This is a genomic window from Leucobacter chironomi DSM 19883 (assembly GCF_000421845.1).
Classification (GTDB): Bacteria; Actinomycetota; Actinomycetes; order Actinomycetales; family Microbacteriaceae; genus Leucobacter; species Leucobacter chironomi.
In genome coordinates, this window is the sequence record NZ_ATXU01000007.1 from 56,593 (window position 1) to 171,689 (window position 115,097).

Sequence of the window (115,097 nt, forward strand, 5' to 3'; positions counted from 1 at the left end):
TGGCCGCGGGTGGGTCGTCTGATTCGCAGACGGCCGCGCGCGATCTGGATCGTCACCGCGGTGGTGCTGCTGATCGGCGCGATGGGGGTGACGCAGCTGCAGGCGCAGGGCGTGCCGCAGTCGGATCTCGTGCTGGGCGCATCCGAGGCGCGCGACGGCCAGGCCGCGCTGGGCGAGCATTTCCCCGGGGGATCGGGGAGCCCGGTGTCGGTGCTGGTCGCCGAGGATCAGCTGCAGACCGCGGCCGACGTGCTGCTCGGCAGCGACGGCGTCGACGGGGTGGCGGTGCTCAGCACCGACTCGCCGTCGGGCACGGCGCCGGTCACGGCCGACGGCATCAGCGCGTTCGGCCCGCCCGGCACTCCGGCGCCGGAGCCGACCGTGTCGGAGGGAGAGGTGCTGCTGCAGGGCACCCTCACGGACGCCGCGGACTCGGCGGCCGCCGAGCAGACGGTGCGCGAGCTCCGCGCGGCGTTCGCCGCCGACGGCACCGACGCCCTCGTGGGCGGTGTCACGGCCACCGCGATCGACACGAACGACGCGTCGATCCACGATCGCACGCTCATCATCCCGATCGTGCTGCTGGTGATCCTCGTGATCCTGATGCTGCTGCTGCGCTCGGTGGTCGCCCCCGTGCTGCTGGTGCTCACGACCGTCGTCTCCTTCGGCACGGCGCTCGGAGTGTCGGCGCTGGTGTTCGACTTCGTGTTCGACTTCCCGGGGGCGGATCCGGCGGTGCCGCTCTACGGCTTCGTGTTCCTGGTCGCGCTCGGCATCGACTACAACATCTTCCTCGCGACGAGGATCCGCGAGGAGTCCCTGCACCACGGCACCCGCGAGGGCATCATCCGCGGCCTCTCGGTCACCGGCGGCGTCATCACCTCGGCGGGGCTGGTGCTCGCCGCGACGTTCGCCGCGCTCTCCGTGATCCCGATCCTGTTCCTCGCGCAGATCTCGTTCATCGTCGCGTTCGGCGTCCTGCTCGACACCTTCATCGTGCGGGCGCTGCTCGTGCCGGCGCTCATGTACGACATCGGGCCGGCCGTGTGGTGGCCGTCGAAGCTGAGCCGGCGGCGCGCGGTGGCGTGATGCGGGGGCGGGTCCGCGGTAGCGTGATGCCATGGATCCGGGGTGGACGCGGCGTGTGCTGGTGGTCGAGGACCAGGCGGCGCTGCGCGCGCTCACGAGGGAGCTGTTCGAGCAGCGGGGCTTCGCGGTTCGCAGCGCCGGCTCACCGATCGAGGCGCTGGCGGTGTTCGACGAGTTCGACCCCGACGTGCTCGTGGCCGACATCGATCTCGGTGCGCGGCCGGACGGCGCCGAGCTCGCCGCGATCCTCCGCGCTCGCGCCCCGCACCTGGGCGTGGTGTTCCTGTCCAGCTACCCCCGTGCGGCTGCCGGCGCGCAGCCCTTCGGCCTCGCCGATGCGGTGTTTCTGAGCAAGTCGGCCATCGGATCTGCCGACGACCTCGTCGCCGCGGTCGAGGGGGCGCTGGGCGGTGCATCTGAAGCGGTTTCGGGTGCGGCTGCTGGGGATGCAGGGGTCGACAGCGGCGGATCGGTGCTCGGATCGCTCACGCGGCACCAGCTGCGCGTGCTGAGCATGGTGGCGCGCGGCTGGTCGAACGAGCAGATCGCCGAGCAGTCTGGTGCGGGGCTGCGCGCGGTGGAACGGTCGGTGAGCCGCATCTTCGAGCGGCTCGGGGTGTCGGGGGATCGCGGGGTGAACGCGCGGGTGACGGCCGCTGCGCAGTACCTCGCCGAGTTCGGGCCTGCGAGGTGACGCGGCTCGTCGAGGCCTGGTGGTCGGTGCTGCACGGGCGCCGCTTCCTCTCGGCGTGGTCGCTCTGGGGCTCGCTGCCGGTGGCGGTCACGGTGATGGGCGCCTACCTCGGTGCGGACGGAGCCCACGCGGGAGCGCTGCTCGTGGTGTCGGTGGCCTCGTGGGGAATCGCGGCAGCGGTGCTCTTGCCGGTTGCGCGGCTGGCGGCCCGGTGCGAGCGCCCCGTGGTCCGCGCCGCGGTTGTGGCCCTCGCGGTCACGGTTCTGGCGGGCACGCGGCCGCTGCTGCTCGACGCCCTGTGCGGGGCGGTCGGAGCGCCTGCGGCATCGCCGGAGTGGCTGCCGTTCCGGATCGCCACGAACATCGCCGTCTGGTGGGCGCTGCTGTCGGCGCTCGCTCTGCTGGGGGAGACGGTGCGGGTGCGCCGGGTCGCGAACGGCCGCCTCGCGGCGCTCGCGGCCGAGTTCGCGAGTATCGAGCGCGAGGGCGCTGAGCGTGCACGGGGGGTGCAGCGCCTGGCCGAGGAGTGCCGCGATGCGCTCGCGAGCGAGGCTGCGACCCTCGACCCCGAACAGGGCGAGGCGGTCGTGCGCTTCTCGCAGCGGGTGCGGCAGTGGTCGCACCGCTTCGCGCACGAGGCGGAGGCGGCGCGGATCGGGCGACCGGATCCGCCCCCCGCCGAGGTGGCGCTGCGAGGAAGCGGACGCCTGCCGGGCGCGCGCCTGCGGGTGCCGCCGGTCGGCGCGGTGAGCGTGCTCTGGGCGGTGCTCGTGCTGCCCTACGCGGTGCGGGAGCTGCCGCCGGCGATCTTCGCGGTGTCGTGCGCGCTGCTCGTCGGGGGCGGTATCGCCATCGACGGCTGGGTGCGTCGGCGGCGGATCCGCGCGGTCAACCGGGTGGCGGTGCTGCTCACGCTCTGGAGCGCGGCGGGCGCGGGACTGGCGCTGCTCGTGCAGTTGGGCGGCGGGGTGCCGCCGCGGTACGCCTGGATCTCAGTGCCGGCACTGCCGCTCGTGGCGCTGGTGCTGTGCCGATGCTCGGGGCTCGTGCACGGGTGGGCGCTCGATGGGCGCAGACTCGAGGCGGTGGTGCGCGAACGGCAGCGCTCGCTCGCGGCGGCGAACGCGGAGGCCCGGGCGGTGGCCGAGCTGGCGAGCCGGCGCCTGCACGGCGAGATCCAGGCGGCCTGCGTGCGGCTGCTCGCGGCGGATCGTCCGGGGCACGCCGAGGCGTCGCTGCGTGAGCTGCGCGAGGCGATCGCGCAGCTCGGCGCCGCCGCCGTTCCGGCGCCGCGTCCGGGCGCGGCGCCGCTTGATGCGCTGCTGCACGACTGGGCCTGCGTCGTCTCCCTCGAACACGAGATCTCGCCGGAGGCGCGGGAGCTCCTCGAATCGGCGCCCGGTGCGGCGGCTGGTGCCGCCGAGGTGGTGACCGAGGGGCTGGTCAATGCGGTGAAGCACGCGGCGGCGCCGGAGGTGCGGGTGGCGGTGACGCGGGCGCAGACGGGGGCCGGGGCTCGCCTCGATATCGAGGTGGTGAGCGCCGGCATCCTGCCCGCCGGCGCTGCGCTGCGCGGGAACGCTCCGGTGGCGCTGCTCGGCGCGGAGCTGACGCAGCGCAGCGGCGATGTCGTGCTGCGCGCGAGCCTCGCGGTACCGGCAGTCGTGCCAGCCGCACATTCCGCCGAACCCCTCGGGGGGACGCGCTAGCGTACGATCCACCCCAGCGAGAAGGCGGAACCCGTGAACGATCTCACCCAGTTGATCCCGATCGCCGCCGGAGTCATGATCTCGCCGCTGCCGATCGTCGCGGCGGTCGCGCTGCTGCTGTCGGCGCGGGGCCGCGCGAACGGCCTCGCCTTCGTCGCTGCGAGCGTCGTGGTGCTGTTCGCGTGGACGCTGCTCGGCGGTCTCACCGCGTCGCGCGCCGGTGCGGGGCACTCCGACGGCGACGATCTCGTGGTGCTCATCATCACCGCGGTGCTCGCGCTCGGCTTCCTCGTGCTCGCCGTGACGAGCTGGCTCGGGAGGCCCCGGGCCGGACAGCCGGCGCAGACGCCGTCGTGGTTGGCCGTCGCGGACACGCTCACGCCGGTGCGCTCCGCCGGGCTCGGTGCGCTCATGGGGGTCACGAACGCCAAGAACATCCCGCTCGCGCTCAAGGCGGGTGCGCTCGTCGGCTCCCACGACCTGCCGGTGGCGGCGGTCGTGGGCGTGAGCGCGGTCTTCGCGGTGGGGGCGTCGCTCGCGCTCATCCTGCTCGTCTTGCTGGCGGCCAGCCGCTCGCAGCGCATCGGGGCGGCGCTGCAGCGGCTGAAGTCAGAGCTCATCGCCCACAACGCGATCATCATGTCCGTGCTCTTCGCGCTGCTCGCGGCTTCGGAGATCGGGCACCTGCTGCACGCGCTGATCCGCTGATCCGCTGAACCGCTGAACCGCGGCCGGAGGGCTGCCTTGTACGAAAGGAACCGCACATGTCCGAGGAGATCATCGCGCGGGCGAGCGCGGGCACGTTCATCGGGTCCGAGGAGGCGGAGTCGGGCGCGCGGGTGTGGCGCGGCATCCGGTACGCGCTGCCGCCGGTGGGCGAGCTGCGATGGCGCGATCCCGTCGCGGCGCCGAGGGCGTCCGAGCCGGTGACCTGCGCGAGCGCCCCGCCGGCTGCACCGCAGCTGCCGAACCCCGCTGTGCCGCTCGGCGACGACGCCGTCATCGACGAGGATTGCCTGTTCCTCAACGTGTGGGCGCCTGCGGCGGCCGAGGCGCTGCCGGTCATGGTGTGGGTGCACGGCGGCGCCTACACCTTCGGGTCTTCGGCGCAGCCCCTGTTCGAGGGGGCGACGCTGGTGCGCGAGGGCGGCGTGGTGCTCGTCACGCTGAACTACCGGCTGGGTGCGCTCGGCTTCCTCGACCTCTCGGGGGTGGATCCCGACGCCTTCGACGGCAATCTCGCGTTGAAGGATGTGCTGCTCGCGCTCTCCTGGGTGCGCGAGAACGTCGCCGCGTTCGGCGGTGATCCTTCGCGGGTGACGGTCTTCGGGGAGTCGGCGGGTGGCGGGCTGGTGACGGCGCTGCTCGCGGTGCCGTCGGCTGCGGGCCTGTTCCACCGGGCCATCGTGCAGTCGTCGCCGGCGTCGAGCATGTACGGGCCCGAGCGTGCGCGGGAGGTGGCGGATCGTTTTCTCGCGGAAGCGGGGGAGTCCGGGGCGGATCCGGCCCGGTTGCGCGAGCTGCCGGTCGACGAGATCGTGCGTGCGAGCACTGCGGTGTACGCGGCGGTGCCGCAGCAGTCGCCGGGGCGGCTCGCGTTCGCGCCGGTGGTCGATGGTTCGCTGCTCCCGGAGGCGCCGATCACGGTGCTGCGCGAGGGGCGCGGGCATCCGGTGCCGCTCATCATCGGCACGAACCGCGACGAGGCGTCGCTGTTCAAGTTCATGAAGTCGCCCCTGATCCCGATCACCGAGGATCGGCTCCTGGAGATGTTCGCGGACATGCGGGCCGAGGCGCCGGGCCTGGAGCTGCCGTCGGTGCAGCAGGTGGCGTCGGCCTACGAGGGGGTGCGGCACCGGGTGCTGGGGCTCGGAGTGGCCCGCGACATCGGGTTCCGCATGCCGGGCGTGTGGATCGCCGAGGGGCACAGCGCGGTGGCGCCGGTGTGGTTCTACCGTTTCGATCACAGCAGCCCGTTCCTGAAGCTCATCGGGCTCGGCGCGACGCACGCCACCGAGCTGCCCTACCTGTGGGGCAACCTCGACGGCGGGCCGAAGGATCCCACGTTCCGCCTCGGCGGACGACGTGAGGCCGGCAGGATCGGGGCGCGGATGCGCGCGCGGTGGACGGCGTTCGCCCGTGGCGGGAGTCCGCAGGCCGTGGCGCCGGAGGGTGTCGCGTCGGAGGGTGTCGCGCCGGAGGGTGCCGCGGAGTGGCGCCCGTACGATCTGGCCTCGCGCGGGACGCTCGTGATCGGACGGGAGGATCGCTGCGTGGACGATCTCGACGGTGCGCTGCGGGCCGGCTGGGGCGACGAGGTGCTCTCGTTCCGGTGACCCGGCACGACCGGAGCCCGCTCGTGTTGCGTGCTGGATGCCGAGTCGCTAAGGTTGTCTAGGTCAGAACCGGGCGGCCACGCGGCCCGGGGGAGTTCGATTCGATCTCCCGCTGCAGAAGCCGCATCAGCGGCTTCGGGTCCTTAACTCAGTTGGTAGAGTGCCTGCTTTGCAAGCAGGATGTCGGGAGTTCGATTCTCCCAGGATCCACCGAAATTGTCTTACTTGACACGCGACATCGGAAGATGCGGGATGTTCCCGTGATTCGTTGCTGCCCTGGTGCGTATCCTCTGCGTCCACATGGTCAGCCTCAGTCGGTCCTGAATCTCGGCGGCATCCGCGGCCGGAAGTGCCCGGTGACTATGGCTGGGCCAGCCTGGACCGGGATGACCTCGGTGATTCTGCTCGTCGAACGACCGTTCCCGACGAGCTATCGCAGGAGAGGGTGCGTGGGCGCAGTCTTCGGGATGCCGGCGACGATCGAGGGGTCGCGCCGCCGTCGCAGGCCAGGTCGATCTACCTCCGCGATCCGCACCATTCATCCCCAGAGTTATCCACAGCTGGGGATGAATTACAGGGATGTGATTCGGGGGACCCGGTAAATGACATCTATCTTCATGCGTGCAGAGCGATGACGGGCGCTGCCGCTTGCAGAGTTGTTATTCACAACTTGGGGATAGACCGATCGCTTCAGCCGCGCACCACGACCAGCCGGCGTTTGCCCTCCACGAAGCGCATCCGCTCCAGATCTCTGAGCGCATCGCGGCCCACCCACGCCCGCGGCTGCCCGGCGGCGGACGCCAGCCGCTCCGCGACCTCCGCGGCGCGATCCCGGCTCGCGAGATCGCGCTGGCCCACCTCGCGCAGCGCCCACGACACCGCCTTCTTCACGTGGAGCCGAGGGTCGTCCGAGTGCCGCTCGATGAGTTCGAGATAGTCGCGCACCGCCTCTTCCAGCAGTGCGCGCTCGTGCGTCGCCGACGACGCCATCAGCGCGAACGCCGCCCGCTTCGTGTACGTCGGCTCGGCATCGCTCCACAGGCGGATGAGCGATCGATACCCCTCGATGCGCAGGAACAGGGTGTTGCAGAGGTGATCGCAGAGATCCCACGACTGCACATCCGCCAGCAGGGCGCTCGCCTCGCCGGGGGAGAGCGTCGCCGGGTCGAACACCAGCGCCGCGAGCAGCCGCGCCTCGTGCACCCCCGTCGCCCAGAGCTCGCGCGCGAGAGAGTTCGAACGCTCGACACTCCTCGCGATCCTGTGGATCACGGGAACGGGCACGCCGATGCTCTCCGCCTCCGGGATCCCGAGCCGCACCGCGCTGCGCCGATGCCGCTCCGAGGCCTCCGCCCTGAGCATCGCGAGAAGTTCGCGCGACGTCGCGCGCTCCCGTGCATCTGCGGTGCGCATGATCCGATGCTACGTGACCTGCTGCGAGCTCAGCCCGGCCTCAGCCGAGCGCGGCGAGGATCGCCAGGTGGTCGCTGTCCCCGGTGCGCAGCGTCTGCGCGCCCGAAACCTCGAAACCGCGCTGGTAGACGTGGTCGATTCTGGCCAGCGGGAACGCAGCCGGCCAGGTGAACCCGAAGCCGCCCGCCTCCTGCCGGGGCTCATCGAGCTGCGCGCGGATCGCAGCGAGCGCGGGATCCGTCGCGGCAGCGTTGAAGTCGCCGATCGCGACCACGCGCTCCGCGCCATCCTCCGCGATCGTGTCGCCGAGCGTGCGCAGCATCGTGTCGCGCGCCGACTGCGAACCCGGTCGCAGCGACGCCGCGTGAATCACATACACCTCGATCGGACCATCCGGAGCCGCCACCTGCGCGGCCAGCGCCCGCCGCCAGCCCAGACCGAGATCGAGCGGGTGCGCCTCCACGATGGGCAGCGTGCTCCAGAGCCCCACGGTCCCCACCAGATACGAGTAGGGATGGCTGTCGGCCAGCTCGGCGATCGCCTGCTCACGCGACTCGGCGTCGAGCTCGGTGAGCGCGATGAGATCCGCACCCCGCTGCTGCAGCGCCCGCGCCGACGCATCCGCGGTCGCGGAACCCGCCTGCACGTTCTGGCTCGCCACGACGAGGTTGCCGTCGGTCTCCCAGGCGGATCCCGTGATCGCCGCGGGCAGCCACGTGATCGACGTCGAGACCGCGAGCGCCCAGACGAGGACCGGCACCACCGCGATCCAGCGGCGGCCCCGCACGCGCAGTGCGGCGAGGGCGAGCAGGAGCGCGGGGATCCAGAGCCACGGCAGCAGCACCGCGACGGCGGTGCCGACGATGCCGGGCACGAAGCCCAGCAGCACCAGCGCGATGAACGCCGTCGCGCCGATCGCGGCACCCGCGCGACGGCGCGAGCCGCCGGGGCTGCGACGGGGCGCCGGAAGATCTGCGCTGCGGGGGAGGTGGCTCACTCGGAAGATCGTAGAGCCGCGCGCCTCGAAGCACGCTGACCGTGGGCAGCCGGGCCCCGCGCCCGGCAGCTGTGCCCGGCGGCTTTGCGCCCGCCGACCCTGTGCCCGCGCAGATCTTCCCCCGGCGACGCCCCGCGGTCCATACTGTCTCCCATGGGAATCGAGGTTCGGCCGGCAACGGTCTTCGAGGATGTCGCCGCGGTCGTCGGGCCGAAGAAGCCCACCTCGAACGTGTGCTTCTGCCTGAGCTACCGCATCGGCAGCAAGGAGAACACCTCGCTGCGCGAGCCGGCCCGCTCCGCCAGAGTGCGCGAACTGTGCGAGCAGGATCCGCCTCCCGGCGTGCTCGCCTACCTCGACGGCGCACCCGTCGGGTGGGCGGCCGTGCACCCGCGCGCCGGCACGAGCTTCGCCCGCAACCGGCTGATCCCGCACGTCGACGACCTCGACGTGTGGTCGCTGTGGTGCTTCCGGGTGCGGCCCGGATATCGCAAGCAGGGCGTGATGCACGCACTCATCGAAGGCGCCGTCGCCCACGCCCGCGCGAGCGGCGCCCCCGCGATCGAGGGGTACCCCCTCGACAACGGAGCCGAACGGGTGAACCTCACCATGGCCTACGTCGGCACCCGGAGCCTCTTCGAGTCGGCGGGCTTCGAGAAGGCGGCCGACACCCGATCGGTGCTCGACGGCTTCCCACGGGTGCTCATGCGGTTGCCCCTCAACTGACCCCGCGAGCCCCGCACTGCGCGGCTCCCACCGCTTGGCTCCCGCGGCGAAGCGGGCTCGAGAGGCGGATATTGCAGGCGGATCGACGAGAACTCGTGCGAAATCCGCCTTTCGGCCGCACTGAGCGCCGGCCGCGGTGGGCGCGGCCCGCGGTGAGCGCTGCCCGCGGTGAGCACCGCCCGCGGTGGCGGGGCTACCCCCGCAGACGGTGCTCGGCGAAGGCGACCGCGCGCGGCAGCCCCGCGAGACGCCCCTGCTCGGCGAGCACTCCGGTGACGAGCTCTTCGGGCGCGGGGTGCCACGGCAGGTCGGCCAGGTAGGCCTCGTGCGCGCTGAGCGACGCGACGGCTCGGCGCTCGGCCGCCTCGTCGACGGGCACGCAGTGCGTGGCGCGGGCGCCGGTGAGCAGCAGCCGCTGCACGCCCCACGGCGCCAGATCCTCGTCGTGCAGCAGCTCCGGGAAGACCCAGCGGTTGTCTGCGTCGCGGGCCGCGTCGATGGCGGCGAGGCCGGCGGCCCGGTGATCCGCATGGTCGAAGCCCCAGGCCACTTCGAGCTGTCCTGACCCGCACACCACGGCGTCAGGGCGGAAGGCGCGGATCTCCCGGGCGATCGCGCGCCGCAGCGGGAGACCGTACTCGAGCACGCCGTCGGGGAAGTCGAGGATCGTGAGCCGCTCCACACCGACCGCGTCGCAGGCCGCCCGCTGCTCGCGGGTGCGCAGCGGGCCGGCCTCTTCGGGGGGCCGCTGCATTCCGGCCTCGCCCGCGGTGAGCAGCAGGTAGCCGACTTCGATGCCGCGGGAGGTCCAGTGGGCGACGGCTGCGGAGGTGCCGTATTCGGCGTCGTCGGGGTGCGCGACCACGACGAGCACCCGGCCGAGCCCCAGCTCGTCGAGCAGCGGGAGCGGTTCCGCCGCGGGGGCCTGCAGTGCGTCCTCGGTGTCCATGGCCTCAGCCTAGGCATGAATGCGGCGCGTCGAACAGGGGGTAGGGAAAACCGGAAGCGTTCTCTCCGGATCTCTCGGTGTCGCCGCCAGCGGGCCACGGCCTAGCTTAGAACCATGACATCACAGACATCGCTGCCCCAGGGGCAGCCGGCCCCCGGACAGCCGCCGGTGCCGCCCGCCCCGGCCCCCCAGGCCGCGGCTCCGCAGGCCACGCAGCAGCTGCCCCATCTCCCCGCGGGCGCCGCCCCCGGAGACCCCGCGCAGCCGGCCGTCCCCGGGGCCTCGGCCCGGGCCGAGGGCTCGCCCGCCCGCCGCCCGCCGCTGCGCATCGTCATGACGATCCTGCACCTCGCCGCGGTCGGGGTTGTCGGCTTCACCGTGATCGGGCTGCTCTTCGGGGCGCTCGGCACGGGCCTCGGGCTGCTGCTGGTGCTCGGCATCGGCGCGGTCGTGCTGGTGGGCCTCGTGTACGCGCTGTTCGGGATCGCCTGGTTCGAGACGCATCGCGTGAGCGGCCTGTACCACCTGGAGACCCCCGCGCTGCGCTGGACCCCGCAGGCGGGGCAAGGCTTCAAGGCGTGGCTGCGCGCGCTCGGCCGGCAGTCGGTCGACGGACGCATGTGGCGCGCGCTCGCGAACTTCGGCATCGCGAGCCTCATGGGCGTCGCGGTGCTCGGTCTGGCGCAGGGCTTCGTGCACTCCGTGATCTCGATGTTCCGCACCTTCACGGTGTGGTGGCAGCCGGGGTTGCTGAGCGCGCTGCTGTGCGCGGTCGGCATCGTGGGGCTGGCGCTGCTGCACCGGCTCATCTCGGTCGCCATCGTGGGCGCCGATGTGAAGGAGGAGCAGCTCAACGCTCAGGTGCGCACCAGCACCGCGCAGCGCGAGGGCGCTGTGCGCGCCGCCGATGTCGAGCGCACGCGCATCGAGCGGGATCTCCACGACGGCGTGCAGCCGCGCCTCGTGTCGGTGGGGATGACCCTCGGTCTCGCGCAGCAGAAGATCGACACGGATCCCGAGGCCGCGAAGGCGCTCGTCGCCGAGGCGCACACCTCGACGAAGGCGGCGATCACGGAGCTGCGCCAGCTGGCGCGCGGCATCTACGCCTCCGTGCTCGACGACCGCGGCCTCGATGCGGCCCTGTCCGCGCTCGCGGCGCGATCCCACGTGCCCGTGCTGCTCGACGTGCGTCTGCCGTCGCGCTGCAGCCGCACCGCCGAGGCCGCCGTCTACTTCGCGATCGCCGAGTCGCTCACCAACGCCGCGAAGCACTCGCGCGCCAGCGAGTGCCGCGTGGTGGTGCGGGTGCGCGAGGGCGGCATCCTCTGGGCGCGGGTCGAGGACAACGGCGTCGGGGGAGCCAGTGTGCTGCCCGGGGGCGGAATCGATGGCGTCATGAACCGGGTGCTCGCCGCGGGCGGCACCACTCGACTCGACAGCCCGCAGGGCGGTCCGACCACCCTGGAGGTGAGTGTGCCATGCGCATCCTGATCTGCGAAGATTCCGTGCTGCTGCGCGAGGGGCTCGTGCGCCTGCTCGAGCACGGCGGCCACGAGGTGGTCGCCGCCCTGCCCGAGGCGAGCCGGCTGATGGAGCGGGTGGGCGAGACCGATCCGGATCTCTGCATCCTCGATGTTCGTCTGCCGCCGACGTTCACGGACGAGGGGATCCGCGCGGCTATGGAGCTGCGCCGCGCACGTCCCGGGCTCGCGGTGCTGGTGCTCTCGCAATACGTGGAGGAGCGGTACGCGAGCGATCTGATCACGGGCCAGGGCGGGGCCTTCGGGTATCTGCTGAAGGATCGCGTCGCCGATGTCGGCGAGTTCATCGAGTCGGTGGAGCGGATCGGCCAGGGTGCGACCGTGCTCGATCCGGAGGTGGTCGCGCAGTTGCTGACCCGCCGCAGCCGCGACGACCGCATGCGCTCCCTCACCGATCGCGAGCGCACCGTGCTCGCGGCACTCGCCGAGGGGCGGTCCAACCAGGCCATCGCGGCGCTGCTCTTCCTGTCGGAGGCGAGCGTCGAGAAGCACATCACGGCGATCTTCCAGAAGCTCGGGCTCGACGCGGAGGAGGGCGGCAACCGCCGCGTGCTCGCCGCGATCGCGCACATCGAGAGCACGGCGGCTCCTGCGCCCGGTCTCCCCGGCGCCCCTACGACCACCCACACACAGACGGGACCACTCTCATGACCAGCAACAACGGGCCTTCCGCGCCCCGATCGACCGCGGCCACCACGATCACGGTCGTCGCGGCCGTGGTGGGCGGAGTCGTGCTGTTCGGGGCTGCCGTATCGAGCACGCTGAACGCGTTCGGCGCCTTCGCGCCGCGGGTGGGGATCCCGTTCGACGAGCAGCTCAGCCTCTCCCGCGACATCGTGGACGACCTCACCGACGATCTGTCGGGGAACGGCGCCGCCGGTGGTTCCGCCGAGCGTCGGGACGGCACGAGCGGCACGGGCCCCGCGGAGGAGCTGCGCGCGCCGGTGTCGGGCATCACCGATCTCGAGATCGAGGCCGCGGCGTCGTCGTTCACGCTCGAGTTCGGCGACGTCGACGAGGCCGTGCTGGTGGTGGAGCGCAGCGCGGATCGCACGGGCGAGTGGACGATGCGCAACGACGACGGCGAACTGGTGGTGGAGCGGGCTCAGGGATCCCGTACCGCGGGCTGCGTGTTCGGCTGCGGGGAGCGCGGCGGGCGCGAAGACGTCACCCTCACGCTGCCGCAGAGCCTCGGCGAGACCGGCGAGCTGAACGGCGATCTACGGGTCGTCGGCGGTGAGCTGAAGGCTTCGGGCGCGTTCGCTCAGCTGGATCTCGAGGTCGGCGCCGGCAGCCTCGTCTTCACAGGGGCCGCGACGGAGCTCGACCTCGGGGTGCAGGCCGGCGGCGCCGAGGTCGAGGTCGCCGACGTGCGCACGGCAAAGGTCGAGGTCGAAGCCGGTGAGGCCGTGGTCAGGCTGACCGGGAGCGCGCCGAAGCTCGTCGAGGTCGAAGCGACCACCGGCAGCGCCGATCTGCGGTTGCCGCCGGTCGAGTACCGGGTCGACGCCCGCGGCGAGCTCGGCGAGATCGACAACAGGCTCGCGTCGAACGAGCAGGCGAAGCACGTGGTCAAGGTGCGGTCGTCTCTCGCCGAGGTGACGCTGCGCTGAGTTCGTCAGCGGCCGGGCGGCCGGGCGGCGGACGCCGTCCGCCGCTCCCGATCCGCATCCGCGAGCCCGTCGCCCCTGCGAACAGCAGGGGCGACGGGCTCGCGGTGCATCGCGGCGCCGGTCTCGCGCGACGACTCGCGGAAGCGCGGGCCCGGGGAATGGGTGCGCGACACTCGTAGAATGGCGGCATGGCGCAGTGGCGGGAGGACGTGCTCGGCGCCGGGTTCGAGTGCACCGACCTCGAGCTCGGCAGCGACGACGAGGGTCCGCTCGTCGCGACGCTCGTGCGCGCGATGCCGGATCGCCGCCCCTGGTACGAGCGGATGTTTCACGGGAAACGTCGGCTCGACGGCGTCGACGTGCTCTACGTGCACGGCTGGTCGGACTACTTCTTCCAGCGCGATCTGGCCGCATTCTGGACGAGCCGCGGTGCCCGCTTCTTCGCGCTGGACCTGCGCAAGTACGGCCGCAGCCTGCGCGAGGGGCAGACGCCCGGTTACATCGAGGATCTCGACGATTACCACGTCGAGATCGAGGCGTCCCTCGCGGTGGTGGGGGAGGGCGAGTCCGAACCGCGGCCCCTGGTGCTGTTCGGGCACTCGACGGGCGGTCTCGTGCTCAGCCTGTGGGCCGCGGAGCATCCCGGTCGGGCGGCCGCGCTGGTGCTCAACAGCCCGTGGCTGGAGTTCCAGCTCGCCAGCACGGGCCGACAGGTGCTCATGCCGCTGCTCAACCTCGGCGCGCGCACCAACCCCCACGAGGTGGCCCCGCAGCTCGACTACGGCTTCTACACGCGGGCTCAGCGCGAGGTGGGGCCGCTCGACGAGCTCGATCTCATCAACCCGGCCTGGCGGCCCGAGCGCACGCACGCGGTGCGCGGCGGCTGGTTGCGCGCGATTCTGGAGGGACACGCTCGGGTGAGCCGGGGGCTCGGGATCGCGGAGCCCGTCGAGGTGCTGCTCTCGGCGCGTACGGCGATGCCGCTCAAGTGGAGCGACGAGCTGACGCGGGCCGACTCGGTGCTCGACGTCGACGAAGTGGCGAAGGCCGCGCTGAAGCTGGGCTCGACGGTGACGGTGGATCGCATCGACGGCGCCCTGCACGACGTCTTCCTATCGAGCGAGCCGGTGCGCGCGGAGGCGTACGCCCGCCTGGATCGCTGGCTCCGCGGATGGCGGGCGGCCGGCTGACGGGTGCGCAGCGCACCGGGCCGTTGCGCGCGGCGGGATCGCAGCGCGACAGGCTAGGCTCGTAGCATGGATCTTCGAGTGGCCGCCTACGCGGTGGTGGAACGCCGCGGCAAGATCCTGCTCACCCACTGGCGCCGCGGTCATCTGCACGGCTGGACGCTGCCGGGCGGGGGGCTGGAGGCCGGCGAGGATCCCCGTGACGCCGTCGTGCGCGAGGTCTTCGAGGAGACCGGGCTTGAGGCCCGGGTGGGCAAGCTGCTCGGCGTCGACTCGCGCGTCATGGTGCGCGAAGAGGTGCCCGAGGGCACCGATCCGGAACTGCACACGATCCGCATCGTCTACCGGGCCTCGGTGAAAGACGGCCCGCTGCAGCACGAAGTCGACGGTTCCTCAGATGAGGCGCGCTGGGTCGCGATCCGCGAGATCCGTTCGCTGCGCACGCTGTCGCTCGTGCAGACGGGCATCCGCATGGCCGGCATCACCGCGCGCCGCAGCCCGGCGAAGTCCGGCGGCAAGGCGGGCGCACGCCAGACCGGCAAGTCCACCAAGCCCCGCAAGTAGCCGCTGCTCCGGCTTGACGGGGCTTTCGCCCACCAGGGTGATCCCGGCGACTCGGCTCAACCCGCTTGGCCCGCCCCGGTCGGTGGCCGAGACGCAGAACGGGCGGTGCCGGATCACGAGGATCCGGCACCGCCCGTTCGCGGAACGCTGCCGATCAGTTCTCGGGAGCGACCCAGAGATCTTCGTCGGTGCGGAAGGCCTGCCACAGCGCATATCCGACGCCGGCCGCCGCCGCGAGACCGAGGCCCAGCGCGATGATGCCGCCTGCGCGGCGCTTCTTCGTGGGCTTGAGGTAGCCGGTGCGCTCGCCGAAGCCGCGCACCTGCTTGGCTGCATCGTGGTTCTCGATCTCGTCGAGCGTGCGGATGGTGCGGGTGAGTGCCGCGGCGACGAACGGCGCGGTGAAGCGGCGCACGTTCTCGGCCGAGCGGCGAGCGCTCGTCACACCGCGCTCGATGGTCGGGCGTGCCGTCTCGACGGCGCGGTCGATGCGGGGCTGCAGGTGCTCGTCACTCAGTCGTCGCGCCTGGTGCCCGGCGGAGTGCAGCACGTCTCCGGCGTGGCCGAGGACGACGCGCTGCTGATCGAGCAGCTCCTGGGCGTCCTTGCGCAGACGGCGGAGTTCGCGGCGGCGCTTGCGTGAGAGTTTCATACCTGTCCTCCTAGCTCGGCGAGGCAATGCTCAGAGCGACATCGCTCGTATCTCAACGCTACACCGAACGACGACCGTCGCGCGGCCCGGGGCTGCCCGCTTGCCCCCGATTCCCAGTTGACGGTAGGCTCTGCCGCTCGTGCCGCCGCCCTGCGTGTCGGCGGCCGCGCCTAGACTGGTCTGCATGAGCATTCACACCTCCGTAGCCACCATTCACACCAACCACGGCGACATCGTCATCAACCTCTTCGGCAACCACGCCCCGAAGACGGTGAAGAACTTCGTCGACCTCGCCAACAAGGGCTTCTACGACGGCGTCATCTTCCACCGCATCATCCAGGACTTCATGATCCAGGGCGGCGACCCCACCGGCACCGGCACCGGCGGCCCCGGATACACCTTCGACGACGAGATCCACCCCGAGCTCGCCTTCAACACGAAGTACCAGCTCGCCATGGCGAACGCCGGCAAGCGCCCCGACATGACCGGCCGTCTCGCGGGCACCAACGGTTCGCAGTTCTTCATCACCACGACCGAGCCCGCCTGGCTGACCGGCAAGCACACCATCTTCGGCGAGGTCGCCGACGACGCCTCCAAGGCCGTGGTCGACGCCATCGAGTCGGTGGAGACCGGTGCGATGGACCGCCCCGTCGAGGACGTCGTGATCACCGGCGTCGACATCGTCGAGGCCTGAGCTCAGTGGTGGCGAACGGCTCGGGGCCGACGTTCGGCGAGCGCGTCGAGTACGGCCCCGACGATGTCTGCTACCGCCACCCGAGAACGCACAGCTTCACGCTGTGCCAGCGCTGCGGCCGCACGATCTGTCCTGAATGCCAGGTCGTGTCGGCCGTCGGCGTGCTGTGCCCCGAGTGCGTGAAGCAGACCCAGGCCGGTGCCGCCGGGCGCGCGGCCCGTTCGGCCCGGGTCACCGGCCGTCGGCTCGCGGCGCTCGACACCCCGGTGACGTACGGCATCGTGGCGGTCAACCTCGTGGTCTTCGTGCTGCAGCTGCTGAGCCGCTACTTCTTCTCCGACGGGGTGACGCGCGCGCTCTGGTACATGCCGATCTACTCGGTGCCGGAGTCGGTGTCGAGTCAGCTCTTCAGCGACGTGGGCTTCGAGCCGTGGCGCATGCTCACGGCGACCTTCACGCACTCGACGGGCTTCCTGCTGCACATCCTGTTCAACATGTATGCGCTGTGGCTCTTCGGCCGCAACCTCGAGCAGCTGATGGGGCGCGTGCAGTTCCTCGTGCTCTACCTGCTCGCGGGACTCGGCGGGTCGCTGGCCGTGATGCTGTGGGTGTATGCGGATCCGAGCACCGTCATCGTGCCCACGGTGGGCGCGTCGGGTGCGATCTTCGGGGTGCTGGGCGCGACCGCGGTCGCGTTCCGGGCCGCCGGCGTGAACGTCGCGTCGCTCGTGGCGCTCATCGCGATCAACTTCGGCATCGGGCTGCTGCCGGGGGCGAACATCTCATGGCAGGCGCACCTCGGCGGCATGATCGTGGGCGCGCTCACCATGTGGCTGCTGGTCTCGAACCGCGGGCCGCGCAAGCGCACGCAGCGGATCATCTCGCTGGTGGCGGTCGGCGCCGTGCTCGTGGGGTTGAGCTTCGCCTACTTCGTCGTGCTCCCCTGAATGGATCGCCGGTGACACGCACCGCGACACGACTGAGGCCCCGGCGATGCCGGGGCCTCAGTCGGTTATCCACAGGTATATCCCCAGCTGGGGAGGAATTACACCGGTGTGATTGCAGCGGGATCGGGTCGACCGCGTGCCGATACCGCTCGCGAGAGCGCGGGTGCGACGGCTACTTCCACCAGGGGGTCATGAGGAAGCCGACCAGCACCAGGCCGAAGCCGACGAAGATGTTGGCCTGGCCGAGCGCCGGAACGGGCAGCTGCAGATTGGTGCTCGTGATGTAGTAGAGCACGATCCAGATCAGGCCCAGCAGCATGAAGCCGAACATCACCGGCTTGAACCACACCGGGTTCGGGGCATCCTTGCGCGACGAAGCGATCTCCGCTCGATCCTGAGCGAGCTCCGCCGACTTGCGCTTGCTTACGTTCTTCCCAGCTGCTGCCATGCCGTCGATTCTACCGGGATTCCGGCTCGCCTCAGCCAATCGCTCTAGAATGTGGAGCGTGATGGAGACCCGCGACAGGCGAGGCCGACGCCGACGGGCCCGTTTGAGCCCGCTGACCGTGATCGGCGAACTGCTGCTGCTCGGCGGCCTGGGAGTGCTCGGGTACATCATCTGGCAGCCGTGGCACACCGGCGTCGGGGTCACCGCGAAGCAGGCCGATCTGTCGGCCCAAGACTCTGCGCGGTGGGATGCCGAGCAGACGGCGCAGCCCTACGACGGGGTGGTGCCGGTCACCGCGAGGCCCGCGAAGAGCGAGGTGTTCGGGGTGCTGCGCGTGCCGGCCTTCGGCACGACCTACGCGAACCGGGTCGCCGAGGACACCGACTGGTGGACGGTGCTCAACCTCGACGACAAGGGCATCGGCCACTACATCGACACCCAGATGCCCGGCGAGCCCGGCAACGTGGCACTCGCGGGCCACCGCTCCGGCCCCCTCATCAACTCCTTCCGCGAAGTGATGAGCCTGCGCGTGGGCGACCCGCTCTTCCTCGAAACCGCCGACGGGTGGTACACCTACCGCTTCCGCAACATCGAGTACGTGCTGCCCGACGAGGGCGACGTGCTCAACCCCTTCCCGAAGCTCGAGGGCGAGCCGGGCACCGACCAGATCCTCACCCTCACCACCTGCCACCCGAAGTGGGCCGGCAGCGACGAGCGGGCCATCGCCTACTCCGTGTTCGAGTCGTTCCAGCCGCGAGCCGATGGCCCCCCGGCCGAGCTGCTCGAACTCAACCCCACGATGGAGGGTCACCAGGCCCTGAGAGGAGACCAGGAAAGCTGATGTTCTCACTGCTCTGGCGCTTCTTCCCCGGCCCCGCCTGGCTGCGCGTGATCGTGCTGCTGCTGGCCGCCGCCGCGCTCGTCTACGCGCTCATCGCCTACGTCTACCCGTGGGTGGCAATCGAATTCCTCGAACCGGAAGAGGTGACGGTCGGAACATGACGAACATCCTGATCATCGACAACTACGACAGCTTCGTCTACACCCTCAACGGGTACCTGCAGCAGCTGGGCGCCTCCACGCGGGTGATCCGCAACGACGAGGTGAGCACGGGCGAGCTCGAACAGCTCGTCTGCGAGTACGACGGCGTGCTCATCTCGCCCGGCCCCGGCACCCCCGCCGATGCGGGCGTTTCGATCTCGATGGTGGGCATCGCGCTGCGCACCGGTGTGCCGGTGCTGGGCGTGTGCCTCGGGCACCAGGCCATCGCCGAAGCGCTGGGCGCCACGGTCACCCACGCCGACGAGCTGATGCACGGCAAGATCTCGCGCGTGCGCCATTCGGGCGATCGCTTCTTCGAGGGCGTCGCTCCCGAGTTCAACGCCACGCGCTACCACTCGCTCGCCGTCGTGCGCGACACGGTGCCGGAGACGCTCGTCATCACCGCTGAGACCGCCGGCGGCATCGTCATGGCGCTGCGCCACCGGGAGCTGCCGATCTACGGGGTGCAGTACCACCCGGAGTCGGTGCTCACGGAGGGCGGCTACCAGCAGCTCGGCAACTGGCTCGCGGTCGTCGGGCTGCCGAACGCGGCGATCATCGCGCAGAGCCTGTCGCCGCTGCTGAAGGCCTGAGCCCGCGCTCGTTCCTCGCACTCCGCGAAGAGCGAGCCCCCGGCACGCAATGCAGCGGGGCCCGGATCCGAGATGGATCCGGGCCCCGCTTCGTAGTGCCGGTGGGAGGCGTCCTATGCGGCGCAGTACGTGATTTCGATCGCCGAGCCCTGCTGCTGCTCGCCCATGATCGACTGCCCGTTCACCGGGTAGTTGCCCTGGGACGGGCAGGTGTCCGGGGTGTAGGTGACCGTGAGGCCGAGCCCGTCCATCATCGATCGGGCCACGTCGAGCGGCTGGCCGATGATCTCGGGAACCTGCACCTTGCCGCTCGAGATCGTCAGCTCGACGCTCGACCCCGACTGCAGCTCGGTGCCGGGTGCGGGCGTCACCTCGAGCACCCGGTTCGCCGGGGAGAGCGGATCGTCCACACTCGTGACGAGGCCCACGGTGAGGCCGAGGTCGGCCAGCGCCTGCTTGTAGTTGTCGAGCGTCATGCGGTCGATGTCGGGCACCGCCGCCGTGACGGGTCCCGTAGAGATGTAGAGCGTGACGCGCTCGCCGCGGCTGAGCATCGTGCCCGCCTCGGGATCGGACGAGATGACGTGCCCCGCCGCGACCTCGTCGCTCGTCTGCTCGATCGGGATCGCCGTCAAGTCGTGCTCGCTCAGCAGCGTGATGGCCGCCTCGCGTTCGAGGTCGACGAGCTGGGGCACCTCGCGCGAGGTGTCCGGCAGGAAGGTCTGCGGAGCGAGCGTCACCAGCCAGAAGACGACGGCGATGATGATGGCGCCGATCGTGAGGATCGCGGCCCAGGTCCACATGACGGGCGGGCGGCTCTGCGTGCGAGCGCCACCGCCCCCCTCCGAGAGCTGACGCAGCGCCAGATCCGACTCGGTGACCTCATTGCCGCCCGTGAACAGCACCGTCTCGGGCTGCTGCAGCAGAAGCTTCGGCATCTGGCCGCTCGCGGCGGTGCGCAGCGCGTCCCGGAACTCCGAAGCCGACTGGAAGCGCTTCGCGCGATCCTTCGCGAGACCGTACAGCACCACGCGATCGAGTTCAGCGGTGACCTCGGGCTTGCGCTCGCTGGGAGCTTCGGGCCGCTCGCTCACGTGCTGGTAGGCGACGGCCACGGCCGTGTCGCCGCGGAACGGGACGTCACCGGTCAGCAGTTCGTAGAGCAGCACCGCCGTCGAGTAGAGGTCGGTGCGCGCGTCGATCGACTCGCCCTTCGCCTGCTCCGGTGAGAAGTAGGCGGCGGTGCCGAGGATCGCAGTGGTCTGCTGCAGCGTCGACGAGGTCTCGGAGACGGCTCGCGCGATCCCGAAATCCATCACCTTGACCTGGCCGGTCTTGGTGATCATGATGTTCGCGGGCTTGATGTCCCGGTGCACGATGCCGGCGCGGTGCGAGTACTCCAGCGCGGTCAGCACCGAGTCGACCACGCGGCAGGCCTCGGCCTGCGAGAGCGCCCCCTCCGAGACGAGCTGGCGCAGGTTCGTGCCCTCCACGTACTCCATCACGATGAAGGGCAGGCGCTTCGGCCCGTCGGCGGTCTGGATCAGGTCGTCGCCGGCGTCGAACACGCGCACCACCGTGGGGTGGGCCATGCGCGACGCCGACTGCGCTTCCTGGCGGAAGCGGGAGCGGAACTCCTCGTCGCCGGCCAGATCCGCCTTCATCACCTTGATGGCGACCTGCCGCCCGAGCTTGGTGTCAGTGCCGCGGTACACCGTGGCCATGCCACCCTGGCCGACGAACTCCCCGATGGCATAGCGCCCGGCGAGGATGCGCTGTTCGCCGCCACTTGGCGTCTCCGGCATGTCCACCTCTTCCGTGCTCATAGATGTTCCCAGTGTATAGGGGCAGGTGCTGTGCAGGATCCCGGTGAACGGGCCCCGCAGCGGTCGATTACGGGTTGTTGGACCCGTTGCCGCCGCTGTTCGGCGGAGCCTTGACGGTCACCGTCAGAGCGGGCGAAGCGGGAGCCTCGCGCACCACGCCGGCGCTGTTCTGGCAGGTCGCCGAGTAGGTGACCGTGATCGTGCCGTTCTCGTCGCCCGGGTTGAGGGTCTGCGCCTGCAGATTCGCGGTCGCGCCGGAGACGCCCGCGAGCGAGCCCGCGCCGGTGACGCTCACCGCGTAGTTCTGCACGGTGAAGTTCGTGGGGCAGAAGCTCTGCGCCGTCGCGAGCTGCGCGGTGAAGGCCTGACCCGAGTTCACCTCAGGGTTCGCGGTGGTCGGCGCGGCCGGCTGGCCCGCCTGCCCGAACGCCACGTTGTAGGTGAGCGTGATCGGCTGATCGAAGGGCACCTTGTCGCCCGTCGGGTTGACGGCCGTCACCAGGCCGACCTGGTCGTCCGGCGCCGCGTTCCCCTCCTGCGGGGAGACGTTCGTGAAGCCGAGACCGGCGAGGTAGCCGACGGCCTCCTCGATGTTCTTGCCGATGAGCGCCGCGTTGTCGACCACGCCCGTGGTGGGCGGCTTCGTGGTCGTGGGCTTCTTCGTGGTGGTCTTCGGCGTGCTCGTGGTGGTGGTCGGCTTCTCGTCGGCGTTGTTCTGGTTCATCAGCGCGACGGCCGTGCCGACGCCGATGATGAGCAGCAGCGCGAGCAGCGTGATGAGCGGCCACGTCCACGGACTGCGCTTCTTCTTCCGCGGCTCCTCGCCGTCGCCGTCCGCCGGGTCGGCCGTGAACGCCGCGGTCGCCGAGGTCTGGCCGGGCAGCGCCGTGGTCTGCGGCAGGGCCGTCGTCGCCGCGTCCATCATCCGGGTCTGCTGCGGCAGCGCCGTCGTAGCGGGCTCCGTCTCTCCCAGCACCTGGGGCACGTAGCTCGCGGCGAGACGCACGTCGCCGCGGTGCAGCGCGGTCGCCGCCTGCGCGAGCTTCGCCGCGGTCTGGGGCCGACCGGCCGCATCCTTCGCGAGGCAGGCCATCACCAGGTTGCGCACGGGCTCGGGCACGTCGACGGGCAGATCCGGCGGGGTGTCGTTGATCTGCGCCATCGCGATCGCCACCTGCGACTCGCCCGTGAAGGGGCGCTTGCCGGCGAGGCACTCGTAGGCGACAACGCCGAGCGAGTAGATGTCGGTCGCCGGGGTCGCGGTGTGACCGCTCGCCTGCTCGGGCGCCAGGTACTGCACCGTGCCCATCACCTGACCGGTCGCCGTGAGCGGCACCTGATCCGCGATCCGGGCGATGCCGAAATCGGTGATCTTGACGCGGCCCTCGGGCGTGATCAGCAGGTTGCCCGGCTTGATGTCGCGGTGCACGAGCCCGGCGTCGTGGGCGGCCTGCAGCGAGGTCGCGGTCTGCGCCACGATCCCCAGCACCCGGTTCGCGGGCAGGCGGCCCTCGCGCTCGATGATCGCCGAGAGCGGCTCACCCGGCACGAGCTCCATCACGATGTAGGCCGAGCCCTGCTCCTCGCCGTAGTCGAAGACGTTGGCGATGCCCTCGTGGTTCACGAGCGCCGCGTGACGGGCCTCGGCGCGGAAGCGCTCGAGGAACCCGGGGTCGCCCATGTACTCGTCCTTGAGGATCTTGATGGCGACGGTGCGGCCGATGATGCTGTCCGTCGCCTTCCACACCTCGCCCATACCACCGACGGCGATCCTCGAGCTCAGCTCGTAGCGTCCGCCGAATGTGATCCCTGCCGCTGGTCTCATTCGCTCAACACCGCTTCCATTACTCGTTTTCCGACTGCTGTGGGCAGATCGTATGATCCGCCCTCAAATCCAAATGCCTCGCCGCCGCCGTTGGCCACGACCACCGCCACCGCCACCTTCGGGTCGTCGACCGGTGCGAAGCCCGTGAACCACAGGGTGAACGGCAGCTCGTTGCCCGCCTCATCCTGACCGTTCTCGGCCGTGCCCGTCTTGCCCGCGACCCGAACGCCCTCGATGCCCGCATTCTTCGCGAGCCCTTCGGGGTTCGAGACGCCGTGCTCCATCATCTCAGCAACCGCATGCGCCGTATCGCTTGAGATGGGCTTCGAGAACTCGGTGGGCGAGAACTCGCGCTCCACGCGCAGATCCGGGGTGATGACCTTGTCGACGAGGTAGGGGCTCATGACCACGCCGTCGTTCGCGATACCGGCCGAGACCATCGCCATCTGCAGCGGGGTGGCCCGCACGTCGAGCTGACCGATCGCGGAGAGCGCGACCCCGGCCTGGTCGGCGGGAATCGGGGCCTGGCTCGGGGTGACGGTGAGCGGGATCGACAGGTCCCGGCCGAACCCGAAGGCGTTCGCCATGTTCGGCACCGCGTCGCGATCCATGCTCATCGCGAGCTCCGCGATGGGGATGTTGCACGAGAGCACGATCGCCTGCTCGAGCGTGGCCTTGCTGCCCGATCCGCAGGTGGTGCGTGAGGCGTTCTGCATGACCGCGGTCGACTGCGGCAGCGTGAGCTGGGCGGGGTTGTCGAACTCGGTGCTCGGGGTGGCGTTGCCGGCCTCGATGGCGGCCGCGGCGACGAGCAGCTTGTAGACGGAGCCCGGGTGGTACAGGTCGCCCGCGATCGCGCGGTTCTGCAGCGGCTGCGCGGGGTCGTCGTCGAGCTGGCGGTAGTTCGTGATGATCTCGGCGTCGTCGTTGGTCGAGAGGAGGTTCGGATCGTAGCCGGGCGTCGACACGAGGGCGAGGATCCGGCCGGTCTCGGGGTCGATCGCGACGACCGCGCCCTCGAAGCCGTTCTCGGCCATGGCGGCGGCTGCGGCCTCCTGCACGGCGGGGTCGATCGTGGTCTCGACGGAGCTGCCCTGCGGCTCGACGCCGTTGAGGGTGTTCATGATGCGCGTGAAGAACTGCGCGTTGCCGATGCCCGCGAGATCCTGATTCATGGCGGCTTCGAGGCCGGAGGCGCCCTGCAGGTGCGAGAAGTAGCCGGTGACCGGCGCGTAGAGCGGCCCGTTCGAGTACTGGCGGATGAAGCGGAACGAATCGCCCGTGGGCGTGGAGAACGCCACCGGCTCGCCGTCGACGAGGATCGAGCCGCGCTCGATCTTGTAGCTGTTCTTGATGGTGCGCCCGTTGAGCTGGTTCGCGCGCAGATCGTCGGCCTGCACGAACTGGATCATCGTGACGGCGAAGAACAGCACCAGGAACATGGCGAACACGGTGCGGGTGATGAACTTGAGCTGCTTGTTCACGAGCGGATCACCAGCTTCGGTCGGTTGCGCACGGAGTTCGAGAGCAGGATCAGCAGCGCGATGATGATCCAGTTCGAGACGAGGGAGGAGCCACCGGCGGCGAGGAAGGGCGAGGTGAGACCCGTCAGGGGGATCACCCGGGCGACGCCGCCGACGACGATGAAGACCTGCAGCGCGATGGTGAAGGCGAGGCCTGCCGCGAGCAGCTTGCCGAAGTCGTCCTGCCCGGCGAAGCCGATCCGCAGGCCGCGGCCGATGAGGAGCAGGTAGGCGGCCAGGATCACGAACAGGCCGATGAGCCCGAGCTCTTCGCCGAGGCTCGGGATGATGTAGTCGCTGAAGGAGAGCGGGGTGTCGGCCGGGTAGCCCTGGCCGAGGCCGGTGCCGGTCATACCCCCGTTGGCCATGCCGAACAGGCCCTGCACCATCTGGTGACTCGCACCGTGCGGGTCGGCGAAGGGGTCGAGCCAGTTCGCGAAACGGCGGTTCACGTAGTCGAGGGTCTGGCTGGCCACGAGACCGCCGGCGAGGAAGAGCCCCACGCCCAGCACGATCCAGCCGACGCGGCCGGTCGCGAGGTACAGCATCGACAGGAACAGGCCGAAGTAGAGCAGCGAGGTGCCGAGGTCGCGCTGGAAGACGAGCACCGACATCGCGGCGAGCCAGAACACGAGGAGCGGACCGAGATCGCGGGCGCGGGGGAAGCGGATCCCGAGCACCTTCTTGCCCACCATCGAGAGGGCGTCGCGGTTGCGCACGAGGTAGCCGGCGAAGAAGATCGCGAGCAGGATCTTCGCGATCTCGCCCGGCTGGAACGAGAAGGAGCCGATGTGGATCCACACCCGCGCCCCGCCGATGGTCTTGCCGATGCCCGGCAGCATCGGCAGCAGCAGCAGGATCACCGCGCCGAGACCCGTCAGGTAGGTGTAGCGGAAGAGCACCAGGTGATTGCGGATCACGAGCAGCACGACGATCGCTGCGACGACCGCGACCGTCGACCAGAGCAGCTGGCGCACCGGATCCGCCCCGCTGTCGTCGAAGGAGATGCGGTAGATCATCGCGACGCCGACCATGTTGAGCATCGCGGCGATCGGCATGATGAGCGGATCCGCGTCGGGGGTGACGCGGCGGATGGTGACGTGGAGCGCCAGGAGCGCGACGATGAACGGGATCCCCGTGGGGAGGAGCGTCGTGCTCGGCGCGCCGTCGACGGTGAGGTCGATGATCACTACGGCGGCGATGCCGATCGCGATCGCGAACAGCAGGAGCGACAGCTCGAGGGCCTGCAGCTTGCGGGGCGCCCGCAGCGCGGTGATGCGCTGCAGCACCGTCTCGCTGGTGCGGGTCTTCTCGAAGGTGCGCGGCTCCTTGCCGGCGCTGGCGTCACTCATCGTGCACCCCCAGCCGCAGCACGATGTCGCGGGCCTCCTCGAGCGAGGCGGCGCTGAGCGTGCGCTTCACCTGCCGCTGCTCGAGCCCGTCGAGCTCGGAGAGGGGGATCTCGGTGTTCTCGGCGGTCGAGTAGAGCGAGAACGACCCGATCTCCTGCTGCACGCCCCGGTAGATGATGACGGTCTCGCCGTCGGTGCCCACGAAGTAGCGGCTCTGCGTCCACTGGTAGCCGAACAGCACGGCGCCGCCGATGGCGAGCAGCACCGCCACGGCGCCGAGCGCCCACAGCAGGCGACGGCGCTTGTTGCGGCGCTTCGTCTCCGCCATGAGCTCGGCGAGGTACTCGTCGACGCGAGGCTCGAAGTGGCTCTCCTCGATCTGCGGCGGGCGGCGCACGGTGCGCCGGCGGCCCATGAGGCGGGTGCGGGCGGTGGTGACGGCGCCGTCGCGGGAACCCGCGGAGGTCGCGGCCGAACCGGCGAAGCGGCGGTTCGAGGGGGTCTGGGCCTCCTGGGCGGCGCGCGCCGCCTGATCGAGCACGTCGGTGAGTTCGACGGTGTCGGTGGAGGACGCCGCGGTGGTCTGCCCGGGGGCGGCGGGAGACGGCTCGGCGGCGACCGGCTCGGGCACGGTCTCGACGAGGACCACGGTGACGTTGTCGGGGGCGCCGTGCGCGAGGCTCTTGTCGATGAGCGCGTCGACGGCGCCCTGCAGCGAGACGCGACGGCGCAGGATCTTCTCGATGTCGGAGTCCTCGACGTAGCCGCACAGGCCGTCCGAGCACAGCAGCCAGACGTCGCCGGGGCGCGTATTGAGCACTTCGGTGTCGACCTGGGGCGAGGACTCCACGTCGCCGAGCACCCGCATCAGCACCGAGCGGCGAGGGTGCACCTTCGCCTCGTCCTCGGTGATCTTGCCGCTGTCGACGAGGCGCTGCACGAAGGTGTGATCCTTCGTGATCTGCCGCAGCTCGTTGTCGCGCAGCAGGTAGAGGCGCGAGTCGCCGATGTGGGCGAGCGCGAGCCGATCGTCGACGGTGATGAAACCGGTGAAGGTGGTGCCCATGCCCGCGAGCTCGGGCCGGTCCTTGACGGTGCTGCGCAGCTTCGCGTTGGTGTCGAGGATCGCGGAGCGCAGGGTGTTGGTGGTCGCCTCGGCGCTGCCGGCTGGTGCGACGTCGAAGTCGGCCATCGTCTTCGCGGCGATCGCGGAGGCGACGTCGCCTCCCGCGTGTCCGCCCATGCCGTCGGCGACGAGGAAGAGGTAGTCGCCCGCGAAGCCGGAGTCCTGGTTGTTGGAGCGCACCATCCCGACATGCGAGCCGATGGCGCTTTCGTAGCCGACCGTCACGCTCAGGGCCTCAGCTCGAAGGTGGTGGTGCCGATGGTGACGGGCGTGAACAGGGGAACCTGCACCGGCCTGGTGACGCGGGTGCCGTCGAGGCGGGTGCCGTTCGTGGAGTCGAGGTCGGTGAGGATCCACTCCTCGCCGCTGCGGGCGAGCCTGGCGTGGTAGGTCGAGGTGTACTCGTCGACGATGACGAGCGTCGAGTCGCCGCTGCGCCCGATCGTGAGGATGTCGTCGTCGAGGGGGATGGAGGTGCCGCTCGCGACGCCGGAGGTGATGACGAGGTTCCGCGCCGGGCCGGATCCGCCGGCCGACGGGACGGGGTGCGCGGGGGCGGCGGGCGCTTGGGCTGCGGGTGCGGCCGGGGCCGTGACCTGCAGCGAGGGCTGGGGCACCGGATTGCCGTTGCCGTCGGTGCGGAGGCGCCGCACCGGGGCGCCGAAGAGGTCGCTGCGCAGTGCGTAGACGATCGCGAAGATGAAGAACCAGAGCAGCAGCAGGAAGCCGATGCGCAGGATCAGCAGGGCGAGTTCGCTCATAGTCCCCTCCAGAAATCTTCGTCGATGCCGGGGGTGGCGCCCGCTGACGGCGGTGGTGCTGCGGCGCTCGGGGGCGGTGCAGCGGGCCCGCCGTCAGCGGCGGGCGACGGGGACGCGGGCCTGGGATCCGCCGCAGCCGGACGGGCCGGCCGGCTCGCCCGACCCGGGACGAGCTGGAAGCGCAGCGCGGTCTGCCCGATCGTGATCACGATGCCCTGCGAGAGCGCCGCCTCGCGGAAGCGCTGCCCGTTGATCTTCGAACCGTTGGTCGAGCCGAGGTCGCGGGCGAGGCCGGCGGCGCCGTCCCAGACGATCTCGAGGTGCTTGCGGGAGGCCGCGGTGTCGCCGATGCGGATGCCGCAGTCACTGCCGCGGCCCACGGTGGTGGTGCCGCGGGGCAGTTCGTGGCGGGCGCCGTCCACGTCGATGACGGCGACCCAGTCGACGGAGCCCTCCACGCGGGAGGCGTCGATCTCGAGCACGCCCGTGGTGAGCGCGCTGTCGGGTCGCACCTCGACGTCGGGCTCGCCGAGCAGCTGGTAGCGCTGCTGCTTCGCGTGCTTCGCGACGACGCCGCGCAACTCCTGCTCGAGGGTCTCGCCGAGGGCGCGCAGGCGATCCGCGTCCTTCTGCGAGACGCGCACGATGAAGCGGTTCGGGGCGAGCACCCGGTCGCGGTCCACGATCACGGCGCCGATGTCGAGTTCGCGCTTCAGCGCGGCGGCGATCTCGACGGGTTGCACGCCGGAGCGGAAGGTGCGGGCGAATGCGCCGTTGACGGCGCGCTCGAGCCCGCGCTCGACGCTGTCCAGGATGCCCACGTGCTGCGCTCGCCTCTCTGCTCCGGTCGGATCGCACGCCGATCGGCTGCGACTTCCGCTTTAGTGTATCCCGCAGTTTAGCCCGCTTTGGTGTGAGGGCTGCGGTGCTGCTAAGCTTGCAGAGTTGTCCGAGCCGCAAGGCCGGAAGACGACTCGCGCGAGTGGCGGAATTGGCAGACGCGCTGGCTTCAGGTGCCAGTGCCCGCAAGGGCGTGGGGGTTCAAGTCCCCCCTCGCGCACGAGTTCACAGAAGCGGGCCGGATCTCTATGGAGATCCGGCCCGCTTTGTCGTGTGCGGGTGTTGCGCACCTCGAAAGCCTCCGAGGCCCCGGCGCGTGTGAGACCGATGAGGGCGGCGTCGGAGAGCGACGATCGGTTGCTCCGGGACGAGCGAGCAGTCTCCGGATGGGGTGCGCCAAGATTACGAGAATGTAAAGCTTTACATAGTTCTCTCGGAACGGCTTGACTCCGGCCGGATCGCCGCGTAGCGTCTCATGTACACGTTTACACAACTCCCAGTCGTCCGTAATCAAAGGAGATCAATATGCACGACTACAGCGCTCGTTCCCTGCGGCGGCCCCTCGCCGTCGGAGCGGCCCTGCTGAGCATCGGGTTGCTCGCTTCCTGTTCCTCAGCCGCCCCCGACTCCGGTGGCACGGACGACGCGGGCGGCGAGACCCAGAGTGTCGCCCTGTCCCTCGACTGGAGCACCTACGTCGCCTATCACGCCCCGTTCGCCGTCGCGGCCGAGCAGGGCATCTGGGCCAAGCACGGCCTCGACGTCACCGAGACGCTGCCGGGCGGCTCGGGCGACGCGGCGGTCGAAGTCGGCACCGCGAAGACCGACATCGCCTGGGTCGACCTCTCCACGGCCGCCGCCTCGATGCTGCAGGAGGTGCCGATCACCGCGGTCGCCAAGGTGCAGGACAAGAACGCCAGCGGCCTCACGGTGCTCGAGAGCACCACCCTCGAATCGGCCGACGACGTCGTGGGCATGCGCATCGGGTCGACGCCCGGCGGATCGGACTCGACGCTCATCGGCGCGTTCCTGAACGCCAACGACATCGGCGAAGACGAGGTCACGATCGTCAACCTGCCCGCCAACGGCAAGTTCCCGGCGCTGATGACCGGGGAGGTCGACGCGATCAGCGGGCAGGTGTACTTCTACTCGAGCAGCGCCGAGGCCGAGGGGCAGCAGGCGCACGGCTTGTCCTTCTCCGAGATGGGCCTCAACGTGCTCGACCACGGCTTCATCGCGAACGACACGTTCATCGAGCAGAACCCCGAGGCGATCAGCAGCTTCCTCGCCGCCTACCGCGAGGCGCTGCAGATCACGATCGACGATCCCGCAGCTGCGTGCGCGACGCTCGTCGAGCGGTCCGACGGCGAGGTGCTGCAGGACTCCTGCGAGACGCAGCTGGACCTCTGGCTGCCGCTGACCACCGACCCCGCCGCGGCGAACTGGGGCGAGAACACGAGCGAGGAGTGGCAGGAGACGGTCGAGGTGCTGACCACCTACGGCGACGCGACGGGCACCCGCGATCCCGCCACGATGTTCACGAACGATCTGCTGCCGAGCGATTGAGGAGCCGATGAAACCGATCGAGATCACCTGCGAGCACGTCACCAAGCGGTATCAGGCGCGCAAGACCGAGGTCGTCGCGCTCGATGATGTGACGCTGCACGTGCAACCCGGCGAGTTCGTGTCGCTGCTGGGACCGAGCGGCTGCGGCAAGACCACCCTGCTGCGACTGATCGGGGGCCTGGAGCCGACGACCCGCGGCAGCCTGCTGATCGACGGATCCGAGGTGAGCGACTCCCACCCCGAACTCGGCATCGTCTTCCAGACCGACCTGCTGATGCCGTGGCGAACGGTGCTCGACAACGTTCTGCTGCAGGCCGAAGTGCGCAAGACCCGCTCCAAGCAGACGGAGCAGCGGGCCCGCGAACTGCTGGCCCAGGTCGGGCTCGACGGCTTCGTCGACAGCTATCCGAACGAGCTCTCCGGGGGCATGAAGCAGCGCGTCGGAATCTGCAGAGCGCTGCTCCACCACCCCCGGCTGCTGCTGATGGACGAGCCGTTCGCCGCGCTCGACGCCATGACGCGCGACCAGATCTCCATGGATCTCTCCGAGCTCGCGGCCACCACGGGTACCACGATCGTGTTCGTCACGCACTCGATCCCCGAAGCCGTGTTCCTGTCGGACCGCATCTACGTGATGTCGCCCCGGCCCGGGCGCGTGGTGGCCGAAGTGGAGGTGGGCATGCCGCAGCCCCGGCAGCTCCACCATCGCCTGGAGGGGGCGTTCACCTCGAAGGTCGCCGAGGTGACGGAGATCTTCGAATCCCTGGGTGTGTTGAGCGGCGGACAGAGAGGAATCGGCGATGACTAGATCGAACGACGGCACGGTCGCCGTGCAGCTCAGGAGCACGCCTGCGCGGCGCCGCGGGAAGGCGGGACCCGGCAGCACCTGGCTGCGACGCGTTCCCTGGCTCGCCCCGGTTCTGACGCTGGTGCTGCTGGTCGTGCTCTGGGAGGTCGCGGTTCGCGCGGCGGAGATCCCGAGGTTCCTGCTTCCCGCCCCCAGCGCCGTGTGGGATTCCATGATCGAGAACTGGAACGTGCTGATGAAGCACGCCGGGGTGACGCTGCTCGAAACGATGATCGGCTTCGTGCTCAGCGTCGTCGTCGGGGTCGCGCTCGCCGTCGTCATGGTCATGTGGCCGCTCGCGGGAGCGGCGGTCTTCCCGATCCTGGTCGCCTCGCAGGTGATCCCCAAGGTCGCGATCGCTCCGCTGATGGTGGTCTGGATCGGCACCGGCGTCACCACCTCATCGCTCATCGCCTTCGTGATGGCGTTCTTCCCCGTCGTCGTCAACGCGACGCTCGGCATGAAGTCGGTGAACGACTCGTCGATCGACCTGCTGCGCTCGATGCGGGCGACGAAGTGGCAGGTGTTCCGCTTCCTCCGCTTCCCCAACGCGCTCCCGTACATCATGACCGGCATGCAGCTCGCGGTCGCCTTCGCCATCGTCGGCGCGATCGTGGGCGAGTTCGTCGGCAGCGAAGCGGGCCTCGGCTACCTGCTGATCGTGACGCAGGGCAACCTGCGCACCGATCTGCTCTTCGCCGCCCTGGTCGTGCTCACGGCACTCGGGCTGCTGCTCTACTACGGGGTCGAGCTGCTCGGAAAGCTCTTCCTGCGTCGCCGGGGCTGACGTCCGGCGCCGGCAACCGTCTCGAAGTCGCTCATCCAGAGAAAGGGAATCCCTACAGTCATGCAGACATCCAACGATCGTGCATCGAACCGGATCGACCGGACCGAGTTCCATTCCGTGCTCGACGAGCAGCAGCGGGTGGGCCCGCACCGTGCTCCCCTCGTCGACCCCGGCAGCGGCGCCGAGTGGGGCGCGGTGAGCTGGGCGCTCGAGCACGTAGAGGAGGCGGTGGATCTCGCGGACCAGGCGTATCGTGCGGGATCGTGGGCGCGAGCCAGCCGCACCGCCCGTGCGGACGTGCTCGACGCGATCGGGCGCGGCGTGCTGGAACGCGTCGATGAGATCGCCGTGCTGGAGACGCTCGCGAACGGGAAGCCGCTCGCCGCCACCCGCGCGGAGGTGGCCGTCAGCGCGCGCTGGTGGGAGTACTACGCCGCGCTCCTGCGCACCCTTCGCGATGAGAGCCTCGAGCTCTCGGAGAGCAAGCAGGCGCAGCTGTCCCAGGAACCGGTGGGCGTCGTAGCCCTCGTGACCCCGTTCAACGGTGCGTTCTCGCTCGGCACCTGGAAGCTCGCGCCGGCGCTCGCCGCGGGCAACTCGGTGGTGGTCAAACCGCCGCTCAACTCTCCCGCTTCGACCGTGATCCTGCAGGAGGTGATGCAGCAGGCGGGACTCCCGCGAGGCATCGTGCAGATCCTGCAGGGCGGGGCCGAGGTCGGCTCCGCGCTGGTCGAGCACCCCGGGGTGGGGATGGTGTCGTTCACCGGCAGCACCGGCGCCGCAGGCAGCGTGGGGCGAGCGGTGTCCGGGCGTCTCGCCAGGTTCGTCGCGGAAGCGGGCGGGAAGTCGGCGCATATCGTGTTCGAGGACGCCGACATCCGCGACGCGGTGACGGCGGTCGTGCAGGGCGGCTTCTCAGGCACCGGGCAGACGTGCGTCGCCGGTTCGCGAGTGCTCGTGCACCGGTCGATCGCTCAGGAGTTCACCGCCGAGCTGCTGCGGCGGATCTCTCTGCTGCGGGTCGGCGATCCGTTCGACGCGCAGACGCACCTCGGCCCGATCGCGTCCGCCGCGCAGCACTCGAGGATCCGGGACCTCATCGACCGGGCGATCTCGGACGGCGCGGAGCTGCTCGCGGGGGGATCGACCCCGCCCGAGGTGCCCGAAGGGCTTCAGGGCGGCTACTGGGTCGCGCCGACGGTGCTCAAGGTCGACGACCACCGCGCCATGATCTGCCAGACCGAGGTGTTCGGGCCGGTGCTCGCGGTCGTCGAGTTCGACGACGAGGCGGAGGCGATCGCGCTGGCCAACGACACGGACTTCGGCCTCGCGGCCGGCTTCTGGACGCGGGATGCAGCGCGCATCCACCGTGTGAGCCGGCTGCTGCAGGCGGGAACGGTCTGGGTGAACACCTACCGCGGCATGGACTGGCAGACCCCGTTCGGCGGCTACAAGCACTCGGGCATCGGCCGCGAGAACGGACTCGAGGGACTGCGGGAGTTCCAGGAGACGAAGGCCGTGGTGCAGGAGTTCGGCCGGGCTGCGGATCCCTTCGGCCTCGCACCCGCTCATCAGTGAACGAAGACTTCGAGAAAGAGATGGATGAAGTGACTACGGAGAAGAATATGTCGACTATCGTCGTGGATTGCCTGGAGTACAGCAATCCCTCGCGCGAGCGGTTCGTCGAGTGGCGCGAGGGCGGCGTCGGCTGCGTGCACGTCACCGTCGCGGTCTGGGAGACGGCCCGCGAGACGCTGTCGGTGCTCGGCAGATGGAATGATCTGTTCGCCGAGAACGGCGACCTGGTCGCGCTCGCCACGAGCGCCCAAGACATCCGGGACATCGTGGCCTCGGGGCGCACGGCGGTGATGTTCGGGTTCCAGAACACCGCACCGTTCGAAGACGACATCCGACTCGTCCGCGTCTTCCACGACCTGGGGGTGCGCATCGTGCAGCTCACCTACAACACCCAGAACAGCATCGCCGCGGGCTGCTGGGAGGACGACGACGCCGGCCTCTCCACACACGTCGGGCGCCAGTTCGTGCGCGAGCTCAATGAGGTGGGCATGCTGATCGACCTCTCCCACTGCTCGGAGCGCACCTGCCTCGACACCATCGCCGAGAGCTCGGTTCCGGTGGCCGTCACCCACGCCAACCCGCTGGAGTTCGTCGGTTCGGCGGTCGAGCTCGGCCGCCGCCCCAAGTCGTCGGAGGTGCTCGAGCAGTTGACCGCGCGTGGCGGCGTGGTGGGGCTCAGCCCCTACGTGCGGATGCTCAAGAACGGCATCCGCACCACGGAGCAGGAGTTCGTGGACATGATCAGCTGGACCGTCGATCGCTTCGGAGTCGAGCACGTGGCGATGGGCACCGACTTCTACACCGGGTACGGAGTGGAGGCCGTGAAGTGGTGGCGCATGGGCCGTTGGGGCCGTGAGAGCCCGGTACCGATCGATGAGAGCGCGCCGGTCGTGGAGTGGCCCGCGTGGTTCCAATCGCCGACCGCGTTCCCCACCCTCATGGACAGCATGCGCCGCGCGGGCTTCACCGATCACGATCTCGGTCTGGTGATGGGCGGCAACTGGCTGCGCCTCTTCGACGAGATCTTCGATCGGCCGTCGGCATGACATCGCACGTCCTCGTCATCGGAGGGGGCCACAACGGACTCGTGGCCGCGAACTACCTGGCGATGACCGGGCACAGGGTGACGCTCGTCGAGCAGCGCGAGCGGCTCGGAGGCGTCGTGGGCCGCTTCGAATACATGCCGGGGTACGCCTCGTCGATCACCAACTCGCCCGGGTCGTTCGAGGGAGCGATCATGCAAGAGCTCCGCCTGCAGGACTTCGGGCTGCGCTTCCACCGACCCGAGACCACCCTCCTGCATCCCATGGATGACGGGCTCTTCGTCGGGTGGCGCGACCCGCAGCTCGTCGAGGAGCAGATGGAGCGGATGGCGCCCGGGGAGTTCGCCAGGCATCGGGAGCTGGTGTCACGGCTCGATCGTCTGGGGGAGCAGCTCGGCCTCTCGATGTGGGAGCGGCCGCTCGACCAACGGGCGGTGCTGGAGCGGATGGATCCCGGCCCCCGCGACGAGTTCCGGCGATCGATGATCGAGGGCTCGCTGGAGGATCTGCTCGACGAAGCCCTGCGGTCGGATCAGGTGAAGAGCCTGATGATGATGCTGGCGCTGAACGGGCAGCTGCTCTCTCCGCGGGCGCCGGGATCGGCGTTCGGCCTGATGCTGCGGCCCATCTCGCGGGCGTCGGGCGCCACCGATGTGCTGGGCATCCGCGATGTCCCCCTGCGAGGGTCGGTCGGGCTGCCGATCGGCTCGATGGCCGCCATCGTCGACGCGCTCGAGGCCGCCGCCCGCGCCCACGGCGTCGCGATCCGCACGGGAAGCGGGGTGGCGGAGCTGCAGTTCGACGATTCGGGGCGAGTCTCCGCGGCGGTGCTCGAGTCGGGTGGATCGGTCGAGCAGCTCGACGCGGTCGTCTCGACGGTCGAGACGTCGCGTCTGCACCGCATGATCCCGGACGACACGATCCCCGAGAGCGCGTGGCCGCCGGCGCCGGACGGATCCGCCTTCAAGATCGCCCTCGCCCTCGACGGCTTGCCATCGGTGGCGGGTGCGCCCGTCGGGGTGCCCGAGGAGGTGCTGCTCTCGACGCAGTTCCGGATCGGCCCGAACCCGAGGTACATCGCAGACGCGGTCGAAGAGGGGATCGCGGGCCGGCCCTCCGACAAGCCCATCATCTGGGGTCTGATCCCGAGCCTCACCTCGCCTGGCTTGGCCCCCGAGGGGCGGCACCTCATGAGCTTGAACGTATGGCACGCGCCGCATCAGCTCGGTGAGCGGTACTGGCGTGAGAACGGCGCGGCATTCGCCGATCGATGCGTCGCGCAGGTCGAGGCCGCGTTCCCCGGCCTGTCCGAGCGCATCACGGATCGCCGCTGGCTCGGACCGCACGATCTCGAACGTGAGTTCGGGCTCACCTCGAGCAACATCACCCACGGCGATCTGACGCCGGAGAACATGCTGAACGGCAGGCCGGGCGCCGAGCTGAGCGAGGGTCTCGAGCGGCGCGGCATCGTGCTCGGCGGCGCCGGATCCTGGCCGGGCGGCTATGTCACGGGCGCCCCGGGCCGAAGAGCAGCGCTGACCATTGCACGGAAGAAGGAGCCGACCAGATGAACGACCTGAACGAGTACCTCGTGAACATCCAGATCACGTGGCCGCGCGACCTGCCCGAGGACGTGATCGAGCGTCTCTCGGTCGAGGAGCGGAGGATGGCCGCGGTGCGCGCGGCCGAGGGGCATCTCGTGCGCATGTGGCGAGTGCCGGGGCGTCGGGAGAACTGGGGTCTGTGGCGAGCGGCGAACGCCACCCAGCTCCACGACATCCTGAGCGCACTCCCCGTGTGGCCCTACATGACCGTCACGGTGCATCCCCTTGCACAGCACGCCGTGGATCCCTTCATAGACTAAGCAGCATGAAGTCCATCGGTGTCATCGACATCGCTCGTGAGGCGGGTGTCTCGACGGCGACGGTGTCTCGCGTGCTCAACGGCTCGGAGCGCGTCTCCGACAGCACGCGCGCCCACGTGCTCGAGGTGATCGAGCGGCTCGGCTTCTCGCCGAACGCGTCGGCGTCGAACCTGCGACGCGGCCGGAGCGATGCGATCGGCATCGCGGTCGCCAGCATCTCGCAGCCCTGGTACGTGAAGCTGATCCGCGAGTTGCGGCGAGCGGTCACCGCTCGGGGCATGACCACCGTGGTCTACGATCTCGAGCACAGCAGCCGGGTGCTGATCGAGCACACGGAGAGCGCTCGGCGCCTGCGCCTGGCGGGGATGATCCTCGCCACCGGTGATCGTCTGGACGCCGCGAACGTGAACGCTTCGCTGCACCGTCTCGCCGGCAGCATGCCGCTCGTGGTGATCGGACAGCACCTCGACGACGCCACCTGGCCGACCGTCTACTTCGACGACGTCGCCGCCTCGGAGGCGGCGGCCGATGAACTGCTGGAGCGACGCAGCCGTCCGATGCTCTTCCTCGGCAGCTCGGCGAGGTCCTTCCTCAGCGATCAGCGTCGCGAGGGGGTGCGGCGCGCGCTCGAGGCGAGGCCGAAGCTGCTGCGCGACTCGACCTTCATCCAGCTCGACGGGCCCATGGACTTCGCCGCGGGGTACGACGAGGTCGTATCCCGTGCGGACGAGCTGCGCCGCTACGGGCTCATCTTCTGCGTGAACGACGAACTCGCGCTCGGGGCGCTGCGCGCCCTCGGGGAGCTGGGGCTGCGCGTCCCCGAAGACCTGATGGTGATCGGCTACGGCGACGTCGACATGCTTCCGTATCTGACGCCGTCGCTCTCGTCGCTCAGCGGCGACGTCAACGCCATTGCGGGAGACGCGCTCGAGGCGATCATGGCGGGCATCGCCGGTGAGGCAGTCTTCGACACGCGAGTGCACTCGCGACGCATCGTGCATCGGGAGTCGACGGAGGATCGCGCGGCGCGGGACGGATAGCCCCCACCCCCTTCAGCGCAGGATCGCGGCTGCCGCGGCGCGGGCCTCGGCGGTGTCGCGCGCGGCGATCACGGCGGCGGCGGCCTGCCGGCACTGCTCCAGGCTGACCTCGCGCAGCTGCGCGGCGACCGCGGGGATCGCCCGCGCGGCCATCGACAGGCTCGTCGCACCTGCGCCCACGAGCACTGCGGCGAGCAGCGGATCCGCGGCGGCTTCGCCGCAGACGCCCACCCCGCCGCCGACGGCGGCCCCGGCCGATCCGGCCCGGCCGATGAGTTCGACCACGGCGGGCTGCCACGGGTCGTTGAGCGCGGCCAGGCTGCCGAGCAGCCGATCCGCCGCCATCGTGTACTGCGCGAGATCGTTGGTGCCGAGGCTCACGAAGTCGATCACCTGGAAGAGCCGGTCGGCGAGCAGCGCGGCGGACGGCGTCTCGATCATCACCCCGACGTGAGCGATTCCGCGGGCGCGAGCCCGCTCGGCGAAATCGACGGCTTCCGCGACGGTCGCGACCATCGGGGCCATCACGGCGACCTCCGCACGCTCCTTCGCCGCGGCCGCGGCGATCGCGTCGAGCTGACGGTCGAGCAGGCCGGGCACGATCCACGAGGTGCGCAGCCCGCGCACGCCGAGCGCCGGGTTCTCCTCCTCGCCGGTCGGCACGAAGGCGAGCGGCTTGTCGGATCCCGCGTCGAGCGTGCGCACCACGACCCGCTTCCCCGGGAAGGCTGCGAGCACTCCGCGGTAGATCTCGATCTGCTCGTCGACGCTCGGCTCTTCGGCACGACCGAGGAAGCAGAACTCGGTGCGGAAGAGGCCGACGCCCTCGGCCAGCGCCCGCGCGCCCTCCTCGGCGTCGCCCGCCTTTCCGACGTTCGCGAGCAGCGGCACGCGGTGGCCGTCCGAGGTGCGACCCGCGCCGTCGAAGGGCGGGACCTCGACCCGCTCCGTGAGCGAGGCGAGCTGCTCGGGCGCGGGATCCCACACGAGTTCGCCGGTCGAACCGTCCACGAGCAGCGTCTCGCCCCCCGGCTCGGTCCAGGCGCCGCGGGCCGCGACCACCGCGGGGATGCCGCGCCCCCGCGCGAGGATCGCGGTGTGCGAGGTGGGGCCGCCCTCCTCCGTCACGAGGGCGAGGCAGAGCGCGGGATCGAGCAGTGCGGTGTCGGCGGGCGCGAGGTCGTGGGCGACGAGCACGTACGGCTCGTCGGTGTCGGGCAGCCCCGGGGGCTGCTGACCGGTGAGGTGCGCGACGATGCGGGCGCGCACGTCGAGGATGTCTGCGGCGCGCTCCGCGGTGCGGCCGCCGAGGCCGCGCAGGGTGTCGGCGGCGGTGCCGAAGGCCTCCCAGACCGCTCGCGGCGCGGGCACACCGGCGTGGATCCGCTGGCGGGCGGCCTCCCTGAGGTCTTCGTCGGCCGCGATCGCGGCACCCGCTTCGAGGATCGCGCGGCCCGTATCGCCTGCGCGCGCGGCCCGGCTCCGCAGGGTCTCGGCGACGGCGCCGGCCGCCTCCGCGACGCGCGCGCTTTCCGGCTCCCGCCCGTCCTCGGCGAGTTCCGGCCCCTCGGGCGGCTCAGCAACGGGGCCGGGCATCCGCACGACCCGGCCGGCCACGCGCCCGGGGCTCACACCCAGCGCGCCGCCACCGGGAGGCCCACCCGAAACGCTCCCGGCCTCCGGCGCGCCGCCGGGCGTCGCGTCCGCCGATGCCGGCGGGCGGGCGCCGCCCGCAGCGCCCTCGTCGGTGCGGGACGTCGGCGCGGCAGGCGCGGCGGCAGGTTCGGGATCGCACGGTTCGCCGAAGCCGTCGGCGAAGAGCGCGGCGAGCTCGTCGAGCAGGGCCGGGGCGTCGCCGCCGGTGGCTGTGAGCGTCAGCGTCTCGCCCTGCCGTGCACCGAGTGCGAGCAGCCCGGTGGGGCCGCCGACGCGCACCGGATCCTCGCCGGTGCGCGCGATCCGCAGCACGGCGTCCTTGCCCGCGAGCGCCGCGACGATGAGCGCGGCCGGTCGCGCGTGGATCCCATCGCGGTTGCGCACCACCACCTCGACGGTCGCGTCGGAGCGCGAGGGAGGAGCGCCCTCCGCCGCGGCCGAACCGGCGGCGTCGACGGCATCCGGATCCGCCCCAGCATCCTCCTCGACCAGGTGCGCACGTTTCGCCCCGAGCGCCCCGAGCGCCTCCGCGGCTACGGCGTCGAGCGTGGCCCCGGCCGCGGCGGTCACCACCGCGGCGAGCAGACCCTCCACGATCGGGGCGCTCGTGAGCCGCACGGGGGTCTCGCCGACGTCGGTGAACTCCAGGGCCATCTCGGCGCTGAGCACCGCCGAGCCCAGATCCATGAGCACGAGCACTCCGCCGCCCTCGGCCGCCGCTTCGCCGATCGCCTCGGCCACCCGCATCGCGTCCGTGCCGGTGCCGCCGTCGGCGGTGCCCGCCGCCAGCACCACCCGTGGCGGATCCGAGGGCGTCATCTCGAGGGCGAGCGCGGCCGCCGCCTCGGCGAGGGGAGCGCTGTGCGAGACCACGACGATGCCGACGCGTTCCGTCATGCTGGGACCTCCATGGGGTGGGGCGGGTGCGGTCGAAAGGCTGATTTCGCAGGCGGATCGGGGATTCGCGCTGCAAAATCCGCCTCTCGGCGGGGTTAGCTGGGGGCAGGGGCAGGGGCAGGGGCAGGGCAGCTCAGGCGGTCGCGGCGAGGGCCTCGAAGAGCAGGGCCGTTGAGGCGCTGCCCGGATCGATGTGCCCGGCCGAACGCTCGCCCAGATAGCTCGCACGGCCCTTGCGGGCGACCAGCGGCTCGGTCGCGTCGCGCCCCTCGGCGGCCGCGGCGCTCGCCGCCGCGAGCGCATCCCCGAGCGAACCCGAGGCCGCTGCCGCATCGTACGCGTCGAGCGCGGGCAGCATGGCGTCGACCATGGTCTTGTCGCCGGGCTCTGCCTTGCCGCGCTGCAGAACCCCCTCGGAGCCCGCCCGCAGTGCGGCCCCGAGCGCTGCCGCGTCGAGCTCGGCCACCGCGCCGGCGCTCGCGCCCATGCGCAGGAAGAAGGTGCCGTAGAGCGGCCCGCTCGCGCCGCCCACCGAGGAGACGAGCGTCATGCCCGCCGTCTTGAGCAGGGCATCGGCGGTGGCGGCGGGATCCTGCCCGATCTTGTCGACCACGGCCGCCATGCCGCGAGCCATGTTCGCCCCGTGGTCGGCGTCGCCGATGGCCGAGTCGAGCTCGGTGAGGTATTCGCGCTGCTCGGCGACGCGATCGGCGAAGCCCGTGAGCCAGCGGGTGAGGGTGTCGACGGTGATGGTGTTCGTCATGATGCCTTCCTGTGCGTGACGGGGCCGGAGACCGGGATCGCGGGCGCTCAGGCGAGCCAGCGCAGACCGGGGGTGCGCACGGGCGCGTCCCAGAGCTGCAGGATCTCGTCGTCGGCCGCGAGCAGCGTGACCGAGCAGCCGGCCATGTCGAGCGAGGTGATGTAGTCGCCCACGAGGGTGCGGGCCACCTCGACGCCGGCGCGTTCGAGCAGTTCGGCGACCTCGCCGTACATGAGGTGCAGTTCGCTGAGCGGCGTGCCGCCCATGCCGTTGAGCATCACGATCACGGGCTCGCCCGTGAAGTCGCGGTCGGCGAGGATCGGCTCGACCAGTTGCGCCGCGATCTCCGAGGCGGGCGCGAGCGGCACCCGCTTGCGGCCCGGCTCGCCGTGAATGCCCACGCCCATTTCGATCTCGTCCTCCGGGAGGTCGAAGGTGGGCTTGCCCGCGGCGGGCACCGTGCAGCTCGTGAGCGCCATGCCCATCGAACGGCCCCGCTCGTTCAGCTTCTCGGCGAGTGCCGTGACGGCCGCGAGATCCCGCCCCTCCTCGGCTGCCGCGCCCACGATCTTCTCCATGAGCACGGTGAGACCGACACCGCGGCGCCCCGCGGTGTACAGCGAATCCTGCACGGCCACGTCGTCGGCGACGACCACCGTCGAGACCTCGACGCCGGTTTCGGCCGCGGCGATCTCGGCCGCCATCTCGAAGTTCATGACGTCGCCCGTGTAGTTCTTCACGATGTGCAGTACGCCGGCGCCGCGATCCGCGCCCTTGGTCGCCGCGACCACCTGATCGGGTGTCGGCGAGGTGAACATCTCCCCCGCGCAGGCGGCGTCGAGCATGCCGAGGCCCACGAAGCCCCCGTGCAGCGGCTCGTGGCCGGAACCGCCGCCCGAGAGCAGCGCCACCTTGCCCTGCGCCTTCGGCTCGCGCCGGTAGATCACGCGGTGCTCGTGATCGACGTCGAGCTCGGGGTGGGCCTTCGCGAGGCCGCGAAGCGCGTCGGCGAGCACGTCCGCCGGATCGTTGATGAGCTTTTTCATGACTGCAACCTCCACGTCGAGATGAGTGTTCAAGCTGATCGCGGCGGAGGCGGCGGGCCGACGGGCGACCTCGCCTGCGAACTTCCGTCGACACTGCCGATACTTCTAGATCGGGCGGGGGCTGTCAATGGTGCGAGGGCCGGATCGCCCGCCGTGACCGCGGGTGAAATCGAGTGCGAAGCCGCTCGTGCAGCTTCCCCGGGCGAGCGCCGGCCGGTACAAATGATGGAGGGCTCCGACGCCCGCCAGAGAGGGCACGACCATGGAACGCATGCTCCGCATCACCGGGCGCTTCGTGCGCACCGACCTCGACTGCACAGGTGAGAACGCCGATCCGGCCTCCGCCCCCGGGGCGATGCTCGTCGAAGACGGCCGGATCGTCGCCATCGGCGCGCACGACGAAGTGCCAGCACCCGCCGGTGCGCGCCACCTCGACCTCGGCGAGGGCTGGGCGATCCCTGGCCTCATCGAACCGCACGGCCACCCCTCCGAAGCCGCACTGCTGATGGGCGACGGCATCATCGACATCCGCCCCGTCACCATCGCAAGCGCCGACGAGGTGTGGGGCAGCATCAGGCGCGCGCTCGCCGCCGACCCCCGACCCGACCGCGTGCTGGCGAACGGCTGGGATCCGCTGCTGCAGCGCGGGCTCGTGCCGCCCACCCGCGCCGATCTCGACGCGCTCGCGGGCGACATCCCGCTCGTCATCGTGCACAACTCCCTGCACTCCGCCTACTTCAACACCGCCGCCGCCCGCGAGGCAGGCGTCGACCGCGACACCCTCGACCCCGCCGGCGCCTCGTACGGGCGCGACTCCTCGGGCGAGCTGAGCGGCGTCGCCTACGAAGCTGCGGCCGTGGCGCGGATCGCGGGCCCCGTCATGGAAGCCGTGCGAGCGCAGCTGCCCGAACGCATGGCCGCGCACCTGGCAGAGGTGCGACGACACGGCATCACCACCATCGCCGATCTCTCCTGGAGCGCGGAGCTCGGGCCGCTGTTCGACGGCCTGCACGCGGCCGGGCGCCTCCCCGTGCGGGTGCGCGGCTACGAGATGTCCAGCCCGGGCGCGCAGGCGACGCGGCCCCGGGACAACGGCGACGCGCGGGTGCGGCAGACCGGCATCAAGGTGTGGAGCGACGGATCGCCCTGGGTGGGCAACATCGCGACCTCCTTCCCCTACCTCGATACCGAGGCGACGCGCGCCATCGGGCTCGAACCCGGCCACATCGGGAAGGCGAACTACACCACCGAGCAGCTCATCGACATCGGAGCCCAGTACGCGGGCGAGGGCTGGCAGCTCGCCTGCCACTCCCACGGCGACGTCGCCATCGACAGCACCCTCGACGCCTACGAGGAGCTGATCCGGCGGTTCGCGCTGCGCGACCACCGCTTCCGCGTCGAGCACTGCGGGCTCATGACCCCGGCGCAGTTCCGCCGCGCCGCCGCGCTCGGCGTCACGGTGAGCATCTTCGTCGACCACATCACCTACTGGGGCGACGTGCTCATCGACGACCTCTTCGGCGATCGGGGCGCGAGTTGGGCCGACGCCGGCGCCGCCTTCGCGGCCGGACACCGCGCCACCTTCCACAACGACGGCACGGTCACACCGTACGAACCGCTGCGCAATATGGCCGTCGCCGAGACCCGCACCTCGCGCACCGGCCGGCATCTCGACGGCGGCACGCCGGTCACCCGACTCGACGCGCTGCGAGCCCACACCGCGAACGCCGCCTGGCAGTTGCGCAGCGAGCACGAGATCGGGGCGCTCGTGCCCGGGCTCCGCGCAGACTTCACCGTGCTCGACGTCGATCCGCGCACCGCAGCGCCCGAAGCGCTCGCGGGCGCGCGGGTGCTCGCCACCGCCGTCGACGGCGAACTCGGCTAGCTCGCGTCTCGCGGCAGCGGATCGGCGCGGCGGAGAGCCGGCGCGGCGAACTCGGCTAGAGCAGGCCGATCTGCCGCGCGCGCAGCAGGGCATCGGCGCGGCAGGAGACCTGCAGCTTGCGGTAGATGCTGCGCGTCTGCGACTTGATCGTGTTGACCGAGACGTGGAGCGCGCCCGCGACCTCCTCGATCGAGGCGTCGCCCGCGAGCTCGGCCAGCACCAGTGACTCGCGCCGGGAGAGCTTCTCGAAGGCCTCGGTCTCGGTCTCGAACGGAGCGCTCACCGGTTCGATCCACATGCTCGCCGGTACGAGTGAGCGCAGCAACCGCAGATCGGTGGCGGGCACCCATGACAGCGGCAGCCGGTTGCTCGTGCGGTCGAGGGCGTACAGGGCCTGTTCGAGCAGCGCGGCCGCGTACCCGGTGTTGCCGAGCCGCGCGTGCGCCGCAGCGCTCAGCAGCAGGTGCTGCGCCTGATGCGCCGGGTAGAGCCGGGAGGGGTCGAGCTCACCGAGCAGGGCGGAGGCCTCCTCGGGCTGCGAGGAGAGCAGCGCCAGGCGTGCCCGGGCGAGCCTGGTGACGGGCGCCTCACTCTTGTGCGCGAGCAGGGTCCGGGCGCGCAGCAGGTCGCCGGTGGCCAGGAGCAGGTCGGCGTGCAGGGTACGCAGCTCTTCGGCCCACCCCGAGCTCAGCGGGTACGAGCTGAGGGCGTTGCGAGTCGCCTCCAGCTCTTCGAGCCCGCGGGCGGCCTCGCCGCCGACCAGGCGCACCACGCCCCGCGTCCAGGCGACGAGCGGCCACTGCTCGAACTCGTCGATTCGCTTTGCGATGGGCTGCAGCGCGTGCATCGCACCGACCCGATCGTCTCGGTTCGCCGCTGACAGCGCAGACGCGAGGTGCCAGTCGAGCGCGTAGAGCGAGCCCTCCCAGCCACTCCACGGCGATGTGCCGATCATCGCGATCTCGCGCTCCGCGCCCACCAGGTCGCCGGTGTAGGCGCGCACGAACGACAGCACGGACCGGGTGTGGAACGGCCGACCGGGGTGCGGGTCGCCCTCCATTCCGCCGGCGAGCTCGAGCGCCCGCGAGATGCGGTGCGCGAGCAGCGCGGTGATGACGATCTGCAGATTGCCCGCGTAGAGCCACGATGCGCCGCTCGGGCTGCCGGCGTGCTCGATGATGTGCGCGAATCTTTCGCCGGCGCGGAACGCCTCGTCGTAGTTGCGGCTCACGCGCATTCCGCCGAATCGGGCGAGCGCCACGAACTTCGCCTCCGCGCTGCCGGCCACCGTCGAACGCCGCGACAGCTCGGTGAGGCCGATCCGCAGCAGCTGCTTGATGCGCTGGGTCGGCACGATGGCGCTCTCGCTGAGCGCGATCGAGAGCGTGATGGGCACGCCGCCCTCGCGCTTGAGCCGCTCGGGTGAGAGCGGGCTCAGGAGGGCGATCACCTCGGCCGGGCGGAACTGGCTGAGTTCCGAGAAGTGCCGTGCGAAGTGGGGGAATACCAGGTGGTCCATGCCGCCGTCGACGAGCAGTGCGAGCGTCTCGACGGGGTCGGCGAGATCGCGCAGCTGGTCGAAGGCGATGCGCCGCACCTCGGCGACGCGTTCGGCGCTCAGCTCCTGCTGCGCCCGGTGGCGCAGTGCGGAGGAGACGAGAGCGTGCATGAGGAACACCGGGCGGCCGCGGCGCAGAGCGATGCGCCCCAGCCCGCGCTCCTCGAATGATTCGACGGTGGACCATCCCCGGCCGGTGCCGCTCAGGCGCGTGGCGAGGGCCTCGTCGACCTCGGGGCAGAGGGCGACGGCCAGTGCGAGAGCCTCCTCGTCGGCCTCCTCGAAGCGCGGCGTGAAGTCGACGAGCACCGCGGTGACGCCGCGCTCGATCTCGTCGAGCGCGGGGCGGCGGGACCTGCCGGTCGAGAGCCCGTCCATGACCGAGAGCGCGAGCCGCACCGCCAGCGAGTGGCCGCGGGTCGTGCGTTCGAGCACCGTGAGTTCGGTGTCGGTGATGGGGTAGGGGAGGGCAGCGGCGAGCTCGGCGATCTCTTCACGGGTGAAGGCGAGCTCTTCGGAGCCGATGACGGTGGTCTCGATGGCGGTCGAGGTGAGCGGCGACTCGAAGCGCGTGCGCTGACGGGTGGTGGCGATGATGCGCAGGGGCGGTGCGACGCGCGTGAGCGAGACCAGCTGATCCTGCAGCGAGTCGTCGGCGAGGTGCAGGTCGTCGAGCACGAGCGCCACCCGGGACTCGGCGCGCAGCAGCGTCGAGGCGAGCAGCGAGGGGGCGTTCTCGGGCGAGATGAAGCCGCTCATGTAACCGTCGGCGAGGTGCTGGAAGGTATCGGGGGCCGTGGCGCGGAGCGCCGCGAAGGTGCGGAGCCAGAAGCTGCGGGGGTCGATGATGCCCTCGTCGAGCGTCACCCACGCGATGGCGGCGTTCTGCTGGTCCCTCATCCAGCGCGCGATGAGAGCGGTCTTGCCCGCGCCGCCTTCTGCCCGCACGACGACCACACGGCCGCCGCCTTCGATCTTTGCGAGTAGGCGGTCGCGGCGCAGATGGCCCGGTGCGTCCAGCGGCACCGCGGTCTTGCTTTTGGGGTCACCAACCACAGTGTTGTCCCTTCCGCAGACAGGTGCCCCGGCGGAAACGTCCCTCGCGCTCCCTCCACAGGCATGTTCCGACTTCGGCCTTCCCCGCTATACAGCTTAACCCGAATGTTATCTCTGCCGGTTCGGGCTGCGGCCCGCGGAAACATGCGGGGTGCCGAGAGGGCTCCAGATTCTCTCTGGTGCCGCATAGAGACTCTGTGATCACCCTGCTGCGCACGAGCAGTACACTCGGAGCGAGATCGCACGCCGGGGCGCACCCGGCCATCCATCACCTGGAGGAATCAATGAAGATTCGCTACGCAGTTCCCGCCCTCGCCGCCGCCGCGTTGCTCACGCTCACCGGTTGCGTCAACAACGCGGAGTCGGAGGGGAGCGGCACCGGAGGCGGTGCGCAGGCCTCGTCGATCGAGGCGGATCAGGCCGCGGTCGACCTGCTGCCCGACGAGCTCAGGGAGTCCGGCGTGCTGCGCATCGGCACGGACGCGGAGTACCCGCCGAACGAGTTCAAGGACGCCGACGGCAACCCCACCGGTTGGGGCGTCGAGCTCGCAGAGGCGGTCTCCGCGAAGCTCGGCCTCGAGCCCGAGTGGGAGATCCTCGGCTTCGACAGCATCATCCCGCGCATCCAGGAGGGTGCGCTCGACATGGGCTCCTCCTCGTTCACCGACACGGTCGAACGGCAGAAGTCGGTCGACTTCGTCAACTTCCTCAACGCGGGCACCCAGTGGGCTGCGGCGACCGGTTCGGACGTCGACCCCGACAACGCCTGCGGCCTGACGATCGCCGTGCAGGCGACCACCGTGCAGGACACCGAGGAGCTGCCGGCGAAGTCGAAGGCGTGCACCGATGCGGGCAAGGAGGCGATCGAGGTGCTGCGCTTCGACGGCCAGCCCGAGGCCACGCAGGCCGTGGTGGACGGGCGCGCCGACGCATTCTCGGCCGACCTGCCCGTGACGGGCGACGCGGTCGCCAAGCTCTCGGGACAGCTCGAGACCGTGGGCGAGGTCTTCGACGCGGCGCCGTACGGCTTCGCGACCCAGAAGGACAGCGACACCACGAAGGCCGTGCAGGCCGCCCTGCAGTCGCTCATCGACGACGGCACCTACCTCAAGATCCTGACCGCGGCGGGCATCGAGGCGGGCGCGCTCGACGAGGCCACGATCAACGCGGCCAAGAACTGACAGCCGACTCCGGCCGCGGCGGGTCGGGGCGGTCGCCCCGGCCCACCGAGGCCGCCGTGCTTCGCACGGTCCGCACTCCGTCATCGACGACGCTGATACGAATTCAGGAAGTGAGTCATGTCACATCTCCCATCCGAGGGCGGAGGCGGCCGAGGCCCCGACGCCCATGCCACGCCTGAGGCGATTCAGGCCATCCGGCTGAGGCACCCCTGGCGGATGACCTTCGCCGTGGTGATCGTGCTGATCGCCGGCCTCTTCATCTACGACACCGCGGTCAACCGCCCGGTCTACAACTGGCCCGAGGTCGGCAAGTACCTCTTCGACACCCGCATCGTCACCGGCGCGGGTTACACCCTCCAGCTCACGATCTACTCGATGATCATCGCCATCGTGCTGGGCGTCGCGATCGCGGTCATGCGGCAGTCGCCAAACCCGGTGGTGAAATCGGTCGCCTGGGTCTACCTCTGGCTGTTCCGCGGCACCCCGGTCTACGTGCAGCTCGTGTTCTGGGGCCTCATCCCCACCATCTACAAGACGATCACGCTGGGCATCCCGTTCACGGAGGCCGTCGCGACGATCAGCACGAAGGACCTGCTCAGCTACTTCACCCTCGCGATCATCGGCCTGGCGCTGAACGAGGCCGCCTACATGGCCGAGATCGTGCGCGCCGGGCTGCTCTCGGTCGACAAAGGCCAGAGCGAGGCGGCGACCGCCCTCGGTCTCGGCTGGTGGCACACCATGCTCCGCGTGGTGCTGCCCCAGGCCATGCGCGTGATCATCCCGCCGACCGGCAACGAGGTCATCTCGATGCTGAAGACCACCTCGCTGGTCGCGGCGGTGCCGTTCACGCTCGACCTCTACGGCCGCTCCCGCGACATCACCGCGGTGACCTATCAGCCGGTCCCGATGCTCATCGTCGCCTCGATCTGGTACCTCGCGGTCACCTCGATCCTCATGGTGGGCCAGTACTACCTCGAGAAGCACTTCGCGAGGGGCGTCGAGCAGCGACCCGACGTCATGAAGCCGACGGTCGAGACGCAGACGATCGGCGTCGTCGGCGTCGAGGACACGGGCACGCCGACCTATCCGAGCACCGCGGGCGAGACCATCGTGCCCCCGCACAACCGACCCGGAGGTGGCGCATGAACGTGCACGCGACCGACACGCCGATGGTGAAGGCCGAGGCCGTGTCGAAGTCCTACGGCTCCAACGAGGTGCTGAAGTCCATCTCGCTCGAGGTGCAGCGCGGCGAGGTGCTCTGCCTCGTCGGCCCCTCGGGCTCGGGGAAGTCGACCTTCCTGCGCTGCATCAACCACCTCGAGACGATCAACGCCGGCCGGCTCTGGGTCGACGGCGAGCTCGTGGGGTATCGGCAGAGCGGCGACAAGATCTACGAGATGCACCCGAAGGAGGCGGCGAAGCAGCGGCGCGACATCGGCATGGTGTTCCAGCGCTTCAACCTCTTCCCGCACATGACGGCGCTCGAGAACGTGATGATCGCCCCGACGCTGCTCAAGAAGGGCAGCAAGGCGACGCTGCAGTCGCGGGCGATGGAGCTGCTCGCACGGGTGGGGCTCGCGGAGCGCCACGACTACTACCCGGCCCATCTCTCCGGCGGTCAGCAGCAGCGCGTCGCGATCGCCCGGGCGCTCGCGATGGAGCCGAAGCTGATGCTCTTCGACGAGCCCACCTCCGCGCTCGACCCCGAGCTCGTGGGTGAGGTGCTCGAGGTCATGAAGGGGCTCGCGCAGAGCGGTATGACGATGATCGTCGTGACGCACGAGATGGGCTTCGCCCGCGAGGTCGCCGACAAGCTGGTGTTCATGGACGGCGGCGTGGTCGTCGAAGCGGGTGACCCCGTCGAGGTGCTCACGAACCCGCAGCGGGAGCGCACCAAGGCGTTCCTCTCGAAGGTGCTGTAGGCGCGCCCCCGCCGAGCACAACTGTTGCAGCGAGACTGACTGTTCCAGAGGCCCTGAAAGAGTCAGTCTCGCTGCAACAGTCATTTCCGGGGTGCGGATAGCGGGGCGCGAGCACCCCGGCGGATGGCGGGGGATCAGAGCTCGGGCACGTGCAGGCCGAAGGCGCTCAGGCGTTCGCGGAGCCTGCGAGCCGTGCCGATGCTGCCCCAGCCCCAGCGCAGCACGGCCTTGCGGTGCAGGCCCCGCACCTCGTCCTCGCGCTCCTTCTCATCGAGCAGCACCTGCTCGAGCGTGCGCCCGTTGCGATAGGCGGGATCGGTGTACTTGATCCGCCCGTCCATCTCGCCGAAGCAGGCCTGCCCGACGAAGTCGAAGTCCATGCGATGGGTCGCGCCGTGGAGACCGGCCACCGCGACCTGGAAATCGAACGGAATCTTGAGCCGCACGAGCTGCAGGCGGCTCACGCTCTCGGCGACGGAATCCGCACGCGGGTCGGCGAGCTCGATGATGCGGCGGGCTCGACGCGCGCCTCGCGCACCGCGTCGTTCGTGGAGCAGCGCGAGCTGCGACTCGCGCCATTGCTCGGTCCGCTCGGCCTGCGCGGCTTGCCCCGCCCGGGCGTGGGGCAAGCCGACGAGCAGGCGAAGCGCGCGGTCGGCGCACCCGAGTGCGAGCTCGGGAGCGGCGAGTCGGGCGAGATCGCGCACCGTGCGGCTGAGCGTGGTGACGCGCAGACCCGCGACCGTGGTGATGTCGCTCTCGTCGTAGGGTTCGGAGTGGCGGATCACCGCTCCGCGGCTGCGCCCAGGCCGGTCGGGCGGGGTGAGGACGTGCACCGGCTGAGGGGAGCTCCTGGCGAGGCCGTAGAGCGGTAGGTTCCACACGGCGGCGGCCGACAGATGCGAGAAGGTGGGCGGGCGCGCGGCCCCGAGCGCGGCGGCGGCCAGAGTGCGGGCGAGGAGGCGGTGCGGTTCGTGCAGCTCGTCCCACAGAGTGCGCTCCATGTAGCAGCCGCGCATCACGCGCACGAGCATCCCTGCTGCCGTCATGGCGCGCAGCTCTCGGTCGCCGAGCTCTCCGTCGAGCTGCCGTCGTCGGAGGATCAGTGCTGCTTCGAGCTGCCTGATACGTTGCGCATGGTCCATGCCGAGCATGCTCGCACTCGGGACCGCCGCGCGGCGCTCGTCGGCGAGGAATGTGGACAGTTCTCGCGGTCCCGAGCAATTCGGCCGATTGTGAGCGGAGTGGGCTCCCCGCCCGGTGCCCCGTCCGAACCGACTATTTCAGCGAGCCCGACGGTTTCGGAGCCTCTGGAACAGTCGGGCTCGCTGGAACAGTCGCGCTCCAGTGCGGATCGCGGCGCCGGCCCCGGCCTCAGGCGTTGACGCCGAGGTCGCGCTTGATCTTGGTGGTCGACACGCCCTCGGTGCGGTCGAGGTAGATCACCTCGCAGTAGGGGCGCAGGATCTCGAAGCGCTCGTCGCCCTCCCAGTCGCCGCCCATGACCACGGCGTCGATCTCGTACTTCTGCACGTCGCGGATCTTCTGGTCCCACGACTCCTCGGGGATGACGAGGTCGACGTAGCGCACGGCCTCGAGCATGTTCTTGCGGGTCTCGAAGTCGTGGTAGGTCTTCTTGCCCTTGCCGGCGTTGAAGTCCTCGGTGGAAGCGGCGACCACGAGGTAGTCGCCGAGATCGCGCGCGCGCTTGAGCAGCCGGATGTGACCCCAGTGCAGGAGGTCGAAGGTGCCGTAGGTGAGGATCCGCTTCATCTCTCTATCGTAAGCCGCGCCGCCCGCGTACCCTGGAAGTACAGGGCCGCGGCCTGAGCGGCCTGCGAACGAGGAGGTCACGATGCAGTTCGACGATGATCGTCGCGGCCCGGATCACGAATCGGATCCCGCGCACAGCGATGAGCTCGGCCACGAATGGGTCGACGAGGGCGGTGCCTCGCACCTCGGGCCCGCCACCCACCTCGGCTCGGGTCGGCCTCACGGCGACGACGACGAAGAGGAGTGAGCCGCACGGGGGCGGTTCCCGCCGCGGGTCCGCGCGTCAGACGGCGACGGTGAGCACGAGCACACCGGCGACCGCCGAGACGAGCGCGATGAGCAGTGCGACGCCGATCAGCACGGCGTGCACGCGGTAGAACGCGGTGGGGCGGCCCTGCTCGTCGCGGGCGCGCGGATCCTTCGTGACGCGCGTCCAGAAGCGCGGCCAGACGATCACGTTGTAGACGGCGTTGAGGAGCAGCACGATGCCTGCGAAGACGACCATGCCCCCAGCCTAGGGTGTGTCTCGCAGATCGTTGCCGTTGCGAGCAGCGTTTGGGCGGGGCGCCTCGCAAGGCGGAGGAGGACGGTTTGCTGGGTGTAAATCTGACAACGACAACGCAGCGAGGCGCCCTGAACAGGCGCGCGCAGTAGGCAAGGATCTGCGAGACACACCCTACGGCCTCACCCACCGGCGCCCACCGCGCGCGAGCCGAGTCCTATGCCCGGCCGGAGGCGCGTGACGCGGCGACCCCGAAGCCGAGCTCGCAGAGCGCCACGGCGATGAGCAGCGCGAGGATGACCGACCAGTCGAGTCCCGTCTGCGCGAGCAGGCCGAGCAGCAGGGGGCCGGCGGCGGCGAAGGCGTAGCCGATGCCCTGACTGACGGCCGAGAAGCTGGCGGTCTGCGCGACGCTGGGCGCTGTGAAGACGATGAGCGCGATCGCGAGGCCGAACGCCGCGCTCTGAGCGACTCCGAGCACCGCGACCGCCACCGGAGCGAGGGGGAGCGGGCCGAAGGCGAGGGCGGCGAGCCCGACGGCCGAGAGCAGTGCGATCCCCGCGATGAGTTTCGTGCGCAGCCGCGGCCGCGAGGCGAGGGTCGGGGCGAGCAGAGAGGCGGGGAGGCCTGCCACGCTGAGCCAGGCGAGCAGGAGCCCGGCCTGGGCGGGCGCCATGCCGCGGTCGACGGCGATCGTGGGCAGCCACGCGGTGAGCGAGAAGTAGATGAGGGCCTGGGAGCCGAAGAACCCGGTCACCGGCCAGATGCCGGGCGCCCGGAAGACCGATTGGCGGGGGCTTGCGGGGTCGCGGCGGCGGCCGGGGCCGGGAGCGCCGAGTCGGGGGCCGAAGGCGAGGGCGAGGGCGAGGGCGATGAGCAGCGGAATCCCCCAGCTCATGAGCGCGGCGCCGACGCGCTCGCCGAGCAGGTGCAGCATCGGCACGGCGAAGGCAGCCCCGGCGGCGGCGCTCACGCCGAAGGAGGTCGTGTAGACCCCGGTCCAGAAGCCGCCGCGGTGGGGCAGAGCATGCCGGATGATCTGCGGGGCCAGGATCCCGAGCAGTGCGATTGCTGCTCCGACGACCACGGTGCCGACGAAGAGCAGCGGTGGCGCGAGCGGCCGCAGCAGCGTGGCGAGGGCGAGCGCGGCGAGCAGCAGCGTGATCGCGCGCGTGAGCCCGAGCCGTGCGACGAGCAGCGGAGCGAGGGGCGATGCGAGGCCGAAGAGCAGCACGGGGATCGCGCTCAGCACGGCGAGCCCGGAGGCCGGCAGTTCGTAGGCGCGTCCGATCTCGCCGAGGAGGGGGGAGACGGAAGTGATGGGGAAGCGGACGCTCAGCCCGACGGCGAGGATCAGGATCCCGGCCGCGACCCCCTGGCGCCGCTCAGGGGAGATCATCGAGGAGACGCTCCTGCTGCTCGAGCACGCCGAGGGCGGCGGCCTGCGCGGCGTCGGGGTCTCCGGCCGCGATGGCGCGGAAGAGGGTCTCGTGCATGTCGTAGCGGTCGGGGTCGTCGCCGTGGGCGAGGCAGGAGGCGTCGGTGACGGACTCCCGGATGGATCCGTCGAAGCTCGCGTAGATGTCGGAGAGCAGGCGGTTCCCCGAGATTCGGGCGATGCCGAGGTGGAACGCGACGTCGGCGTCGGCGAAGGCGAGGGTGTCGCTCGCGGCGATGGCGTCGCGTCGGGCTTCGAGGTGCGCGGCGAGGGTGTCGAGGTCCGTCTGCGTGCGCGCCGTGGCCGCTTCGCGGGCCGCGAGGGCGTCGAGGGCCTGGCGCACCCGGATCACCTCGAGGCTGTCGGCGGATCGGAGGGCCCGGCGCAGGGCGACCTGGGTCGGATCGGTTGCGATGAGGTAGGTGCCGTCGCCCTGGCGGGTTTCGAGCAGCCCGAGTTGCACGAGGGCTCGCACCGCCTCGCGCACGGAGGGGCGGCTGACTCCGAGCGTCGTGGTGAGCTCCGCTTCGGAGGGGATCTTGTCGCCGATCGACCATCGACCCTGGCTGATTTCGCGCTTCAGCTCGTCGACGACGGTGTCGACGAGTGATCGTCGTTGAATTTGTCGCACGTGTCACATCCTTGCAGATTCGATTGGTTATATGGTTATCATATGTCTGACGAGTTGTCCGGCGCCATCCCCGGCGCCGACCACTCCGCACCGAGACCCCCGAGAAAGGCTCACCAATGACGGCGACCTCAGCATCCGCACCGCTGCGCACTCCCGGACTCGTCGATGCCCACATCCACCCGGACAAGACGACGTGGGGCGGCGGTTGGCTCTCCCGCTGGCCCGCGGCGACACTGCAGGACCTCATCGACAACGATCGCGCCACCCAGTTCTCCTTCGAGCGCAGCGTCGAAGAACGGGCCTACTCGCTGCTCTCGCACGCCCTCGAGAACGGCACCCTGGCGATGCGCGCCCACGTCGATGTGTCCACCGAACTCGGTACCGCGAACATCGAAGGCGTGCGGGCCGCAGCCGAGCGGCTCGCACCCCACCTCACCGTGCAGATCGTCGCCTTCCCGCAGTTCGGGCTGCTCACGAACCCCGGCACCCTCGACGTGATGGCGGCCTCGCTCGACTGCGGCGCAGACCTCGTCGGCGGCATCGACCCCATCGGCCTCGAAGCCGACATGCACGGCCACCTCGACGCGATCTTCGGACTCGCCGACCGTGCCGGACGCGACCTCGACATCCACCTCCACGACGAGGGCGAGCAGGGGCTCCAGCAGATCCGCGAGATCGCGGCCCGCACCATCGCCGGCGGGCGGCAGGGCCGCGTCACCATCGGCCACGCCTTCGCCCTCTGCGACACCTCGCTGCCCGGCCTGGGCGAGACGCTCGACCGCGTCGCCGAGGCCGGGATCTGGATCGCGAGCTGCGCCCTCGGCCCCGACCCCGTGCCCGATATCGACCTCCTCGAACGGCACGGCGTGAATCTCGCAGCGGGATCCGACGGTGTGCGCGACTCGTGGAGCCCGTTCGGCACCGGCAGCATGGTGGATCGCGCCCACCTGCTCGCCTATCGCACCGGCGCGATCACCGACGCGGAGCTCGAGCGCGCCTTCCGGCTCGCATCGACTGCCGGCGGCGCGATGCTCGGCATCCCCGAGATCGCCGAGTGGCAGGGGCCCGAGAGCCGCACCCGGCTCGAGTTCGACGCCGCGAGCATCGCCGAACTCGTCGTCGACCGCCCCGCCCCGCTGCGCGTGCTGCGCGACGGCCACCAGATCTGAGCGGCGATCCGCCGACCACCGAAACCGAAGAACTCACCAGACGGAACAAAGGAGTACCCGTGTTCACACACAGCACCCGCAAGCGGCGCAGCCTCACCCTCGCAGGGGCGGCTGCCGCCGCCGCGCTGACCCTCACCGCCTGCGCCGGCGGCGGGGCCGGCGGCGCAGCAGGAGCCCAGGGCGGCGGCCTCGACGTCGACCTCAGCAACCTCGCCACCACCACCGAGCCGGGCACGCAGCCCGTCGACGTCGTCAACTGGAACCTGCCCTACGAGCCGCTCTCGATCGACCCCTGGTTCTCGTTCAACTACGCCGAGAACACGGTGATCGCGAACATGTGCGAGAGCCTCATGCGCATGAACCCCGACCTGAGTAGCTCGCCCGGGCTCGCGGAGTCGGTCGCCACCCCCGACGACACGACCTACGTCTACACGCTGCGCGACGGCGTCACCTTCTGGGACGGCACCCCGCTCACCCCCGCCGACGTCGTCTACTCGCTCGGCCGCCAGGTCGGCCCCGAGACGCCGTCGTACTACAACGAGTACTTCCTCTCCGTCGAGTCGGTCGAGCAGACCGGCGACCGCGAGGTGACCGTCAAGCTGAAGCAGCCCGACGCCCTCTTCGAGCAGGCGATGTCGGTCGCCGCCGGCGCCATCGTGCAGAAGGCCGCCGCCGAAGCCGCGGGCGAGCAGTTCGGCACGCCCCAGGGCGGCATGCAGTGCACCGGCCCCTTCGCGCTCGACGCCTGGAACGCCGGCAAGTCGATCGACCTCGTCAAGAACGAGAACTACTGGGACGCCGAGCTGGCGCCCAAGGTCGAGAAGCTCTCGTTCAGCTTCATCGCCGACGAGAGCACCGCGATCAACGCGCTGCGCTCGGGCGACGTCGACGGCCAGTTCTTCTACCTGCCGCCGACCGGCCTCGGCCAGCTCGAGTCGAGCGACGCCGTGACCACCACCTACGGCAAGTCGTTCGTGTTCTGGACGCTCGCGAGCGCGACCGAAGAAGGCCCCTTCGCCGACCCCCGGGTGCGCGAGGCGCTGCTGCAGTCGATCGATCGCCAGGCTGTTGCCGACGTGGTCTTCCAAGGCGCAGCCATCGCGGCCCCGACACTCGCCGGCCCCGACTACTGGGGCGACCGCGCCGACATCTTCGAACCCGCCTGGAGCGAGTTCAGCGCGAAGTCGGATCCCGCGAAGGCGAAGGAACTGCTCGGCGAGGTGGGCGACCTCTCGAAGCCGATCACCATCGCGATCCAGGGGTCGTCGGCGGTGCACGAGCAGACCGCGAACCTGCTGCAGGCCGCCGGCCAGGCCGTCGGCCTCACCATCGAGACGAAGGTCGTGCCTGTCGAGCAGTACGGCAACCTCTACTTCGATCCCGAGGCGCGCAAGGGCATCGATGCCTTCTTCACCACCTGGTACGGCAACGTCACCGATCCGCTCGACGTCTACCAGGTCTTCACCGAGGGCGGCATGAGCAACTTCGGCGACTACACCGAGGTGAGCGACCTCGTCGCCGAGGCCCGCGCCGAGCTCGACCCCACCGCCCGCGCCGAGCTCACCAACGAGATCCAGGCGAAGGTGACCGAGGAGCTGCCGTGGATGCCGCTCAACTACATGCCCACCATCCTCGTCCAGAACGACCGCATCTCGGGTGCGACGGCTTCCGTCGCCTACCTCTACTACCCCTGGGCGGCCACGATCGGCGGCGTGGAGTAACCCGTGTCGATCCCCTCGTTCCTCCTGCGACGGTCGGGAAGCCTCCTGCTCGTCCTGCTGATCACCTCGTTCGTGGTGTTCGGGCTGATGTATCTCGCTCCGGGGAGCCCCCTCAGCTTCGTGCTGGGCCCCCGGGGCGGGACCCCCGACCAGATCGCCAGGGTCACCGAGCAGTACCACCTCGACGACCCCTTCTTCCTGCGCTATTTCGCCTGGCTGGGCGATATCGTGCGCGGCGACCTCGGCGAGTCGATCGTCTACCGCCAGAGCGTGACCGACCTCATCGGCAGTCGCATCGGCACCACGGTCGCGCTGATCGCGCTCGCGACGATCATCATCGCGGTCGTCGGCATCGGGCTGGGTCTCCTCGCCTCGCTCAAGGGCGGCTGGACCGACCAGCTCGTCACGACCTTCGCCACGCTCGGCCTCGCGACGCCGACCTTCGTGATCGGCGTGGCGCTCATCAGCCTCTTCGCGGTCGGACTGGGGTGGTTCCCCACCAACGGCTCGGGGAGCGGAGGCTTCGACACGATCGTGCACCTCACCCTGCCGGCGATCGCGCTCGCCGTCGCGAGCGCGGCCTATCTCGCGCGCATCACCCGCGCGGCCGTGCTCGAGGAGGAGGGGCGCGAGCACGTGCAGACGGCGGTCGCGCGCGGCCTCAAGCCCGCCATCATCATCCGCAGGCACGTGCTGCGCAACGCGCTGATCCCCATCACCACCGTGCTGGGCCTCACCGTCGCCACCCTCATCGCGGGCGCCGTGATCGTCGAGAGCGTGTTCGCCCTCGACGGCCTCGGATCGCTGCTCGTGCGGGCGATCCTGCAGCGCGACTTCGCGGTCGTGCAGGCCGTGATCCTCGTGCTCGTGGTCGCCTTCGTGGTCATCAACGCCATCGTCGACTTCCTGTACACGATGATCGATCCGCGCATCCAGCTGGGGAGCAAGCAATGAGCGCACCGCGCACCACACAGATCGCGCTGGCGCGCGCCTCCGCCTCGGCCGATCCCGGCCGCTTCACACTGCTCGCGCGCAAGCTCGGCCCGCTCGGCATCATCGCCTCGGTCGTGCTCGCCGTGTTCGTGCTCGCCGCGCTGCTCGCCCCCTGGGTGGCACCCTACGACCCCGACTTCCCCGACCTGTTCGCCGCGCTCAGCGGGCCGAGCGCGCAGCACCTGCTCGGCGCCGACGCGCTGGGCCGCGACCTGCTGTCGCGTCTCATGTGGGGCGCGCGCGTCACCCTGCTCGGACCGACCTTCGTGATCCTGATCGCGACGGTCGTCGGCACCCTGCTGGCGCTGCTCGCCGCGTGGAACCGCGGCCGCGTCGACACCGTCATCTCGTGGGTGCTCGACGTGCTCTTCTCGGTGCCGGGCATCGTGTTCGGGCTCATCGCGGTCGCGATCTGGGGCCCCAGCCTCGTGACCGTCGTGTGCGGCCTCGCGATCGGCTACATCCCCTACGTGGCGCGAGTCGTCCGCGGCGCTGCGCTGCGCGAGCGGGGCATGCCCTACGTGCAGGCCGCCTGGCTGCAAGGCCAGTCGGGGGTGAGCATCAGCCTCACCCAGATCCTGCCCAATGTGCAGCCCATCGTGGTCGCCCAGGCCGTGTCGTCGCTCGGTTTCGCGGTCATCGACCTCGCCGCGGTCTCGTTCCTCGGCCTCGGCGTGCAGCCGCCCACCGCCGATCTCGGCCTCATGGTCAAGAGCGGTTTCGACTCGGTGCTGCGCGGGCAGCCCGGAGAGGCCGTCTTCGCCGGCCTCGCGATCGTGCTGATCGTGTGGAGCATCACCGTGATCGGCGATCGCCTCACCTCGAACGCTAGGAGCATCCGATGAGCGCACCCCTGCTGCAGATCGACAACCTGCACGCGAGCCTCGTCACCCGGTACCGCCGGCTCGACCTGCTGAACGGCGTCAGCCTCACCCTCGACCGCGGCGAGGCGCTCGGCCTCGTCGGCGAGTCGGGCTCGGGCAAGTCCCTCACGACGCGCGCGGTGATGCGCATGCTCGCCAAGGGATTCCAGTTCGACGGCGAGATCCGCTTCGACGGCGAGTCCGTGCTCGGCAGGGGCCGTGAACGGCTGCGACGCTACCGGGCGACCGACGTGGGCATGATCTTCCAGGATCCGCGCGCCCACGTGAACCCGGTGCACACGGTCGGCGACTTCCTCACGGAGGCGCTGGTGCGCGACCGGGGGCTGCCGCGCGCCGAGGTGGAGCGCCGAGCGGTGCAGCTGCTCGACGAGGTCGGCGTGCGCCACCCCGAGCGGCGACTCGGCCAGTACCCGCACGAGCTCTCGGGCGGGTTGCTGCAGCGCGTCATGATCGCGAGCGTCCTGCTCGCGGAGCCGCGGCTGATCCTCGCCGACGAGCCCACCACCGCGCTCGACGTGACCGCCCAGTCCGACGTCATGGCGATCCTCGACGAGCAGCGTCGGGCCCGCGGCCTGGCGCTGCTGTTCATCACGCACGACCTGGAACTCGCGAACGCCTGCTGCGACCGGCTCGCGGTCATGTACGCGGGCGAGATCGTCGAGCAGGGCGCGCACGTCTACGACGCGCCGACCCACCCGTACACGAAGGAACTCATGGGGGCGCGCCCGAGCATCGACCAGCGGCTCGACCGCCTCCCCGTGCTCGAGTACAACCTCGAGCTGCACCAGGAATTGAAGGCGAGGTCGTGATGCACAGCGAATCGGGATCGGGCGCGCCGCTCATCAGCGTGAGCGAACTGCGCAAGGTGTTCCCCGCCCCGCGGGGCTCCAAGGGCGACGACGTGGTCGCGGTCGACGGCGTCTCGTTCGAGCTGCACGCCGACGAGTGCCTCGCGATCGTGGGGGAGTCGGGATCGGGCAAGACGACGGTCGCCCGCATGATCGTGGGCCTCGAATCGGTGACGAGCGGGTCCGTGACCGTGGGCGGGCAGGATCGCTCCTCGCCGCCGAGGCGACTGCGGGATCGGCGTGAACGCGCCCGAGAGGTGCAGTACGTGTTCCAGGATCCGTACTCGTCGCTCAACGGGCGGCAGCGGATCGGCGACGTGATCCTCGGCAACCTGCGGCTGCACGCCGGCGGGTCGCGGGGCGGCCGCGAGCTGCGCGGCCGTGCGCAGGAGATCCTCGACGCGGTCGGGCTGCCGCAGCGCTTCTTCGATCGACTCCCCAAGGAGCTGTCGGGCGGCCAGCGGCAGCGCGTCGCCCTCGCCCGCGCGCTCGCCGCAGACCCCAAGGTGATCGTGCTCGACGAGGCCGTCGCGGCTCTCGACGTGTCGATCCAGGCGCAGATCCTCAACCTGCTCTCCGACATCAAGGCGCAGCGTGAGATCAGCTACCTCTTCATCTCGCACGATCTCGCGGTCGTGAACCAGATCTCGGATCGCATGATCGTGATGGAGAACGGGCAGGTGGTCGACGGCGGGGCGACGGCGGATCTGCTCGCCAACCCCACCCACCCGTACACGCGGGCGCTGCGTGCGGCCGTTCCGGGGCCCGGCTGGAAGCCGGTGCGGCGCGAGCGCCTGGCATCGTGACCGGGGCTCGCGGGCCGGCGGGGGCGCCGGAAGCGGCGGCCCCGGTTGCGGCCGCGACCTCGGCCGAGGCCGCAACCGCTCTGCGCGCCTCGCACGCCATCGTGTGGGACGAGGCGCGCGGCGGCTTCGCCGAGCTGCGCGACGCGGTGGTGCTCGTGCGCGGCGCGCGCGTCGAGGCCGTGGCGGGCGCCGCGGCCGGCGCCGCCCTCTCCGAGCGCGCCGACGAGACGATCGACCTCGGCGAGGCCCTGCTCATGCCGGGCCTCATCGACCTCGAAGGCCTCGTCGACATCGACCACCTGCTGCTCGACTCCTGGTGGGGCGCCGAGCACGCCGCACGGCTCGAGTGGTCGGCCGAGTACGCCGAGGCGCCGCACGAGGTGCTCACCCCGGCCGAGCGCAGCACACTGCGCCGCTACGGGCTGGTGCAGCTGATCCTGCACGGCATCACGAGCGCGATGCCGATCTCCACCGAGATCCACGGCGCCTGGGCCGAGACCCACGACGACCTGCTCGACACGGCACGCACCGCGAGCGAGCTCGGCCTCCGGGTCTTCCTCGGGCCCTCGTACCGCTCCGGCGTGCACGTCACCCGAGCCGACGGCTCGCCGGGCATCCACTGGGACGAGGCGCGGGGCGAGGCGGGATTCGCCGATGCCGTGCGATTCCTCGACACCGTCGAGGGCCTGGCCGATCCGCTCGTGACGGGCGTGCTGGTGCCGTGCCGGGTCGAGACCGTGAGCGACGAGCTGCTGGCGCGCACCGCCGAGGTTTCGGCCGCGCGCGACGCACTCGTGCGTGTGCACGCCACGCAGGGCCTCGCCGACGAGCGCGACATCCTCGCCGACGAGCGCGGCACGACCCCGCTCGATCTGCTCGATCGCGCCGGACTGCTGAACGAGCGGCTGGTGCTCGCGCACGGCGTCTACCTCGACGTGCACCCCGATGTGCACGGGGAGGATCGCGGCGACCTCGCCCGCCTCGCCGATGCCGGCGCCACGGTGGTGCACTGCCCGCTCACCAACGCGCGCTACGCGTTCTGGCTGGAGCGGCTCTCGCAGTACCTCGACGCCGGCGTGAACATCGCGCTCGGCACCGACTCGTTCCCGCCGGACCTGATCCGCGCGATCGACACGGGCGTGCAGCTCTCGAAAGCGCAGCACGACGACCTCGGCATGGGGATGCTCGCCGAGTACGTGGAGGCCGCCACCCTCGGCGGCGCGCGCGCCCTGCGCCGACCCGACCTGGGGCGCATCGCGCCGGGTGCCGCCGCCGACCTCGTCGCGTTCGCGCTCGATGATCTGCGCATGGGCGCGGTCGACGACCCGATCCGCACGCTCACCCTTGCGGGCACGGGCCGCGACGCGGTGTTCAGCATGGTCGCGGGCCGCGTGGTGATGCGTGACGGGCGGATCCCGGGCCTCGACCAGCGGGCGCTGCGGGCGGAGGGACAGCGGATCTTCGAGAAGCTGCGCGGCGCCTACGCCGAGCGCGACGCACTCGCCGGCCCCGAGGGATCGAGCGAGGCGCAGCTGTTCCCGCCCGTCTTCCCGCGGGTGTGAGCGCGCCCTGCGCTCGCCCCGCGGGCCCGCGTAGGCTGAGAGCATGAGCGAGTACCGGCACGTGGTGCGCAAGTGGGTGAAGCCCGAGGATCTCAACCAGCACGGGGCGCTGTTCGGTGGCCGGCTGCTGCAGTGGGTCGACGAGGAGGCCGCGATCGTGGCCGTGGCGCAGCTCGGCACCATCGACGTGGTCACCCGCCACATGTCGGCCATCGACTTCTCCGCGCGGGCGGATCGCGGCGACCTGCTCGAAATCGAGTACCGGGTCGCGGCCTTCGGTCGCACCTCGATCACGCTGAGCTGCCGGGTCGAGAACGCCGTCACCGGCCAGGAGGTGCTGACGCTCGAGAGCATCGTGTTCGTCGCGGTCGACGCCGAGGGGCGCGCCGTCGCCCACGGCCGCACCAGCGCGACCGAGGGCACGGAGCGGCTGCGGGATCCGGAGGCGCCCGCCCGCCGCGGCGAGCACGCGGCGGTGACCGCCGAGCAGGCGTCGGCGGGCGCGTGAGCGGGGCGCCGCGATGCCCCGCGTGCTGATCGCCTGCGACAAGTTCAAGGGCTCGGCCACCGCGCTGGACGTGGCCGAAGCGTTGCGCCGCGGCTTGCTCGAGGCGCGGCCGGACGCCGAGGTCGTGGTGCTGCCGATCGCAGACGGCGGCGAGGGCACGGTCGACGCCGCGCTCGCCGCCGGGGCCGCCGTCGGAGCGGCGGGATCCGCTGCCCCCGGCCCCGCCCAGGACGCCGCAGGGGCGCTACTCGGCACCGCCGCCCCCGCCTTCGAAGAGCGCCGCTGCACCGCGACGGGCCCGTACGGTGAGACTTGCGAGGCGCGCTTCGCGCTCGATCCGCGCACGGGCGCCGCGGTGATCGAGGTTGCGGAGGCCTGCGGCCTGCGTCTCGTCGACACGGCTGCGCTGCGAGCGGGAGACCTCGATGCGACGGCCGCCACGAGCGCGGGCGTGGGTGAGTTGATCGTCGCCGCGCTCGATGCCGGGGCGCGCAGCATCGTGCTCGGCCTGGGCGGCAGCGCCACCACCGACGGCGGCTCGGGGATGCTCGCCGCCCTCGGCCTGCGCATCACCGACGCCGCGGGAGAACCTGTCGGCCCGGGCGGCGCCGGTGCCGCGCTCGCAACCCGGATCGACGCGGCGGGGCTCGATCCGCGTCTCGCGCGCACGCGGATCCTCGTCGCGTCCGACGTCGTGAACCCCCTCTGCGGCGGTGACGGCGCCGCTGCCGTCTACGGACCGCAGAAGGGGGTGACGCCCGAGCGCATCCCCGAGATCGACGCCGGCCTCGCCCGCTTCGGCGCACTGATCGAGCGCGAACTCGGCGCGGCGCCGGGGGAGTGGACCCGGCGGCCGGGTGCGGGCGCGGCCGGGGGTCTCGGCTTCGCGGCTCTGGCCGTGCTGCGTGGCGAATTGCGCCCGGGCATCGACCTCGTGCTCGACCTGCTCGGCTTCGACGCTGTCGTTGCGGGTGCCGATCTCGTCATCACGGGGGAGGGGAGACTCGACGAGCAGACCCTCAGCGGCAAGGCGCCGGCCGGGGTCGCGGTGCGCGCGGGCGGGGCGCCGGTGGTGGTGGTCTGCGGATCCAGCGCCCTGCCTCGCGAGCGTGCCGTCGCAGCGGGCTTCCGCGAGGTCTTCGAACTCGTCTCGATCGAGGCCGACGCGGAGCGGTGCATCCGCGAGCCGCTACCGCTGCTCGAAGAGATCGGCCGGCTCATCGGTGCTTCGGAGCTCACCGGTGTTTCGGAGCGGTCACTGGGATCAGACCCGAAACACCGGTGAGCTCCGAAGAACCCGTGAGCTCCGCTACTCCGCCGGCGCCAGGTCGTAGGTGACCCAGGGAGTCTGCCGGGCGACCCGGTCGTACAGACTGCGCGCCGTGGCGTTGCTCTCATTCGTGATCCAGCGCACCACCGAGGCGCCCTCGTCGCGAGCGATCTCGGCGAGGCGGGCGAGGATCGCGGATCCCGCACCCGTGCCGCGCGCCTCGGCCGCGGTGAAGAGATCGTCGAGGTACAGGCCCTGCTCGCCGATGACGGGCCGGGCGAAGCGGCGGAAGTGGCCGATCCCGAGCAGCCGCCCGTCCACCTCCGCGACGAGTCCGCGGCTCTCGTGCGCGGGGTCCATCAGCCACCCCCACACCGTCTCGATGACCGCCGGATCGTGCGCCTTCTCGTAGAAGTCGCGATAGCCGCGGAAGAGCGCGGCCCACTGCTCGCGGTCGCCTTCGGCGACGGGCCGCACCACGAGCGATGCCGACCCGCCCGTGCCGCTCGCCGGCGCGGTCACGAGAGCTTCTCCACCTCGACGAAGACCACATCGGCGCTGTCGCCGCGGTTCTCGATGCGATGCTCGGCGCCGGAGGCACGGGTGTAGCTGCGGCCGGTCACGAGTTCGGCGACCAGCTCGCTGCCGTCGGCGTTCGTGACGTGCATCGTCTCGGTCACGAGCGGCACCACGACGTACTCGTGCTCATGCCGGTGCATGGGGATCGTCCCGCCCGGTTCGATGGTCCACTTCGTGACGCGGAAATGCTCGTTCTCGAGCTGTACTTCGCTGTGAGATCCGGTGCTCATGATCCTCCTCGATACGCGACGCGCGCCCGTCCGGCGCTCTCCGTCCCCAGCATAGGGAGGTTTCCCGGCGCCGTCACGGCGGGGCTCGCCGCCCGATCGCCGGGACCGGCTCAGGGCGCGGACGGCCCGGCGGGACCCCGCTCGCCCAGCTCGGCCCGGCGGCCGATGATCTCCGGATACAGTGCGAGGATCAGGTTCGAAAGGGCGAAGGGCGAGGTGAGCGGTTCGCCGATCGCCTCCTCGACGCGTCCGATGCGGTAGCGCACGGTGTTGGGATGCAGGAAGAGCGCCTCGGCGGTGGCCGCGACGTTCTGCCCGGTGGCGAGGTAGGTCGTGAGGGTGTCCCGCAGCAGCTGCGACCCGATCGGCACGAGCGTGCGGTCGATCCGATCGCGCAGCTGCCGATGATCGACGTGCGAGAGCAGCCAGGTCGAGAGATCGATGCGATCGATGAGAACGGGCCCGAGCTCCTCCGGCGTCTCCGCCGCGGCCGCCCACTGCCGGGCGATGCCGAGGGCCGTCTCGGCCTCGCGCACGCACTCCGGGAGGTTCGAGAGCGACGGTGTCGGCGCCGACGAGCCGACGAGGAACTGGCGCGCGACCGACGCGAGCCACTGCTCGCCTGAGGCCGAGGCGGGCACCAGTGCGGCGATCGTCGCAGGCGCATCCATGTCGACGCGGCGCAGCATGACGAGCAGCGGCAGGTCGTCGGAGCGGGCGCGCGAGACGAGCTGGGCGATGTGGGTCTCCGACGCCGACGGCGCGTCCAGCGGAGCGAGTTCAACGGCGCGCACACTCGCGTAGGTGGGGAAGCGGAACTGCGCGAGCCGGCTCCAGAACCGGTGCTCGCGGGCCGGCACGATGCCGTCGTGCAGCGCTGCGATGAGCTGCTCGTTGTCGCGGCGGTCGCGCTGCGTCGCACCGTACTGGATGCCGTGCACGGCGCCCAGCAGCCGTTCCGAGGTGTCGAGCAGCAGCTCGCCGATCTGCTCGAGCCGTTCGGGGCCGCGGCTCGCGATCGCGATGACGTGCACCCCGTCGCGCAGGGCGACCCGTCGGGTGCGCACGTGCCAGCGACCGATCTCGAGAGCGAGCTCGCGCTGGTTGGTGGCGGAGACCTCGTTCCAGATGAGCTGCACGGGCGCTTCGCCCGTGCTCGCGACGACGGAGCCTTCGAAGTCGTAGATGATCGCGGTGCCGTGGCAGATGGTGCTCGCGCGGGATGCGAGGGACCGCACGGGATCGGTCGAGGACACGGCCGCGAGCATCGCGTGGGTGATGTCGAGCGTGGTGCGGAGGCGGTCGATCTCCGAGCCGGTGGCGGGGTCGTCGAGCATGGGGACCGTCCTCTCTGCGGCGGCGCGCTGCCGGGTTCTGACTCATCCTGCGTGCGGATTGTGCGAAGCGGAGGTTTGCCGAGCGCCAGACCGGTGTTTTTTGTGAATTTTACAATGGGAGCGTCGCAAACCTTCGTATTCTCTAGTGACCCCCGACGCGACGGGCACGAGGGTTGATGCATCCGGAAGTCAACGATGAATCCAGGAGGACCCATGAGCAGTATTCGCGTCGCGGTAGACGTCGGCGGCACATTCACCGACGTCTGCATCTTCGATGACGACACCCAGCAGATGCGGGTGACGAAGGTGCCATCGACACCGGCCGATCCCATGATCGCGGTGATGAACGGCGTGGATCGGGGCGAGATCGACCTGAACGAGGTCGCGCTCTTCTCGCACGGCACCACCGTCGCCACCAACGCGCTCATCACCCGCAACTTCCCGGCGGCGGCCCTCGTCACCACCCGCGGCTTCCGCGACGTGCTCGAGATCCGCGACGGCACCAAGGACGACCTCTGGGACGCCTACAACGACGTCTCCGAGCCGTACATCCGCCGCCGCGACCGCTTCGAGGTCACCGAGCGCATCGACTACAACGGCCACACCATCACGCCCCTCGACGAGGTCGAGGCCCGTCGACTGGCCGAGCTGCTGCAGCGCCGCGGCGTGAAGACCATCGCGGTCTGCTTCCTCAACTCCTACGCCAACGCCGCCCACGAGACCCGCATGCGCGAGATCCTCGAAGAGGTCATCCCCGACGCCACCGTCTCCACCTCGGCCGAGGTGCTGCCGGAGATCTTCGAGTACCCGCGCTTCAACACCGCCGTCGCGAACGCCGTGCTCGCGCCACTCGTGTCCGGCTACGTCAACCGTCTCGCGGATCGGCTGCGCGACGGCGGCTACCGCGGCGACCTGCTGCTGCTCCACTCGGGCGGCGGTTCGATGACGCCGCGCCTCGTCGAGAAGTTCCCCGTGCGGCTCGCCGCCTCGGGCATCGCCGCCGGCGCGATCTCGGCCAAGCACATCGCGCAGCAGTGCGGCTACGACAACGCCGTGAGCCTCGACATGGGCGGCACCTCCACCGACATCGCCCTCGTCGCCGACGGCGAACTGCGCGTCTCCCAGGAGTGGCAGGTCGAATACGGCCACCCCATCATCTTCCCCTCCATCGAGGTGCTCACCATCGGCGCCGGCGGCGGATCCCTCGCCCACATCGACATCGCGGGCTCGCTGCGCAACGGCCCCCAGTCGGCCGGCGCGGATCCCGGTCCCGCCTGCTACGACACCGGTGGCGACCAGCCCACCAACACCGACGCCAACGTGGTGCTCGGCCGGCTCGGCACCTCGCTCGCCGGCGGGGTGAAGCAGCTCGACCGCTCGCTCTCCGAAGAGGCGATCCGCCGCGTCATCGCCGAGCCCCTCGGCATGGGCCTCGAGGAGGCCGCGCAGGCCATCGTCTCCGTCGCGAACGCCAACATGGCCGACGCCGTGCGACTGGTCTCGATCCGCCGCGGCTACGACCCCCGCGACTTCGCACTGCTCGCCTTCGGCGGAGCCGGCGCCCTCCACGGCGCCGACGTCGCCCGCGAACTCGGCATCCCCACCGTCGTCGTGCCGCCGAACCCCGGCGTCACCTCGGCCATGGGCTGCCTGCTCGTCGACATCCAGCACGACTTCGCGCAGATGTACACGGGCCTCGCCTCCGGCGCCGACGAAGAAGGCATCGAGCAGGCGTTCCTCACCCTCGAGACCGAGGCCAGCGCGCGCCTGCGCCACGAGGGCGTCGCCGAGGAGAACGCGATCCTGCAGCGCAAGATCTCCATGCGCTACCAGGGGCAGTGGCGCTCGCTGCAGGTGCCCATGGGCTCCGGCCCGGGCGCGCTCGAGCAGGCGGTGCGCACCTTCCACGAGCAGTACGAGCGCGAGTTCGCGTTCCGCCAGGACGACGCCCCCGTCGAGGTCTACCAGCTGCATCTCGGCGCCGTCGGCAAGATCCCGAAGCCCTCGTTCCGCCCCGCCGACCCCGTGCCCCAGGCGCCGGGGGAGCCCGCCGAGCGCCGCCCCGTCTACTTCGGCGTCACCGGCTGGCTCGACACCCCCGTCTACGACCGCGACGCGCTCGCCGCGGGCACCGCGTTCCAGGGCCCGGCGATCATCAACCAGCTCGACTCGACCACGGTCGTGCCCCCGTACACTCGCGCCGAGATCGACGAGTGGCTCAACATCCGCATCCACCTCGAGGAGATCAACTGATGAGCGACACCACCACTCTCAGCCCCGTCGCGGCCCGCCAGACCGCGCTCGACCCGGTGACGTTCGAGGTGCTGAAGAACGCCTTCGCCACCAGCGTCGACCTCATGAGCGAGCAGATCCTGCGCACCTGCTACTCCTTCGTCATCTACTCCCGCGACTTCTCGTCGGCGCTGTGCGACGCGCACGGCAACACGGTGATGCAGGGATCCGGCGATATCGCGGTGCACGTCGGCACGCTGCACTTCCAGGCGAAGGCCGTGATCGAGCAGTTCGGCGGCGACATCCACCCGGGCGACGTGTTCGCGATCAACGACCCGTACCGCGGCGGCACGCACTTCAACGACGTCTCCTTCGTGCGCCCCATCTTCTCCGAGGGCCGCATCATCGCCTTCGCGCAGAACAAGGGCCACTGGGCCGACATCGGCGGCAAGGTGCCCGGATCCTTCGACGTGTCGGCCTCGGAGCACTTCGGCGAGGGTCTCCGGATCACCCCGATCCGCGTCTGGTCGAAGGGGGTGTTCCTGCACGACGTCGCTCAGCTGCTCGTCGCGAACACCCGCGCCCCGGAGCAGGCGCTCGGCGACCTGCACGCGCAGTCGGAGGCCACCGCCGTCTGCGAGCGCGAGGTGCTGCGCCTCGTCGACCGCTACGGCACGGAGACCGTCGAGCTCGCGATGCAGGAGACGCAGGACTACGTCGAGCGCACCGTGCGCCGCCGTCTCGCCGACCTCCCCCGCGGCACCTGGGAGACGGTCGACTACCTCGACCTCGATCCGGGCAAGCCCGAGGGTCTTGTGCCGATCAAGATCACCATGACGCTCGACGGCGAGGGGATCCACTACAACCTCGAGGGCAGTGCCGACGTGGTCGACACCTTCCTCAACTCGGGATACGGCACCACGTTCTCGGCGATCTACGCGGGCACGAAGACCTTCTTCCCCGACGTGCCGCTCAACTCCGGCTTCTACGCGGCGGTGACCGCCGACATCGGTCCCGAGGGCACCGTGGTGAACGCCGGCTGGCCCTACGCGGTCACGGGCTTCTGCTCGGGCCCGTACGAGAAGCTCATGAACGGCATCTTCGAGATCTGGTCGCAGCTCATGCCCGAGCGGGCGATGGCCTGCGCCTTCAACCTCGAGTACCTGCTCGTCGGCGGGCGCGACGCCCGCAGCGAGTCGAAGCCGTACTTCATGTGGTACGACTGGATGGCCGGCGGCTGGGGCGGCCGCTCCTCGAAGGACGGCTCGAGCGCCACCGCTCCCGTGTTCGGCGTGGGCCTCGCGGTGCAGGCGTGCGAGGGGCAGGAACGGCTCACGCCGGTGCTCACCACGATGCACCGGATCGGCACCGACTCGGGCGGGCCCGGCCGCTTCCGCGGCGGTTGCGGCGTCGAGAAGGGCGGCACCCTCACCGACGCCGACGCCTCGGTGATGAGCTACTGCTGCGACCGCGCCCGATCCATCACCTGGGGCATCGAGGGCGGCCTGCCCTCGATCCCGCACGGCGTATGGCTCAACCGCGACACCGAGAACGAGCGCTTCCTCGGCTCAATCTTCTCATCGGTGCCGGTGCAGCCGGGCGACACCTTCTACCGGCCCTCGGCCGGCGGCGGCGGCTTCGGCGACCCGCTCGACCGCACTCCGGAGGAGGTGCTCGAAGACGTGATCGACGACTACGTCTCGATCGAGCGCGCGGCCGAGGACTACGGCGTGGTCATCGCGCCGATCGATCCCGAGCTCGACCGCTACGAGATCGACCGAGAGGCCACGCTGGCCAAGCGCGCCTGGATCCGCGAGCACCGCGCCGCCTGGCTCCAAGCCGATCCGCACGAGATCGCCGAGCAGTACCGCGCGGGGCGCCTCGACCTGCTCGACGTGATCCGCCGGCACGGCGTGATCCTCGACTGGGGCACCGGCGAGCTCTTCGAGGAGACGACGAGGCAGCACCGCGCGCAGATGAGCCGCCGCTCGCTCGACCACTGGAGCCGATAGCCGGCCCCAGTCCCTTCGGCGCTCCGGCCCCCGGCAACGCAGCCGGGGGCCATCGCGCCCTGCCCGAAATACCAATGGAGGTATCAGCAGTGTCCATCAATCTCACCGGCAGCAACGAAGATGTTGAAGCCACCGACGCCCTCGCGCGCGAGGGCAGCGACGACGACCAGATGAGCCGCGGCTCCCTCGCGATGGCCTGGTACGGCGTCGCGAGCGCGTTCTTCTTCGTCTACATCGGCGCCGCCATGGCGATCGCCTACGGCACGGTCGACGCGCTCATCGGCATCGCGCTCTCCGTCGTCGTCTACGGCGTCATCAACGCCGTCCTCTCCCGCTACGCGATCAACAACCGCACCACGGTGGCGGCGTTCTCGCGCACGATCCTCGGCAACGCCGGGTCGGCCATCGCGATGATCATCTTCGCGCTCATCGCCATCTACTACGCGGTGTTCGAGGGGTCGCTCGTCGCCTACGCGTTCATGGCGGCCTTCGGCGGCGAGATGTGGTTCTGGAGCCTCGTCGTCGTGGTCGGCACCACCCCGCTCATCATCGGCGGCGTGCGCCGCTTCCTCGACAAGATCAACGGCATCCTGCTGCCCATCTACTTCTTCGGCCTCATCGCCGCGGTGGTGTGGGCGACCGTGCAGTACGGTTACAACCCCGACTGGGCGACGCATGCCCCGGAGGCCTCGCTGCCCTTCGCGTCGGGCGGCCCCGGCTGGCTCGCGACCTTCTCCGGCTACATGGGCGTGTGGATCCTCATGATGTACACGATGGACTACGCCGCGCTCGGCAAGCGCAAGGACACCCGCTTCCACCAGGTGTTCACCTTCGGGCCGTTCTTCTACCTCGTGGCCTTCGCGTTCTCGGCGGTCGTCGGCATCATCCTCACCTTCACCATCCCCGGCACCGAAGCCTCGGAGACGGGCATCGTGGGCGGCGTCGTGAACCTGATGGGCTTCCTCGGCCTCATCGTGGTCATCGCCACCCAGACCCGCATCAACACCGCGAACTACTACCTCGGTGCGGCGAATCTGCGCGCGTTCGGCGAGAAGGTGTTCCGGCTGCGCATGCCGAATCTCGCCTGGGTGCTCCTCTCCTCGCTCATCATCTACCTGCTCATGCTGCTGCCCGTCGTGCAGTACATCCTCATCGCGCTCGCCTGGCAGGGCGTGCTCGTCACGGCGTGGGTGGCCATCGCGCTCACCCACGTGCTCATGGGTCGCGGCAGGGGTCAGGAGCACGCCGGCATCGGCGACGAGCGCTACCGGGCGGTCAACGCGAACGGGCTCATCGCGTGGGCCGTCGCGACGGTCATCGGCATCGGCATGCTGCAGTTCGGCGCGCTGAACCCCGAGCTCGCGGGCATCGGGTCGACCTGGGGCCCGATCCTCACCGCCGTATCGGCCGCGCTCGTGTACGCGCTGCTCTGGAAGACGAATCCGACGAGCCGCACGGGCCTCATCCCGGTCGTCGGCGCGTGAGACGAGGGGCGGATCGCGCGACGGGCCGATCCGCCCCTCCGCCCGCCCGCGGCCCCAGGCGGGGACACCGCGGCGACGGCGCGGCGTCGAGGGGAGTAGTGCCACGACCGCAGATGCACCATGATGAGGGTATGCGCCGCGTGTGCGGACGCTGTCTCAGCGAAGGAGTTCTCATGACCTCACCCGAAACGAACCTGCTGCAGCGCGCAGGGGACGGAGTGCGCACCGCGTTCGGCGTGGGCGGGCTCATCGCGATCGTGCTCGGTCTGCTCATCATGTTCTTCCCCGGGAAGACCGGCGCGGTCGCCATGCAGATCGTCGCCGCCGTCATGGCCGCCTACGCGCTGGTCGTGGGCGTCGTCTACATCGGTTCGGCGATCTTCAGCCGCACGCTCGGCGGATGGGCCCGCACCGGCCACATCCTGCTCGGCGTGCTGTACGTGATCGGCGGCATCGTGATGATGGTGAACCTCGGCGCCACCGCCGCGGTGCTCGCGATCTTCCTGTCGGTGACCATCGGCGTGCTGTGGCTCTTCGAGGGCGTGATGGCGTTCACGGTCGTGAAGCAGAGCGGCAACAAGACCTGGACCGTCATCTACGGCATCATCAGCGTCATCGCCGGCCTCTCGCTCATGCTGTCGCCGCTGCTCGGGGCCGTGACCCTGTGGCTGCTGCTCGGCATCTCGATGGTCGTGATGGGCGTCGTGCAGGTGGTGCGCGCCTTCAAGTTCGGTTCTGCCGAGTAGCGCACGGGCGGCGGTTGCCGCTGTCGATCGAGGCCCGGGGTGCGCTGCACTCCGGGCCTCAGTCGTCGGGGCTCAGTCGATGGGGCTCAGTCGTCGGGGGCGGATCCGCGGCCGCGGTGACGGCCCGGCGGGCTCAGCGCATCTGCTCGAGCTGATCCGCGGTGACGGCATCGGGCTCCAGTGCGAGCGCGAGGTACTTGCGCAGCACCACGAGTGAGGCGCCCGCCTTGTCGAACTCGGCCGCGACGAAGCGGTCGGTGCGGATCAGCGCGATCGCCTCGTGCGCGGGCATGATCGCGCCCTTGACCTCGGCGCGGCGCTCGGCCGGCGCGACGGCGCGCAGCTCGGCCATCGAGGTGAAGAGCGGCAGCACGAGCTGGCCCTTCGTGGAGCGGATCGTGCGCACCCGCGGGCCCTTCTTCTTCGACGAGGTGCCGGTCACGTCGGCCACCAGGTAGCCGTCGCGCAGCGAGTTGAGGAAGCCGGCGAGCCGCGCGTAGTCGGGCTGCTGCTGCAGTTCGCGCAGAGCCTCGCGCACCGCGTCGTTCGCGTAGTCGGGGTGCACCTCGTCCGGGATCAGCGCCTCGGGTGCTGCGTCTGCGCTGTCGGCGGAGTCGGTGTTCGCGGCGGCGTCGTGCGCGGTGGCGTCGTGCGCGGTGGCATCGTGCGTGGAGGCGTCATGCGTGGCGTCGGATTCGGGGAGCTGCGGGTTCTCGGCCATGCCCTCCAGCCTAGAGCGTGCGGCCCGCGCTCCGGCGGCGCGACCGTCGCTCAGCCTGCTCTTCTGAGATCGGGGTCGCTTTTGGCCGTGTCGGACGGCGACGCGCGGCAAAAAGTGACCCCGATTTCAAGACGACGGACGACGGACGACGGACGACGGGCGGCTGATGACGGACGACGGACGGCTGATGACGGGCGACGAACGAGGCGGGCTCGACTGCCGCGATCCTCAGTCCTCGCCGACGCCGCGCGCGGCGAGGGCCTCGCCGGTGAGCTGCGCGTGCGCGACCGTGCGCAGCACGAGCGGCATGAGCCGCGCGCGCGGATCCCGTTCGAGCCCGCGGGCCCGCGCCGCGGCCTGGGTTTCGCGCGCGACCCCCAGGATGGTGGGGATCGCCCGGATCACGAGTGAGAAGGCCAGGGCGACGCGCTCGGGTTTCGCCCCGAAGCGGCGCAGCGGGCCGAGCGCCCAGGTGATCGTGTCGAGCATGTCGTCGACGGCGGTGCTCGCGGTGACGGCGCTCGCGGCGAGGATCATCGCGAAGAGGTCGCCGACCACTTCGGCGCCGCGTTCCCAGCCGTGCTGCCACGCCTGGAATGCGAAGAGCGGGATCGCGACCAGTGCGAAGCCGCGTGCGACCCGCCAGAAGTCGCGCCCGCGCAGGCCCGCGAGCACGGCGAGGGCGATCGCGATCCCGAGCCACAGCGCGGTGAGCGGCACGCCGGTCGTCGATACCACCGCGATCGCGAACGCGAAGAGCCCGAGCAGCTTCGCGCCGGGCCGCAGGCGGTGGAGCGGCCCCGAGCCCGGCAGGTAGGCCCCGAGCGGTGAGGGCATGCTCACGGGCGTTCCTCGGCGGGGCTGTCGGGGGAGGATCCGGCGGCGTCCGCGCTCGATGCAGACGGGGCCCCGCTCAACTCCCGGTAGTGGGCGATCGCGGCGGCGGGCTCCCCGTCGAACACCACGCGTCCCGCTTCGACGACGAGCGTGCGGTCGGCGCGCGCGGCGAGTTCGAGGTCGTGCGTCACCACTACGAGCTGCTGCGGCAGCGCCATGAGCAGATCGCCGATCATGCGGGCGTTGCGCAGGTCGAGCAGCGTCGTGGGCTCGTCGGCGACGAGGATCGCGGGGTCGGTCGCGAGCACCGACGCGATGGCGAGCAACTGCTTCTGCCCGCCCGAGAGGGTGTGCACGCTGCGGTCGGCGAGGTCCGCGAGACCGAAGCGGTCGAGCGCGGCGAGTGCGGCGTCGCGGCGGGCGCGCTTGTCGCGGTGCGCGCGGCGCAGGGAGAGCATCACGTCTTCGATCGCGGTCGGCATGATGAGCTGCGCGGCGGGGTCGGTGAAGACGAAGCCGACTCGGCGTCGCACGGCGGCCCCGTCGCGGCGGGTGTCGAGCGGGCGCGGATCGCGTGCGCCTGCCGAGGATCCGCCCGATCCGCCGCCTGCCGCCGCAGCGGCCCCGGCCCTTTCGCCCGCGATCTCCGGCGCCGTGATGGCGACGCTGCCGGAGCTCGGCTCGACGAGACCGTTCAGCAGTCGCGCAAGGGTTGACTTGCCCGATCCGTTGGCGCCGATGATCGAGATGCGCCGCTCGGCGAGGCTGAGCGAGGTGGGGTGCAGGATCGTCGCCTCGCCGTCGGGCGTGGGCGCGGTCGCGGTGGCGCTGCGCAGTTCGATCACTCGGAGATCCTATGCGGTGTGGGGCGGGTGTGGGCCGGGCGAGGCTTCGGCTCTGGCTGCCGGGGTGCCCCCTCGGTGTTTCGGAGCAGGAGGGAATCTCGGAGCAGGACGCAGGTGCCCGTCCGAAACACCGGAGAGATCCGAAACACCGGAGTGCGCGACGCCGAAGCCGAAGGGGCGATGGGCTCAGCGGCGTACGGGCAGCAGCTGGGGGAAGGCGCGGTGCACGGCCGTGGCGACGACCGCCATCAGGAGGTTCTTGACCACGTCGCCGGGCCAGAAGGCGAGGTCGGCGAGGAAGGCCTGGCCCAGGGTGAGGTCGGCCCGCCAGGCCATGCCGAGGATGCCGAGCGGGTGCACGAAGACGAAGCTCGACACGATGCCCGCGACGAAGATGAGCGGGATGCTGGTGGCGATGCGGCGGCGGGGCAGGCGCTCGACGATGAAGCCGGCGAGCAGCGCCGCGAACGGGAAAGCGACGAGGTAGCCCACGGAGGGGCCGACGAACGGGGCGAGGCCTGCGGATCCGCCGGAGAAGACGGGCAGCCCGGCCGCGCCGACCGCGAGGTAGAGCAGCACGGCGAGGAAGCCGCGGCGCGCGCCCAGCACGGTGCCGGCGAGGATGACCGCGAAGGTCTGCAGGGTGATGGGCACGGCGCCGCCCACGCTGATGGCGGGCAGCAGCGCGCAGACCGCGATGAGTGCGGCGAAGGTGGCGATGAGTGCGATGTCGGTGGCGACGTTGCGCTTCGCTGCGACCGCGGGCGCGGCGGGGGTCTCGGCTGCGCCGATGGCGTCGGTCTCGGGTGCGGACACTCTGGCCTCCTGGGGGCGGGTCGCGCTCCGGGCGGGAGCGGACGAGCGGGTGATGGGCGGGGGATCGCGGGCGGATCCCGGTGGCGAGCCCGGATCTGATCCGGCACGACCTGAACACTGTTCTGGTGAACGGTGTTCAGGTTAGCGGTAGGATGGGGGAATGCGCAACAGCCTCGCCGACGTGGTCGCCGCCGGGCTGCGCGTGCTCGACGCCCACGGGCTCGAGCACTGCTCGATGCGGCGCGTCGCCGCAGAGCTGGGCGTGCAGCCGAGCGCGCTCTACCACCACGTCTCCGACAAGCAGACGCTGCTCGCGCTCATGGCCGACGAGATCGTGGGGCCGGCGACGGCGCTCGGCGCGGCCGTCGCCGATCCGCGCTCCTGCTGCATCGCCCTGCGCGAGGCGATGCTTGCCGTGCGCGACGGCGCCGACGTCGTGGCGACAGCCGCGGCGTTCCGGCTCGGCGCCTCGGAAGCGGAGCGGCGCCTCGCGGGGCTCGTCGGCCCGGACGGTGCGCGCACGCTGCTGCTCTACACCTTCGGGCACGCGCAGTCGACGCAGACCCACCGGCAGGCGGCGGCGCTCGGCGCCCTCATCGACCCTGCTGCCCTGCCGCGCGGCGGCACGACCGACCCTGCCGCCGCGACCGACCTCGACGCCTCCTTCGAGCGCGGCCTCGACATCATCCTCCGCGGGCTCGGAGCCCCTGCGCAGCTGAACCCGGTCCTGGGCGCCGCCGAACCTCAGAACAGCGTGTTCTGATCCTCCATGCCGCGCATCGCGTCGTAGTCGAGCACGAGGCAGCGGATGCCGCGGTCCTCGGCGAGGGTGCGCGCCTGCGGTTTGATCTCCTGCGCCGCGAAGATGCCCTGCACGGGGGCGAGCTTCGGATCGCGGTTCATGAGTTCGAGGTAGCGGGTGAGCTGCTCGACGCCGTCGATCCCCCCGCGGCGCTTGATCTCGATCGCCACCGAGGCGCCGGCGGCGTCGCGGGCGAGGATGTCGACCGGGCCGATCGCCGTCATGTACTCGCGGCGCACGAGCGTGTGCCCCTCGCCCACGAGCTCGATCTGGTCGGCGAGCAGCTCCTGCAGGTGCGCCTCGACGCCGTCCTTGATGAGACCGGGATCGACACCCAGGTCGTGCGACGAGTCGTGGAACACCTCGAACACCGACACGATGAGCTTGTCGGCGGTCTTCTTGTGGGTGACCTGCCAGGCCTCGACGATGCCGGCGGCCTGCTGATCCTCGTCGAGCTCGACGGTGGTGAGCGAGCAGGGCGGGCTCATCCAGTTGAGCGGCTTGTAGGAGCCGCCATCGCTGTGCACCAGGATCGAACCGTCGTTCTTGAGCATGAGCACGCGCTTGGCTCGGGGCAGGTGGGCCGAGAGGCGGCCTGCATAGTCGACCGAGCAGTCTGCAACAACGATTCGCACCCGCGGTAGTTTACCCGCTCGCCCGCTGCGCTGATGCGGCACCCCCGTGCTTCTCCCCCGTCCCGCGCCCCCTCTGCCCATTCCAACAGCGCGTCGAGAGGCGGATTTCGCAGCTCCGCGGCAGCTTTCCCATGCGAAATCCGCCTCTCGGCGGGGAAGGGGAAGGGGGAAGGGGAAGGGAGAAGGGGTAGCAGGGAGGTAGGCGGGGGAGGGGAGGGAAGCAGGGGAGGGGGCGACAAGCAGGGAGGGAGGCAGGGAGGCAGGCAGGGGGCAGGTAGGGAGGGAGAGTGAGGGGCTGCGCGGCGGATCAGCGCCGCGAACGTGTCGCCGACGCCGCGAACAGCACGTACACCGCGAACGGCAGCAGCGCCCAGAACGCGGAGAGCAGCCCGATGTGCTCGCCCAGGAACCCGAACGCCATCGGCCCCACGAGCATCGACCCGTAGCCGAGCGCCGATACCGCGGCGACATCGCGGGCGGCGGTGTCCGCGCGATCCGCCGCCGCCGAGATCGCGATCGGCCAGCCGAGGCTCGTGCCGACACCCCAGGCGAGCACGCCGACCACCGCGCCCGCCGTGCCCGGCAGCAGGATCGTCATCACGACGCCCGCCGCGGCGAGCACCGCGGACGCCCGCAGCACGGGCACCCGCCCGAAACGGAGGATGAGCCACGAACCGGCGATCCGCACCGCCATCACCGCGGCGAAGAACACGCTCAGCATCACCGAGCCCAGCTGGTTGCTCAGGCCGCGGCCGTCGACGAGGGCGAGCGGCAGCCAGTCGCTCGCGGTGCCCTCGAAGAGTCCGAACGAGAGCGTGAGCAGACCGATGAAGAAGATGCGCGGGTCGCGCCAGGGGCTGTAGGGCCGGGCGGATCCGGGAGCCTGCGCCGTGCCGTCGCCCGGGGCGCCGTCGAGGCCCGGACGCTGGACCGGGATCGACCCGGTCACCGTGGTGAAGGCGGGCTGCTGGCCGGCGGCGGAGTCGATGACGGGGATCGGGCCCGTCGCGGGATCGCGCTCGACGCTCGCCCGCTCGGCCGCGCTGCGCGCCGCGTACTCGTCTCGCGGCAGATTACGCAGCAGCGCGAACAGCGCGACCGCACTCACGAGCATGACCGCGGCGAAGTGCACGGGCACGGGCACGCGGAGCGCTTCGGCGAGACCGCCGAGGCCCGTCGCCGCAACGGCGCCGAGGCTGTAACCCGCGTGCATGAGCGGCATGCGGGGCCGGCCGAACGCGGCCTCCGCGTTCGCGCCGCTCACGTTCATCGCGACATCGCAGATGCTGAACGCGAAGCCGTAGGCGAAGAGCACGACGAGGCCGGGCGGGATCGCGCCGCTCACGATGATCGCCGCCGCGCTCGGCAGCGTGATCGTCATGGCGATGGTGCCGACGAAGATGGTTCGGCGGGGGCCGAAGCGGTGCACGATCCGACCCGAGAGCATGAGCCCTGCCAGGCTGCCCACCGCGAGGCAGAGCCCGTAGACGCTCATCTCGGTGGCACTCGCGCCGAGCTGATCCCGCACCGCGGGCAAGCGGCTCAGCCAGGTGCCGAAGCCCATCCCCACCAGGAGGAAGACGACGGGCACGGTTCGCACCCAGCGCACCACCTCGCCCCGTTCGAATGCCGCACGCTCTGCCACGGATCGAGTCTAGGGCGCAGAGTGCGCGGCGCGGCCCGTATCTCGTGCGGAAGTACAGTACTGTTTCGCCGTGGGGATGAATTCGAAGGCGAACGCAGAGGGTCTCCCGGAGCGTTCGATCACGGAGTATCGGGGCGGCGATTTTCGCCGCGAAGGCGTGCGCGGCGTCGGCGGCGAACTCGGCATGCAGGCGCGCGTGCGCGCGTTCGGGGCGGTGCTCGTGATCGAGGCGTGGGGTGCCGGCGCTGAGATCGAACGCCGGCCGCTTCGTCCCGGGTTCTCCACCATCGACATCATCTTCGTGGAGCGCGGGGAGTTCGAATACCTCGACGGCGGATCGTGGAAGGCCTCGGTCGGGCCGCTCATCGTCGCGCCGAGCGGTCTGCCGCACCGGGTGCGGTTCTTGGGCGACTGGCGCTTCGTCGTCGCTCGGATTCCGCGGGAGGCCGTGCTGCCGTACGTCCCGATGCTCGCGGACACCGTCGGGGTCTACTCCGAACTCACCGTGCCCGAGCGGGCGATGCAGGCGTTCCTCGACCAGGCCGTCTCTGGCGAGCAGCAGGTGAGCGAGGGCGAGAGCCAGACCGTGGACCGTCTGGTCATCGACATGGCGGGCACCCTGCTGCTCGGCCGAGCAGGCACGGACACCCTGCGGGGCACTCCGCGCGCCGTCGCGCGGGAACGCGCGCTCACCGAGATCGCCACGCGCAGAGCCGAGCTGGGCCTGACCCCGGAAGCCGTGGCTCGCGGTGCCGGAGTGTCGTTGCGGCACCTCCAGGCGGTCTTCTCAGAAGCGGGGAGCACCGTCGCCGGTGAGATCCGTCGTGAGCGCGCACGCGTCGCGCGCTCGATGCTGCAGGACGCCAGATTCGACGGGCTCGACGTCGGGGAACTGGCCCTGCAGGCCGGATTCGGATCGAGTTCGAGCATGCGACGCGCGCTCGAGGATCTGTACGGGCTCGGCCCCCGCGAGCTGCGCTCCGTGCGCTGAGCCGGTGCTCCGGCAGCGGCAGGCGCGCCGCGCGGTAGGAGGAGCCGCACGCATGAACGGAGCAGCCTGCGCACGAGGTCGCCGGTCTCGCCGATGCACGCGTTCTCTCGGCCTAGTGTGGGACGCATGACCGAGCATCGTCGCGCTTTCAGCCTCCGTCTCGCCGCCGCCCTCTCCGTCGTCGCTCTCGCGGGGTGCTCCGCGTCAGTCCCGGCCGACGACACTGCGGCGCTGCTCGACCCGGCGAAGCGCGGGGCGGCCTGGCAGGCCGATGCCTTCGCCGGGCTCTACGCTCAGGAGATCGAGTGGTTCGAGTGCGGTCCCGATGACGGCCTCGACGATGCGACGGCGGATGAACTCGCCGCCGTCGGGGTGGACCTCGACGCGGTCGCGTGCGCGTATGTTCTCGCCCCGCTCGACTGGAACGACCCCGAACTCTCGGAGACGATCGAGCTCTCGATCGTGCACATCCCTGCGACCGGCTCCGGGGCCCCGATCGGTACACTCATCGGCAACCCGGGCGGCCCCGGCGCCACCGGGGTCGACTTCATGCTCGGCATGCCGCTTTCGCCGGGCTTCGAAGGCGTGCTCGAGTCGTACGACCTGCTCGGCTTCGACCCGCGCGGCATCGGCGGCAGTACCCCGCTCGACTGCGACGAGATCTCCTCGGACATCGTGGCGGTGCAGATCGCGGAGTGCGGGGAGCACAGCCCCCTCGCGCACACGATGGGCACGGTGCAGGTCGCGCGCGACATGGAACTCCTCCGCCACCTCATCGGGGCGGATCGCCTCGACTATCTAGGCTACTCGTACGGCACCATGCTCGGAGCGACATATGCGAGCATCTTCCCTGATGAGGTCGGCCGGATGGTGCTCGACAGCGCGGAGAACGCGGCCTGGGCGAGCCCGATCCACCTCTTCGACCAGCAGGTCGCCGCTTCGCACGCGATGGTCGCCCTCGCCACTGCATGCCGCACGGAGTATGCAGACCAGGTCGAGGTCTGCCCCTTCACCTCCGAGGACTCCCTGCTCGCGGTGATCGCGCAGCTCGACGCGACCCCGCTCCTCGCGAGCGACGGCACCGAGATCACCGGCGAGGTGCTGCACGGCTACCTCTGGGATTCCCTCTACGCGAGCGCCTTCGAGCGCGGCCGCACTCTCGACACCATCGCCCTCGCGCTCTTCGGCGATCAGGACGCGATCGACTGGATCGGCGAGGCCGCTGCCGGCGGAACCGGCATCGATCTCGCGTTCACGGTGGTCACCTGCCACTCCTTCCCGATCGAACCGGATGTCACCGGGCTGCTCTCCCACATCGAGGAGACGGGCGTGCCGCGGCTGCTCGGCGGGCCCGAGCTCACGGATGCGGTGCTCGCGAGGTTCCTCGACCTCTCGTGCTATGCACTGCCGGAGAGCGGGCTCGACTACACCGAGACCTTCGACGCTGAAGGGGCCGGTCCGATCCTCGTCATCGGCATCACCGGCGACCATGCCACCCCCTTCCAGTACGCGCAGGTGCTCGCCGATGAACTCGGCGACGCGACGCTGCTCACGCTCGACGGCGAGGGGCATGCTGCGTCCTATGCCGGACGTTCGAGCTGCATCGACGACGCGGTCACCGGCTACCTGCTCGACGGGAGGATGCCCGAGGTCGGGACGGTCTGCGACGACGGCTGAGCCGCACCTGCGGGACCGCCAAGGATCGGGCGGTGCAATCCGCGCGCGCTCGCTGCAGTTTGCGCGCGAACCGCCGCCCATTGCCGGGCGCCGGTGAATCTCCGAGCAGGATTACTCCGTCGCGGTCATCGCCTCGCCGATCCCGTCCTAGCCGCAGCGTGTGCGCACGTCGCCGCTCTCAGGTGTGATGTACTGTATCCAACTTTTCAGGAGGAGCTCCATGAGGAACCGGACCACCGCAGCGATCGCGCTGCTCGCCCTCAGCGGTCTCGGGCTTTCCGCCTGCAGCCCGGCGGTCGACGACTCCGCCAGCGCCCGTCAAGCGGAGACCTACCCCGGCGTGTACGCGCAGTCGATCGAATGGGGCGAGTGCGACCTCTCGGAGATCGAGGATCGCGCTGCGAAGCGTCTCGAACAGCGGGGCGCCCCCCTCGACGAGTACGAGTGCGCGATGGTCGAGGCACCGCTCGACTGGAACGACCCGAGCAATCACGAGACGATCGAGCTCTCGGTCAACCGCCGCGCGGCGACGGGCGACGGCGAGCCCATCGGCACGCTGTTCGTGAACCCGGGCGGCCCGGGCGGCAGCGGCGTCGATCTCGCCTACCGGGTGTCGGTCATGACCGGCGCCGAGCCGGTGACCGAGCGCTACAACGTCGTCGGTTTCGATCCTCGGGGCATCGGCCGCAGTTCGGCCATCGACTGCCCCGGCTTCTCGAGCGTGCCAGAGCTGGAGATCGCGCTCTGCGCCGACGCGAACCCGCTCGCCCACTCGATGGGCACCTCGCAGGTGGCGCGCGACATGGAGCTGCTGCGCGCGCTCGTGGACGACGAGAGCGTCCACTACCTGGGCTACTCCTACGGCACGGTGCTCGGGGCGACCTACGCCACGCTGTTCCCCGAGCGCGTCGGCCGCATGGTGCTCGACAGCGCGATCGCCGCACGCTGGGCCAGCCCGCAGCAGACCTTCGCGCAGCAGGCGGCGACGGCGCACGAGGTGGTCGAGCTGCTGAGCACCTGCGCGACGGACTACGCCCAGGCCGACTGCCCGATCGATAGCGAAGAAGCCCTGCAGCAGGCGATGCAGCGCCTCGCCGAGGCGCCGCTCGTGGCGAGCGACGGCACCGAGATCGACGGCGGCCTGCTCTTCAACTACCTCGCCTCGTCGCTGTACGGCATTCCGGAGACGCGCGACCTCGCGCTCGAGACGCTCGCCGGCGCGATGCGCGGTGAGCAGCAGAGCATCGACGGCATCGTGGAGAGCATGGCGAGCGGTGGGGCTGCGGTCGGCCCCCAGGGCTCGATCGTGCGCTGCCATTCCTTCCCCGCCGACCCCGACCTCGTGGGCTTCGTCGAGTACGTCGAGGAGGCGGGCATCCCTGAGCTGCTCGGCGGCCCCGAGGTCGACGACGAGTCGCTGGGCCCCTGGGTCGACCTCTCGTGCGACGCGCTGCCCGAGAGCGGGGATGACATCACCGAGTCGTTCTCGGGATCTCCGGACGCGCCGATCCTCGTGGTCGGGGTGACCGGCGACCACGCGACCCCCTACGAGGGGTCGAAGCAGCTGGTGCGCGAGCTCGGCAACGCGCGCCTGCTCACCCTCGACGGCCACGGTCACGGCGCCAGCTTCGCGGAGCGTTCGAGCTGCGTGAACGACGCGACGGTCGCCTACCTCCTCACGGGCGAACTGCCCGCCGAGGGGACGGTCTGCGAGGTCGACTGAGCGGCGCGGACCCGAGCCGCACTCAGGCGGGCTCAGGCGCCGAGCCGCACCCAGGCGCCGCCGCGCGTGCGGATCCCGAGCGTCACGGCCCGCGTCAGCATGAACACCAGCGTGAAGCCGGCTGTGAGTGCGACGAGCGCCGCCGTGCCGCCTGGCACGAGCACGGTGAGCAGCCAGAGCGCCGGCAGGTACACGGCGAGGTTGACGAGGCTCGTCCACGCGAGATAGCGGGCGTCGCCCGCGCCCATGAGCACGCCGTCGAGCACGAAGACGAAGCCGCCGAGGGGCAGCGAGATCCCGAGCACCAGCAGCGCGGGAGGCAGGATCGCGAGCACGCTCTCGTCGTTCGTGAAGATGCGCCCCACCACGGGGCTCGCGGCGGCCAGCAGCGCGCCGATCACGGCACCGCACGCGATGCCCCAGAAGACGGTGCGCCGCACGATGAGCCGGGCGCGCGCCGCGTCTCGGGCGCCGAGGGCGTCGCCCACGAGCGCCTGCGCAGCGATCGCGAGAGCGTCGAGCGCGAATGCCGCCGTCGAGAAGATGGTGAATACGACCTGGTATCCGGCGGTGGCCGTGGTGCCGTGACTCGTCGCCGCGAAGACCGTGACGAGCAGCGCGGCGCGCAGCCCCACGGTGCGGATGAACAGCCAGCCGCCGCTGCGGCCCGCGTGCGCGAGGCCGTCCCGGTGCGGCAGGAACCCGGCCTCCGCCCGGCGGGCGTGCCGCACGACGACGATCAGATAGACGGCGACCATGCCCCACTGGGCGAGCACGGTGCCCCAGGCGCTGCCCGCGATCCCGAAGCCCAGGCCGTAGATGAACCACCAGTTGAGCAGTGCATTGACTGTGAAGCCGATCGTGGCCACCGCGAGCGGGGTCTTCGTATCCTGCAGGCCTCGGAGCAGTCCGCTCGCCGCGAAGACCACGAGCATGGCCGGAATGCCGAGGCAGGAGACCGTGAGGTAGGCGAGGGCCTGATCCGCGGTGCGCTGTTCCACGTGGAACAGTGCGACGAGCGGCCCGCTCGCCGCCCACAGCACGGCCCCCACGGCGACGCCGATGCCGAGCGCGAGCCAGAGCCCGTCGATGCCGGCCTGTACGGCGCCGCGCAGATCACCGGCACCGCGCCGGCGAGCCACGAGCGGCGTGGTCGAATAGGCAAGGAAGATCATGAGCCCCACTGCGGTCTGCAGGATCGCCGCCGCGATCGCGAGACCGGCGAGAGGTGTCGCCCCGAGATGCCCCACGAGCGCGGAGTCGACCACGAGGAACAGCGGTTCGGCGACGAGGGCGCCGAGCGCGGGCACCGCGAGGTGCGCGATGCTGCGGTCGATGCGACGGCGCTCGCCGCGGGGCGCTCGCGGCGGAGCGGGGCTGGTGCTGGACATGCTGACCACGTTAGCGGCGACCCCCGACATCGATGCGGACTGCGAATCGGGCAGCCGCCGAGCGAAGCGCTCACACTGTAAAGAAGTTGACACGAATGGGTGACATGTAAAGTTTTGGTCGAATTTTTTGCATGTTATGTCGATGTTCGAATATTCTTGCTGTATGGAATGGATGGCGAATCGTCCGCACAACGCTCTGCCCGAGCTGCCCCCGACTGAGCCGTTGGAGACGCGGGCGGTCCTCAAGGCGACCACGAAAGCGAGAGCGGCACTTGCAGCGCTCGATCAGGCCGTGCGCCGCATTCCGAACCCGTCGGTGCTGGTAAACGCGATCCCGCTGCTCGAAGCGCAGGCGAGCTCGGAGATCGAGAACATTGTGACGACGACGGATGACCTTTTCCGCTTCGCCCAGCACCCCGAAGACTCCGCAGCCCCCGAGGTGAAGGAGACACTGCGCTACTGTTCGGCGCTGTTCTCGGGAGTGCAGAGCCTCGAACGTCGCCCGCTGACGGTCTCGACCGCGATCGAGGTGTGTACGCGGATCAAAGACCGTGAGATGGGACTGCGGAGCCTGCCCGGCACCTTCATCGGCAACCCCGCCACGCGTGAAGCCATCTATACGCCGCCTGAGGGAAAGGCGTTGATCGCCGAGAAGCTCGGCAACTGGGAGCGCTTCATCCATGACCGTCAGGAACTCGACCCTCTGGTGATCCTTGCAGCGCAGCACTACCAGTTCGAGGCGATCCACCCATTCGCGGATGGCAACGGGCGTACCGGACGAATTCTGAATGTGCTGCTGCTGCTCGACACCGGCCTCCTGCACCAGCCGGTGCTCTATCTCTCGCGGTACATCATTCAAAACAAAGATGAGTATTACCGTCGACTGCTCGAAGTGACGCGTTCCAACGCTTGGGAACCGTGGCTTCTCTTCATTATTCGAGGGGTGCAGGTGACCGCCGAGGACACACTAGCGAAGATCGACCTCATTCAGCAGTTGCAACTGACGATGCGCGACGAGATCAAAGCCCTGACGAGCGCAGGTTCCAACGCCGATCTGCTCGATGTGCTCTTTGAGCAGCCCTACTGCCGGATCGGCAATGTCATCGAGCGATGCGGGGTGTCCCGTCCGACGGCAACGAAGTGGCTGAGCGAGCTGGCCGCAGACGGAAGTCTGCTCGACGTGCGGCTGGGGCGTGAGCGGCTGTTCATCAATCAGAGGTTCCTCGACGTGCTCACCCGTGCCGATACCTCTGCGGTCGGAGACGATCCGACGCTCTTCTGAAGGCTGTAGCTGTCTGCTCTATCGCGCTGTGGGAATGTCGGACCCTGCGGATAGGCTGGTCGGCATGACCGACGCAGCTCCCGCCACGCACGCCTCCGGCATCGACCTCGCCGAACTCGACCCCGCGGTGCGTCCGCAGGACGACCTCTTCCGCCACGTCAACGGCAAGTGGATCGACCGCACCGAGATCCCCTCGGACAAGGCGCGCTACGGCTCGTTCGCGGTGCTCGCTGAGAACGCCGAGGAGGCGGTGCGCGACATCATCACCGGCACCGACGCCCCCGCGCCGGGCCTCATCACCGGGGGTGCGGATCGCGAAGCCGACAAGGTCGCGGCGTTGTACGCGAGCTTCATGGACACGGAGCGGGCCGACCGGCTCGGCGCCGAGCCCATCGCCGGCGACGTGGCCCGTGCCCGCGCGGTGTCGTCGATCCCCGAGCTGATCTCGGTGGTGGCCGAGTTGGAACGGCAGGGCGTGAGCGGCTTCTACGGCATGTTCGTCGACAACGACCCGGGCGATCCGTCCCGATACATCGTGTTCGTGATGCAGGGCGGGCTCGGCCTGCCAGACGAGTCGTACTACCGCGAAGAGCAGTTCGCCTCGATCCGCGAGCAGTACCGCGCGCACATCGCCCGCATGCTCGGGCTGGCCGGCGTGGCCGAGGGCGACGAGGCCGAGCGCCTCGCGCAGCTCGCCTACGATCTCGAGCGCCGCATCGCCGCCTCGCACTGGGACAAGGTCGCCAGCCGCGACATCCAGAAGCTCTACAACCTGCGCACCCTCGAGGGCCTGCAGCAGATCACGCCGCAGCTCGACTGGAGCGCCTACCTCTCCGCCATGGGCGCGCCCGAGGCGGCGTTCGCCGAGGTCGTCGCAGCGCAGCCCGAGGCCCTCGCGGGCCTCGCCGACTTGCTGGTCGAAGACGAGCTCGAGGCGTGGCGGGCGTGGCTGCTGTGGGCGATCGTGCGCGGATCCGCATCCCTGCTCACGCAGCAGCTCTCCCGGGCCAACTTCGACTTCTACGGCACCGCGCTCACCGGGGCCCCCGAGCAGCGCGAGCGGTGGCGCCGCGGCGTCTCCTTCGTGGAGGGCGCGATGGGCGAGGCCGTGGGGCGCCTCTACGTCGAGCGGCACTTCGACGAGACCTCGAAGGGCGCGATGGACGAGCTCGTCGCGCACCTCATCGAGGCGTACCGCGATTCGATCGAACGGCTCGACTGGATGAGCCCCGAGACGCGGCAGCGCGCGCTCGACAAGCTCGACCGCTTCACCCCGAAGATCGGCTACCCGGTCAAGTGGCGCGACTACTCCGCGCTCGCCGTCGACTCGGGCGAGCTGCTGGGCAACTCGCGTCGTGTCGCCGAAATGGAGTTCGCGCGCGAGCTGGGCAAGGTCGGCAAGCCCATCGACCGCGACGAGTGGTTCATGACGCCGCAGACCGTCAACGCCTACTACAACCCGGGCTTCAACGAGATCGTGTTCCCGGCCGCGATCCTGCAGCCCCCGTTCTTCGACGCATCCTGGGATGCGGCCGTCAACTTCGGCGCGATCGGCGCCGTGATCGGCCACGAGATCGGCCACGGTTTCGACGATCAGGGCTCGCGCTACGACGGCGACGGCCGCCTCACCGACTGGTGGACGGAGGCGGATCGCGCCGCGTTCGAGCAGCTGACTGGCGCCCTCATCGGCCAGTACAACGCGCTCTCGCCCGAGGGCGCCGACGGTCAGACCGTCAATGGCGAGCTCACGATCGGCGAGAACATCGGCGACCTCTCGGGCCTCGAGATCGCCTGGAAGGCCTACCTGCGGTCCCTGGGCGGCGCAGAGCCCCCGGCGATCGACGGCCTCACCGGCGCCGAGCGCTTCTTCCTGGCGTGGGCTCAGGCGTGGCAGCAGAAGTCGCGCCCCGAGGAGACGGTGCGACTCCTCACGATCGACCCGCACTCTCCCAACGAGTTCCGATGCAATCAGATCGTGCGCAACCTGGCGCCGTTCCACGAGGCGTACAGCACGAAGCCGGGCGATGGCCTGTGGCTGGAACCGGATCAGCGCGTCAGCATCTGGTAGCCAGGATCCACGAGTTTCGCACGAAGCTCACCCACAAGCTCCCCAGGGTGAATCCACAGGTGAAAAGCCGCCCGTTCGGCGAGTACGGACCCCGAGCTCTCAATATCGTTGGGGGCTGAGCGGGCTCTCGATGCGGGGAGGCCCGGGCGCAAGTGGGGAACGGCTCGCCCGACGGTGCTGCATCTGCCCGCTCCGCGTGATCGGCGGAGACTCCGCCGAGGAGTATCGGGGAGGTACGAGTTGTCGTCGAGAAGTGGGATCGAGAGATCCACGGAACGAATCGGGAGTGCGGGCCGGCTGCGGCGCGGCCTGGCAGCGCTGATCGCACTCGCCATGAGTGCGGGCCTGCTTGCGGTGGGCGGATCCGCCGCGCATGCCGAGCTGCCCGCCGGAATCACCCAGGCGTACATCGTCACGAGCGACAGCACCACGACCGAGGTCAGGCCGGTGCAGCCGGGCGCCCCCGCGAAGCGCGGCGACAAGATGTACCTGCGCGTGAGCTACGACATGGGTGCGAAGGGCCGGACGGTCGACTTCAAGCTCGGTGCGAACGCCACGATCGGCAACCCGGCGGCGCTGAAGAACGACGCGGTGAAGTCGTTCGCCATCGTCGGCGACGTGCTGCGCGTCGAGTTCAAGAGCGACGGCGACGAGGGCGACCCCGACGCGTGGCCCGAGATCACCGCGGGCGTCTTCCTGCTCGACTTCACGCTGAACGCCGACGCGGGTCCGGGCACCGTGCCGGTCTCTTGGGAGGTCGGCAGCGAGACCGTGTCGGTCGACGTCGAGATCGCCGATCCGACCGCGCCTGTTCCGCCGAAGCCCGAGACCGTGACCGAGGGCTTCGGCAAGTCCGCGGCCCCCGGGTCGCTCAACGACATGATCGACTACGAGCAGGACGGCAACGGCTGGCAGCGCGTCGAAGCGCTGAAGCCCGAGATCGAGAGCAAGCTCATCGAGTACACGCTCACGGTCGACGTGCCCAACGGGGCGGTCAACCGCAAGATCGACATCGAGGACGTGCTCCCCGAGGGCATGCAGTACGTCGACGCGAACGGCGACGCGCTCTGGTGGGGTCAGCAGGTGCCCGTCACCGTCACGGGCACGCAGTGGGATGCCGACGGACTCAACCCGACCCCCGTCACCTCACTGCCGGGCTTCGCCCCCGAGGTGGTCGGCGACTACGATCGCGCCTTCGCCGGCGAGATCACGATGAGCGGCCCGGCGAAGGTCACCATCGCCTACAAGGCGCGCATCACCGACCGCGCTCCGATCCTCACCCTGCTGCAGCAGCGTGCGCTCGATCCTGAATCCGGCAGCTACGGCGACTTCAAGCTCGCGATCGAGAACGTCGCGAAGTTCACCAGCCCCTCCGGCACCACCGAGAAGAAGGCCGCGATCGAGATCACCGGCCGCATCGACGGCCCCTGCCTCACCGTGTGCGAGGGGTCGGGCACTCCCGGCTTCGACAAGAGCGATGACTGGGGCAGCATGCAGCGCGAGTTCGTCACCGATGCTGCCGGCAACATCGTCTCGCCGGCAGACCGCGCACGCATCGAGTACCGCTTGAAGGCCGACCTCAGCCAGTGGGACGGGCGCGACGGCGTCGACGGTGCGACGAATCCCGCTTTTGAGCTGCGACGCAACGTGGTGATCGCCGACGAGCTGCCGAGCCAGGCGAGCTGGAGCACCGGCGACCCGAGCTTCATCAGCTTCGACGGCTCGTCGCCCGAGTTCACCTCGCTGACCAAGTTCACGGGGGCGTGCACCGTTGCCGACATCGAGATCGACGACAACATCGGCAGCTACTGCGTTGACGGCCATACGCTGCTCGTCAACGTGGGCGCGAACAAAGGCACCCGCGTGACGGTGAAGGCGCTCGCCGCGCTCACCACCGTCAACGGGTTGCCGAAGAGCGGATCCACCGGGGTCACGGGCGGCACCGCCTACGTCCTCCGGAACGAGGCGAAGTTCCGCTGGTTCCCGAGCGCGAATCCCAGCTACGACAAGACCGACTCGGTCGACAGCTACCCCGTGCAGCTGCCCGAGCCCTCCACGGACGGCATCAAGGACAGCAACGCGTTCCGCAAGCAGCTCGCGACATCGGGTGCCGTGCGCGTGCAGCCGAACGGTCAGGCGCTGATCGACTACCGCTTCACCATCTACACCAGTAAGACCGCTCCGGCGGCCGATCTCGACCTGGTCGACCACCTCGACAAGCGCTTCTTCGATCTCAAGGCCGATCAGCTCACCGCTCCGGCGGTGCAGATCAAGAGCGCGAGCTACCCCGGCGCCCGGGCCCTCACGCAGAGCGATTTCGCCTTCAGCCTGAACGGGGACGGCGATCTCGTCATCCGCATGTCGGATGCCGGCAAGGAGGAGGTGTCGAAGCGCAGCCCCGGTGGTCGCCTCGTGATCGATCTCACCCTGCAGACGCGCCAGCTGAACGGCAAGGAGAGTCTGAGCATCCCGAACAAGGCCACCCTGTTCGGCACTGACGGTCAGGCCGACTACTGGTCCGAAGCGCAGGCCGAAGCCAACTCCTTCGGCTCGGAGATCACTGTCACCAAGCGGGTCTGGGACGGGCAGGATGACACATGGCAGCGCTTCCTGAAGGCGCGCACCGATGAGCACGGCAACGTCGTGCAGGCGCGGTACGTCTACCAGATCGAGTTCCGCTCGTTCAACAACTTCACCGATGACGCGGTCATCAACGTGGTCGATCAGCTCGCGCCCTATGTCGAGTTCAAGGGCTTCGTGACGAGCACCGATCCCACGGAGTGGAGCAACCCGAACACGCCGACGGTGCCGACGCAGCTGAAGAGCCGCCTCTCGGCGAGCTACGACCAGGCCACGCACCAGGTGCGCATCTCGAAGCCGAAGGGCACGTGGTACCAGCGCGGCGCGACCGTGCCGTTCCTGCTGATGGTCGAGGTCAACGCCAACGCCAAGCAGGTCGCCAACAGCCTGGCGTGGAACAGCTACGGGGTCGCGAAGAGCGAGACCGTGGTGGCGGGTGCCCAGCCCGGCATCGACATCGAGAAATGGATCGACGAGGGCGCCGGCAGCGGCCCCGCGTACGATCCGAGCGGCGCGGTGACGAACGACGGCTACGCGGGCGACTACGACCTCGACGCCAGCAAGGGCGTTGCGGCCGGGAAGCCGCAGCCGGTGAAGTTCACGGTGTCGAACGACAGCACCGACGATCTGCGAGATATCGCAGTCTCCGACGAGCTCACCTCGGGCGTCGGTGCGGTCACCGACCTCGTCTGCGTGTTCCCGGATGCGAGCACCGGCACGAGCTGGTCGGGGCCCCTGCTGCCGGCTCAGCGCTTCGAGTGCTCCGGCACGATTCCCGCGCTGATGCCCGGCCAGCAGCACACCGACACGGTGACGGTCTCGGCGCGCGGCGAGGTGAACCCCGCCCCGGTCTACGACACCGACATGCTGAGCGTGCACGCGAAGTCGTATGCGGTGGGGGACTACACCTGGATCGATGCGAACACGAACGGGATGCAGGATCCGGGTGAGCCCGTGCTGCCCGGTGTGCAGGTCGAGCTGCTCGACGAACTCGGCGCGGTCGTCGCGACCACGAAGACCGATGCTCGCGGGTTCTACAAGTTCGATAATCTGGCGGCGGGCACCTACCAGCTGCGGTTCACACTGACCGAGGAGCAGGGCCAGCGCTATCGCTTCACGAAGCCGAACGCGGGAGACGCCGCGCTCGACTCCGATGCGATCACGGGCAGCAACCCGCTCGTGGGAGTGAGCAAGAAGTTCGTGCTCGACGATTCGAACCCGGCGCTCACCCGTGACTACCCGAACGGGTACGAGGCGAGCGAGGGCATCGATCCCACCTGGGATGCCGGGGTGATCGAGGTGCCGGGCGGCTCCGCCGGCGGGCCGCTCTCTGCGACCGGTGCCGAGAGCAGCGGCTTCCTGGCTGCGGCCCTGGGGCTGCTCGCCCTCGGCGGAGCGCTGCTGATGCTGCGTCGTCGAGGATCGGCCGCGTAGCGGATCCGGCTGCGCTGCGCAGGCAGCGAACGAACAGATGAGTGCCGCCTCGGGAGTGCCCGGGGCGGCACTCGCCCGTTCCCGCGCCGGTGCTCGAGGGTGAATCTGCGGGTGAAAAGCGCAGCGGCTGGGGGTGCGGCGCTGGTGGCGATTCATAGCCTCTAGGTTGAGTGCGTCGTGAATCGCCCCACGCATCCGTTAGCCGGCACACCAGGCTTCGGATGCGTGTGCGGTGCGATCGCGCTGCTCGGCGGAGACGCCGCCGAGCATCTTCGGGGGAAGGTATGCAGACGTGTCGTTGAACGTGGGGATCGACGGATCCCGAGAAGTATCCCGGCGTCAGAGCCGGTGGAAACGGGCAGTCTCCGTCGTCGCGGCCCTCGCGATGAGCCTCGGTCTGCTGACGGTCGGCGGCACGGCCGCCCTGGCGCTGCCCTCGGGCATCACCGCAGCGACCATCATCGACGCCAACGGCAATCCCGTCGCCGAGAACGCGCCGCTCGATGAGGGCACGGTGCTCACCCTCGAAGTCGACTACACCGAGAGCGCGAAGGGGCAGACGGTCGACTTCAAGCTCGGCCCCAACGCGACCCTCGGCTCCCCGCTGCCGGCGGGCACCTCGGGCATCGAGAAGTTCGAGCTGGTGAACGGCGACACCGTGCGCGTCACGTTCCACAACGACGAGAACTGGCCGAGCGGCACCATCGGCGGTGCCTTCGGTCTGAAGTTCGCACTCGACAACATCAGCGGATCGGGCCCGCGCCCCATCACCTGGACCATCGGCGGTGATGAGCAGAGCCTCATCATCAATGTGCGCGACCGCGACGAGGTGCCGCCGATCGTGATCCCCGACACTGTGGGCAAGTCGGTGGCTCCCGTAAACCTCGACCGTTTCGTGAAGCAGAAGCAGAAGCCCAACGGCGACTACGAGTTCGACTTCCTCGATCCCGCGATCGCGAACGAGAACATCACCTACACGCTCACCGTCAACATCCCTGACGGGCAGAGCTACCCCAACTACTCCATTCGCGACCAGCTGCCGGCCGGCATGCAGTACGTCGGCGCGAGCGGAGTCGCGGGCGCGGGCGGCAACGTCGCGGCCACCGCGACGCTCACACAGTACGCGCCCGGCGGCGTCGGCGGTGCGGCCGCCGGCGTGACTACGAACCCTGTCTTCGCTCCCGCGGTGCAGGCCGGTGACAGCTCCTTCGCGGGCACGATCCCTCTCACCGGCCCGGCCACGCTCACCGTGACCTACCAGGCGCGCATCGTCGATGTCGCCACCTATCAGAACGAGCTCGCCGCCGCCTACAACGGGCGCACCGATCCGACGGCGCCCGGCGACTACGGCATCACCAAGACGAACACCGCCACCTTCGGGCCGACCTCGAGCACCGACACCGCCGACTTCACGATCGAGGGCACCGTGCCCGGGCCGTGCCCCAGCTGCAACGGCGTCTTCGGCAAGTCGGTCGAAGCCGGCAATTGGACGAAGCGCGAGTTCACCACCGACGTCGCCGGCAACATCCTCCCGGAGCCGGCAGACATCTCGTACCGGCTGAACGCGAATCTGGGCACCTGGGACGGTCAGAATCCGCACTTCACGCTGAACCGCAACGTGGTCATCACCGACACCCTGCCGGCTCAGGCCAGCTGGAAGAGCGGTGCGGGCGCCGTCTCGCTCGCGAGCGGTTCCACGAGCCCTGACTTCTCAGCGCTGACCCTCGCGACCGGCACCTGCGACGCGGCCACCATCGCGAGCGACGCCAATATCGGCCGCTACTGCCTCGACGGCCAGACGCTGCGCGTCAACGTCGGCAAGCACAAGGACACGAACGTGGGCATCCTCGTGAACGCCCAGCTGAACCGGCTGGCCGACCCGACCACTGGCAACGGCGCGGGCCTCATCGTGAACGGCAACACGAACGTCGCGGGCGCTATTTCCTATCGCTTCCGCAACACCGCGAGCTTCACCTTCTCCGACTCGTCGTCTGCGGTGACGAGAGACGCCGATGTGCAGCCGATCCAGCTGCCGCAGGATCGCACCCCGGGCCTCAACGACTCCGACGCGTTCACGAAGGCGGGCCCCACGGGCGAGCTCTCGGCCACGGCGGGCGAGGCGAAGGACATCCCGTACCGCTTCACTGTGAAGACCGCGAAGACCTCGTCGTCCGCGGGGATCGTGGCGCAGGATCTGCACCTCGTCGACCACATCGATCTCTCGGTGTTCGACGTGACGGCTGACGCGCTGCGCGCCCCGAACGTCGTCATCTCGGGCTCCTACGCCGGAGCGACGCTCGACGCCGCCGACTTCGAGCTCAGCCTGAACCGGCTCAGCGCGAGCCAGGGCGATCTCACGATCAAGCTGACGCAGAGCGGCAAGGACAAGGTCGCGGCGCAGCCCGACGAGCGTGACCTCGTCGTCGACCTGTCCCTGCGCACGCGCATCCTCAACGGCAAGGAAACCCTCGACGTGAAGAACGTCGCGACCCTGTACGGCACCGGTGACGAGCCGGCGTACTGGTCCGAGCACAACGGCTCCGCCAGCTCCTGGGGCGACGAACTCGAGGCGCGCAAGCGGGTCTGGGATTCCACGAAGTGGAACCCCTTCCTGAAGGTCGCATACGAGAATGGCAAGCTGAGCCAGCCGCGCTACGCCTACGAGATCGAGCTGCTCGGCCACGGCAGCTACAACTCGGCCAACGCCCCGACCGTGCTCGACCATCTGCCCGCCAATGTCGACTTCGTCGGTTTCATCACGAGCGATGATCCGGCGGTGTGGAGCAACCCGCAGGACAGCGACGCGGTTCCCGGCCCGGTCACCAAGAACGGCATCGAGGCGAGCTACGACGACGCCACGCGCACGATCACGATCGATCAGAAGACCGGTCGCTTCCCCGTGCTGGGCAAGATCCCGTTCCGCTTCGTGGTCGAGGTGAACGACGGCAGCCAGCAGGTGGTGAACTCGCTGCTGCTCCAGGGCCAGAGCACGCCGATCTCGACGACCACCGTCGACGGCATCTCGACCCCGGGCGTCGACATCGAGAAGTGGAGCGACGAGGGGCCCGGCAGCGGTCCTGAGTACGATGCGAATGGCGCACTCCTGAACGACGGTATCGTCGGCGACTTCGACGATCCCGCCGCCTTCAAGGGGAAGGCGCTCGCCGGCGGCCAGTCGCAGCAGGTCAACTTCACCGTGTCGAACAACGGCCCCGACCGCCTGGTCGACCTCGTCGTCTCCGACGTGCTGACCGCCGGCGCCGGCCAGATCCAGAACCTCGTCTGCGAGTTCCCCGACGGCAGCACGGGCACGACCTGGGCCGGCCCCATGGAGCTCGCGACGCAGTTCGACTGCTCGGGGACGCTGCCGGGCCTCAAGGCCGGCCAGAGCCACCGAGACACCGCGACGGTCTCCGCGCGCGGCGAGGTGAACGGCGCCACCGTGGTCGACAACGACGTGTGGAACGCCTACGCCAAGTCGTACGCGGTCGGCGACTACACCTGGATCGACAAGAACAAGAACGGCAAGCAGGATGCGGGCGAGCCCGTGCTGCCCGGTGTCAAGGTCGAGCTGCTCAACGAGCGGGGCGAGGTCGTCGCGACCACGAAGACCGATGATCGGGGCTTCTACAAGTTCGATCTGCTCGACGCGGGCACCTACCAGGTGCGGTTCACCCTCACCGAGGAGCAGGGCAAGCGCTACCGCTTCACCACTCCGAACGTGGGCGACGCCGCAACCGACTCCGATGCGCTCACCGGCGGCAACCCGCTCGTGGGTGTGAGCAAGAAGTTCGTGCTCGACGACAGCAACGCGGCGCTCACCCGCGACTATGCGAACGGCGTGGACGCCAGCGAGGGCATCGATCCGACCTGGGACGCCGGCGTGATCGAGATCGATCCGGTGTCGCCGCTGTCGGTGACGGGCTCCGATATCGGAGGCATCGTCGCGGCCGGGCTGGCACTGCTCGCGCTCGGCGGGACCGCCCTGACGATCCGTCGCCGCAGGGCGACGGCGTAGCGCTCGGCCGTTCCTCGGATCACGGGGGCCGCCCCGGGGGAGACCCCGGGGCGGCCCCCGTCGCGTCTCAGGCGGTGGCCGGACCTGTGCGGCTCGCGCGGTTGTCGTCCGTGCGAGCCCCGCTGGGCTCCCGGTGGGGGCTCCAGGGCTCTCCCGCGCGCGGTCCGCGTGTGCGACGATGGCTGTACCGAGCCGGAGCCTTGCACTGGAGCGAGGCGGGCAGACCGGTGAACTGGAGGAGATGCGGGTGAGCACTGCGTTCGGATTGGACATCGGCGGAACGGGCATCAAGGGCGGGGTCGTCGATCTCGCATCCGGCGAGTTGGTGAGCGAGCGCGTGCGTCTCGACACGCCGCAGCCCGCGACGGTCGCGGCGGTGCTCGACACGGCTGCCGCCGTGGTGGCGCAGACCGGCTGGAGCGGCCCCATCGGCTGCGCCTTCCCGGGCGTCGTCAAAGACGGGGTCGTCGGATCCTCGGCGAACATCGACGACGAGTGGCTGGGCGAGCACCTGGAGCGCCACCTCGCGGCACGTCTGAACGCGCCCGTGCGGTCGCTCAACGATGCCGATGCGGCGGGACTGGCGGAGATGCGTCTGGGCGCCGGAGTGGAGCGCGACGGCGTGGTGATGATGCTGACGCTGGGAACCGGCATCGGGTCGGCGCTCTTCGTCGACGGCCGGCTGGTGCCGAACACCGAGCTCGGGCACCTCGAGATCGACGGTGCGGTCGCCGAGTCGCGCGCCTCGGCGGCGGCGCGGGAGCGCGAGGGCCTGAGCTACGAGGAGTGGGCGGTGCGGCTGCAGCGCTACTTCTCGCACGTGGAGCAGCTGTTCTCGCCCGACCTCTTCATCGTGGGGGGCGGGATCAGTCGCAAGGCCGATCGGTTCCTGCCGCTGATCTCGGTGCGCGCCGATCTGGTGCCGGCACGGCTGCGTCAGAACTCTGGGATCGTCGGCGCAGCCCTGCGCAGCATGGAGTAGCGGACCCGGTTCCTACTCGGCCGGTCCCTGGCCGGTGTAGAAGCCGTAGGTGGCGTCGGCGCCGCGCGCCGCCGTCTCGGGGTCCGCTCCTGCGGCCTCGTGAGCGGCGCCCCACGCGTCTGCGGCGGCCCGGTAGAAGGCGCGTCCCTCGTCGGTGAACGCCCAGGCCTGGGCCTCGGCAGGCGACAGCGATGCGGATTGCGTGCCGAGGTGCAGTGCGAGCCCGAGCAGGCCGCCGTCCCAGCCGACGCCGGTGGCGCCGGGGCCGAAGACGTCCCACATCTCGGCTGGCACGTCGGCGGTCTTCGCGACGTGTTCGAGCTCGAAGCGAGTGCGTTCGGGGCCCTGCTCGACGAGGCGCACCGTCACCCAGGTCACGCCGCCGCCGAACTCCCAGGTGACGCGGTACTCGGCCCGGCCGTCCGCCGGCGGCGTGCACTCCAGCACCTCGCCGCCCGCGTTGCCCTCGAGCTGGTAGCGCCCGCCGAGCCGCAGCTCTCCCGAGACGGGGAGGAACCACCGGGCGATCCGGTCGGCGCTGGTGGCCGCCTCCCACACGTCGTCGATGGCGGCCGGGTACTCCTGGCTGAGCGACTGCACGCGGGCGGGCGCGCCGTCCATCTCCTCGTCGCGCAGTTCGCGGCTGACGGCGGTGACCTGCGAGTTCACATCGATCATGATCGTTCCTTCCTGTCGGGGCTGCCGGCGGCCGAGGAGCCGGGGCTCCTGCCGGGGGCATCGGTGGTGATGGCGGATCCGGCGTCGTCGTCGTGCTGCGCGGCGATCCGCCGTTCGCGTTTGCCGCGGGCTAGCTCGGTGCCGAGCGCGGCGAAGGGGCCGCGCCAGAAGCGTTCGAACGGGCTCAGCCACTCGCTCGCCTGCTGGAGCCCCTGCGGGTCGACCGCGTAGAGCCGTCGGGCGCCGTCGGGCCGCACGGAGGCGAAGCCGTGCTCGCGCAGCACGCGGAGGTGCTGGGAGACGGCGGGCTGGGTGATGCCGAACTCCTGCGAGATCACTGCGGCGATGCTGCCCGCGCTCTCCTCGCCATCGGCGATGAGTTCGAGGATTCGCCGGCGGACGGGGTCTCCGAGGATGTCGAGCGCGTGCATGCCTCCATGATTCACCCGCAACTTATATAAGTCAAGGATGAAATATGGGGGTCGCGAGTGCCGCCCATCGAGACCGGGCGGGCGCGGCCGTCAGGCGTGCGCCGCGCAGGCCGCCGCCGGGTGCGCCGCGCAGGCCACGAGGCGGGACCGGCAGCTCGGATCGGTGCAGTTCGCCAGCCGGTTCGATGCGGCCCCGCACACTTCGCAGCGTCCGAGCACCGCGGCCCCCGGAGCGAAGTCGAGAGCCTCGCGCCCGTCGAACACGGCGAGCGAGCCCTCCCACAGCCCGTCGTTGCCGAACGCCTCGCCGTAGCGCACGATACCGCCGTCGATCTGGTAGACCTCCTCGAAGCCGCGCTCGCGCATGGCGGCGGAGAGGATCTCGCAGCGGATTCCGCCCGTGCAGTAGGTGACGACCGGGCGGTGCTTGAGATCGTCGTAGGCGCCGCTGTCGATCTGCGCGATGAAGTCGTGCGTCGTCTCGACCTCGGGCACCACGGCACCCCTGAATCGCCCGATCTCCGCCTCCCAGGCGTTGCGGCCGTCGAAGAACACCACGTCGTCGCCGCGCTCGCGCACCAGCTCGTTCACCGCGTGCGGCGAGAGATGCGTGCCGCCGCCGATCACGCCGGAGGCGTCGACCCGCAGCTCGTCCGGGATGCCGAAGGCGACGAGCTCGTCGCGCACTTTGACGCTCAGCTTGGGGAAGTCGGCGATGCGTCGCCAGGGTGCCGGGCGCGTCTTCCCGGTGAACGCCGCAGGCCGCTGCTGGGCTCCGGGCGCGGCGTCGGCGAAGCCCGTGCCCTCGCTCCACTTGGGCTCGAGTCCGGCGAAGGGCGCGTATTCGCGGGTGCGTCGCAGGTAGCGCTTGCACGCGTCGAGCTCGCCGCCCACGGTGCCGTTGATGCCGTGCGGCGAGATGATGATCCGCCCCCGCAGGCCGAGTGATTCGCAGAGCTCCCGCTGCCACAGCCGCACCGCCTCGGGGTCGGTCACCGGCGCGAAGACGTAGTACAGCAGGATCTTGGGCTCGCTCACCCGTCCATGCTACGCGCGCCTCGCCCCGTCCCCGCCTCGCCCCTATCGCTCGGCGACGGTGAGGAGGTGGGAGATTCCGACGGTTTTCGGCGCCGTGAGATTGTCGGGTTCTCCGAAAGATGCGATGCAGGTGCGCGAGAGCGCCGGGACAGGCGCGAAGGCGGGCTCCGCTGTGCGACACTGGCCTCGGGGCAGCGCCCGCGAGCGCACGCGCCGAAGCGACCCACTCCTGAGAGGCGGAGAACGATGAACCAGCCCGACCACGCGCGCATGCACTCCGTCTCGGACGAGACCCGCGGCATCGTCGATCTGGTGCTCGACTACTCGCGGCGCCGCATTCTCGCGACCGATACGCCGCTCGACCACGCCGTCTCACCCAAGGAGCTGCGCCGCCTGGCCGGTCCCACCATCAGCGAAGAGGGCCTGGGGAGCCGCCGAGCGCTGTCGGTGTTCGAGCATATTCTCGCTCCGGCATGCATCACCACCGACCACCCGCAGTACCTCTCGTTCATCCCCTCCGCGCCCTCGAAGGCCGCGATCGCCTTCGACCTCGTGGTCTCGGCGAGCGCGCTCTACGGCGGCTCGTGGATGGAGGGCGCGGGTGCGGTCTACGCCGAGAACGAGGTGCTGAGCTGGCTCGCTGCTGAGTTCGGGCTGCCCCAGGGAGCAGGCGGCGTCTTCGTGCAGGGCGGCACCATCGGCAACCTCTCCGCACTCGTCGCGGCCCGCGACCAGGCCCGCTCGAAGCGCGAGGCGGCGGGGGCGGCTGCGCGCCCGGAGAACGGCTGGGCGGTGGTCTGCAGCGCCGAGGCGCACTCCTCGATCAAGTCGGCGGCCCGGGTGATGGACGTCGACGTGGTGCCGGTGGCGGCCGACGCCGACGGCGTGCTGCGCGCGGGGGCGGTGCGCGAGGCCCTCGAAGCGCACGGCGACCGGGTCTTCGCGGTGGTCGCCACGGGCGGTTCGACGAACTTCGGGGTGGTCGACGACATCGCGGGGATCGCCGCTCTGAAAGACGACTTCGACTTTTGGCTGCACGTCGACGGCGCCTACGGGCTCACCGCGATGCTCTCCCCGCTCGGTCGCCCGCACTTCGCGGGCGTCGAGCGCGCCGACTCGGTGATCGTCGACCCGCACAAGTGGCTCTTCGCGCCCTACGACGTCTGCGCGCTCATCTACCGCGATCCGGAAGCCGGCCGGCAGGCGCACACCCAGCACGCCGAGTACCTCGACGTGCTCACCGAGCAGGCGCACTACGATCCCTCCGACTACTCGATCCAGCTCACCCGGCGGCCGCGCGGGCTGCCGCTCTGGTTCTCGCTCGCCACCTACGGCGCCGCGGCGTATCGGGACGCCGTCACGCACTCGATCGCGCTCGCCCGGAGCATCGCCGACGAGATCGAGCGCCGCCCGGGTCTGCGCCTGGTGCGTCAGCCGCAGCTGTCGGTGGTGGTGTTCGAGCGCGACGGCTGGGAGCGCGCCGACTACGACCAGTGGTCGGATCGTCTGCTCGACGAGCAGCGGGCCTTCGTGGTGCCGAGCTCGCATGCGGGGCGCCCCAACACCCGCTTCGCGATCGTGAACCCGCTGACCACCTTCGAGCAGCTCACCGAGATCCTCGACACGATGGCGTGACCCCGGAGTGGCGAAGCGTTTGACCTTGACGTAACGTCAAGATCTAGCGTGGAGACCGAGCCGGGAGACGCCCGGCCGAATCTCCGGAGGGCAGCGTGGAGTACTCGATCCAGCAGATCGCCCGAGCCGCGGGCACGACCTCGCGCACCCTGCGTCACTACGACGGCATCGGGCTCGTGCGCCCGAGTCGCATCGGCGGCAACGGCTACCGCTACTACGACGACCGCGCACTCGTGCGGTTGCAGCGGGTGCTGCTGCTGCGCGAGCTCGGGCTCGGGCTCGACGCCATCGGCGAGGTGCTCGAGGCGCAGGACGCGCAGGCGCGCGGCGGGGAGCACCCCGCAGCCGCTGAGGCGCGCGTGCTGCACTCGCACCTTGATCTGCTCCTGCGGGAGCGGGGGCGGATCGACGCGCAGATCGGATCGGTCGAGCGCACGATTGCGGCGCTCGCTCGTGCTGCCGACGGCTCTCCGGGGGAGACGGATGGACAGGAGGACCTCATGTCGGAGAACATGTTCGACGGTTTCGACCACACCCGGTATCGGGAGGAGGTCGAGCGTCGCTGGGGCGCGAACGCCTACGCGAGCAGCGACCGCTGGTGGCGCAGCCTCGGCGACGCGGGCCGGGCCGAGTGGCGCGCCAGCATGGAGCAGCTGGGCCGGGACTGGATCGCGGCCGCCGAGAGCGGTGCGGATCCCGCCGCGCCCGTGGGCCAGGAGCTGGCCCGCCGCCACGTCGAGTGGCTGCGGGGCATTCCGGGCACGCCGGCGCACGGGGCCGGGGGAGACCTCGCCGGCTACGTGCTCGGCCTCGCCGAGATGTACGTGGCCGACGAGCGCTTCGCCGAGAACTACGGCGGCGCGGCGGGCGCCGGGTTCGTGCGCGACGCGCTGCGCGCCTACGCGGAGCGCGAGCTCGCCGCATAGTCGGCCCCGCGCCGGAGCGCGCGGTGCCGGCTCAGGCGCCGGTGCTGCTCGGCGCGGTGCGCGCCACCTCTTCGACGCGCGCGTCCTCGGCGGCGCGCGCGTCGTCGATGCGCTGCTGCTGCTCGGGCGTGCGCGCGAGCGGCGGCACGACCTCGTGCTGGTCGTTCACGATCACCACGTCGTGGTCGACGTGGTCGACCATCGCGTGCACGGCGTCGATGAAGTCGCGGCGGCGGATCGCGTCGAGCACGCGCGCGTGGTCGCGCTCCATCTCGGCGCCCGTGGCCACGTTGGCGAGACGTCCGCGGTGCTCGGGCGTGCGCAGCTGATCGTTGATGCCGGCGTAGAGCGAGGCGAGCAGCCGGTTCTTGGCCGAGTCGAAGACGAGGCGGTGGAACTTGCTGTCGAAGGCCGAGTTGTCGGAGCCGGCGGCGAGGCCGAGCACGGGGCAGCGGGTGCAGCCCACCTCTTCAGCGGCGGCCTGCTCCAGCGCGGCGACGTCTTCATCGGTGCGGTGCAGCGCGGCCTGCTGCGCGGCCTCGATCTCGAGCGCGCGGCGGTAGCTGAGGATCTCCTCGAGCGTGAAATCGTTGAGGAACTCGTTCAGCAGCGTGCTCGTGGGCGCCGAGGATCGCACGAAGGTGCCGCGGCCGGGCAGCGTTTCGAGCATGCCCATGCTGGCGAGCGATCGCACCGCCTCGCGCACCGTGGAGCGGCCGACGCCGGTCTGCTCGGAGAGCTCGGGCTCGATCGGGATCCGGGTGCCCACAGGCCACTCGCCGGTCGTGATCTTGCGCCGCAGGTAGGCGAGTGTGGCACGGGCCCGTTCGGAACCTGTGGTGCTTGCCATGCCTCGCCTCGCTTCGCCGCAGTGGATCCATCTGGTCCCGGCCCAGTATATCCGCGCGGGGGCGACGGGGGCTGCGCAGCCGTGGGATCCGGCCTAGGCTGGGGAAGATCCGGTTCGGCCGGTCGCAGCGAAGCGCACGCGGTGCCGCGCTGGGCGCATCGGGCGCCCGAAGAAGCTACCGAGGAAGGCTGAAGCGATGACGCAGAGGAATCCGAGTCGAGGCGCGATCGATCCGTACGCCGGCATGCGAGAGGTGCCCGGCTTCACGCTGACGAGCGCCGATATCCAGGACGGTGAACCGCTGCCGGCGGAGCTGTACGCCGAGCCGGCGGGCGGGTCGAACCGCTCGCCGCAGTTGAGCTGGTCGGGATTCCCCGCCGAGACCCGCAGTTTCGCCGTGACCTGCTTCGATCCCGACGCCCCCACGGGCTCCGGCTTCTGGCACTGGGCGGTCGCGAACATCCCGGGGAGCGTTACGGAGCTGGCGGCGGGCGCCGGTTCGCCGGGCAGCGCACTGCTGCCGGCGGCGGCGCTCACGATGCCCAACGAGCAGCGGCAGCCGGCGTTCACGGGCGCCGCGCCGCCCGCCGGCACGGGCGTGCACCACTACTGGTTCGTGGTGCACGCGCTCGACGTCGAGCACATCGACGTCGACCCGCAGGCAACCCCCGCGGTCATGGGTTTCATGATGCGCGACGCGGTCATCGCGCGCGCGGTCATCGTCGCGACGGGGGAGTACGGGCAGGCGGCCTGATCGCCGGGCAGGCGCGGCGCTTCGCGATCCGCCCCGCCTTGGCAAGAAGGGGGTGTTCTGCCACACTGGCAGCGTCGGCCACCGCGCCGACGACTTCGATTTCACAACGGATCGTCCGGCACGTACCTGCCGGTGGAACGAGAGGAAACCTCAATGGCGAGAGTCGTGTACGACGACGTGACCCTGCAGTACCCGGGAACCGAACGGCCCGCGGTCACGCATCTGAATCTGGACATCGAGGACGGCGAGTTCCTCGTGCTCGTGGGCCCATCCGGCTGCGGCAAGTCGACCGCCCTGCGCATGCTCGCGGGTCTCGAGGAGGTCACCGACGGCCGCATCCTCATCGATGAGCAGGACGTGACGCAGGTCTCCCCGAAGGATCGCGACATCGCGATGGTGTTCCAGAACTACGCGCTGTACCCGCACATGTCGGTGGCGGAGAACATGGGCTTCGCGCTGAAGATCGCGGGCGTCTCCAAGGAGGAGCGGCGCAAGCGGGTCGAGGAGGTCGCCGAGCAGCTCGACCTGACCGAATACCTCGACCGCAAGCCGAAGGCGCTCTCGGGCGGTCAGCGGCAGCGCGTGGCGATGGGCCGTGCGATCGTGCGAGCCCCGAAGGTCTTCCTGATGGACGAGCCCCTGTCGAACCTCGACGCGAAGCTGCGCGTGCAGACGCGCTCGCGCATCGCGACGCTGCAGCGCCGGCTCGCCCTCACGACGGTGTACGTGACGCACGATCAGACCGAGGCGCTGACGATGGGGGATCGCATCGCGGTGATGAAGCTCGGCGTGCTGCAGCAGGTGGGTTCGCCGCGCGAACTGCTCGACCACCCGGTCAACACCTTCGTGGCGGGCTTCATCGGCAGCCCGGCGATGAACCTGTTCGCCGCCGAGGTGGATGAGCGCGGACTCGTGCTGGGCGGCGCCGTGCTGCCCGTGGCGGACGGCGTGCGGGCCCGGATCCGCGACGGCCGGGTGACCGTCGGCGTGCGACCCGAGGATCTGGTGGTCGGCGGCGCCGGCGATCCGGGGATCCCCGTGAAGACGACGCTGATCGAGGAGCTCGGGGCCGATGGCTACCTGTTCGGCGACGCGGAGATCGCGGGCGAGCGCGTGGCCCTGGTGGTGCGAGTCGACGGTCGCGAGCACGCCGAACCCGGCGACCTCATCACGGTCTCTCCGCAGCCCGACCGGGTGCACCTCTTCGACTTCGAGAGCGGCGAGCGCATCGGCACCCTGCACGAGACCCGCGAGGCGGCGTAGGCCGCGCCCGGGTCATCGGCCCCCGGGCCGCCGGTTCATCTCTCGCGAGCGGGCTCGGCGGCCCGGGCGGCTTCGCCCGCGGCGGTCTGCACGAGGGGGAGCGTGCGCCCCTCGAAGTGAGTGCCGAGGGCGAGCCGCGACGACACGCGGGCCACTCCCGGCGTGTGCGAGATGAGGTCGAGCACGCGCTGCAGGTCCTGCGTGGAGCGGGCGACGACCGAGGTGATCATGTCGGTCTCGCCGGTCGCCGTGTGCAGGTCGAGCAGCTCGGGGATCTTCGCCAGTCCCTCGGCGACCTTCTGGTGCCCCACCGACTGGTGGATGAGCAGCGAGCAGAACGCGCGGATCGGGTAGCCGAGGGCGGCCGGGTCGATGTGCGGCGCCATCGAGGGGATCACGCCCGTGCGGCGCAGGCGGTCGAGGCGGCCCTGCGCGGTGGCGCGGGCCACGCCGAGCCGTCTGGCGCACTCGACCACCGAGATCCCGGCCTCCTCGCTGATGAGCGTGATGAGTCGCGCGTCGAGCTGGTCGATGCTCATGCATCCTCCTTGATGTGGGCAATCTGTATAGCTGAATCGTAACTCAGCTGTACGCTGTGAACATACTGCCGGGGCAATGCTGCGCCGATTGACCGGTTCCGTGCTCGCTCTCTAGAGTGGCGGCCGTGCAACCGCCCATCGAGCAGAGAGCGTCGAAGATGACATCCCAGCCCCCGCCGCAGTCCGATTCCGCAATCGTGCCGGATCCCGGCCCCGCCGACCACCGCTTCCGGCCGGGCCTCGATCGTATCGCCGCGTACCGCGCGGGCAAGCCGGCGCCGCTCGGCCCCGGCGGGCGCAGCTTCAAGCTGTCCTCGAACGAGAACCCGTATCCGCCGCTGCCCTCCGTCACCCGTCGCCTCGCCGAGGTGCTGCCCGCGTCGCTCGCCCGCTACCCGAGCATCGCCGCCCCCGAGGTCACGGCCGCGCTCGCCGAGCGCTTCGAGGTCGCGCCCGAGAACATCGTGCTCGGCGCGGGGTCGGTCGAGGTCGCCGCGCAGCTGATCCACGCCCTCACCGGCCCCGGCGACGAGGTGGTGTTCGCCTGGCGCTCCTTCGAGGCCTACCCGATCCTCGCCCGCGTCGCGGGAGCGGTGCCCGTGGAGGTGCCGCTCGACGCCGATGCGCGGCACGACCTGCCCGCCATGGCGGCGGCCGTGACCGAGCGAACGGGCGTGATCTTCGTCTGCAACCCGAACAACCCCACCGGCACCGTGGTGACGCGCGCCGAGCTCGAGGCGTTCATGGCGACCGTGCCCGAGCGGGTGCTCGTGGTGATCGACGAGGCCTATGTGCACTTCGACCGCGATCCCGACTCGCCCAGCGGCATCGAGTTCTTCCGCCGCTATCCCAACGTCGTGGTACTGCACACCTTCTCGAAGGCCTACGGGCTGGCGGGCCTGCGCATCGGCTACGCGATCGCGCGCCCGGCGGTCGCCGACGAGCTGCGTAAGGTGGCGCTGCCGTTCGGCGTCTCGCGGCTGGCGCAGGAGGCGGCCGTGGGCTCCCTCGAAGCGGAGGCCGAGCTCGGCGAGCGCATCGACGAGCTGGTGCGCGAGCGCGCGCGGCTGTTCGACGGGCTGCTGGCCGCGGGGCTCGGCCCCGTGCCATCGCAGGCGAACTTCGTCTGGCTGCCGGCGGGTGAGGAGAGCGGGCGGATCGCTGAGGCGTTCGAGCGCCATGGCATCTCGGCGCGGTGCTTCCCCGGAGAGGGCGTGCGGGTGACCGTGGGCCTGTCCGAGGAGAACGACGCCGTGCTCGAGGCCGCGGCCGAGCTGGTCGCCGCGATCGTCTGATGGCTCGATCGAACTAGACAATCTGCATAGCATTTTCCCTGAATGAATAACCTGTCTGTCACATCTGCCTAGATTCTTCCTGGCAGCTTGTAACAGGCCCCACCGCCTGATTAGCATCGGGCACCGGACGGCGTTGTCCACTGACGCCGTGTCCCCTTCCGCTCGACGCCCCCGCCGAGCGCGAGACACCCCCCAGAGTGAGGAACACCATGGCAGTCATCCGCAATCGCAGCAGGGCATTCGCCTTCGCCGGCCTGGTCGCGACCGCGGCGCTCGCCCTGAGCGCCTGCTCCTCGGCGAACTCCGGCGACGACGCCGGCTCCGAGAAGATCACCGTCGGCATCAGCCAGTTCGTGCAGCACCCCGCGCTCGACTCCGCCACGGAGGGCTTCAAGCAGGCCTTCATCGACGCCGGCTACGTCGAGGGCGAGACCATCGAGTTCAACGAGAAGAACGCGCAGGCCGAGGTCGCCACCGCCACCACGATCGCCCAGACCTTCGCCACCGACGGCGTCGACCTGTTGCTCGCGGTCGCCACCCCCTCCGCCCAGGCGGCGATGCAGAACATCGTCGACGCGCCCGTGCTCTTCACGGCCGTGACCGATCCCGTCTCGGCCGACCTCGTCGAGTCGAACGAGAAGCCCGGCTCCAACGTCACCGGCACGAGCGACATGAACCCCGTCGCCGACCAGATCGACCTCATCACCGAGATCGTGCCCGACGCGAAGAAGATCGGCGTGGTCTACGGCTCGGGCGAGGTCAACTCGGAGATCCAGGTCGACCTGGCCCGTGAAGCGGCCGAGGCGCAGAACATCGAGCTCGTCGAGGCGACCGTCACCAACGCCGGCGAGATCAAGCAGGCCGTCGAGTCGCTGGGCGACGTCGACGCGATCTACACTCCCACCGACAACCTCGTGGCCTCGGGCCTCGGCGCCCTGATCGGCGTCGCCGAGGAGCGCGGCATCCCTGTCGTCGGCGCCGAGTCGGCCCACGTCGAGGGCGGCGCCGTCGCCACGCTCGGCATCGACTACACGAAGCTCGGCTACCAGACCGGCGAGATGGCGCTGAAGATCATCAAGGACGGCGCCGATCCCGCCACCATGGCCGTCGAGACCTCGAAGGATCTCGAGCTGGTCGTCAACCCTGCCGCCGCCAAGCGCATGGGCGTCGAACTGCCCGCCGCGCTGGTCGAGCGCGCCGACAGCACGGTCGAGTAAACGCCATGATCGGAGCTCTCGAGCTGGGCCTCATCTACGGTGTGATGGCCCTCGGCGTCTACCTCACGTTCCGGGTGCTGAACTTCCCCGACCTCACGGTCGACGGCAGCTTCACCACCGGTGCCGCGGTCGCCGCCTCCCTCATCAGCGCGGGGCAGAACCCCGTGCTCGCCACTGTAGCGGGTGCCGTGGCCGGCCTCATCGCCGGCGCCATCACCGGTCTGCTGCACACCAAGGGCAAGATCGACGGCCTGCTGGCCGGCATCCTCACCATGATCGCGCTGTGGTCGATCAACCTGCGCATCATGGACAAGGCCAACGTGCCACTGCTGCGCGAGGACACCGTCATGACGCCGCTGCGCGAGGCGGGCTGGATCGGCAAGACCTGGATGGCGGTGCTCGTCTTCGTGATCGCGCTGTTCGTGCTCAAGCTGATCGTCGACTGGTTCCTGTCGACCGACCTCGGTCTCGCGATCCAGGCGACCGGCAACAACGAGCAGATGATCCGCAGCTTCGGCGTGAACACCGACGGCACCAAGATCCTCACCCTGTCGCTCTCGAACGGCCTCGTGGCCCTCGCCGGTGCGCTCGTGGCGCAGTACCAGGGCTTCGCCGACATCAGCATGGGCGTCGGCCTCATCCTCGTGGGCCTCGCCTCCGTGATCCTCGGCCAGGCGGTGCTCGGCCAGCGCAACCTCTTCATGGCCAGCCTCGCGGTGCTCGTCGGCTCGATCCTCTACCGACTCATCGTGTTCTTCGCCCTCACCGCGGGGCTCAACCCGAACGACATGCGCGCGGTCACGGCCGTGCTCGTGATCCTCGCGCTGCTGCTGCCGCGCTGGGGCTTCCTGAAGAAGATCCCATCGCTGCGGGATCGGGGCAACCGCAGACCCGCAGCCCCCGACCCAGCGCCGGACCCCGTCGCTTCGGCGACGACCGGCGTGACCGTGCCGGCGGAGAGGTAGGAACGCCATGCTGAACATCGACCGCATCTCCAAGACGTTCTTCGCGGGAACGATCAACGAGCGCAAAGCGCTCGTCGATCTGAGCCTGCGCCTCGACGAGGGCGACTTCGTCACCGTGATCGGATCGAACGGCGCCGGCAAGTCGACGCTGCTCAACGCGATCGCGGGCCGCTACACCGTCGACACCGGGTCGCTCACCGTCGACGGCAAGCCGGTGACGAAGCTCAAGGAGTACCAGCGCGCCCGCTACGTGGGCCGCGTGTTCCAGGATCCGATGGCGGGCACCGCGCCCGACCTCACGATCGAGCAGAACCTGTCGCTCGCGCTGCAGCGCGGCAAGGCGCGCGGCCTCGGCCTCGGGATCACGAAGTCCCGGCGCGAGCAGTTCGTGGAGGAGCTGAAATCGCTCGAGCTCGGCCTCGAGAACCGGCTCACCGCGAAGGTCGGTCTGCTCTCGGGCGGTCAGCGCCAGGCGCTGTCGCTGCTCATGTCGGGATTCACGAAGCCGCGGATCCTGCTGCTCGATGAGCACACCGCGGCGCTCGACCCGCAGCGGGCCGCGCTCGTGACCGACCTCACCGAGCGCATCGTCGCCGAGGGCGGGCTGACCACCCTCATGGTGACGCACAACATGGAGCAGGCGCTCAAGCTCGGCAACCGCCTCATCATGATGCACGAGGGGCGCATCGTCTTCCAGGCCTCGGCCGAGGAGAAGCAGCACCTCACCGTGCCGCTGCTGCTCGCGGAGTTCGCGAAGATCAAGGGCGCGAGCTTCGACGACCGGGCGCTGCTCGCTTAGCAACGAAGGCGGGCCCGGCGCCCGCCCGATCTGAGGGGGAAAACGAGACGCGCCGTCTCGTGCAGGACGAGGCGGCGTGTCGCGTTTCCGGAAGGCAACGTGTCGATCACGAAACCGCGGCCGGTTTGCGCGAATCGGGTCGCCGCGGTCTACGATGCTTGAATCGGCGTTTACTCGCGCCGATTTCTCAGTTCGCCGAGGCACTGGTCTCGGCGGGTAGACCTGCGAAGGATCGATAACACATGCGTCAGACCTCGTTCCGCCGTGCGCTCGCCGCAGCAAGCCTCACCGCTGCTGCCGCGCTCACGCTCAGCGCCTGCTCCGGCTCCTCGGAAGCGACCGACAGCGCCGATGCCACCGTCGAGAAGGTCACGATCGGCATCAGCCAGCTCGTGCAGCACCCCGCGCTCGACTCGGCCACCGAGGGCTTCAAGCAGGCCTTCATCGACGCCGGCTACGTCGAGGGCGAGACCGTCGAGTTCGATCTGCAGAACGCCAACGGCGAGCAGGCCACCGCTGTCTCGATCGCGCAGGGCTTCGCCTCCTCCGACGCCGACCTCGTGCTCGCCGTCGCCACCCCGGCCGCGCAGGCCGCCGCGCAGGCCATCACCGACAAGCCCGTGCTCTTCACCGCGGTCACCGACGCGGTCACCGCCGAACTCGTCGACTCGAACGCGAAGCCGGGCGGCAACGTCACCGGCACCAGCGACGCCGTGCCCGAGGACGCCCTGCAGGCGCAGTTCGAGCTCATCAAGGAGCTCGTGCCCGACGCCGCCACCGTGGGCATCGTCTACGCCTCGGGCGAGGTGAACTCCGAGGTGCAGGTCGCCGCGGCCGAGAAGGTCGCCGCCGGTCTCGACCTCGAGATCGTGACGAAGACGGTCACCACCGCCAACGACATCGCGCAGGCCACGGAGGCGCTCGGCGACGTCGACGCCATCTACGTGCCCACCGACAACATGGTCGTCGGCGGCATCTCGTCGCTCGTGCAGGTCGCCGAGGAGAAGCAGATCCCCGTGATCGGCGCCGAGGCCGGCACCGTCGAGGGCGGCGCGATCGCCACGCTCGGCATCGACTACACCGAGCTCGGCCGTCAGACCGGCGAGATGGCGATCCGCATCCTGAAGGGCGAGGATCCCGCCAAGACCCCCGTCGAGTTTGCCACCGAGCTCGCCTACGTGGTCAACCCGGGCGCCGCAGAGCGCATGGGCGTCGAGATCCCGCAGGACATCCTCGACCAGGCCGAGACCGTCGGCTAACAGCCACGACTGGCAGACCCGCCGCCGGCTGAGCTCGCCGGGGCACGGATCCGATCCCGGATCCCGCCCCCGCGGTTCAGCCGGCGGCTCTGCACGACAGTAAGGAACATCCCATGATCGGCGCGCTCGAACTCGGACTCATCTACGGTGTGATGGCGCTCGGCGTCTACCTCACCTTCCGGGTGCTGAACTTCCCCGACCTCACGGTCGACGGCAGCTTCACCACCGGCGCAGCCGTCGCGGCGGCGCTGATCACGCTCGGGCAGAACCCGGTGCTCGCCACCGTGGCCGGCGCGGTGGCCGGAGTGCTCGCGGGAATCGTGACCGGCCTGCTGCACACGAAGGGCAAGATCGACGGCCTGCTGGCGGGCATCCTCACCATGATCGCGCTGTGGTCGATCAACCTGCGCATCATGGGCACCGCGAAAGAAGGCGCGTCTGGCGCCGCCAACCTGCCGATGCTGCGCGCCGAGACCGTCTTCACCCCGCTGCGCGACGGCGATCTACTGGGCACCTGGGGCGGCATCGCGATCATCGCGGCCGGCGTGCTGGTGCTCAAGCTCGTGGTCGACTGGTTCCTGTCGACCAACCTCGGTCTCGCGATCCAGGCGACCGGCGACAACGGCCCGATGATCCGCAGCTTTGGCGTGAACACCGATCGCACCACGATCCTCACCCTCGCCATCTCGAACGGTCTCGTCGCGCTCTGCGGTGCGCTCGTGGCGCAGTACCAGGGCTTCGCCGACATCAGCATGGGCGTCGGCCTGATCCTCGTGGGCCTCGCCTCCGTGATCCTCGGCCAGGCGATCTTCGGGCAGCGCTTCATCTGGATCGCGAGCCTCGCCGTGATCTTCGGCGCGGTGCTGTACCGCCTCATCATCTTCTTCGCGCTGCGCGCCGGGCTCGACCCCAACGACATGAAGTTCATCACCGCCGCCCTCGTGGTCGCGGCGCTGCTGCTGCCGCGCTGGGGCTTCCTGCGCAAGCTGCCCGCGCTGCGCCGCCGCGGCGGCTCCGTGGTGATCGAGACCGAGGCCGCCCGGGCCGCGCAGGCCGGTGCCGGCGGGGCGGATCCCGAACCGGCGACCACCGCGCCCGCTGAGGGCGCATCCTCCTCAGAGACCAGCGGAAGGTAGTCGCATGCTCAAGATCGACAAGATCGAGAAGACCTTCTTCGCGGGCACCGTCAACGAGCGGCGTGCGCTCGCCGGGCTGAGCCTGCACCTCGACGAGGGCGACTTCGTCACCGTGATCGGATCGAACGGCGCAGGCAAGTCCACACTGCTCAACGCGATCTCCGGCCGCTACACCGTCGACACCGGCAGCATCGAGATCGACGGCCGCCGCGTGAACAGGCTCAAGGAGCATCAGCGGGCGGCCTACGTGGGTCGTGTGTTCCAGGACCCGATGGCGGGCACCGCCCCCGACCTCACCATCGAGCAGAACCTCGCCCTCGCGGTGCGGCGCGGCAAGCGCCGCGGGCTCGGCCTCGCGCTCACCCGGTCGCTGCGCGAGCGCTTCCGCGACGAGCTGCAGTCGCTCGAGCTCGGCCTCGAGAACCGGCTCACCGCGAAGGTCGGTCTGCTGTCGGGCGGTCAGCGTCAGGCGCTGTCGCTGCTCATGGCCGGGTTCACGCACCCGAGCATCCTGCTGCTGGACGAGCACACGGCCGCGCTCGATCCGCAGCGTGCCGCGCTGGTGACCGAGCTCACGGGCCGGATCGTGTCGCAGGGTCGGCTGACCACCCTCATGGTGACGCACAACATGGAGCAGGCGCTGCGCCTCGGCAATCGCCTCATCATGATGCACGAGGGGCGCATCGTGTTCTCGGCCTCGGCCGACGAGAAGCGCACGCTCACCGTGCCGCGGCTGCTCGAGGAGTTCGGCAAGATCAAGGGCGCTCAGCTCGACGACCGCGCGCTGCTGTCGTAGGGGCTCTCGCCCTTCCTCCCTGCTGTCGATGGCGGCGAGGTCGCGCGTGTGGTCGTTGTCCGGCGCGATAACGACCACACGCGTGACCTCGATGCACGCGATTGGGGCTGATCGGGCGCGCGGGCGTGGACTGCTTGCGGGCACGGACGATGCCCAGGCGCGAGGGCTTGAGCAGTGCCCGCGTGCGCTCCCGATTTTGTCGGAGGCGACCTCTACAGTGGGCACATGGCAGCAGAATCTTTCGGTCGCGACACGACGTGGGAGGCGATCGCCGGCCAGGCCGAGACGCGCGCCGCGGGCTGGCTCGCGGCGCTGTGCGCTCGCGACGGCGATGAGCAGCCGGGCTTCCTGCGGGCGATGCGGCGAGATCCTGAGAGCTTCGAGTTCACACGGCGCCTCCTCGAACTGCTCGCGAGCACCGAAGACGTGTTCGCGTCTGCCGCGGGGCTGCGCGAGGTCGCCCAGGAGGTGCCCCCCTCGCTGCCGGTGCGGGATCGCCTGGCCGTGCGCGCGGGAGGCGCGACCTCGCTGGGGCTGCCCTGGGCCGTGCTGCCGATGGCGCGTCGGCGCCTGCGCGAGCGGGTGGCCGACCTGGTGCTCGCCGCGAAGCTGCCGGCCGGCGGCAAGGTCGCCGGCCCGGCCCGGATGAGCCGCCTCACCGAGGCGCTGCGCCGCCTGGGCGAGGCCGGAATGGTGCCTGTCGTGATGCCGCTCGGCGAGGCGGTGCACGGCCCCGCCGGTGCCGAGGCCGAGGTCTCCAGGCTGGTCGCGCTCTGCGCCCTGCCCGCCGTGGGGCACGTGGTGGTCGATCCCGCCCGCATCGCGCCCGGCGGCACCGACTGGTCAGCCGAAGACGACGTGCTGCGCGCGGTGCGCGCCCTGCGCCCCGTGCTCGACGCGGCCGCCGAGCACGGCACGACCGTGCACCTCGAACCCCGCAGCGTGCGGTGGGCGCGGCTGCTGCCCGAGGTCGTGGTGCGCGCTCTCGCCGACGCGGCGCTCGACCGGGTGCGGGTGGGGGTGCGGATCATGGCCGAGCTGCCGGAGTCGCGCGAGCTCTACGACCGCATCAGCCGGTGGGCGCAGCAGCGCGCGGCAGACGGCGGGGCCGCGGTCGAAGCCGTCATCGGCGTGGCCGGGGTGGCGAGCGCCGAGCGCATCGCCTCGATCGAGAGCGGACTCCCCGTGCCGGTGCTCGAGGATCGCGAGCAGGTCACGGCTCAGCTGCTGCGCCTCATCGAGCTCGCGCTGCACCCGGGGCGGGCCGCCGTGCTGCGCCCCGTCATCGCGTCCGAAGATCTCTTCGTGCTGAGCGGCACGGTGGCCCTGGCCGAGCAGCTCGGCGCGCAGGGGCTCTTCTCCCTGCAACTGCGCAGCGGCATCGCACCCGGCCTCGCGCAGGTGCTCGCGGACGCGGCAGCCGAGGTGCGCGTCTCGCTGCCCGTCGTCGCGCCGCGGGAGTTCTCGGGCGCGGTCGATCTGCTCGTGGGGTTCGCAGCCGAGGCCGCCGACCCCGAATCGGTCGTCGCCCGTTTCGACGCGCTCGTCGAGGCCGGGGGCGAGCGTGTGGATCCCGATCCCGATTCCGACTCCGGCCCCGATCCCTATCCCGACTCCGACTCCGGCCCCGGCCCCGATCCCGACTCCGACTCCGGCCCCGATCCCGATCCTGACTCCGACTTCGACTTCGAACCTGACGCAGGCGCCGCGGCCGGGGTGATCGAAGCGGAGCGGGCGGCATTCCGCGCCGCTGCGGCACTCGCCGCCGACCCGGCACCCGCGTCGCACCGCACGCAGCTGCGCGCCCGCGAGTGGGATCCGAGCGAGCGCGACAGCGCCCTGTTCTACCGTGCGCCCGACGAGCCCGCGCGCTTCGACACGGGCGGGCTCACCGCCGCCGTGCTCGGCCTCACGCGAGGCTCGACGGGCGAGGTGCGCCTCGAATCGCTGGCGCCGCCGTGCCCGATCCCCGTGGTCTCGGAGTCGGGCTTCGCGGGCGAACCCGCGACCGACGCGAGCCTCGCCGGCAACCGCGACTGGGTGCGGGCGCTGCTCGTGCGCGCGGCCGAGGGCGTGACGCTGCGGGCGGGTGCGGATTCGTCCGTCGATGCCGATTCGGAGGCGCATGAGGAGCCGGCCGCCGGCGCCGAATCGGACGCTCCGTCAGGCGTCGGCGGCGAGGGGGCTGCGGTGGTGTCGGCCGGCACCGATCCCGCTGAGCTGCACGGCGAAGCCCCCGAGCCGGTCGCCGAGCCGCAGCAAGCCGCAGAGGAGACCGAGCTCCCGGAACCCGCCGAGCCGCTTCCGCACACGGCGCGCGACGCCGGTCAGGGCTGGAGCGGGCAGCCCGCGCGGGCGCGGGCCTCGCGATTGCGGCGGGCCGCGCTCGCCGTGGTCGCCGCACGGGATCGCATGCTGCAGACGCTCGCCGCGGACACCGGGGCACCCGCGGGGGAGCTCGACGCCGAGGTGGGCGACATCGTCGACGCCGCCCGCTACTCCGGTCAGCTCGCGGAAGGGCTCGCGGCGGTGAGAGGCGCGACGTTCGTGTCGGAGGGGTTCGTGCTCGTCCTCGCCGATGCGATCACGCCGCTCTCGGTGCAGGCCGAGTCGGTGCTCGCGGCGCTCGGCGCCGGCAACGGCGTGCTGTGGGCGGTGCCCGGGCGCTTCCTGAGCTCCGCCGAGGCGCTGCTCGAGGAGTGGGAGGTCGGCGGCGTCACCCCTGGCGCGGTCGCCCTCGAAACAGTGGGCGAGTCGGCGCAGTTCTTCGAGCGGGTCTCCCGCGCCGGCATCGACCGGGCCATCGTGCTCGGCGATCGCGCCGCGGCTCGCGAGATCGCCCGTCGCCGGCCCGATCTGCAGATCGAGGGCCGATTCCACGCGCGGGGCACGGTGCTCGTGGCGCCGTCGGCCGACCTCGACCGGGCGATCGACGACCTGGTCGCCTCGGCGTTCTCGGCTGCGGGGGCGCACCCGCGCACCGCTCAGGTGGCGATCCTGCTCGGTAGCGTGGGGCGCTCGCGTCGTTTCCGCGACGGCCTCGGCGACGCAGTGCGTGCCCTGCGGGTGGGCGACACTGCCAGGCCGGAGGGAGCGGATCCGCTCAGCTTCGACGTGGGGCCGCTCGCCGCGCCCGCCGGGGACGCCGCGCTGCGGGCGCTCACCGAGCTGGGGCGCGGCGAGGAGTGGCTCGTGCAGCCGCGCATGCT

The 115,097-nt window shown here is 70.5% G+C and carries 99 protein-coding genes, 2 tRNA genes and 1 pseudogene (2 of these 102 only partly in view); 65 read left to right on the forward strand and 37 right to left on the reverse strand.

Annotated features, from left to right (window positions below; translation table 11 throughout):
* From H629_RS0109040 to H629_RS0109065, 6 genes are all read left to right on the forward strand, one after another.
* Window positions 1-1,089, forward strand: partial view of an MMPL family transporter gene (locus H629_RS0109040; RefSeq protein WP_024356948.1) — the final stretch only. The gene continues 1,119 nt to the left of window position 1, outside the view; only the last 1,089 of its 2,208 coding nucleotides appear in the window; its start codon lies beyond the left edge, outside the window; it ends in the stop codon at window positions 1,087-1,089.
* 31 nt (window positions 1,090-1,120) lie between these two features.
* On the forward strand, window positions 1,121-1,783 hold the full coding sequence (locus tag H629_RS0109045; protein ID WP_024356949.1) for a response regulator: 663 nt from the start codon (window positions 1,121-1,123) through the stop codon (window positions 1,781-1,783).
* The gene (locus H629_RS0109050; protein WP_024356950.1) at window positions 1,780-3,492 is read left to right on the forward strand and encodes a hypothetical protein; all 1,713 of its coding nucleotides are present in this window, start codon (window positions 1,780-1,782) and stop codon (window positions 3,490-3,492) included. The genes H629_RS0109045 and H629_RS0109050 overlap by 4 nt, the downstream gene beginning before the upstream one ends.
* Window positions 3,493-3,525: 33 nt before the next feature.
* Window positions 3,526-4,200, forward strand: a complete 675-nt coding sequence (locus H629_RS0109055) for a GAP family protein (RefSeq protein ID WP_024356951.1) — start codon at window positions 3,526-3,528, stop codon at window positions 4,198-4,200.
* Between the two features lie 56 nt (window positions 4,201-4,256).
* Window positions 4,257-5,828, forward strand: a complete 1,572-nt coding sequence (locus tag H629_RS0109060; RefSeq protein WP_024356952.1) for a carboxylesterase/lipase family protein — start codon at window positions 4,257-4,259, stop codon at window positions 5,826-5,828.
* A 137-nt stretch (window positions 5,829-5,965) separates the two neighbouring features.
* Window positions 5,966-6,038: transfer RNA gene (locus H629_RS0109065), tRNA-Ala, on the forward strand.
* A gap of 480 nt (window positions 6,039-6,518) precedes the next feature.
* Here the strand turns inward: H629_RS0109065 and H629_RS0109070 are convergent.
* Window positions 6,519-7,241: a DNA alkylation repair protein gene (locus H629_RS0109070; RefSeq protein ID WP_024356953.1), complete on the reverse strand. Its 723-nt coding sequence runs from the start codon at window positions 7,239-7,241 to the stop codon at window positions 6,519-6,521.
* Between the two features lie 40 nt (window positions 7,242-7,281).
* A complete protein-coding gene (locus H629_RS0109075) occupies window positions 7,282-8,238 on the reverse strand; it encodes an endonuclease/exonuclease/phosphatase family protein (protein ID WP_024356954.1) in 957 nt (318 codons plus the stop codon).
* Window positions 8,239-8,391: 153 nt separating this feature from the next.
* Here H629_RS0109075 and H629_RS0109080 point away from each other — a divergent pair, with 153 nt between their 5' ends.
* Complete coding sequence (locus H629_RS0109080; RefSeq protein ID WP_024356955.1) at window positions 8,392-8,964, forward strand: GNAT family N-acetyltransferase; 573 nt, start codon at window positions 8,392-8,394, stop codon at window positions 8,962-8,964.
* Between the two features lie 193 nt (window positions 8,965-9,157).
* Here H629_RS0109080 and H629_RS0109085 read toward each other — a convergent pair whose 3' ends face one another.
* On the reverse strand, window positions 9,158-9,913 hold the full coding sequence (locus H629_RS0109085; RefSeq protein ID WP_051137860.1) for a PIG-L deacetylase family protein: 756 nt from the start codon (window positions 9,911-9,913) through the stop codon (window positions 9,158-9,160).
* 114 nt (window positions 9,914-10,027) lie between these two features.
* Here H629_RS0109085 and H629_RS0109090 point away from each other — a divergent pair, with 114 nt between their 5' ends.
* From H629_RS0109090 to H629_RS0109110, 5 genes are all read left to right on the forward strand, one after another.
* Entirely contained in the window at window positions 10,028-11,404 is a 1,377-nt protein-coding gene (locus H629_RS0109090) for a sensor histidine kinase (protein WP_029746794.1), read from the forward strand.
* The gene (locus H629_RS0109095; protein ID WP_024356958.1) at window positions 11,392-12,105 is read left to right on the forward strand and encodes a response regulator transcription factor; all 714 of its coding nucleotides are present in this window, start codon (window positions 11,392-11,394) and stop codon (window positions 12,103-12,105) included. Before H629_RS0109090 ends, H629_RS0109095 begins: the two co-directional genes overlap by 13 nt.
* Complete coding sequence (locus H629_RS15385) at window positions 12,102-13,067, forward strand: hypothetical protein (protein WP_024356959.1); 966 nt, start codon at window positions 12,102-12,104, stop codon at window positions 13,065-13,067. The genes H629_RS0109095 and H629_RS15385 overlap by 4 nt, the downstream gene beginning before the upstream one ends.
* A gap of 188 nt (window positions 13,068-13,255) precedes the next feature.
* Entirely contained in the window at window positions 13,256-14,257 is a 1,002-nt protein-coding gene (locus H629_RS0109105; RefSeq protein WP_024356960.1) for an alpha/beta hydrolase, read from the forward strand.
* A 66-nt stretch (window positions 14,258-14,323) separates the two neighbouring features.
* A complete protein-coding gene (locus H629_RS0109110; protein WP_024356961.1) occupies window positions 14,324-14,818 on the forward strand; it encodes an NUDIX hydrolase in 495 nt (164 codons plus the stop codon).
* Between the two features lie 154 nt (window positions 14,819-14,972).
* Here H629_RS0109110 and H629_RS0109115 read toward each other — a convergent pair whose 3' ends face one another.
* On the reverse strand, window positions 14,973-15,470 hold the full coding sequence (locus tag H629_RS0109115) for a hypothetical protein (RefSeq protein ID WP_024356962.1): 498 nt from the start codon (window positions 15,468-15,470) through the stop codon (window positions 14,973-14,975).
* Between the two features lie 184 nt (window positions 15,471-15,654).
* Between H629_RS0109115 and H629_RS0109120 the strand changes: the two genes are divergently transcribed.
* On the forward strand, window positions 15,655-16,164 hold the full coding sequence (locus H629_RS0109120) for a peptidylprolyl isomerase (protein WP_024356963.1): 510 nt from the start codon (window positions 15,655-15,657) through the stop codon (window positions 16,162-16,164).
* A 5-nt stretch (window positions 16,165-16,169) separates the two neighbouring features.
* Window positions 16,170-17,111, forward strand: a complete 942-nt coding sequence (locus tag H629_RS0109125) for a rhomboid family intramembrane serine protease (protein WP_240471084.1) — start codon at window positions 16,170-16,172, stop codon at window positions 17,109-17,111.
* 172 nt (window positions 17,112-17,283) lie between these two features.
* On the opposite strand, the gene H629_RS0109130 is transcribed toward H629_RS0109125, so the two are convergent.
* Entirely contained in the window at window positions 17,284-17,559 is a 276-nt protein-coding gene (locus tag H629_RS0109130) for a cell division protein CrgA (protein ID WP_024356965.1), read from the reverse strand.
* Between the two features lie 61 nt (window positions 17,560-17,620).
* On the opposite strand from H629_RS0109130, the gene H629_RS0109135 reads away from it, so the two are divergent.
* From H629_RS0109135 to H629_RS0109145, 3 genes are read left to right on the forward strand one after another with little or no spacing between them, the layout of a single operon-like run.
* The gene (locus H629_RS0109135; protein WP_051137862.1) at window positions 17,621-18,400 is read left to right on the forward strand and encodes a class E sortase; all 780 of its coding nucleotides are present in this window, start codon (window positions 17,621-17,623) and stop codon (window positions 18,398-18,400) included.
* Window positions 18,400-18,561, forward strand: a complete 162-nt coding sequence (locus H629_RS15500) for a hypothetical protein (RefSeq protein ID WP_164884474.1) — start codon at window positions 18,400-18,402, stop codon at window positions 18,559-18,561. Before H629_RS0109135 ends, H629_RS15500 begins: the two co-directional genes overlap by 1 nt.
* On the forward strand, window positions 18,558-19,193 hold the full coding sequence (locus H629_RS0109145; protein ID WP_024356967.1) for an anthranilate synthase component II: 636 nt from the start codon (window positions 18,558-18,560) through the stop codon (window positions 19,191-19,193). The genes H629_RS15500 and H629_RS0109145 overlap by 4 nt, the downstream gene beginning before the upstream one ends.
* Before the next feature lie 113 nt (window positions 19,194-19,306).
* Here the strand turns inward: H629_RS0109145 and pknB are convergent, their stop codons facing one another.
* The 7 genes from pknB to H629_RS0109180 form a co-directional block, all read right to left on the reverse strand.
* Window positions 19,307-21,019, reverse strand: a complete 1,713-nt coding sequence (pknB, locus tag H629_RS0109150) for a Stk1 family PASTA domain-containing Ser/Thr kinase (RefSeq protein WP_024356968.1) — start codon at window positions 21,017-21,019, stop codon at window positions 19,307-19,309.
* A gap of 67 nt (window positions 21,020-21,086) precedes the next feature.
* Window positions 21,087-22,844 carry a protein kinase domain-containing protein gene (locus H629_RS14155; RefSeq protein ID WP_024356969.1) on the reverse strand — a complete coding sequence of 586 codons (1,758 nt, stop codon included), beginning with the start codon at window positions 22,842-22,844 and terminating at the stop codon, window positions 21,087-21,089.
* Window positions 22,841-24,328: a penicillin-binding transpeptidase domain-containing protein gene (locus H629_RS0109160; RefSeq protein WP_024356970.1), complete on the reverse strand. Its 1,488-nt coding sequence runs from the start codon at window positions 24,326-24,328 to the stop codon at window positions 22,841-22,843. The genes H629_RS14155 and H629_RS0109160 overlap by 4 nt, the downstream gene beginning before the upstream one ends.
* Entirely contained in the window at window positions 24,325-25,719 is a 1,395-nt protein-coding gene (locus tag H629_RS0109165; RefSeq protein ID WP_024356971.1) for an FtsW/RodA/SpoVE family cell cycle protein, read from the reverse strand. Before H629_RS0109165 ends, H629_RS0109160 begins: the two co-directional genes overlap by 4 nt.
* On the reverse strand, window positions 25,712-27,070 hold the full coding sequence (locus tag H629_RS0109170) for a Stp1/IreP family PP2C-type Ser/Thr phosphatase (protein ID WP_029746798.1): 1,359 nt from the start codon (window positions 27,068-27,070) through the stop codon (window positions 25,712-25,714). The genes H629_RS0109165 and H629_RS0109170 overlap by 8 nt, the downstream gene beginning before the upstream one ends.
* A 2-nt stretch (window positions 27,071-27,072) precedes the next feature.
* A complete protein-coding gene (locus H629_RS0109175) occupies window positions 27,073-27,606 on the reverse strand; it encodes an FHA domain-containing protein FhaB/FipA (RefSeq protein WP_024356972.1) in 534 nt (177 codons plus the stop codon).
* Window positions 27,603-28,427: an FhaA domain-containing protein gene (locus H629_RS0109180; protein WP_024356973.1), complete on the reverse strand. Its 825-nt coding sequence runs from the start codon at window positions 28,425-28,427 to the stop codon at window positions 27,603-27,605. Before H629_RS0109180 ends, H629_RS0109175 begins: the two co-directional genes overlap by 4 nt.
* Window positions 28,428-28,582: 155 nt before the next feature.
* Here H629_RS0109180 and H629_RS0109185 point away from each other — a divergent pair.
* The 9 genes from H629_RS0109185 to H629_RS0109225 all read left to right on the forward strand — a co-directional run bounded on the left by H629_RS0109185 (window position 28,583) and on the right by H629_RS0109225 (window position 37,171).
* Window positions 28,583-28,666 (forward strand) — tRNA-Leu (locus H629_RS0109185).
* Window positions 28,667-28,971: 305 nt separating this feature from the next.
* Window positions 28,972-30,012 (forward strand): ABC transporter substrate-binding protein, encoded by a 1,041-nt coding sequence (locus tag H629_RS0109190; protein ID WP_024356974.1) that lies wholly within the window; start codon window positions 28,972-28,974, stop codon window positions 30,010-30,012.
* 7 nt (window positions 30,013-30,019) lie between these two features.
* A complete protein-coding gene (locus tag H629_RS0109195) occupies window positions 30,020-30,820 on the forward strand; it encodes an ABC transporter ATP-binding protein (RefSeq protein WP_024356975.1) in 801 nt (266 codons plus the stop codon).
* Window positions 30,813-31,646, forward strand: coding sequence for an ABC transporter permease (locus H629_RS0109200; protein WP_051137864.1), 834 nt, complete (start codon window positions 30,813-30,815; stop codon window positions 31,644-31,646). The genes H629_RS0109195 and H629_RS0109200 overlap by 8 nt, the downstream gene beginning before the upstream one ends.
* 60 nt (window positions 31,647-31,706) lie before the next feature.
* Complete coding sequence (locus H629_RS0109205; protein ID WP_024356977.1) at window positions 31,707-33,224, forward strand: aldehyde dehydrogenase family protein; 1,518 nt, start codon at window positions 31,707-31,709, stop codon at window positions 33,222-33,224.
* A 47-nt stretch (window positions 33,225-33,271) separates the two neighbouring features.
* The gene (locus H629_RS0109210; RefSeq protein WP_084705389.1) at window positions 33,272-34,270 is read left to right on the forward strand and encodes a membrane dipeptidase; all 999 of its coding nucleotides are present in this window, start codon (window positions 33,272-33,274) and stop codon (window positions 34,268-34,270) included.
* A complete protein-coding gene (locus H629_RS0109215) occupies window positions 34,267-35,838 on the forward strand; it encodes a phytoene desaturase family protein (protein WP_024356979.1) in 1,572 nt (523 codons plus the stop codon). Before H629_RS0109210 ends, H629_RS0109215 begins: the two co-directional genes overlap by 4 nt.
* Window positions 35,835-36,131, forward strand: a complete 297-nt coding sequence (locus H629_RS0109220; RefSeq protein ID WP_024356980.1) for a muconolactone Delta-isomerase — start codon at window positions 35,835-35,837, stop codon at window positions 36,129-36,131. The genes H629_RS0109215 and H629_RS0109220 overlap by 4 nt, the downstream gene beginning before the upstream one ends.
* A 5-nt stretch (window positions 36,132-36,136) precedes the next feature.
* Window positions 36,137-37,171 carry a LacI family DNA-binding transcriptional regulator gene (locus H629_RS0109225; protein ID WP_024356981.1) on the forward strand — a complete coding sequence of 345 codons (1,035 nt, stop codon included), beginning with the start codon at window positions 36,137-36,139 and terminating at the stop codon, window positions 37,169-37,171.
* A 12-nt stretch (window positions 37,172-37,183) separates the two neighbouring features.
* Here the strand turns inward: H629_RS0109225 and H629_RS15780 are convergent, their stop codons facing one another.
* From H629_RS15780 to dhaK, 4 genes and pseudogenes are all read right to left on the reverse strand, one after another.
* The gene (locus tag H629_RS15780; RefSeq protein WP_029746799.1) at window positions 37,184-38,809 is read right to left on the reverse strand and encodes a putative PEP-binding protein; all 1,626 of its coding nucleotides are present in this window, start codon (window positions 38,807-38,809) and stop codon (window positions 37,184-37,186) included.
* Window positions 38,810-38,995: 186 nt separating this feature from the next.
* Window positions 38,996-39,724, reverse strand: a pseudogene (dhaM, locus tag H629_RS15785) (dihydroxyacetone kinase phosphoryl donor subunit DhaM); the annotation flags it as partial.
* 133 nt (window positions 39,725-39,857) lie between these two features.
* Window positions 39,858-40,487 (reverse strand): dihydroxyacetone kinase subunit DhaL, encoded by a 630-nt coding sequence (gene dhaL, locus H629_RS0109235; RefSeq protein ID WP_024356983.1) that lies wholly within the window; start codon window positions 40,485-40,487, stop codon window positions 39,858-39,860.
* 47 nt (window positions 40,488-40,534) lie between these two features.
* Complete coding sequence (dhaK, locus tag H629_RS0109240) at window positions 40,535-41,533, reverse strand: dihydroxyacetone kinase subunit DhaK (protein ID WP_024356984.1); 999 nt, start codon at window positions 41,531-41,533, stop codon at window positions 40,535-40,537.
* A gap of 262 nt (window positions 41,534-41,795) precedes the next feature.
* Between dhaK and H629_RS0109245 the strand changes: the two genes are divergently transcribed.
* Window positions 41,796-43,418 carry an amidohydrolase gene (locus H629_RS0109245; RefSeq protein ID WP_240471085.1) on the forward strand — a complete coding sequence of 541 codons (1,623 nt, stop codon included), beginning with the start codon at window positions 41,796-41,798 and terminating at the stop codon, window positions 43,416-43,418.
* Window positions 43,419-43,473: 55 nt separating this feature from the next.
* Here H629_RS0109245 and H629_RS0109250 read toward each other — a convergent pair whose 3' ends face one another.
* A complete protein-coding gene (locus H629_RS0109250; protein WP_152485688.1) occupies window positions 43,474-46,032 on the reverse strand; it encodes a LuxR C-terminal-related transcriptional regulator in 2,559 nt (852 codons plus the stop codon).
* Between the two features lie 284 nt (window positions 46,033-46,316).
* Between H629_RS0109250 and H629_RS0109255 the strand changes: the two genes are divergently transcribed.
* The 3 genes from H629_RS0109255 to H629_RS0109265 all read left to right on the forward strand — a co-directional run bounded on the left by H629_RS0109255 (window position 46,317) and on the right by H629_RS0109265 (window position 49,135).
* The gene (locus H629_RS0109255; RefSeq protein ID WP_024356987.1) at window positions 46,317-47,213 is read left to right on the forward strand and encodes an ABC transporter substrate-binding protein; all 897 of its coding nucleotides are present in this window, start codon (window positions 46,317-46,319) and stop codon (window positions 47,211-47,213) included.
* A gap of 117 nt (window positions 47,214-47,330) precedes the next feature.
* Window positions 47,331-48,359, forward strand: coding sequence for an amino acid ABC transporter permease (locus H629_RS0109260; RefSeq protein ID WP_024356988.1), 1,029 nt, complete (start codon window positions 47,331-47,333; stop codon window positions 48,357-48,359).
* A complete protein-coding gene (locus H629_RS0109265) occupies window positions 48,356-49,135 on the forward strand; it encodes an amino acid ABC transporter ATP-binding protein (protein WP_029746800.1) in 780 nt (259 codons plus the stop codon). The genes H629_RS0109260 and H629_RS0109265 overlap by 4 nt, the downstream gene beginning before the upstream one ends.
* Window positions 49,136-49,269: 134 nt before the next feature.
* Here H629_RS0109265 and H629_RS0109270 read toward each other — a convergent pair whose 3' ends face one another.
* Complete coding sequence (locus H629_RS0109270; RefSeq protein ID WP_152485689.1) at window positions 49,270-50,280, reverse strand: hypothetical protein; 1,011 nt, start codon at window positions 50,278-50,280, stop codon at window positions 49,270-49,272.
* 229 nt (window positions 50,281-50,509) lie between these two features.
* Window positions 50,510-50,908 (reverse strand): glycerol-3-phosphate cytidylyltransferase, encoded by a 399-nt coding sequence (tagD, locus tag H629_RS0109275; RefSeq protein ID WP_024356991.1) that lies wholly within the window; start codon window positions 50,906-50,908, stop codon window positions 50,510-50,512.
* A gap of 82 nt (window positions 50,909-50,990) precedes the next feature.
* On the opposite strand from tagD, the gene H629_RS15390 reads away from it, so the two are divergent.
* Window positions 50,991-51,155, forward strand: a complete 165-nt coding sequence (locus H629_RS15390) for a hypothetical protein (protein WP_161608011.1) — start codon at window positions 50,991-50,993, stop codon at window positions 51,153-51,155.
* Window positions 51,156-51,191: 36 nt separating this feature from the next.
* Here the strand turns inward: H629_RS15390 and H629_RS0109285 are convergent, their stop codons facing one another.
* From H629_RS0109285 to H629_RS0109295, 3 genes are all read right to left on the reverse strand, one after another.
* Window positions 51,192-51,413, reverse strand: coding sequence for an SCO4848 family membrane protein (locus H629_RS0109285; protein WP_024356992.1), 222 nt, complete (start codon window positions 51,411-51,413; stop codon window positions 51,192-51,194).
* Between the two features lie 214 nt (window positions 51,414-51,627).
* Complete coding sequence (locus tag H629_RS0109290) at window positions 51,628-52,809, reverse strand: MFS transporter (RefSeq protein WP_024356993.1); 1,182 nt, start codon at window positions 52,807-52,809, stop codon at window positions 51,628-51,630.
* Window positions 52,796-53,479, reverse strand: coding sequence for a FadR/GntR family transcriptional regulator (locus H629_RS0109295; protein ID WP_024356994.1), 684 nt, complete (start codon window positions 53,477-53,479; stop codon window positions 52,796-52,798). Before H629_RS0109295 ends, H629_RS0109290 begins: the two co-directional genes overlap by 14 nt.
* A gap of 116 nt (window positions 53,480-53,595) precedes the next feature.
* Here H629_RS0109295 and H629_RS0109300 point away from each other — a divergent pair, with 116 nt between their 5' ends.
* From H629_RS0109300 to H629_RS0109340, 9 genes are read left to right on the forward strand one after another with little or no spacing between them, the layout of a single operon-like run.
* A complete protein-coding gene (locus H629_RS0109300; RefSeq protein ID WP_029746803.1) occupies window positions 53,596-54,648 on the forward strand; it encodes an amidohydrolase family protein in 1,053 nt (350 codons plus the stop codon).
* Between the two features lie 59 nt (window positions 54,649-54,707).
* Complete coding sequence (locus tag H629_RS0109305) at window positions 54,708-56,369, forward strand: ABC transporter substrate-binding protein (protein WP_024356995.1); 1,662 nt, start codon at window positions 54,708-54,710, stop codon at window positions 56,367-56,369.
* A 3-nt stretch (window positions 56,370-56,372) separates the two neighbouring features.
* The gene (locus tag H629_RS0109310) at window positions 56,373-57,323 is read left to right on the forward strand and encodes an ABC transporter permease (protein ID WP_024356996.1); all 951 of its coding nucleotides are present in this window, start codon (window positions 56,373-56,375) and stop codon (window positions 57,321-57,323) included.
* Entirely contained in the window at window positions 57,320-58,207 is an 888-nt protein-coding gene (locus H629_RS0109315) for an ABC transporter permease (protein WP_024356997.1), read from the forward strand. The genes H629_RS0109310 and H629_RS0109315 overlap by 4 nt, the downstream gene beginning before the upstream one ends.
* Window positions 58,204-59,055 carry an ABC transporter ATP-binding protein gene (locus H629_RS0109320; RefSeq protein ID WP_024356998.1) on the forward strand — a complete coding sequence of 284 codons (852 nt, stop codon included), beginning with the start codon at window positions 58,204-58,206 and terminating at the stop codon, window positions 59,053-59,055. Before H629_RS0109315 ends, H629_RS0109320 begins: the two co-directional genes overlap by 4 nt.
* Window positions 59,055-59,900, forward strand: a complete 846-nt coding sequence (locus H629_RS0109325; protein ID WP_024356999.1) for an ATP-binding cassette domain-containing protein — start codon at window positions 59,055-59,057, stop codon at window positions 59,898-59,900. The genes H629_RS0109320 and H629_RS0109325 overlap by 1 nt, the downstream gene beginning before the upstream one ends.
* Complete coding sequence (locus tag H629_RS0109330; RefSeq protein WP_051137865.1) at window positions 59,897-61,462, forward strand: chlorohydrolase family protein; 1,566 nt, start codon at window positions 59,897-59,899, stop codon at window positions 61,460-61,462. The genes H629_RS0109325 and H629_RS0109330 overlap by 4 nt, the downstream gene beginning before the upstream one ends.
* Window positions 61,463-61,505: 43 nt before the next feature.
* On the forward strand, window positions 61,506-61,970 hold the full coding sequence (locus H629_RS0109335; RefSeq protein ID WP_024357000.1) for an acyl-CoA thioesterase: 465 nt from the start codon (window positions 61,506-61,508) through the stop codon (window positions 61,968-61,970).
* A gap of 13 nt (window positions 61,971-61,983) precedes the next feature.
* The gene (locus H629_RS0109340) at window positions 61,984-63,255 is read left to right on the forward strand and encodes a glycerate kinase (RefSeq protein ID WP_051137866.1); all 1,272 of its coding nucleotides are present in this window, start codon (window positions 61,984-61,986) and stop codon (window positions 63,253-63,255) included.
* A 24-nt stretch (window positions 63,256-63,279) separates the two neighbouring features.
* On the opposite strand, the gene H629_RS0109345 is transcribed toward H629_RS0109340, so the two are convergent.
* The 3 genes from H629_RS0109345 to H629_RS0109355 form a co-directional block, all read right to left on the reverse strand.
* Window positions 63,280-63,762, reverse strand: a complete 483-nt coding sequence (locus H629_RS0109345; protein WP_024357002.1) for a GNAT family N-acetyltransferase — start codon at window positions 63,760-63,762, stop codon at window positions 63,280-63,282.
* Window positions 63,759-64,049, reverse strand: a complete 291-nt coding sequence (locus H629_RS0109350; protein WP_024357003.1) for a cupin domain-containing protein — start codon at window positions 64,047-64,049, stop codon at window positions 63,759-63,761. The genes H629_RS0109345 and H629_RS0109350 overlap by 4 nt, the downstream gene beginning before the upstream one ends.
* A 110-nt stretch (window positions 64,050-64,159) precedes the next feature.
* Window positions 64,160-65,386: a PucR family transcriptional regulator gene (locus H629_RS0109355; RefSeq protein WP_024357004.1), complete on the reverse strand. Its 1,227-nt coding sequence runs from the start codon at window positions 65,384-65,386 to the stop codon at window positions 64,160-64,162.
* A gap of 213 nt (window positions 65,387-65,599) precedes the next feature.
* On the opposite strand from H629_RS0109355, the gene H629_RS0109360 reads away from it, so the two are divergent.
* The 4 genes from H629_RS0109360 (at window position 65,600) to H629_RS0109375 (ending at window position 71,860) form a co-directional block, all read left to right on the forward strand.
* Window positions 65,600-67,639 carry a hydantoinase/oxoprolinase family protein gene (locus H629_RS0109360; RefSeq protein ID WP_024357005.1) on the forward strand — a complete coding sequence of 680 codons (2,040 nt, stop codon included), beginning with the start codon at window positions 65,600-65,602 and terminating at the stop codon, window positions 67,637-67,639.
* Entirely contained in the window at window positions 67,639-69,630 is a 1,992-nt protein-coding gene (locus H629_RS0109365; protein WP_024357006.1) for a hydantoinase B/oxoprolinase family protein, read from the forward strand. The genes H629_RS0109360 and H629_RS0109365 overlap by 1 nt, the downstream gene beginning before the upstream one ends.
* Before the next feature lie 89 nt (window positions 69,631-69,719).
* Window positions 69,720-71,114 carry a purine-cytosine permease family protein gene (locus tag H629_RS0109370; protein WP_024357007.1) on the forward strand — a complete coding sequence of 465 codons (1,395 nt, stop codon included), beginning with the start codon at window positions 69,720-69,722 and terminating at the stop codon, window positions 71,112-71,114.
* Window positions 71,115-71,287: 173 nt separating this feature from the next.
* Entirely contained in the window at window positions 71,288-71,860 is a 573-nt protein-coding gene (locus tag H629_RS0109375; protein ID WP_024357008.1) for an HdeD family acid-resistance protein, read from the forward strand.
* Between the two features lie 133 nt (window positions 71,861-71,993).
* On the opposite strand, the gene H629_RS0109380 is transcribed toward H629_RS0109375, so the two are convergent.
* From H629_RS0109380 to H629_RS0109395, 4 genes are all read right to left on the reverse strand, one after another.
* Window positions 71,994-72,581 (reverse strand): SseB family protein, encoded by a 588-nt coding sequence (locus H629_RS0109380; RefSeq protein WP_024357009.1) that lies wholly within the window; start codon window positions 72,579-72,581, stop codon window positions 71,994-71,996.
* Between the two features lie 228 nt (window positions 72,582-72,809).
* Window positions 72,810-73,418, reverse strand: a complete 609-nt coding sequence (locus tag H629_RS0109385; RefSeq protein ID WP_240471089.1) for an energy-coupling factor transporter transmembrane component T family protein — start codon at window positions 73,416-73,418, stop codon at window positions 72,810-72,812.
* A gap of 2 nt (window positions 73,419-73,420) precedes the next feature.
* A complete protein-coding gene (locus H629_RS0109390) occupies window positions 73,421-74,263 on the reverse strand; it encodes an energy-coupling factor ABC transporter ATP-binding protein (RefSeq protein WP_024357011.1) in 843 nt (280 codons plus the stop codon).
* 186 nt (window positions 74,264-74,449) lie between these two features.
* Window positions 74,450-75,079, reverse strand: a complete 630-nt coding sequence (locus tag H629_RS0109395) for a biotin transporter BioY (RefSeq protein WP_024357012.1) — start codon at window positions 75,077-75,079, stop codon at window positions 74,450-74,452.
* Window positions 75,080-75,239: 160 nt separating this feature from the next.
* Here H629_RS0109395 and H629_RS0109400 point away from each other — a divergent pair, with 160 nt between their 5' ends.
* Window positions 75,240-75,842 (forward strand): TetR/AcrR family transcriptional regulator, encoded by a 603-nt coding sequence (locus tag H629_RS0109400; RefSeq protein WP_024357013.1) that lies wholly within the window; start codon window positions 75,240-75,242, stop codon window positions 75,840-75,842.
* Here H629_RS0109400 and nucS read toward each other — a convergent pair.
* Both nucS and H629_RS0109410 read right to left on the reverse strand, forming a co-directional pair.
* Complete coding sequence (nucS, locus tag H629_RS0109405) at window positions 75,824-76,516, reverse strand: endonuclease NucS (protein WP_024357014.1); 693 nt, start codon at window positions 76,514-76,516, stop codon at window positions 75,824-75,826. The two genes, H629_RS0109400 and nucS, sit on opposite strands and share 19 nt — an antisense overlap.
* Before the next feature lie 307 nt (window positions 76,517-76,823).
* On the reverse strand, window positions 76,824-78,161 hold the full coding sequence (locus H629_RS0109410) for an MFS transporter (RefSeq protein ID WP_024357015.1): 1,338 nt from the start codon (window positions 78,159-78,161) through the stop codon (window positions 76,824-76,826).
* A gap of 76 nt (window positions 78,162-78,237) precedes the next feature.
* Between H629_RS0109410 and H629_RS0109415 the strand changes: the two genes are divergently transcribed.
* The 3 genes from H629_RS0109415 (at window position 78,238) to H629_RS0109425 (ending at window position 82,552) form a co-directional block, all read left to right on the forward strand.
* Window positions 78,238-79,152, forward strand: a complete 915-nt coding sequence (locus tag H629_RS0109415) for a helix-turn-helix domain-containing protein (RefSeq protein WP_024357016.1) — start codon at window positions 78,238-78,240, stop codon at window positions 79,150-79,152.
* Between the two features lie 126 nt (window positions 79,153-79,278).
* The gene (locus H629_RS0109420) at window positions 79,279-80,829 is read left to right on the forward strand and encodes an alpha/beta hydrolase (RefSeq protein WP_024357017.1); all 1,551 of its coding nucleotides are present in this window, start codon (window positions 79,279-79,281) and stop codon (window positions 80,827-80,829) included.
* Window positions 80,830-81,049: 220 nt separating this feature from the next.
* Window positions 81,050-82,552, forward strand: coding sequence for an alpha/beta hydrolase (locus H629_RS0109425; RefSeq protein WP_024357018.1), 1,503 nt, complete (start codon window positions 81,050-81,052; stop codon window positions 82,550-82,552).
* 32 nt (window positions 82,553-82,584) lie between these two features.
* Here the strand turns inward: H629_RS0109425 and H629_RS0109430 are convergent, their stop codons facing one another.
* The gene (locus tag H629_RS0109430) at window positions 82,585-83,943 is read right to left on the reverse strand and encodes an MATE family efflux transporter (protein ID WP_051137867.1); all 1,359 of its coding nucleotides are present in this window, start codon (window positions 83,941-83,943) and stop codon (window positions 82,585-82,587) included.
* 163 nt (window positions 83,944-84,106) lie between these two features.
* Between H629_RS0109430 and H629_RS0109435 the strand changes: the two genes are divergently transcribed.
* The 5 genes from H629_RS0109435 (at window position 84,107) to ppgK (ending at window position 96,307) form a co-directional block, all read left to right on the forward strand.
* Window positions 84,107-85,225 (forward strand): Fic family protein, encoded by a 1,119-nt coding sequence (locus H629_RS0109435; protein WP_024357020.1) that lies wholly within the window; start codon window positions 84,107-84,109, stop codon window positions 85,223-85,225.
* A gap of 64 nt (window positions 85,226-85,289) precedes the next feature.
* Entirely contained in the window at window positions 85,290-87,293 is a 2,004-nt protein-coding gene (locus H629_RS0109440; RefSeq protein WP_024357021.1) for a M13 family metallopeptidase, read from the forward strand.
* Between the two features lie 333 nt (window positions 87,294-87,626).
* Window positions 87,627-91,307: an SdrD B-like domain-containing protein gene (locus H629_RS14160; RefSeq protein WP_024357022.1), complete on the forward strand. Its 3,681-nt coding sequence runs from the start codon at window positions 87,627-87,629 to the stop codon at window positions 91,305-91,307.
* Window positions 91,308-91,599: 292 nt separating this feature from the next.
* Window positions 91,600-95,325 carry an SdrD B-like domain-containing protein gene (locus H629_RS0109450; RefSeq protein ID WP_152485691.1) on the forward strand — a complete coding sequence of 1,242 codons (3,726 nt, stop codon included), beginning with the start codon at window positions 91,600-91,602 and terminating at the stop codon, window positions 95,323-95,325.
* Between the two features lie 241 nt (window positions 95,326-95,566).
* Entirely contained in the window at window positions 95,567-96,307 is a 741-nt protein-coding gene (gene ppgK / locus H629_RS0109455) for a polyphosphate--glucose phosphotransferase (RefSeq protein ID WP_029746819.1), read from the forward strand.
* 12 nt (window positions 96,308-96,319) lie between these two features.
* Here ppgK and H629_RS0109460 read toward each other — a convergent pair whose 3' ends face one another.
* From H629_RS0109460 to H629_RS0109470, 3 genes are all read right to left on the reverse strand, one after another.
* The gene (locus H629_RS0109460) at window positions 96,320-96,985 is read right to left on the reverse strand and encodes an SRPBCC domain-containing protein (protein ID WP_024357025.1); all 666 of its coding nucleotides are present in this window, start codon (window positions 96,983-96,985) and stop codon (window positions 96,320-96,322) included.
* Window positions 96,982-97,416: an ArsR/SmtB family transcription factor gene (locus H629_RS0109465; protein WP_024357026.1), complete on the reverse strand. Its 435-nt coding sequence runs from the start codon at window positions 97,414-97,416 to the stop codon at window positions 96,982-96,984. Before H629_RS0109465 ends, H629_RS0109460 begins: the two co-directional genes overlap by 4 nt.
* 90 nt (window positions 97,417-97,506) lie before the next feature.
* Window positions 97,507-98,454 carry a tRNA uridine(34) hydroxylase gene (locus H629_RS0109470; RefSeq protein WP_024357027.1) on the reverse strand — a complete coding sequence of 316 codons (948 nt, stop codon included), beginning with the start codon at window positions 98,452-98,454 and terminating at the stop codon, window positions 97,507-97,509.
* Between the two features lie 246 nt (window positions 98,455-98,700).
* Here H629_RS0109470 and H629_RS0109475 point away from each other — a divergent pair, with 246 nt between their 5' ends.
* Together H629_RS0109475 and H629_RS0109480 are read left to right on the forward strand one after the other, a co-directional pair.
* Window positions 98,701-100,089 carry a pyridoxal phosphate-dependent decarboxylase family protein gene (locus tag H629_RS0109475; protein WP_024357028.1) on the forward strand — a complete coding sequence of 463 codons (1,389 nt, stop codon included), beginning with the start codon at window positions 98,701-98,703 and terminating at the stop codon, window positions 100,087-100,089.
* 95 nt (window positions 100,090-100,184) lie between these two features.
* Window positions 100,185-101,015, forward strand: coding sequence for a MerR family transcriptional regulator (locus tag H629_RS0109480; RefSeq protein WP_024357029.1), 831 nt, complete (start codon window positions 100,185-100,187; stop codon window positions 101,013-101,015).
* A gap of 31 nt (window positions 101,016-101,046) precedes the next feature.
* Here H629_RS0109480 and H629_RS0109485 read toward each other — a convergent pair whose 3' ends face one another.
* Window positions 101,047-101,865 carry a FadR/GntR family transcriptional regulator gene (locus tag H629_RS0109485; RefSeq protein ID WP_024357030.1) on the reverse strand — a complete coding sequence of 273 codons (819 nt, stop codon included), beginning with the start codon at window positions 101,863-101,865 and terminating at the stop codon, window positions 101,047-101,049.
* A 196-nt stretch (window positions 101,866-102,061) separates the two neighbouring features.
* On the opposite strand from H629_RS0109485, the gene H629_RS0109490 reads away from it, so the two are divergent.
* Together H629_RS0109490 and H629_RS0109495 are read left to right on the forward strand one after the other, a co-directional pair.
* Window positions 102,062-102,619, forward strand: a complete 558-nt coding sequence (locus H629_RS0109490) for a YbhB/YbcL family Raf kinase inhibitor-like protein (protein WP_024357031.1) — start codon at window positions 102,062-102,064, stop codon at window positions 102,617-102,619.
* Window positions 102,620-102,772: 153 nt separating this feature from the next.
* Window positions 102,773-103,882, forward strand: a complete 1,110-nt coding sequence (locus H629_RS0109495; protein WP_024357032.1) for an ABC transporter ATP-binding protein — start codon at window positions 102,773-102,775, stop codon at window positions 103,880-103,882.
* A 35-nt stretch (window positions 103,883-103,917) separates the two neighbouring features.
* Here the strand turns inward: H629_RS0109495 and H629_RS0109500 are convergent, their stop codons facing one another.
* Window positions 103,918-104,421, reverse strand: coding sequence for an Lrp/AsnC family transcriptional regulator (locus tag H629_RS0109500; RefSeq protein WP_024357033.1), 504 nt, complete (start codon window positions 104,419-104,421; stop codon window positions 103,918-103,920).
* A 158-nt stretch (window positions 104,422-104,579) separates the two neighbouring features.
* Between H629_RS0109500 and hisC the strand changes: the two genes are divergently transcribed.
* The 8 genes from hisC to H629_RS0109540 all read left to right on the forward strand — a co-directional run.
* Complete coding sequence (gene hisC / locus H629_RS0109505; protein ID WP_240471086.1) at window positions 104,580-105,716, forward strand: histidinol-phosphate transaminase; 1,137 nt, start codon at window positions 104,580-104,582, stop codon at window positions 105,714-105,716.
* A 209-nt stretch (window positions 105,717-105,925) separates the two neighbouring features.
* Window positions 105,926-106,933, forward strand: a complete 1,008-nt coding sequence (locus tag H629_RS0109510) for an ABC transporter substrate-binding protein (RefSeq protein ID WP_029746822.1) — start codon at window positions 105,926-105,928, stop codon at window positions 106,931-106,933.
* Between the two features lie 5 nt (window positions 106,934-106,938).
* A complete protein-coding gene (locus H629_RS0109515) occupies window positions 106,939-107,898 on the forward strand; it encodes an ABC transporter permease (protein ID WP_024357036.1) in 960 nt (319 codons plus the stop codon).
* A gap of 7 nt (window positions 107,899-107,905) precedes the next feature.
* Window positions 107,906-108,697, forward strand: coding sequence for an ABC transporter ATP-binding protein (locus tag H629_RS0109520; RefSeq protein ID WP_024357037.1), 792 nt, complete (start codon window positions 107,906-107,908; stop codon window positions 108,695-108,697).
* A 242-nt stretch (window positions 108,698-108,939) separates the two neighbouring features.
* On the forward strand, window positions 108,940-109,956 hold the full coding sequence (locus H629_RS0109525; RefSeq protein WP_024357038.1) for an ABC transporter substrate-binding protein: 1,017 nt from the start codon (window positions 108,940-108,942) through the stop codon (window positions 109,954-109,956).
* A gap of 113 nt (window positions 109,957-110,069) precedes the next feature.
* On the forward strand, window positions 110,070-111,092 hold the full coding sequence (locus H629_RS0109530; RefSeq protein ID WP_024357039.1) for an ABC transporter permease: 1,023 nt from the start codon (window positions 110,070-110,072) through the stop codon (window positions 111,090-111,092).
* A 4-nt stretch (window positions 111,093-111,096) separates the two neighbouring features.
* Window positions 111,097-111,888 carry an ABC transporter ATP-binding protein gene (locus tag H629_RS0109535; RefSeq protein WP_024357040.1) on the forward strand — a complete coding sequence of 264 codons (792 nt, stop codon included), beginning with the start codon at window positions 111,097-111,099 and terminating at the stop codon, window positions 111,886-111,888.
* 225 nt (window positions 111,889-112,113) lie between these two features.
* Window positions 112,114-115,097 carry the 5' portion of a proline dehydrogenase family protein gene (locus tag H629_RS0109540; protein WP_024357041.1) on the forward strand. 1,024 nt of this gene lie beyond the right edge of the window, so the window shows 2,984 of its 4,008 coding nt (coding positions 1-2,984); its start codon is at window positions 112,114-112,116; its stop codon lies beyond the right edge, outside the window.

Coding starts and splice junctions, on each gene's coding strand:
- H629_RS0109045 (WP_024356949.1), top strand. CDS start 1,121: ATGGATCCGGGGTGGACGCGGCGTGTGCTGGTGGTCGAGGACCAGGCG.
- H629_RS0109060 (WP_024356952.1), top strand. CDS start 4,257: ATGTCCGAGGAGATCATCGCGCGGGCGAGCGCGGGCACGTTCATCGGG.
- H629_RS0109070 (WP_024356953.1), bottom strand. CDS start 7,241: ATGCGCACCGCAGATGCACGGGAGCGCGCGACGTCGCGCGAACTTCTC.
- H629_RS0109080 (WP_024356955.1), top strand. CDS start 8,392: ATGGGAATCGAGGTTCGGCCGGCAACGGTCTTCGAGGATGTCGCCGCG.
- H629_RS0109085 (WP_051137860.1), bottom strand. CDS start 9,913: ATGGACACCGAGGACGCACTGCAGGCCCCCGCGGCGGAACCGCTCCCG.
- H629_RS0109090 (WP_029746794.1), top strand. CDS start 10,028: ATGACATCACAGACATCGCTGCCCCAGGGGCAGCCGGCCCCCGGACAG.
- H629_RS0109095 (WP_024356958.1), top strand. CDS start 11,392: ATGCGCATCCTGATCTGCGAAGATTCCGTGCTGCTGCGCGAGGGGCTC.
- H629_RS15385 (WP_024356959.1), top strand. CDS start 12,102: ATGACCAGCAACAACGGGCCTTCCGCGCCCCGATCGACCGCGGCCACC.
- H629_RS0109105 (WP_024356960.1), top strand. CDS start 13,256: ATGGCGCAGTGGCGGGAGGACGTGCTCGGCGCCGGGTTCGAGTGCACC.
- H629_RS0109110 (WP_024356961.1), top strand. CDS start 14,324: ATGGATCTTCGAGTGGCCGCCTACGCGGTGGTGGAACGCCGCGGCAAG.
- H629_RS0109115 (WP_024356962.1), bottom strand. CDS start 15,470: ATGAAACTCTCACGCAAGCGCCGCCGCGAACTCCGCCGTCTGCGCAAG.
- H629_RS0109120 (WP_024356963.1), top strand. CDS start 15,655: ATGAGCATTCACACCTCCGTAGCCACCATTCACACCAACCACGGCGAC.
- H629_RS0109130 (WP_024356965.1), bottom strand. CDS start 17,559: ATGGCAGCAGCTGGGAAGAACGTAAGCAAGCGCAAGTCGGCGGAGCTC.
- H629_RS0109135 (WP_051137862.1), top strand. CDS start 17,621: ATGGAGACCCGCGACAGGCGAGGCCGACGCCGACGGGCCCGTTTGAGC.
- H629_RS15500 (WP_164884474.1), top strand. CDS start 18,400: ATGTTCTCACTGCTCTGGCGCTTCTTCCCCGGCCCCGCCTGGCTGCGC.
- H629_RS0109145 (WP_024356967.1), top strand. CDS start 18,558: ATGACGAACATCCTGATCATCGACAACTACGACAGCTTCGTCTACACC.
- pknB (WP_024356968.1), bottom strand. CDS start 21,019: ATGAGCACGGAAGAGGTGGACATGCCGGAGACGCCAAGTGGCGGCGAA.
- H629_RS14155 (WP_024356969.1), bottom strand. CDS start 22,844: ATGAGACCAGCGGCAGGGATCACATTCGGCGGACGCTACGAGCTGAGC.
- H629_RS0109165 (WP_024356971.1), bottom strand. CDS start 25,719: ATGAGTGACGCCAGCGCCGGCAAGGAGCCGCGCACCTTCGAGAAGACC.
- H629_RS0109175 (WP_024356972.1), bottom strand. CDS start 27,606: ATGAGCGAACTCGCCCTGCTGATCCTGCGCATCGGCTTCCTGCTGCTG.
- H629_RS0109190 (WP_024356974.1), top strand. CDS start 28,972: ATGCACGACTACAGCGCTCGTTCCCTGCGGCGGCCCCTCGCCGTCGGA.
- H629_RS0109195 (WP_024356975.1), top strand. CDS start 30,020: ATGAAACCGATCGAGATCACCTGCGAGCACGTCACCAAGCGGTATCAG.
- H629_RS0109200 (WP_051137864.1), top strand. CDS start 30,813: ATGACTAGATCGAACGACGGCACGGTCGCCGTGCAGCTCAGGAGCACG.
- H629_RS0109205 (WP_024356977.1), top strand. CDS start 31,707: ATGCAGACATCCAACGATCGTGCATCGAACCGGATCGACCGGACCGAG.
- H629_RS0109210 (WP_084705389.1), top strand. CDS start 33,272: ATGTCGACTATCGTCGTGGATTGCCTGGAGTACAGCAATCCCTCGCGC.
- H629_RS0109215 (WP_024356979.1), top strand. CDS start 34,267: ATGACATCGCACGTCCTCGTCATCGGAGGGGGCCACAACGGACTCGTG.
- H629_RS0109220 (WP_024356980.1), top strand. CDS start 35,835: ATGAACGACCTGAACGAGTACCTCGTGAACATCCAGATCACGTGGCCG.
- H629_RS0109225 (WP_024356981.1), top strand. CDS start 36,137: ATGAAGTCCATCGGTGTCATCGACATCGCTCGTGAGGCGGGTGTCTCG.
- dhaL (WP_024356983.1), bottom strand. CDS start 40,487: ATGACGAACACCATCACCGTCGACACCCTCACCCGCTGGCTCACGGGC.
- dhaK (WP_024356984.1), bottom strand. CDS start 41,533: ATGAAAAAGCTCATCAACGATCCGGCGGACGTGCTCGCCGACGCGCTT.
- H629_RS0109245 (WP_240471085.1), top strand. CDS start 41,796: ATGGAACGCATGCTCCGCATCACCGGGCGCTTCGTGCGCACCGACCTC.
- H629_RS0109255 (WP_024356987.1), top strand. CDS start 46,317: ATGAAGATTCGCTACGCAGTTCCCGCCCTCGCCGCCGCCGCGTTGCTC.
- H629_RS0109260 (WP_024356988.1), top strand. CDS start 47,331: ATGTCACATCTCCCATCCGAGGGCGGAGGCGGCCGAGGCCCCGACGCC.
- H629_RS0109265 (WP_029746800.1), top strand. CDS start 48,356: ATGAACGTGCACGCGACCGACACGCCGATGGTGAAGGCCGAGGCCGTG.
- H629_RS0109270 (WP_152485689.1), bottom strand. CDS start 50,280: ATGGACCATGCGCAACGTATCAGGCAGCTCGAAGCAGCACTGATCCTC.
- tagD (WP_024356991.1), bottom strand. CDS start 50,908: ATGAAGCGGATCCTCACCTACGGCACCTTCGACCTCCTGCACTGGGGT.
- H629_RS15390 (WP_161608011.1), top strand. CDS start 50,991: ATGCAGTTCGACGATGATCGTCGCGGCCCGGATCACGAATCGGATCCC.
- H629_RS0109285 (WP_024356992.1), bottom strand. CDS start 51,413: ATGGTCGTCTTCGCAGGCATCGTGCTGCTCCTCAACGCCGTCTACAAC.
- H629_RS0109290 (WP_024356993.1), bottom strand. CDS start 52,809: ATGATCTCCCCTGAGCGGCGCCAGGGGGTCGCGGCCGGGATCCTGATC.
- H629_RS0109300 (WP_029746803.1), top strand. CDS start 53,596: ATGACGGCGACCTCAGCATCCGCACCGCTGCGCACTCCCGGACTCGTC.
- H629_RS0109315 (WP_024356997.1), top strand. CDS start 57,320: ATGAGCGCACCGCGCACCACACAGATCGCGCTGGCGCGCGCCTCCGCC.
- H629_RS0109320 (WP_024356998.1), top strand. CDS start 58,204: ATGAGCGCACCCCTGCTGCAGATCGACAACCTGCACGCGAGCCTCGTC.
- H629_RS0109325 (WP_024356999.1), top strand. CDS start 59,055: ATGCACAGCGAATCGGGATCGGGCGCGCCGCTCATCAGCGTGAGCGAA.
- H629_RS0109335 (WP_024357000.1), top strand. CDS start 61,506: ATGAGCGAGTACCGGCACGTGGTGCGCAAGTGGGTGAAGCCCGAGGAT.
- H629_RS0109340 (WP_051137866.1), top strand. CDS start 61,984: ATGCCCCGCGTGCTGATCGCCTGCGACAAGTTCAAGGGCTCGGCCACC.
- H629_RS0109350 (WP_024357003.1), bottom strand. CDS start 64,049: ATGAGCACCGGATCTCACAGCGAAGTACAGCTCGAGAACGAGCATTTC.
- H629_RS0109355 (WP_024357004.1), bottom strand. CDS start 65,386: ATGCTCGACGACCCCGCCACCGGCTCGGAGATCGACCGCCTCCGCACC.
- H629_RS0109360 (WP_024357005.1), top strand. CDS start 65,600: ATGAGCAGTATTCGCGTCGCGGTAGACGTCGGCGGCACATTCACCGAC.
- H629_RS0109365 (WP_024357006.1), top strand. CDS start 67,639: ATGAGCGACACCACCACTCTCAGCCCCGTCGCGGCCCGCCAGACCGCG.
- H629_RS0109375 (WP_024357008.1), top strand. CDS start 71,288: ATGACCTCACCCGAAACGAACCTGCTGCAGCGCGCAGGGGACGGAGTG.
- H629_RS0109380 (WP_024357009.1), bottom strand. CDS start 72,581: ATGGCCGAGAACCCGCAGCTCCCCGAATCCGACGCCACGCATGACGCC.
- H629_RS0109385 (WP_240471089.1), bottom strand. CDS start 73,418: ATGCCCTCACCGCTCGGGGCCTACCTGCCGGGCTCGGGGCCGCTCCAC.
- H629_RS0109400 (WP_024357013.1), top strand. CDS start 75,240: ATGCGCAACAGCCTCGCCGACGTGGTCGCCGCCGGGCTGCGCGTGCTC.
- H629_RS0109415 (WP_024357016.1), top strand. CDS start 78,238: ATGAATTCGAAGGCGAACGCAGAGGGTCTCCCGGAGCGTTCGATCACG.
- H629_RS0109420 (WP_024357017.1), top strand. CDS start 79,279: ATGACCGAGCATCGTCGCGCTTTCAGCCTCCGTCTCGCCGCCGCCCTC.
- H629_RS0109425 (WP_024357018.1), top strand. CDS start 81,050: ATGAGGAACCGGACCACCGCAGCGATCGCGCTGCTCGCCCTCAGCGGT.
- H629_RS0109430 (WP_051137867.1), bottom strand. CDS start 83,943: ATGTCCAGCACCAGCCCCGCTCCGCCGCGAGCGCCCCGCGGCGAGCGC.
- H629_RS0109435 (WP_024357020.1), top strand. CDS start 84,107: ATGGAATGGATGGCGAATCGTCCGCACAACGCTCTGCCCGAGCTGCCC.
- H629_RS0109440 (WP_024357021.1), top strand. CDS start 85,290: ATGACCGACGCAGCTCCCGCCACGCACGCCTCCGGCATCGACCTCGCC.
- H629_RS14160 (WP_024357022.1), top strand. CDS start 87,627: ATGAGTGCGGGCCTGCTTGCGGTGGGCGGATCCGCCGCGCATGCCGAG.
- ppgK (WP_029746819.1), top strand. CDS start 95,567: ATGCGGGTGAGCACTGCGTTCGGATTGGACATCGGCGGAACGGGCATC.
- H629_RS0109460 (WP_024357025.1), bottom strand. CDS start 96,985: ATGATCGATGTGAACTCGCAGGTCACCGCCGTCAGCCGCGAACTGCGC.
- H629_RS0109465 (WP_024357026.1), bottom strand. CDS start 97,416: ATGCACGCGCTCGACATCCTCGGAGACCCCGTCCGCCGGCGAATCCTC.
- H629_RS0109475 (WP_024357028.1), top strand. CDS start 98,701: ATGAACCAGCCCGACCACGCGCGCATGCACTCCGTCTCGGACGAGACC.
- H629_RS0109485 (WP_024357030.1), bottom strand. CDS start 101,865: ATGGCAAGCACCACAGGTTCCGAACGGGCCCGTGCCACACTCGCCTAC.
- H629_RS0109490 (WP_024357031.1), top strand. CDS start 102,062: ATGACGCAGAGGAATCCGAGTCGAGGCGCGATCGATCCGTACGCCGGC.
- H629_RS0109495 (WP_024357032.1), top strand. CDS start 102,773: ATGGCGAGAGTCGTGTACGACGACGTGACCCTGCAGTACCCGGGAACC.
- H629_RS0109500 (WP_024357033.1), bottom strand. CDS start 104,421: ATGAGCATCGACCAGCTCGACGCGCGACTCATCACGCTCATCAGCGAG.
- hisC (WP_240471086.1), top strand. CDS start 104,580: ATGACATCCCAGCCCCCGCCGCAGTCCGATTCCGCAATCGTGCCGGAT.
- H629_RS0109510 (WP_029746822.1), top strand. CDS start 105,926: ATGGCAGTCATCCGCAATCGCAGCAGGGCATTCGCCTTCGCCGGCCTG.
- H629_RS0109515 (WP_024357036.1), top strand. CDS start 106,939: ATGATCGGAGCTCTCGAGCTGGGCCTCATCTACGGTGTGATGGCCCTC.
- H629_RS0109520 (WP_024357037.1), top strand. CDS start 107,906: ATGCTGAACATCGACCGCATCTCCAAGACGTTCTTCGCGGGAACGATC.
- H629_RS0109525 (WP_024357038.1), top strand. CDS start 108,940: ATGCGTCAGACCTCGTTCCGCCGTGCGCTCGCCGCAGCAAGCCTCACC.
- H629_RS0109530 (WP_024357039.1), top strand. CDS start 110,070: ATGATCGGCGCGCTCGAACTCGGACTCATCTACGGTGTGATGGCGCTC.
- H629_RS0109535 (WP_024357040.1), top strand. CDS start 111,097: ATGCTCAAGATCGACAAGATCGAGAAGACCTTCTTCGCGGGCACCGTC.